This window comes from Pseudomonas sp. BS3782 TE3695 (assembly GCF_050435305.1).
GTDB lineage: Bacteria > Pseudomonadota > Gammaproteobacteria > Pseudomonadales > Pseudomonadaceae > Aquipseudomonas.
Genome location: NZ_JBNDKB010000001.1, coordinates 3,395,390 through 3,510,422 on the forward strand (window position 1 = coordinate 3,395,390; position 115,033 = coordinate 3,510,422).

Annotated in this window: 103 protein-coding genes (2 of these 103 cut by a window edge); 47 read left to right on the top strand and 56 right to left on the bottom strand. The window is 60.0% G+C overall.

Annotation, left to right across the window (positions count from 1 at the left end):
* Positions 1 to 1,676: the 3' portion of an efflux RND transporter permease subunit gene (locus ABH909_RS15480; protein ID WP_429434598.1), read on the top strand. 1,459 nt of this gene lie to the left of the window's left edge; 1,676 of the gene's 3,135 nt are visible here — the last part of the coding sequence; its start codon lies off the left edge, out of view; the stop codon is at positions 1,674 to 1,676.
* Positions 1,677 to 1,728: 52 nt separating this feature from the next.
* On the opposite strand, the gene ABH909_RS15485 is transcribed toward ABH909_RS15480, so the two are convergent.
* The 3 genes from ABH909_RS15485 to ABH909_RS15495 form a co-directional block, all read right to left on the bottom strand.
* Positions 1,729 to 2,427, bottom strand: coding sequence for a dienelactone hydrolase family protein (locus ABH909_RS15485; RefSeq protein WP_429434601.1), 699 nt, complete (start codon positions 2,425 to 2,427; stop codon positions 1,729 to 1,731).
* A gap of 47 nt (positions 2,428 to 2,474) precedes the next feature.
* The gene (locus ABH909_RS15490; protein WP_429434604.1) at positions 2,475 to 2,990 is read right to left on the bottom strand and encodes an HvfX family Cu-binding RiPP maturation protein; all 516 of its coding nucleotides are present in this window, start codon (positions 2,988 to 2,990) and stop codon (positions 2,475 to 2,477) included.
* 213 nt (positions 2,991 to 3,203) lie between these two features.
* Entirely contained in the window at positions 3,204 to 3,833 is a 630-nt protein-coding gene (locus tag ABH909_RS15495) for a ferric reductase-like transmembrane domain-containing protein (protein WP_429434606.1), read from the bottom strand.
* A 231-nt stretch (positions 3,834 to 4,064) separates the two neighbouring features.
* Here ABH909_RS15495 and glsB point away from each other — a divergent pair, with 231 nt between their 5' ends.
* From glsB to ABH909_RS15515, 4 genes are all read left to right on the top strand, one after another.
* Complete coding sequence (gene glsB, locus ABH909_RS15500) at positions 4,065 to 4,973, top strand: glutaminase B (RefSeq protein WP_095635104.1); 909 nt, start codon at positions 4,065 to 4,067, stop codon at positions 4,971 to 4,973.
* Positions 4,974 to 5,047: 74 nt separating this feature from the next.
* Positions 5,048 to 6,172 carry a DUF3616 domain-containing protein gene (locus ABH909_RS15505; RefSeq protein WP_429439931.1) on the top strand — a complete coding sequence of 375 codons (1,125 nt, stop codon included), beginning with the start codon at positions 5,048 to 5,050 and terminating at the stop codon, positions 6,170 to 6,172.
* A 63-nt stretch (positions 6,173 to 6,235) separates the two neighbouring features.
* Complete coding sequence (locus ABH909_RS15510; protein ID WP_429434609.1) at positions 6,236 to 7,738, top strand: aldehyde dehydrogenase family protein; 1,503 nt, start codon at positions 6,236 to 6,238, stop codon at positions 7,736 to 7,738.
* A 259-nt stretch (positions 7,739 to 7,997) separates the two neighbouring features.
* On the top strand, positions 7,998 to 8,339 hold the full coding sequence (locus ABH909_RS15515; protein ID WP_429434612.1) for a BON domain-containing protein: 342 nt from the start codon (positions 7,998 to 8,000) through the stop codon (positions 8,337 to 8,339).
* Between the two features lie 90 nt (positions 8,340 to 8,429).
* Here the strand turns inward: ABH909_RS15515 and ABH909_RS15520 are convergent, their stop codons facing one another.
* The gene (locus ABH909_RS15520; protein ID WP_429434614.1) at positions 8,430 to 9,089 is read right to left on the bottom strand and encodes a carbonic anhydrase; all 660 of its coding nucleotides are present in this window, start codon (positions 9,087 to 9,089) and stop codon (positions 8,430 to 8,432) included.
* Between the two features lie 166 nt (positions 9,090 to 9,255).
* Positions 9,256 to 9,723, bottom strand: a complete 468-nt coding sequence (gene cynS / locus ABH909_RS15525; RefSeq protein WP_429434617.1) for a cyanase — start codon at positions 9,721 to 9,723, stop codon at positions 9,256 to 9,258.
* A gap of 119 nt (positions 9,724 to 9,842) precedes the next feature.
* Here cynS and cynR point away from each other — a divergent pair, with 119 nt between their 5' ends.
* Positions 9,843 to 10,727 (top strand): transcriptional regulator CynR, encoded by an 885-nt coding sequence (cynR, locus tag ABH909_RS15530; RefSeq protein WP_429434619.1) that lies wholly within the window; start codon positions 9,843 to 9,845, stop codon positions 10,725 to 10,727.
* 1 nt (position 10,728) lies between these two features.
* Here the strand turns inward: cynR and ABH909_RS15535 are convergent, their stop codons facing one another.
* The 5 genes from ABH909_RS15535 to ABH909_RS15555 all read right to left on the bottom strand — a co-directional run bounded on the left by ABH909_RS15535 (position 10,729) and on the right by ABH909_RS15555 (position 15,067).
* Positions 10,729 to 11,031 carry a hypothetical protein gene (locus ABH909_RS15535; RefSeq protein WP_429434621.1) on the bottom strand — a complete coding sequence of 101 codons (303 nt, stop codon included), beginning with the start codon at positions 11,029 to 11,031 and terminating at the stop codon, positions 10,729 to 10,731.
* 162 nt (positions 11,032 to 11,193) lie between these two features.
* On the bottom strand, positions 11,194 to 11,523 hold the full coding sequence (locus tag ABH909_RS15540; protein WP_429434624.1) for a hypothetical protein: 330 nt from the start codon (positions 11,521 to 11,523) through the stop codon (positions 11,194 to 11,196).
* A gap of 464 nt (positions 11,524 to 11,987) precedes the next feature.
* Positions 11,988 to 12,521: a GNAT family N-acetyltransferase gene (locus ABH909_RS15545; protein ID WP_429434626.1), complete on the bottom strand. Its 534-nt coding sequence runs from the start codon at positions 12,519 to 12,521 to the stop codon at positions 11,988 to 11,990.
* Between the two features lie 160 nt (positions 12,522 to 12,681).
* Positions 12,682 to 14,622 (bottom strand): DNA topoisomerase III, encoded by a 1,941-nt coding sequence (locus tag ABH909_RS15550; RefSeq protein WP_429434627.1) that lies wholly within the window; start codon positions 14,620 to 14,622, stop codon positions 12,682 to 12,684.
* A 115-nt stretch (positions 14,623 to 14,737) separates the two neighbouring features.
* Positions 14,738 to 15,067 carry a DHCW motif cupin fold protein gene (locus tag ABH909_RS15555; RefSeq protein WP_429434630.1) on the bottom strand — a complete coding sequence of 110 codons (330 nt, stop codon included), beginning with the start codon at positions 15,065 to 15,067 and terminating at the stop codon, positions 14,738 to 14,740.
* Between the two features lie 152 nt (positions 15,068 to 15,219).
* On the opposite strand from ABH909_RS15555, the gene ABH909_RS15560 reads away from it, so the two are divergent.
* Positions 15,220 to 15,582, top strand: coding sequence for a DUF427 domain-containing protein (locus ABH909_RS15560; protein ID WP_429434632.1), 363 nt, complete (start codon positions 15,220 to 15,222; stop codon positions 15,580 to 15,582).
* Between the two features lie 256 nt (positions 15,583 to 15,838).
* Here ABH909_RS15560 and ABH909_RS15565 read toward each other — a convergent pair whose 3' ends face one another.
* The gene (locus ABH909_RS15565; protein WP_429434634.1) at positions 15,839 to 17,461 is read right to left on the bottom strand and encodes an MFS transporter; all 1,623 of its coding nucleotides are present in this window, start codon (positions 17,459 to 17,461) and stop codon (positions 15,839 to 15,841) included.
* A gap of 140 nt (positions 17,462 to 17,601) precedes the next feature.
* Positions 17,602 to 19,263, bottom strand: a complete 1,662-nt coding sequence (locus ABH909_RS15570) for a GMC family oxidoreductase (RefSeq protein WP_429434637.1) — start codon at positions 19,261 to 19,263, stop codon at positions 17,602 to 17,604.
* A gap of 133 nt (positions 19,264 to 19,396) precedes the next feature.
* Here ABH909_RS15570 and ABH909_RS15575 point away from each other — a divergent pair, with 133 nt between their 5' ends.
* The gene (locus ABH909_RS15575; RefSeq protein WP_429434640.1) at positions 19,397 to 20,293 is read left to right on the top strand and encodes a LysR family transcriptional regulator; all 897 of its coding nucleotides are present in this window, start codon (positions 19,397 to 19,399) and stop codon (positions 20,291 to 20,293) included.
* Positions 20,294 to 20,704: 411 nt separating this feature from the next.
* Here the strand turns inward: ABH909_RS15575 and ABH909_RS15580 are convergent, their stop codons facing one another.
* From ABH909_RS15580 to ABH909_RS15590, 3 genes are all read right to left on the bottom strand, one after another.
* Positions 20,705 to 21,802 (bottom strand): DNA alkylation repair protein, encoded by a 1,098-nt coding sequence (locus ABH909_RS15580; protein ID WP_429434643.1) that lies wholly within the window; start codon positions 21,800 to 21,802, stop codon positions 20,705 to 20,707.
* Positions 21,803 to 21,962: 160 nt separating this feature from the next.
* The gene (locus ABH909_RS15585) at positions 21,963 to 23,771 is read right to left on the bottom strand and encodes a monovalent cation:proton antiporter-2 (CPA2) family protein (protein ID WP_429434646.1); all 1,809 of its coding nucleotides are present in this window, start codon (positions 23,769 to 23,771) and stop codon (positions 21,963 to 21,965) included.
* A 120-nt stretch (positions 23,772 to 23,891) separates the two neighbouring features.
* Complete coding sequence (locus ABH909_RS15590) at positions 23,892 to 24,782, bottom strand: LysR family transcriptional regulator (RefSeq protein WP_007895093.1); 891 nt, start codon at positions 24,780 to 24,782, stop codon at positions 23,892 to 23,894.
* A gap of 168 nt (positions 24,783 to 24,950) precedes the next feature.
* Here ABH909_RS15590 and ABH909_RS15595 point away from each other — a divergent pair, with 168 nt between their 5' ends.
* The 4 genes from ABH909_RS15595 to ABH909_RS15610 all read left to right on the top strand — a co-directional run bounded on the left by ABH909_RS15595 (position 24,951) and on the right by ABH909_RS15610 (position 29,271).
* Positions 24,951 to 26,033 carry a 4-oxalomesaconate tautomerase gene (locus tag ABH909_RS15595; RefSeq protein ID WP_429434649.1) on the top strand — a complete coding sequence of 361 codons (1,083 nt, stop codon included), beginning with the start codon at positions 24,951 to 24,953 and terminating at the stop codon, positions 26,031 to 26,033.
* Positions 26,034 to 26,133: 100 nt separating this feature from the next.
* Positions 26,134 to 27,438, top strand: coding sequence for a CitMHS family transporter (locus tag ABH909_RS15600; protein WP_429434652.1), 1,305 nt, complete (start codon positions 26,134 to 26,136; stop codon positions 27,436 to 27,438).
* A gap of 94 nt (positions 27,439 to 27,532) precedes the next feature.
* Positions 27,533 to 28,786 carry an OprD family porin gene (locus ABH909_RS15605; RefSeq protein ID WP_429434655.1) on the top strand — a complete coding sequence of 418 codons (1,254 nt, stop codon included), beginning with the start codon at positions 27,533 to 27,535 and terminating at the stop codon, positions 28,784 to 28,786.
* A gap of 146 nt (positions 28,787 to 28,932) precedes the next feature.
* Positions 28,933 to 29,271 (top strand): FKBP-type peptidyl-prolyl cis-trans isomerase, encoded by a 339-nt coding sequence (locus tag ABH909_RS15610; RefSeq protein ID WP_429434658.1) that lies wholly within the window; start codon positions 28,933 to 28,935, stop codon positions 29,269 to 29,271.
* A gap of 263 nt (positions 29,272 to 29,534) precedes the next feature.
* On the opposite strand, the gene ABH909_RS15615 is transcribed toward ABH909_RS15610, so the two are convergent.
* On the bottom strand, positions 29,535 to 29,870 hold the full coding sequence (locus ABH909_RS15615; protein ID WP_429434660.1) for a hypothetical protein: 336 nt from the start codon (positions 29,868 to 29,870) through the stop codon (positions 29,535 to 29,537).
* Positions 29,871 to 30,221: 351 nt separating this feature from the next.
* Here ABH909_RS15615 and dmeF point away from each other — a divergent pair, with 351 nt between their 5' ends.
* Complete coding sequence (dmeF, locus tag ABH909_RS15620) at positions 30,222 to 31,142, top strand: CDF family Co(II)/Ni(II) efflux transporter DmeF (RefSeq protein ID WP_429434663.1); 921 nt, start codon at positions 30,222 to 30,224, stop codon at positions 31,140 to 31,142.
* Positions 31,143 to 31,150: 8 nt separating this feature from the next.
* Here dmeF and ABH909_RS15625 read toward each other — a convergent pair whose 3' ends face one another.
* Positions 31,151 to 32,257 (bottom strand): cytochrome P450, encoded by a 1,107-nt coding sequence (locus ABH909_RS15625; protein WP_429434666.1) that lies wholly within the window; start codon positions 32,255 to 32,257, stop codon positions 31,151 to 31,153.
* A gap of 80 nt (positions 32,258 to 32,337) precedes the next feature.
* On the opposite strand from ABH909_RS15625, the gene ABH909_RS15630 reads away from it, so the two are divergent.
* Entirely contained in the window at positions 32,338 to 33,102 is a 765-nt protein-coding gene (locus ABH909_RS15630) for an ArsR/SmtB family transcription factor (protein ID WP_429434669.1), read from the top strand.
* Here ABH909_RS15630 and ABH909_RS15635 read toward each other — a convergent pair.
* Entirely contained in the window at positions 33,099 to 33,707 is a 609-nt protein-coding gene (locus ABH909_RS15635; RefSeq protein ID WP_429434672.1) for a LysE family translocator, read from the bottom strand. The two genes, ABH909_RS15630 and ABH909_RS15635, sit on opposite strands and share 4 nt — an antisense overlap.
* Positions 33,708 to 33,811: 104 nt before the next feature.
* On the opposite strand from ABH909_RS15635, the gene ABH909_RS15640 reads away from it, so the two are divergent.
* A complete protein-coding gene (locus tag ABH909_RS15640) occupies positions 33,812 to 34,738 on the top strand; it encodes a LysR substrate-binding domain-containing protein (RefSeq protein ID WP_429434674.1) in 927 nt (308 codons plus the stop codon).
* Here the strand turns inward: ABH909_RS15640 and ABH909_RS15645 are convergent.
* From ABH909_RS15645 to ABH909_RS15670, 6 genes are all read right to left on the bottom strand, one after another.
* Positions 34,728 to 35,069: a hypothetical protein gene (locus ABH909_RS15645; RefSeq protein WP_429434676.1), complete on the bottom strand. Its 342-nt coding sequence runs from the start codon at positions 35,067 to 35,069 to the stop codon at positions 34,728 to 34,730. The two genes, ABH909_RS15640 and ABH909_RS15645, sit on opposite strands and share 11 nt — an antisense overlap.
* Before the next feature lie 130 nt (positions 35,070 to 35,199).
* The gene (locus ABH909_RS15650) at positions 35,200 to 36,219 is read right to left on the bottom strand and encodes a branched-chain amino acid aminotransferase (protein ID WP_427623586.1); all 1,020 of its coding nucleotides are present in this window, start codon (positions 36,217 to 36,219) and stop codon (positions 35,200 to 35,202) included.
* A gap of 288 nt (positions 36,220 to 36,507) precedes the next feature.
* Entirely contained in the window at positions 36,508 to 37,890 is a 1,383-nt protein-coding gene (gene lpdA, locus ABH909_RS15655) for a dihydrolipoyl dehydrogenase (RefSeq protein ID WP_429434679.1), read from the bottom strand.
* A gap of 3 nt (positions 37,891 to 37,893) precedes the next feature.
* Positions 37,894 to 39,162, bottom strand: coding sequence for a dihydrolipoamide acetyltransferase family protein (locus ABH909_RS15660; protein WP_429434680.1), 1,269 nt, complete (start codon positions 39,160 to 39,162; stop codon positions 37,894 to 37,896).
* Entirely contained in the window at positions 39,163 to 40,221 is a 1,059-nt protein-coding gene (locus ABH909_RS15665) for an alpha-ketoacid dehydrogenase subunit beta (protein ID WP_007895121.1), read from the bottom strand.
* 1 nt (position 40,222) lies between these two features.
* Positions 40,223 to 41,458 (bottom strand): 3-methyl-2-oxobutanoate dehydrogenase (2-methylpropanoyl-transferring) subunit alpha, encoded by a 1,236-nt coding sequence (locus ABH909_RS15670; protein ID WP_429434683.1) that lies wholly within the window; start codon positions 41,456 to 41,458, stop codon positions 40,223 to 40,225.
* A 185-nt stretch (positions 41,459 to 41,643) separates the two neighbouring features.
* Between ABH909_RS15670 and bkdR the strand changes: the two genes are divergently transcribed.
* Positions 41,644 to 42,132 (top strand): Bkd operon transcriptional regulator BkdR, encoded by a 489-nt coding sequence (gene bkdR, locus ABH909_RS15675; protein WP_017339472.1) that lies wholly within the window; start codon positions 41,644 to 41,646, stop codon positions 42,130 to 42,132.
* A 593-nt stretch (positions 42,133 to 42,725) separates the two neighbouring features.
* Here the strand turns inward: bkdR and ABH909_RS15680 are convergent.
* Positions 42,726 to 43,589 carry an MBL fold metallo-hydrolase gene (locus ABH909_RS15680; protein ID WP_429434685.1) on the bottom strand — a complete coding sequence of 288 codons (864 nt, stop codon included), beginning with the start codon at positions 43,587 to 43,589 and terminating at the stop codon, positions 42,726 to 42,728.
* 103 nt (positions 43,590 to 43,692) lie between these two features.
* On the opposite strand from ABH909_RS15680, the gene ABH909_RS15685 reads away from it, so the two are divergent.
* The 6 genes from ABH909_RS15685 (at position 43,693) to nahK (ending at position 51,532) form a co-directional block, all read left to right on the top strand.
* Positions 43,693 to 44,028 (top strand): ArsR/SmtB family transcription factor, encoded by a 336-nt coding sequence (locus ABH909_RS15685; RefSeq protein ID WP_026331709.1) that lies wholly within the window; start codon positions 43,693 to 43,695, stop codon positions 44,026 to 44,028.
* A gap of 62 nt (positions 44,029 to 44,090) precedes the next feature.
* A complete protein-coding gene (locus tag ABH909_RS15690) occupies positions 44,091 to 45,335 on the top strand; it encodes an FAD-dependent oxidoreductase (protein ID WP_429434687.1) in 1,245 nt (414 codons plus the stop codon).
* Positions 45,336 to 45,344: 9 nt separating this feature from the next.
* Complete coding sequence (locus ABH909_RS15695; protein ID WP_429434689.1) at positions 45,345 to 46,151, top strand: sulfite exporter TauE/SafE family protein; 807 nt, start codon at positions 45,345 to 45,347, stop codon at positions 46,149 to 46,151.
* A gap of 209 nt (positions 46,152 to 46,360) precedes the next feature.
* Positions 46,361 to 47,545, top strand: a complete 1,185-nt coding sequence (locus tag ABH909_RS15700; RefSeq protein WP_429434691.1) for a porin — start codon at positions 46,361 to 46,363, stop codon at positions 47,543 to 47,545.
* A gap of 257 nt (positions 47,546 to 47,802) precedes the next feature.
* Positions 47,803 to 48,966 (top strand): nitric oxide-sensing protein NosP, encoded by a 1,164-nt coding sequence (gene nosP / locus ABH909_RS15705; protein ID WP_429434693.1) that lies wholly within the window; start codon positions 47,803 to 47,805, stop codon positions 48,964 to 48,966.
* On the top strand, positions 48,935 to 51,532 hold the full coding sequence (gene nahK / locus ABH909_RS15710) for a hybrid sensor histidine kinase/response regulator NahK/ErcS' (RefSeq protein ID WP_429439934.1): 2,598 nt from the start codon (positions 48,935 to 48,937) through the stop codon (positions 51,530 to 51,532). The genes nosP and nahK overlap by 32 nt, the downstream gene beginning before the upstream one ends.
* Before the next feature lie 153 nt (positions 51,533 to 51,685).
* On the opposite strand, the gene ABH909_RS15715 is transcribed toward nahK, so the two are convergent.
* From ABH909_RS15715 to ABH909_RS15740, 6 genes are all read right to left on the bottom strand, one after another.
* A complete protein-coding gene (locus tag ABH909_RS15715; RefSeq protein WP_063343411.1) occupies positions 51,686 to 52,351 on the bottom strand; it encodes a response regulator transcription factor in 666 nt (221 codons plus the stop codon).
* 57 nt (positions 52,352 to 52,408) lie between these two features.
* On the bottom strand, positions 52,409 to 52,966 hold the full coding sequence (locus ABH909_RS15720) for a PQQ-dependent catabolism-associated CXXCW motif protein (RefSeq protein ID WP_429434696.1): 558 nt from the start codon (positions 52,964 to 52,966) through the stop codon (positions 52,409 to 52,411).
* A 258-nt stretch (positions 52,967 to 53,224) separates the two neighbouring features.
* On the bottom strand, positions 53,225 to 54,016 hold the full coding sequence (locus ABH909_RS15725; protein WP_007907045.1) for an ABC transporter permease: 792 nt from the start codon (positions 54,014 to 54,016) through the stop codon (positions 53,225 to 53,227).
* Positions 54,013 to 54,756, bottom strand: coding sequence for an ABC transporter ATP-binding protein (locus ABH909_RS15730; protein ID WP_429434699.1), 744 nt, complete (start codon positions 54,754 to 54,756; stop codon positions 54,013 to 54,015). Before ABH909_RS15730 ends, ABH909_RS15725 begins: the two co-directional genes overlap by 4 nt.
* Entirely contained in the window at positions 54,753 to 55,742 is a 990-nt protein-coding gene (locus ABH909_RS15735) for a YVTN family beta-propeller repeat protein (RefSeq protein ID WP_429434702.1), read from the bottom strand. Before ABH909_RS15735 ends, ABH909_RS15730 begins: the two co-directional genes overlap by 4 nt.
* Before the next feature lie 35 nt (positions 55,743 to 55,777).
* Complete coding sequence (locus ABH909_RS15740) at positions 55,778 to 56,962, bottom strand: ABC transporter substrate-binding protein (RefSeq protein WP_429434704.1); 1,185 nt, start codon at positions 56,960 to 56,962, stop codon at positions 55,778 to 55,780.
* Between the two features lie 159 nt (positions 56,963 to 57,121).
* Here ABH909_RS15740 and ABH909_RS15745 point away from each other — a divergent pair, with 159 nt between their 5' ends.
* The 13 genes from ABH909_RS15745 (at position 57,122) to ABH909_RS15805 (ending at position 70,861) form a co-directional block, all read left to right on the top strand.
* The gene (locus ABH909_RS15745; RefSeq protein WP_007907038.1) at positions 57,122 to 57,250 is read left to right on the top strand and encodes a hypothetical protein; all 129 of its coding nucleotides are present in this window, start codon (positions 57,122 to 57,124) and stop codon (positions 57,248 to 57,250) included.
* A 103-nt stretch (positions 57,251 to 57,353) separates the two neighbouring features.
* Positions 57,354 to 57,815: a cytochrome c-550 PedF gene (pedF, locus tag ABH909_RS15750; RefSeq protein WP_007907036.1), complete on the top strand. Its 462-nt coding sequence runs from the start codon at positions 57,354 to 57,356 to the stop codon at positions 57,813 to 57,815.
* A gap of 3 nt (positions 57,816 to 57,818) precedes the next feature.
* Entirely contained in the window at positions 57,819 to 58,694 is an 876-nt protein-coding gene (locus tag ABH909_RS15755) for a substrate-binding periplasmic protein (RefSeq protein WP_429434707.1), read from the top strand.
* On the top strand, positions 58,694 to 59,455 hold the full coding sequence (locus ABH909_RS15760) for a quinoprotein dehydrogenase-associated SoxYZ-like carrier (protein ID WP_429434708.1): 762 nt from the start codon (positions 58,694 to 58,696) through the stop codon (positions 59,453 to 59,455). Before ABH909_RS15755 ends, ABH909_RS15760 begins: the two co-directional genes overlap by 1 nt.
* Positions 59,456 to 59,470: 15 nt before the next feature.
* Entirely contained in the window at positions 59,471 to 60,406 is a 936-nt protein-coding gene (locus ABH909_RS15765; protein ID WP_429434711.1) for a quinoprotein relay system zinc metallohydrolase 1, read from the top strand.
* A gap of 469 nt (positions 60,407 to 60,875) precedes the next feature.
* Positions 60,876 to 62,651, top strand: a complete 1,776-nt coding sequence (locus ABH909_RS15770; protein WP_038984181.1) for a PQQ-dependent methanol/ethanol family dehydrogenase — start codon at positions 60,876 to 60,878, stop codon at positions 62,649 to 62,651.
* Between the two features lie 301 nt (positions 62,652 to 62,952).
* The gene (exaC, locus tag ABH909_RS15775; RefSeq protein WP_429434713.1) at positions 62,953 to 64,473 is read left to right on the top strand and encodes an acetaldehyde dehydrogenase ExaC; all 1,521 of its coding nucleotides are present in this window, start codon (positions 62,953 to 62,955) and stop codon (positions 64,471 to 64,473) included.
* Positions 64,474 to 64,731: 258 nt separating this feature from the next.
* On the top strand, positions 64,732 to 64,803 hold the full coding sequence (pqqA, locus tag ABH909_RS15780) for a pyrroloquinoline quinone precursor peptide PqqA (protein ID WP_010455123.1): 72 nt from the start codon (positions 64,732 to 64,734) through the stop codon (positions 64,801 to 64,803).
* Between the two features lie 53 nt (positions 64,804 to 64,856).
* Positions 64,857 to 65,771 carry a pyrroloquinoline quinone biosynthesis protein PqqB gene (gene pqqB, locus ABH909_RS15785; protein WP_429434715.1) on the top strand — a complete coding sequence of 305 codons (915 nt, stop codon included), beginning with the start codon at positions 64,857 to 64,859 and terminating at the stop codon, positions 65,769 to 65,771.
* A 141-nt stretch (positions 65,772 to 65,912) separates the two neighbouring features.
* Positions 65,913 to 66,665 (top strand): pyrroloquinoline-quinone synthase PqqC, encoded by a 753-nt coding sequence (gene pqqC / locus ABH909_RS15790; RefSeq protein ID WP_429434718.1) that lies wholly within the window; start codon positions 65,913 to 65,915, stop codon positions 66,663 to 66,665.
* Positions 66,662 to 67,795, top strand: coding sequence for a pyrroloquinoline quinone biosynthesis protein PqqE (pqqE, locus tag ABH909_RS15795; RefSeq protein ID WP_429434721.1), 1,134 nt, complete (start codon positions 66,662 to 66,664; stop codon positions 67,793 to 67,795). The genes pqqC and pqqE overlap by 4 nt, the downstream gene beginning before the upstream one ends.
* A 233-nt stretch (positions 67,796 to 68,028) precedes the next feature.
* Positions 68,029 to 69,192, top strand: coding sequence for an alcohol dehydrogenase-like regulatory protein ErcA (gene ercA, locus ABH909_RS15800; RefSeq protein ID WP_429434723.1), 1,164 nt, complete (start codon positions 68,029 to 68,031; stop codon positions 69,190 to 69,192).
* Positions 69,176 to 70,861, top strand: coding sequence for a PAS domain-containing hybrid sensor histidine kinase/response regulator (locus tag ABH909_RS15805; RefSeq protein ID WP_429434726.1), 1,686 nt, complete (start codon positions 69,176 to 69,178; stop codon positions 70,859 to 70,861). The genes ercA and ABH909_RS15805 overlap by 17 nt, the downstream gene beginning before the upstream one ends.
* Here the strand turns inward: ABH909_RS15805 and ABH909_RS15810 are convergent.
* The 7 genes from ABH909_RS15810 to ABH909_RS15840 all read right to left on the bottom strand — a co-directional run bounded on the left by ABH909_RS15810 (position 70,846) and on the right by ABH909_RS15840 (position 78,166).
* The gene (locus tag ABH909_RS15810; protein ID WP_429434729.1) at positions 70,846 to 71,721 is read right to left on the bottom strand and encodes an aldose 1-epimerase; all 876 of its coding nucleotides are present in this window, start codon (positions 71,719 to 71,721) and stop codon (positions 70,846 to 70,848) included. The genes ABH909_RS15805 and ABH909_RS15810 overlap by 16 nt on opposite strands.
* A gap of 172 nt (positions 71,722 to 71,893) precedes the next feature.
* Positions 71,894 to 73,174: a TRAP transporter large permease gene (locus ABH909_RS15815; protein ID WP_095634807.1), complete on the bottom strand. Its 1,281-nt coding sequence runs from the start codon at positions 73,172 to 73,174 to the stop codon at positions 71,894 to 71,896.
* A complete protein-coding gene (locus ABH909_RS15820; RefSeq protein ID WP_429434733.1) occupies positions 73,175 to 73,702 on the bottom strand; it encodes a TRAP transporter small permease in 528 nt (175 codons plus the stop codon).
* A 76-nt stretch (positions 73,703 to 73,778) separates the two neighbouring features.
* Complete coding sequence (locus ABH909_RS15825; RefSeq protein ID WP_429434736.1) at positions 73,779 to 74,762, bottom strand: TRAP transporter substrate-binding protein; 984 nt, start codon at positions 74,760 to 74,762, stop codon at positions 73,779 to 73,781.
* A 60-nt stretch (positions 74,763 to 74,822) separates the two neighbouring features.
* Positions 74,823 to 75,716, bottom strand: a complete 894-nt coding sequence (locus ABH909_RS15830) for an SMP-30/gluconolactonase/LRE family protein (RefSeq protein WP_429434739.1) — start codon at positions 75,714 to 75,716, stop codon at positions 74,823 to 74,825.
* A 45-nt stretch (positions 75,717 to 75,761) separates the two neighbouring features.
* On the bottom strand, positions 75,762 to 76,574 hold the full coding sequence (locus ABH909_RS15835) for an NAD-dependent epimerase/dehydratase family protein (protein ID WP_429434741.1): 813 nt from the start codon (positions 76,572 to 76,574) through the stop codon (positions 75,762 to 75,764).
* A gap of 296 nt (positions 76,575 to 76,870) precedes the next feature.
* Complete coding sequence (locus tag ABH909_RS15840; RefSeq protein WP_429434743.1) at positions 76,871 to 78,166, bottom strand: OprD family porin; 1,296 nt, start codon at positions 78,164 to 78,166, stop codon at positions 76,871 to 76,873.
* A 236-nt stretch (positions 78,167 to 78,402) separates the two neighbouring features.
* Here ABH909_RS15840 and ABH909_RS15845 point away from each other — a divergent pair, with 236 nt between their 5' ends.
* Positions 78,403 to 79,023 carry a TetR/AcrR family transcriptional regulator gene (locus ABH909_RS15845; protein WP_429434746.1) on the top strand — a complete coding sequence of 207 codons (621 nt, stop codon included), beginning with the start codon at positions 78,403 to 78,405 and terminating at the stop codon, positions 79,021 to 79,023.
* 107 nt (positions 79,024 to 79,130) lie between these two features.
* Here ABH909_RS15845 and preA read toward each other — a convergent pair whose 3' ends face one another.
* The 3 genes from preA to hydA all read right to left on the bottom strand — a co-directional run bounded on the left by preA (position 79,131) and on the right by hydA (position 83,420).
* Complete coding sequence (gene preA, locus ABH909_RS15850) at positions 79,131 to 80,405, bottom strand: NAD-dependent dihydropyrimidine dehydrogenase subunit PreA (protein WP_218396353.1); 1,275 nt, start codon at positions 80,403 to 80,405, stop codon at positions 79,131 to 79,133.
* The gene (locus ABH909_RS15855; protein WP_429439936.1) at positions 80,406 to 81,773 is read right to left on the bottom strand and encodes an NAD(P)-dependent oxidoreductase; all 1,368 of its coding nucleotides are present in this window, start codon (positions 81,771 to 81,773) and stop codon (positions 80,406 to 80,408) included.
* A 207-nt stretch (positions 81,774 to 81,980) separates the two neighbouring features.
* Positions 81,981 to 83,420 (bottom strand): dihydropyrimidinase, encoded by a 1,440-nt coding sequence (gene hydA / locus ABH909_RS15860; protein ID WP_429434749.1) that lies wholly within the window; start codon positions 83,418 to 83,420, stop codon positions 81,981 to 81,983.
* 622 nt (positions 83,421 to 84,042) lie between these two features.
* Between hydA and ABH909_RS15865 the strand changes: the two genes are divergently transcribed.
* Entirely contained in the window at positions 84,043 to 85,527 is a 1,485-nt protein-coding gene (locus tag ABH909_RS15865) for an NCS1 family nucleobase:cation symporter-1 (protein ID WP_218396349.1), read from the top strand.
* A gap of 235 nt (positions 85,528 to 85,762) precedes the next feature.
* Positions 85,763 to 87,046, top strand: a complete 1,284-nt coding sequence (locus tag ABH909_RS15870) for a Zn-dependent hydrolase (protein WP_429434751.1) — start codon at positions 85,763 to 85,765, stop codon at positions 87,044 to 87,046.
* A 222-nt stretch (positions 87,047 to 87,268) separates the two neighbouring features.
* Here ABH909_RS15870 and ABH909_RS15875 read toward each other — a convergent pair whose 3' ends face one another.
* The gene (locus tag ABH909_RS15875) at positions 87,269 to 87,727 is read right to left on the bottom strand and encodes an REP-associated tyrosine transposase (RefSeq protein ID WP_429434753.1); all 459 of its coding nucleotides are present in this window, start codon (positions 87,725 to 87,727) and stop codon (positions 87,269 to 87,271) included.
* A 342-nt stretch (positions 87,728 to 88,069) separates the two neighbouring features.
* On the opposite strand from ABH909_RS15875, the gene ABH909_RS15880 reads away from it, so the two are divergent.
* The 3 genes from ABH909_RS15880 (at position 88,070) to ABH909_RS15890 (ending at position 90,381) form a co-directional block, all read left to right on the top strand.
* The gene (locus tag ABH909_RS15880) at positions 88,070 to 89,566 is read left to right on the top strand and encodes a PAS domain S-box protein (RefSeq protein WP_429434756.1); all 1,497 of its coding nucleotides are present in this window, start codon (positions 88,070 to 88,072) and stop codon (positions 89,564 to 89,566) included.
* Positions 89,567 to 89,759: 193 nt separating this feature from the next.
* A complete protein-coding gene (locus ABH909_RS15885; protein ID WP_429434759.1) occupies positions 89,760 to 90,008 on the top strand; it encodes a DUF1652 domain-containing protein in 249 nt (82 codons plus the stop codon).
* A gap of 151 nt (positions 90,009 to 90,159) precedes the next feature.
* Positions 90,160 to 90,381, top strand: a complete 222-nt coding sequence (locus ABH909_RS15890; protein WP_429434761.1) for a hypothetical protein — start codon at positions 90,160 to 90,162, stop codon at positions 90,379 to 90,381.
* 61 nt (positions 90,382 to 90,442) lie between these two features.
* Here the strand turns inward: ABH909_RS15890 and ABH909_RS15895 are convergent, their stop codons facing one another.
* The 3 genes from ABH909_RS15895 to ABH909_RS15905 all read right to left on the bottom strand — a co-directional run bounded on the left by ABH909_RS15895 (position 90,443) and on the right by ABH909_RS15905 (position 93,723).
* The gene (locus ABH909_RS15895; RefSeq protein WP_429434763.1) at positions 90,443 to 91,558 is read right to left on the bottom strand and encodes a Gfo/Idh/MocA family protein; all 1,116 of its coding nucleotides are present in this window, start codon (positions 91,556 to 91,558) and stop codon (positions 90,443 to 90,445) included.
* Between the two features lie 292 nt (positions 91,559 to 91,850).
* Positions 91,851 to 92,618, bottom strand: coding sequence for an SDR family oxidoreductase (locus ABH909_RS15900; protein WP_305449435.1), 768 nt, complete (start codon positions 92,616 to 92,618; stop codon positions 91,851 to 91,853).
* 37 nt (positions 92,619 to 92,655) lie between these two features.
* Complete coding sequence (locus ABH909_RS15905) at positions 92,656 to 93,723, bottom strand: phosphotransferase family protein (protein ID WP_429434766.1); 1,068 nt, start codon at positions 93,721 to 93,723, stop codon at positions 92,656 to 92,658.
* 187 nt (positions 93,724 to 93,910) lie between these two features.
* Between ABH909_RS15905 and ABH909_RS15910 the strand changes: the two genes are divergently transcribed.
* Positions 93,911 to 94,306 (top strand): DUF4280 domain-containing protein, encoded by a 396-nt coding sequence (locus ABH909_RS15910; protein ID WP_095635005.1) that lies wholly within the window; start codon positions 93,911 to 93,913, stop codon positions 94,304 to 94,306.
* Positions 94,307 to 94,505: 199 nt separating this feature from the next.
* Here the strand turns inward: ABH909_RS15910 and ABH909_RS15915 are convergent, their stop codons facing one another.
* From ABH909_RS15915 to tssB, 11 genes are all read right to left on the bottom strand, one after another.
* Positions 94,506 to 95,048: a toxin-antitoxin system YwqK family antitoxin gene (locus ABH909_RS15915; RefSeq protein WP_429434769.1), complete on the bottom strand. Its 543-nt coding sequence runs from the start codon at positions 95,046 to 95,048 to the stop codon at positions 94,506 to 94,508.
* Between the two features lie 12 nt (positions 95,049 to 95,060).
* Positions 95,061 to 97,070, bottom strand: coding sequence for a type VI secretion system tip protein TssI/VgrG (gene tssI / locus ABH909_RS15920; protein WP_429434772.1), 2,010 nt, complete (start codon positions 97,068 to 97,070; stop codon positions 95,061 to 95,063).
* A gap of 64 nt (positions 97,071 to 97,134) precedes the next feature.
* A complete protein-coding gene (locus ABH909_RS15925) occupies positions 97,135 to 98,343 on the bottom strand; it encodes a hypothetical protein (RefSeq protein ID WP_429434774.1) in 1,209 nt (402 codons plus the stop codon).
* A 60-nt stretch (positions 98,344 to 98,403) separates the two neighbouring features.
* A complete protein-coding gene (locus tag ABH909_RS15930; RefSeq protein ID WP_429434776.1) occupies positions 98,404 to 99,447 on the bottom strand; it encodes a hypothetical protein in 1,044 nt (347 codons plus the stop codon).
* A gap of 45 nt (positions 99,448 to 99,492) precedes the next feature.
* Positions 99,493 to 102,036, bottom strand: coding sequence for a type VI secretion system ATPase TssH (gene tssH / locus ABH909_RS15935; protein WP_429434779.1), 2,544 nt, complete (start codon positions 102,034 to 102,036; stop codon positions 99,493 to 99,495).
* Positions 102,037 to 102,038: 2 nt separating this feature from the next.
* Positions 102,039 to 103,064, bottom strand: coding sequence for a type VI secretion system baseplate subunit TssG (gene tssG, locus ABH909_RS15940; protein ID WP_429434781.1), 1,026 nt, complete (start codon positions 103,062 to 103,064; stop codon positions 102,039 to 102,041).
* A complete protein-coding gene (gene tssF / locus ABH909_RS15945; RefSeq protein ID WP_429434784.1) occupies positions 103,028 to 104,821 on the bottom strand; it encodes a type VI secretion system baseplate subunit TssF in 1,794 nt (597 codons plus the stop codon). The genes tssG and tssF overlap by 37 nt, the downstream gene beginning before the upstream one ends.
* The gene (gene tssE / locus ABH909_RS15950) at positions 104,805 to 105,248 is read right to left on the bottom strand and encodes a type VI secretion system baseplate subunit TssE (protein WP_429434786.1); all 444 of its coding nucleotides are present in this window, start codon (positions 105,246 to 105,248) and stop codon (positions 104,805 to 104,807) included. The genes tssF and tssE overlap by 17 nt, the downstream gene beginning before the upstream one ends.
* A 15-nt stretch (positions 105,249 to 105,263) precedes the next feature.
* Positions 105,264 to 105,761 carry an Hcp family type VI secretion system effector gene (locus ABH909_RS15955; RefSeq protein WP_007906301.1) on the bottom strand — a complete coding sequence of 166 codons (498 nt, stop codon included), beginning with the start codon at positions 105,759 to 105,761 and terminating at the stop codon, positions 105,264 to 105,266.
* Between the two features lie 172 nt (positions 105,762 to 105,933).
* Positions 105,934 to 107,421: a type VI secretion system contractile sheath large subunit gene (tssC, locus tag ABH909_RS15960; protein WP_008067879.1), complete on the bottom strand. Its 1,488-nt coding sequence runs from the start codon at positions 107,419 to 107,421 to the stop codon at positions 105,934 to 105,936.
* A 28-nt stretch (positions 107,422 to 107,449) separates the two neighbouring features.
* Positions 107,450 to 108,010, bottom strand: coding sequence for a type VI secretion system contractile sheath small subunit (gene tssB, locus ABH909_RS15965; protein ID WP_429434790.1), 561 nt, complete (start codon positions 108,008 to 108,010; stop codon positions 107,450 to 107,452).
* A 228-nt stretch (positions 108,011 to 108,238) separates the two neighbouring features.
* Between tssB and ABH909_RS15970 the strand changes: the two genes are divergently transcribed.
* The 5 genes from ABH909_RS15970 to tssA form a co-directional block, all read left to right on the top strand.
* Complete coding sequence (locus tag ABH909_RS15970; protein ID WP_429434792.1) at positions 108,239 to 108,688, top strand: type VI secretion protein; 450 nt, start codon at positions 108,239 to 108,241, stop codon at positions 108,686 to 108,688.
* A gap of 241 nt (positions 108,689 to 108,929) precedes the next feature.
* A complete protein-coding gene (gene tssK / locus ABH909_RS15975; protein WP_429434795.1) occupies positions 108,930 to 110,261 on the top strand; it encodes a type VI secretion system baseplate subunit TssK in 1,332 nt (443 codons plus the stop codon).
* A gap of 18 nt (positions 110,262 to 110,279) precedes the next feature.
* Entirely contained in the window at positions 110,280 to 111,047 is a 768-nt protein-coding gene (locus tag ABH909_RS15980) for a DotU family type IV/VI secretion system protein (protein ID WP_429434798.1), read from the top strand.
* Entirely contained in the window at positions 111,044 to 114,880 is a 3,837-nt protein-coding gene (locus tag ABH909_RS15985) for a type VI secretion system protein (RefSeq protein WP_429434801.1), read from the top strand. The genes ABH909_RS15980 and ABH909_RS15985 overlap by 4 nt, the downstream gene beginning before the upstream one ends.
* A protein-coding gene (gene tssA / locus ABH909_RS15990) for a type VI secretion system protein TssA (protein ID WP_429434803.1) crosses the window boundary here: on the top strand, positions 114,877 to 115,033 show its 5' end (the start). It continues 932 nt past the right edge of the window; the window shows 157 of its 1,089 coding nt (coding positions 1-157); it begins with the start codon at positions 114,877 to 114,879; its stop codon lies beyond the right edge, outside the window. The genes ABH909_RS15985 and tssA overlap by 4 nt, the downstream gene beginning before the upstream one ends.

Here is a 115,033-nt window from a genome sequence, read left to right on the forward strand (position 1 = left end):
CCGCAGCGGCAGGGCTGGCGGTGACGTTGGTGCCGGTATTGATGGGCTACTGGATTCGCGGACGGATCCCTGATGAACAACGTAATCCTTTGAATCGCTGGTTGATCAGGTTCTATCAGCCGGCGCTGGACGCGGTGTTGATGCGACCGAAAATCACCCTCCTGGTGGCGTTGCTGATCTTTCTCAGCGCGTTTTGGCCGATGTCTCGCCTGGGAGGCGAGTTCCTGCCGCCGCTGGATGAAGGTGATTTGCTTTACATGCCCTCGGCGTTGCCGGGATTGTCTGCGCAGAACGCGGCGCGATTACTGCAACAGACGGACCGGTTGATCAAGACCGTGCCAGAAGTCGAACACGTTTTCGGCAAGGCGGGCCGTGCAGAAACCGCCACCGATCCGGCGCCGCTGGAAATGTTTGAAACCACTATCCAGTTCAAGCCACAAGAACAATGGCGTCCAGCAATGACTCAGGAAAAACTGGTGGAAGAACTGGATCGAGTGGTCCGTGTCCCGGGGCTGACCAACATCTGGATTCCACCAATCCGCAACCGTATCGATATGCTCGCCACCGGTATCAAAAGCCCGATCGGGATCAAGGTTTCCGGAAGCAATCTGGAGCAGATCGACATGGCCACGCAGGGGATCGAGCGCGCCGCCAAAGGTGTGCCGGGCGTCAGTTCTGCCCTGGCCGAACGTCTGACTGGCGGCCGTTACATCGATGTGGATATCAACCGCCAGGCTGCCGCTCGTTACGGACTCAATATTGCCGACGTGCAATCAATCGTGGCCGGTGCCATCGGTGGCGACAACATCGGGGAAACCATCGAAGGTCGTGCACGGTTCCCGATCAATCTGCGTTATCCCCGTGAGTGGCGTGATTCCCTGGGAGCCTTGGAGCAATTGCCGATCTACACGCCACTGGGGAGCCAGATCACCCTCGGTACGGTGGCGAACGTCAAGGTGACGGATGGCCCGCCGATGCTCAAAAGCGAGAACGCCCGACCGTCCGGCTGGGTGTATATCGACGTCCGTGGACGGGATATCGCGTCAGTGGTCGCCGACCTGCGCCAGGTCGTCAGTGAGCAAGTCAAATTGCAGCCCGGAATGAGTCTGAGCTATTCCGGGCAGTTCGAATTTCTTGAGCGAGCCAATGCGCGACTCAAGTGGGTCGTGCCAGGCACGTTGCTGATCATCTTTGTGCTGCTTTACCTGACCTTCGCGCGTTTCGACGAAGCCTTGCTGATTATGGCGACGCTGCCTTTCGCCCTTGCAGGGGGGGCGTGGTTTCTCTACTGGCTCGGGTTCAATCTGTCGGTGGCCACGGGGGTCGGCTTCATTGCGCTAGCCGGTGTGTCCGCTGAGTTTGGCGTGATCATGCTGCTCTATCTGAAGAACGCCTGGGCCGAGCGTGAAGACGCGGGTGATCGCACAGAGCTCGGCTTGCTCGCCGCGATTCGTGAAGGGGCGGTGCAGCGCGTCCGACCCAAAGCCATGACCGTGGCGGTGATCATTGCAGGTCTGTTGCCGATCCTGCTGGGGGGCGGCACCGGTAGTGAGGTCATGAGCCGCATCGCCGCGCCAATGGTCGGTGGAATGATCACCGCGCCCCTGCTTTCTCTGTTTGTCATCCCGGCGGCATATCGCTTGATGCGCCGTCGTCAGATGGAAGGCGTGAAATAGCACCCGGTCATCCCGGCGGCACGAATGCGATTCGGCCGCCGGGTTGTCTGGTTCAAAGGTTCTGGCTGAGAAAGAGCAACGTATTGCCATGGGCCTCGACCGCCGCCCGCTGGTTGTAGCTGTCACGGTGTGAGCAATTGAAGCCATGTTCGGCCCCCGGATAAACCTCGATATCGACGTCGTCGTTGAACTCGAAACGCTCGGCGATTTGCTTCACGGCGTCGATGGGAATGTGGCTGTCCTGTTCGCCAAAGTGCATCAGCACCGGCACCTTGATTTCATCGGCTCGATCCAGCTGGTTCTGAATGCCGCCGCCGTAGTAGGCGATCGCCACGTCGACAAAACCGTTGGCCGCGGTGTTGTACGACAGCATGCCGCCGAAACAGAAGCCAATAGACGCGATTCTGCCGTCCAGCCCCGGCTGTGCTTTCAGGGCGTCGATGGCCAGTTTGATGTCGGCTTGCGCTTTTTGGGTATCGGTGGCGTTCATCAGCTCGACGGCGCGTTTCCAGCCGGCTTCGTCGTAGCCCAGTTCGGTCCGGTGGCCGTGGCGCCAGAACAGATCAGGGGCGATGACCAGGTAGCCGTCGGCGGCGTATTGCTCGGCGACCGAGCGGATGTGCTCGTTGACGCCGAAAATTTCCTGAATCAGCACAATCCCCGGACCTTTACGGGTGTGGGGGATCGCCAGGTAAGCGCCGAATGTGCCCTCGGCGCTGGTGATCTCGATCCATTGGGTGGTTACGCTCATGATGGCTCCTTTACATAAGTTGGAGGGGTTATCGAGACGCCGACGGATCAGCGGTGACTGCGCCGCCAGAAGTATCGAGCCAACAGCGCGTCGATGCTGAGCTTTCCGGCCCCCGAGAGCAACAACGGCAGGAGGGCTGCGAGATAGATCAGCGGTAGTTTGAAATTGCCGTGGCCTTTATTGCTGATGGCATAGCCCTGGACAAGTTCACTCAATGTAGACCAATCGGCCGGCCAGTGAACGGCAGCGGTCGCGACGATCGTGACCACGATCAGGATAATCGCCGAGACCCGCGTCCCCAGGCCCGCCAGCAGGGCAAGGGCACAGATCAATTCAGCCCACATCGCCAGTTCCCAATTCAGCGTGGCCGGAACGTGGTTGAAGGGAAACGGGAAGCTGTTCTGGATGTCGGCGAACCAGTTCTGGCCGTTCCATTTTTCCAGGCCTGACTCGAAAAACTCCCAGGCCAGAAATACTCGCAACGTCAGGGGCGCGATCCAGCGGCCGACACGGTCGACGTTCAGGTGCAGGCTTTTGAGGGCTGATGAGAGGGGGGTGTTCATGGACTTGAGCTCCGGGATTTGATCGACAGGTGCATTCATTGTGGGAGCGGACTGTGGCGAGGGGGCTCGCCCCCGTTCGGCTGCGAAGCAGTCGTAAACCCGTGACATGCGGTTTAACTTTGAAATGCCGGGGCCGCTTCGCGACCCAACGGGGGCAAGCCCCCTCGCCACAAAAGCCCGCTCCCACAGGGGAATGTTGGTGTTGATGAGGTTTCATTCGGTCAATAGCGTGTTTCTGGCCGACCGTTTGTACTTCAACGCAATCTTGCCCAGCAGCCGAACGACAATTGCCGAGAACATCAGGCCGAACGGCAATACGTACCAGGCGCTCAGGGGGATGCGTTTGAAGTTGGAATAGGTGAACACCGCCGCAATCACCCACATGCCGCTGACGTGCAGGGCTTTCCAGGCTTTGGGACCGATCAGCCGCGCCGTGGTTTTGAACGAGGTCAGCGCCATCAGCACAATGAACAGATAACCGACCGAGCCCGGGATGTTGCCGACCGTGGTGCGGCCGGGCCAGAACTCGGGGTTCAGTTGGCCGTAGCTGTAGATCAGCAGGGCGTGTATCAGGTGGGAAAACGCAAAGGCCAGGCCGATGAAGCGCCGTTCACGCACCAATGAACGGGTGAAAGGCGAGGGCACCAGCACGGCGAAGGCGGAGGCTGTGAACGCCGCGAGAAACAGCACAAACGAAGTGCGTGCGGTGGCGCGAATGGCGCTGCGAGTGGCCTCCACCAGGTCCGGGTTCAGCAGCAGAATCAGGCCGGTCATCAACAGCACCAGCAAGGACAGCAGGCCAAACAGCGACCAGCCGTGGTAACGGGGAACTTGGGTCATCATGACAACACTCCTGAGCAAAGGGCCGACCTGGGTTTTGCCGGTGGTCAGCGGACAGCAGGAGTTTTTCAACCCGGTGTGTGGGCGGTATGTCCGAAAGGTCGCCCGGTGCAAGTTCATGTATCCCGGGCTGCGACAGATACATTCCCATACAAAACTGTGATTCAGCCCCGGCCAGCGGCGTCTAGCGACAGTGTCCCCGCAATCCCATGGGGCGAGACTTCGGAACCCGGCATGCAAGCGCTGTTGAACGAGATCCTTGACGCAGTCCGACCGTTGATCGGTCAGGGCAAAGTGGCTGACTACATTCCCGCCCTCGGCACCGTGCCGGCGAATCAGTTGGGCATTGCCGTGTATGGCAATGACGGCGAGTTGTTTTGTGCCGGAGACGCCGACACGCCATTCTCGGTACAGAGTATTTCCAAGGTGTTCAGCCTGGTGCAGGCCATCGACCATTCCGGCGAAGCGATTTGGCAGCGCCTGGGCCACGAGCCGTCCGGGCAGCCGTTCAACTCGCTGGTGCAGCTGGAATTCGAGCGCGGGCGTCCGCGCAATCCCTTTATCAACGCCGGTGCGCTGGTGATCTGCGACATCAACCAGTCACGTTTTGCCGCGCCGGCGTTGTCGATGCGCGATTTTGTCCGGCGCTTGTCCGGCAACCCGAATGTCATGGTGGACGGCAAGGTCGCCGAATCGGAATACCAGCACCGCGCGCGCAACGCGGCCATGGCGTATCTGATGCAATCGTTCGGCAATTTTCATAACGACGTCGAAGCCGTGCTGCGCAGCTACTTCAGCCATTGCGCGCTACGCATGAGTTGCGTGGATCTGGCCCGCACGTTCTGCTTTTTGGCCAACGACGGTTTCTGCAAACACAGCGGTGCCCAGATCCTTAGCGCCCGTCAGACCCAGCAAGTCAACTCGATCATGGCCACCAGCGGGCTGTACGACGAAGCCGGCAACTTTGCCTATCGCGTCGGTCTGCCGGGCAAGAGCGGCGTGGGTGGCGGGATTGTCGCGGTGGTGCCGGGGCAATTCACGGTGTGCGTCTGGTCCCCGGAGTTGAACACCGCCGGCAACTCCCTCGCCGGCATGGCCGCGCTGGAGTTGTTGAGCCAGCGGATTGGCTGGTCGGTGTTCTGATGGCCTGTCTTGACTAGCGCCCGATGACCGCTACCGTGAAGCAGGCATTCTTTGACTCAAGGGGCGGTGACTTCATGGTGAATTTCGGTTCCGCGCTTCTAGTCTTCAATGACCCGGACACTCATTTGCGCAAAGGCTTGTCTGCCGTGGTCCAGATAGGCGACACCCTGTGGGTTGCCAATGATGAATCCTTGAGCCTGGAGCGCTTCACCTTGCGTGAGCGCGTCGGTGCGGGTGAGTTTCTGTTTGATCAGCACAAACAATTCCCGTTGGCGTCCCTGTTGACGCTGCCGGTCATCCCGACCATTGGCGAAGAATTCGTCGAGGCAGACCTGGAAGGCATGAGTTACGACCGTGACACGGGGTATCTCTGGATGGTGGGGTCTCACAGCCTGAAACGGAAAAAACCTGATAGCACCAAGTCCCCGAAGAAAAACGCCGAGCGCCTGGCAACGGTCAGCCGCGATGGCAATCGTTTTCTCCTGGCGCGGATTCCGGTGGTCGAAGAAAACGGGACGTTCACGTTGGTGAAGAGCACCGTCAGTGATGATCGAGTCGCCGCTCAATTGTCCGGCGATCAACTGGGTAATGAATTGCTCGACGAACTCAAGGACGACGAGCATGTAGGGGCATTTCTGCACATTCCCGGCAAGGATAACGGGTTCGATACCGAAGGCCTCGAGGTCAATGGCAAGCGGGTTTTTATCGGGTTGCGAGGGCCTGTGCTGCGGGGCTGGACCATTATTCTGGAGATCGAACCCCACGCCCATCCCAAGACCGCCAACACGCTGACGCTGAAAAAGATCGGGCCTGGAAGGCGAAAATATCGAAAGCATTTTCTCCAGTTGGGCGGGCTTGGCGTCAGGGATTTGTGCATCGATGGCGACGACATGCTGATTCTGGCCGGGCCGACGATGAACCTCGACGGGCCTGTCAGCGTATTTCGATGGCTCGACGGTGCCAGAACAACAGAGGAAGGTTTTGTCTTCAGCGAACAATTGACGCCGGTCCTGGAGGTTCCTTACGGGCAAGGAAAGGATAAAGGCCGCGATCATGCCGAAGGAATGACCTTTGTCAGTACCGCCGGCGTAGAAGAGCCCCTGCTGCTGGTGGTCTATGACGCGAACGCCGGATGGCGCAAACAGGGGAGCAATCGCCTGGAGCAAGATGTATTTCGCCTGGCAAAAAAGCCCCGGTGAATGACGCTTGATAGATTTTCCTATACATTTTCTGGCCGCTCTCCTGCATGGTGAAACCGTTTCATGTCTCTTGCGCTCGAACGTCTAGTCGCTGGCACGCCAATCCCTTTTGCCGGTAATCGTGTCACTGTTGTCAGCCCAGAACTGGCGGCGCGCTTTCAGCCCGGCGACCATCTGCTGGTGGAGCAGGTCAGCGGCGAATTGTTGTTGATTCCGGTGGCGGACCAGCAAGCGGCGGCGGTTGCCATCGAGCGCGCCGAAGCGGCATTCGCTGCAATGTCCGGCGTCTCGGATCAAGCCATCAGCGAGTTCTTCGATCATTTTGCTCAACGCCTCGAAAACCCGGAATGCTGGGCCCTGATTGCGGCCGCCAACCTGGCCGACATCGAGCGAGCCAAGGCGCGCGGGCGTTCCACCACGCGGTTGCTCGCCGATGAGCGCATGCGCGGCGATATGATCGCCGGCCTGCGGGCCTGGCGCGATGCCCCGGCCACCCGTGGCAAAGTCGTGAGCTGCGTCGAGCACGACGGCTGGAAAGTCGAGCAAGTGGTCTCGCCGCTGGGCATTGTCGCCTTTGTATTCGAAGGCCGGCCGAATGTCTTTGCCGATGCCGCTGGTGTATTGCGCACGGGCAACACCGCGGTGCTGCGCATTGGTAGCGATGCATTGGGCACTGCCCAGGCCATCGTCACCCACGCATTGAATCCGGCATTGGCGGATGCCGGATTGCCGACCGGTGCAGTTTCGCTGGTGGAAAGCGTCAATCACGCCGCCGGCTGGGCGATGTTCGCCGATCGCCGCCTGTCATTGGCGGTGGCCCGTGGCTCGGGACGGGCAGTCAGCCAGTTGGGCAGCATCGCGCAACAGGCCGGCACCGCCGTCAGCTTGCACGGCACCGGTGGCGCGTGGCTGATCGCCGACCAACACGCCGATGCCCAGCGCTTTGCCGCCGTGGTGCGCAATTCGCTGGACCGCAAAGTCTGCAACACTCTGAACGTTTGCCTGATCCACCGCGACCGCGCCGCTGAGCTGGTGCCGCTGTTTCTCGATGCACTGCAACAGGCCGGCACCGCTCGGGGCCAGGGCTGCAAGTTGCACATCGTCGAGGGGAGCGAGCAGCATTTGCCGATTGATTGGCAAACCGCGAGCGTCGAGGTGTACCGCGCCGACGGTTATCAGACCGAAGCACTGGCCGAACCGCTGCCCGAGGATCAAATGGGTCGCGAGTGGGAGTGGGAAGAAACCCCGGAAGTCAGCTTGAAGATCGTCGACGACCTGGAGCAGGCCATCGCTTTGTTCAACCACTACAGCCCGCAATTCACCGTGTCGTTGATCAGTGAAGATGCCCCGGCGCAGGAGCGTTTCTATAACGCGGTCAACGCGCCTTTTGTTGGCAACGGGATTACCCGCTGGGTTGACGGTCAGTACGCGCTGAACAAGCCGGAACTGGGGCTTTCGAACTGGGAGAGCGGGCGCCTGTTTGCGCGCAGCGCGATTCTTTCGGGCGATGGCGTGTTCACCATTCGAAGCCGCATGACCCAGACGAGTCTGTCGGTCAAACGCTGAGACGGCACTCCAGACCTGCCGCGCAAACCTGTGGGAGCGGGCTTGCTCGCGAAGACGCCGGCACAGTCAACAATGATGTCGCCTGACACACCACTTTCGCGAGCAAGCCCGCTCCCACAGGATATTCGTCGCTCTCATATCTTACCGGCATCAGGGACAGCCCCCTGATCGCAGGCAACGTCACGCACTATACTTAATGTGTGTCCATGTCTGCGGGGGAGCGGACAGCGCATCTGATTACGTCAGAGAGGGTTGCGCCATGAAACTTCATTCCTTTCAACGTTATTCTCATGGTCTGGAAACGATCGTTCACGACGCGTGGATTACCACCCGCGTGAAGTCGGCCCTGGCATTGGCCGACTCAACCCTTGGCCTGCATGTTCATGTCAAAACCCATGCGGGCAGGGTGGCATTGAGCGGCCGTGTCAACACTCATAGGCAGTGTGAGCAGGCTGTTGCTCTGGCCCGGTCGGTTCCTGGTGTCGTCGACATCGATGCCAGCGAATTGCTCACTCACGTGTTCACCCCGGGGCATTCTCCAGAAGCACCGAATGCCGAAGAGACCACTGAGCGTCGGCCACCCTCCTCAGACGACAAATGACCATGCGATCTTGTGAGTGTCATGCCTGAACCGGAGCCAAGGACGGGCGCAGTCAAGTGCCTGCCCATTTTGTAACGTGGCGCCAAGCCTTCAGGCGGCTTCGACCGTTTTGCCATAAACGGCACAGGTGTCCGGATGCTCGGCCAGCGACACGAAGTTGCGACGACTGGCATCCAGCGCATCGACGGTGCCGGTCTCGATGTCATAAACCCAGCCATGCAGATTCAGCAGGCCTTTTCCCTGGGCCAGACGCACGCTCGGGTGAGTCTGGATATTCGCCAGTTGGGCGATGACATTTTCCCGGACCATCGAACTTACCTTGGCTGCGTCGCTGGCGTGAGGGCGGGAGTCATTGATGACCTTGGCCGACTCGGCATGTTGCAACCAGCCGCTGACGGCGGGCAGGTGATCCATGCATTTGCACTGAGCGATGGCGGTCATGGCGCCGCAGTCCGAATGCCCGCAGATCACGATGTCCGTCACGCCCAATACCGCGACCGCATATTCGACCGTGGCCGACACCCCACCGGGATGCGGACTGTAAGAGGGCACGATGTTGCCGGCATTGCGCACCACGAACAGTTCGCCGGGCTCTTGCTGGGTCAGCAGTTCCGGCACCACTCGGCTGTCGGAACAGGTGATGAACAATGTGCCGGGATGCTGGGTGGTGGCCAGGTGTTTGAACAGGTCGGTACGTTGCGGGAAGGCTTCGTTCTGGAACTTCAATAAACCTTCGATGAGCGCTTTCATGGCTGACTTCCTTGCAATGAATGAGAGGGGCTAATGCCTGCATAACCTGTGGGAGCGGGCTTGCTCGCGAAGACGGCGGCACCGTCAACATTGATGTCGCCTGACACACCGCTTTCGCGAGCAAGCCCGCTCCCACAGGTTTTGCGCCTGAATTGGCTGTATCGTCTTAAAACGGACGCAACGGCAGGAACTTGCCGTCCAGGGTAACCACTGCGCGGGAGCCACCTTCCGGGTCTTCAACTTTCTTCATGTCCAGCTTGAAGTTGATCGCGCTGATGATGCCGTCGCCGAATTGCTCGTGAACCAGGGCTTTGAGCGTGGTGCCGTAGATCTGGATCATTTCGTAGAAACGGTAGATGGTCGGGTCGGTCGGGACACCCGAAAGGCTACCGCGCAGCGGAATGATCTGCAGGCGAGCCACGGCATCGGCGTCCAGTTCGAGTTTCTCGCCAATCACCTTGGCGGCAGCTTCGGGCAGCGGATGTTGGCCGAGCAGGGCGGCAGTGACGTAGGCCAGGCCCAGGCCGGTGCCATCGGTCAAATCCTGCCAGGACAAATTCTTGCGGGCCTTGGCATCGAGGATCGAAGTGGTCAGGGTCAGACTCGGGTCTTGGTAAGCATGGGACTGTTGCATGGTGTGACTCCTATCGGTTGTCGCTGGAAAGTGCAGCCATCTTCGGTTGATTGATCCATAGCGTCCAAGACCGATATACAATGCTTCGCATAAGTCCTGTCTATAGATGGTGTGCCCCCATGCTGCTCCGACATTTGCGCTACTTGCTGGCAGTCGCCGACCACGGCGGTTTCACCCGTGCCGCCGAGGCGTTGCATGTCTCCCAACCGACGCTGTCCCAGCAGATCCGGCAACTGGAGGAATCTCTGGGCGTCAGCCTGTTTGACCGCACCTCGCGCACGGTCAAGCCGACCGATGCAGGGCTGGCCTATATCGAAAGTGCCCGTCGGGTACTCGTGGAACTTGAAGCGGGGAAACGCGCACTGCATGACGTGAAGGATTTGTCTCGGGGGTCCTTGCGACTGGCCATGACGCCAACGTTCATGGCGTATCTGGTGGGGCCGTTGGTGCGCGACTACGTGGCGATGTTTGCGAACATCCACCTGCAGATTTTCGAGTTATCGATGGATGACATCGAAGCCGGGTTGCTCGATGACTCGTTGGACATCGCCGTTGCCTTTACCCCGGTGAGGAGCCCCGATATCGAATGCCTGCCAATGTTTGTCGAGACGTTGGGCGTGATGGTCGGACGCAGTCATCCGCTGTACGAGCGCCAGAGCCCGCTGTCGCCAAAGGAAGTGGCGCAACTGGAGTTCGCGTTGCTGACGCCGGACTTCATCACCCGATCTTCCATTGACGGGTATTTTCGGCAACAGAACATTACGCCCAAGGTAGCGATCGAGGTGAACTCGGTGAGTACGCTGTTGGAGGTCATTCGTCACACGCCGATGGCCACCATCCTCCCGGAACCCATCGCCACTGCGGAACGGGCATTGCGCCGGATTGAATTACAGGGCGAAGCACCCCGGCGCGATGCGGCGATGTTGCGCAGAAAGAACAACTATCACAGTGCCGCGTCGGTGGCGTTCGCAAACCTGATGATGGCCGGCAGCGCCAGCGCGTGAATCAATCATCCACCGACTGGCAGATGCCATTGCCACCTTTCTTGCTGGTATAGGTCACGGCAACGGAGTCGTCATCGGCGATGCTGATCGAGATCGTTACGTCCGAGCCCTTTGCCTCGAAAAGATGATCGTTGATCATTTTGGTCTGGGCTTCCTTGCTATTGATGATGACCGGGCCATCCTGGTCGGCGTGGACCATGATGTTCCCGGGGCAGTCCACATCGAAGGCAGGAACGCCGGGAACGCTGTTCGCATGAGCGGCACCCGCCAACGCCAGTAGCATGAATGTGAAGGCTTTTTTCATCGCAGACCTCCAGTGAATAAACCGATGTCCAGCGCTCTGTTAACCATAGCTCTGTTCTTTTGACTCAGTGGTGTCGCAAGTGTCGTAGGCAAATAAAAAAAGGCCCCACTCGATGACACGAGCGGGGCCTTCTTATTGAGGGCGGTCAATCTTCAGGGGGAATCAGTACAACCGATCAATCACCCGAACTTCGTTCTGGTTCTGCATCGATGCCCACGCCTGTTTCAGCGTTTGCAGCACATTACCGATGAAGTCTTTGTCGGCCGCGGCTTTCTTGCCGACATAACCCTGGCCGCGACGGTACATCTTCAGTCGGGCGAGCAGGTTCTGGTTGCTCCGGTCGAACTCTTCTTCGTGGGCATAGGGCGACAGGCAGTCGATATGAACCTGGCCCGATTTGCTGATCCACAGAATATGGCTGTCCTGGCTGTCTTTTTGCGCAGCAAACAAGCGAGCCAGTTCATCGATAGTAGGTTGATTGTTCAGATTCATTGTAAGCCCCTTGACCATTTGGTGATCTTTCAAAGTTGATTCGCTAATACAAGTAGCCCATCGGTTAGTTGATCCCTGGCACCGAAACCAGGACGTCAGCGGTCGGCCGTCAATTTGACGGGGGCCCGCGTCTGCTGCATGTAGTCGTGTTGAATAACTGCTACGCAATAGCGTCACAACGAAGAGAAGCGGCGAAAACCTGGAGGCCACTGCCGACATTTTCAGGGTCGGCCACAAGCTTCATGAGGATTGATCGCCAGCGCTTCTCGTCCTTTGTACTGGACGTTCAGGCCAGGTCAGCTTCTTCAATCTGCCTTGTGGGCAGCGTGTATCCGGGAAAAACAGCTCGGCGGTCAGACGAGCTTGCTCAAACGTGTTGCCTGCACTCCCGATCGGGGAGATGTCTGCATCATGCAAGGGCAAATCGGAGGCGTCAACGGTTTTGTAGTGATTATTTTTGTTCACTACATATTGTCGGACAAAGTGGTTTTGGAATTAGAGAAGCGGTAAAAGGTGCAGGGGTAGCCATCCACTGCCAGTTGATGCACGGTGAATGCTGAGTCCGTGAGATCGGGTATCACGTTGGCCCAGAACAGCCGCGCAGGCTGGTTGGCATCGATGTGGAAAATCTGCCATTGACCGGGGAACCGGTTCAAGAGGGCGGAGACGACAAACTTCGCGACGCCTTGGCCACGAAAGCGTCGGCTGACAAAAAAGTAGCCAATGTTGTGCTCCGCACCGACGATATGGGTTTCGTTATCCACGGTCACGAAACCGGCAAGCTCGCCGTCAACCTTGATCAGAAACGGCCTGGTTGCCGGGTTTCGCCAGTAGTCCTGTCTGGGCTGGATGTTGAAGAAGCCATGCTCACCGAGTTTCAGCGGCAACCATTCGCTGAAGTCATACACGTAGAACTGCATCAGGTTCTCGATGGTTTCCAGTTCGTCGCGCTGAGCGGCGTGCAGTTCTATTGAGGGCTGGCTTCTGACTGTCGTCATGGTTGTACCTTTCAGAAAGCAGGGGCTGATGCGTAGGAGTTGCCGAAGGCTGCGATCTTTTGATCTTGCGCCTGTACCCGATTAAATCAACAAAGCCAAAATCAAAAGATCGCAGCCTTCGGCAGCTCCTACCTGTCCTCTTCACGCCCCGAGCCTTGCGTCAACCCGGTTTTACCGCGCGCTTGGTGCCGGTCGAAGACTTGCGTTTGGCCGGTTTGCGTTTGTTTTTCCACGGTGCGGCGCCACGCCCGGCGGGGCTTGCCGGCCCGCTGATGGTCAGGTTCAGGCCGGCGCAACGGGCCACCTGCTTGCTCATCCACGCCGCCTGTTTGGTGACGAATTCTTCCAGGCTCATTTCACCGCTCTGCACCATGTCCAGGGCCTGCTCCCAAATCGCCGTGGTGCCGGGGTCGGCAATCGCGCGCGGCACGGCATCGATCAGGCTGAACGCTGCCGGTGTCGCGGCCAGGGCCTTGCCGTTCTTGATCAGGTAGCCGCGGTCCAGCAGGCCCTGGATGATCGAGGCGCGTGTGGCTTCGGTGCCGATGCCGGTGGTGTCCTTGAGCTTTTGCTTGAGCAATGGATCTTCCACCAGTTTGGCGACGTTCTTCATCGCCTTGATCAGATCGCCTTCGGTGAACGGTTTGGGCGGCTGGGTCCAGAGGTCCTTGAGCTTTACATCGGCCACCGCGCAGTCACGCCCTTCGGCCAGTGCCGGCAGTGTTTGTGGTACCGGTGCTTCGCGGCCCTTGGCCGGTGCAAGGGCCTCGGGCAAGGCGCGTTTCCAGCCAGGCTCGGCAATCTGCTTGCCCACCGCGCGCAAGGCTTCACCGGCGCAATCGAAGTCGGCCTGGGTCCGGTCGTATTCATGGTTGGGCAGGAACTGCGCCAGGTAGCGCGCACGAATCAGGGTGTACACCGCCCGTTGCTTGCCCACCAGTCGGTCGAGGTTTTTCGCCGCCGCCGTGGGGATGATGCCGTGGTGAGCGCTGACCTTGGCATCGTTCCAGGCCCGTGAGCGGCGCTGGGGTTCCAGATAATCGTGCAAGGCGTTCAGGGCCGGGTCGGCCTGCCTCAGCGCAGCAAGAATACTTGGGGCTTCACTGTGCTGACTCAGCGGCAGGTAGCCGCAGTCGCTGCGCGGGTAGGTAATGACTTTGTGGGTTTCATACAGGGCCTGGGCGACGTCGAGGGTTTCCTGGGCGCCCAGCCCGAGCTTCTTCGAGCAGACTTCCTGCAACGTGCCCAGGTCGAACGGCAAAGGCGCGACTTCACGCATCCGTTCGGTGCGCAGTTTGATCACCCGAGCGCTCGCCGCACCGCTAATGGCCGTAGCCGCTTTCTGAGCCAGCGTTTGATTCAGGCAGCGATCCTGATCATCGCAAGCGTCGGAGGCCGCGCGCCATTGGGCGGTGAACGCGGTGCCGTCGTGCAGCAGTTGCACATCGATCGCCCAATAAGCGACCGGGACGAAATCGGCAATACTGCGATCACGATCCACCACCAGGCGCAAGGTCGGCGTCTGCACCCGACCGACCGGCAACACACCTTGATAGCCGGACTGACGCCCCAGCAGGGTGAACAGCCGACTCATGTTCATCCCGATCAACCAGTCGGCCCGGGAGCGCCCCAATGCCGAATGATAAAGGCTGAACGTCTCGGCCCCTGGCTTGAGCGCCGCCAGCGCCTTGCGGATCGATGCATCGTCCAGCGCCGACAGCCACAATCGCCGAATCGGCCCGCGATAACGGCAATGCTCCACCAGCTCCCGGGCGATCATCTCGCCCTCACGGTCGGCGTCGGTGGCAATCACCAGTTCATTGGCCTCGCCGAGCAAGCGTTTGACCGCCTTGTACTGGCTGGCCGTGCGCGGTTTGACGGTCATCTTCCATTTTTCAGGAATGATCGGCAGATCCGCCAGCACCCAACGCTTGTAACGCGCGTCATAGGCATCCGGCGGTGCGGTTTCCAGCAGATGGCCTATGCACCAGGTCACCGTGACACCCGTTCCCAGCCAGCAGCCGTCGCCCCGGCGCTTGGCGCCGAGTACGGCCGCGATGTCTTTGGCCTGGGAAGGTTTTTCACAGAGGTACAGCTGCATAACCACCATCATCGATCAGTATTCGAGAGGTGCACAGAATGGCGGCTGATGAGCGATGGAGCAATCTTTATCTGTATGGATGTACAGCCTGAGCTGTTGCGGTTGATGACAACGGTCAGTCCACCACAAACAACCTGGCGCCCATGGCGGTGGATGAACGATGCGCTTCGGCATTGTCCGCCACTTGATAGCTCATGCCCGGCGTGAGAACGAAGACTCGACCGTCCTCCAGTTCGGTGTGCAGTTCTCCCTCCAGACAAAACAGCACATGCCCCTTTGAGCACCAGTGATCGGCCAGATACCCCGGTGTGTATTCGACGATACGCGCGCGAATCGCGCCGAACTGCCGGGTGCGCCACAGGGCGCTGCCAGTCTCGCCTGGGTGTTCGGTGGGTTCGATTTGCGACCAGTCGGTGATGCCGAAGGGGATATTGGCAATGTCCATGCTGCTCTCCAGGTGTGGGGCATGCTGTTTTGGGGGGCTTCACTGTAGCCCAAGCAAGCTCCGTTCGGCTGTGAAGCAGTCGCGATACCGAAACATGAGGTATACCTGTCGGAACGCGGATACAGCGCAGCAGCGACAGAGGATCCTACTCCATGAAAGCCCCCGGACCCGGTAATCCCATCGCCATCAGCCCTCAGCCCGGCTGCGTGGTGGTGAAGTTCCATGGCATTCAAGTGGCGTCATCCACTCGGGCGCTGGTCATGCATGAGGCCAATTATCCTCCGGTGTACTACATCCCACGGGAGGACATCGCCGAACAATATTTCGCCCGCACCGACCACACCAGCTATTGCCCGTACAAGGGCGATGCCAGCTATTTCAGCCTGCAAATCCCCGGGCATGAAGCGGCCAATGCGGTATGGAGTTATGAGCATCCGAAGGTGTCAGTCGCGCAGATTGGCGGGTATGTGGCGTTTTATCCCGAAGAAGTGACGTTCGAGGTGCTTGATACCTGAGGTGCGGAAAGCATTTGTGGTGAGGGGGCTTGCCCTGATGTCAGCCAGTTAACAGAGATTCAGAGTCTCGCGAACCATTGTGGCGAGGGAGCTTGCTCCCGCTGGGGCGCGTAGCGGCCCCGAAACCTGTCAACGCGCAGAAATTCAGATAGAGCATGGTGTCCGTCTTGCGGCTGCTTCGCAGCCGAGCGGGAGCAAGCTCCCTCGCCACAGGAAGCCCGCTCTTACAGGAAACCTCCGCTAAAGGTTCGTGCCGTCAGTTTTTGTCCAGATCCACATCCTTCGTCTCACGCAAACACATCATCCCCACCACCAGGCTCACCCCGGTAATCACCACCGGGTACCACAGCCCGTAGAAAATATCCCCGGTGTACACCACCAAGGCAAACGACACCGTCGGCAGGAAACCACCAAACCAGCCGTTGCCGATGTGGTAGGGCAGGGACATGGAGGTGTAGCGGATGCGGGTCGGGAACAGTTCAACCATCAGCGCCGCCAGCGGGCCGTAGCACATGGCGGAGATGATGATCAGCGCGACGATCAGCGCCACGATCATGAGTTTGTTGATCTGTTGGGTGTCCGCTTGTGACGGATACCCGGCCAGGGTTACGGCGCCGCGCAAGGCCGCTTCGTCGTAGCCATCGATGGTCACCTCGCCGATGCTGACCTGCACGGCGCTGCCGGTCGGGGCCGCTTCGCTGTTGTAGGGCAGGCCTTGTTTGACCAGGAAGGTTTTGACCTTGTCGCACGGGCTATCAAATTTAGCCTTGCCCACCGGGTCGAACTGGAAGGTGCAGGTGGCCGGGTCAGCCAGCACGGTGATCGGTGCCTGGCGGCTGGCCAGGTCAATGGCCGGGTTGGCGTAGTGGGCCAGGGTCTTGAAGATCGGGAAGTACAGCGCGGTGGCCAGCAGCAGGCCGATCATCAGCACCGGTTTGCGCCCGACCTTGTCCGACAGCCAGCCGAAAAAGATGAAGAACGGTGCGCCGATGATCACGCTGACGATCAGCAAACTGTTGGCCAGCGCCGGGTCCATTTTCAGGAACTGGGTGAGGAAGAACAGCACGTAGAACTGCGCCGCGTAGAAGGTCACCGCTTGCCCGGCGTTGATGCTGAACAGCGCAATCAACACCACTTTGAGGTTGTCCCATTTGCCGAAGGAATCGCGCAGCGGCGACTTGCAGAGCTTGCCTTCTTCTTTCATTTTCACGAACGCAGGCGACTCATGCAGGCTCAGGCGAATCCAGGTCGAGATGCCCAGCAGCACGATCGAAAACAGAAACGGAATGCGCCAGCCCCATACTTCGAACTGGTCACCGGTGAAGTAGCGGCAGCCCAGCACTACCAGCAGCGACAGCAGCAAGCCGAGGGTGGCGGTGGATTGAATCCAGCTGGTGTGGAAACCACGTTTGCCCATCGGTGCGTGTTCGGCGACGTAAGTGGCAGCGCCGCCGTACTCTCCGCCTAGTGCCAGACCCTGAAGCATGCGCAGCACCACGAGGATGATCGGCGCGGCAATGCCGATGCTCGCGTAAGTCGGCAGCAAGCCGACGCAGAACGTCGCCACCCCCATGAGGACGATGGTTGCCAGGAACGTGTATTTACGCCCGATCATGTCCCCCAAACGTCCGAACACCAGCGCACCGAACGGCCGCACGATGAAGCCGGCGGCGAAGGCCATCAGCGCGAAGATGAACGCCGTGGTGTCGTTGACCCCGGCGAAGAACTGCTTGCTGATGACCGCCGCGAGGGCGCCGTAGAGGAAAAAGTCGTACCACTCGAACACCGTCCCCAAGGACGAAGCGAAGATGACTTTCTGGGTTTCCTGACTGGTGCCGGCGCTGTGCACGGCTTCCAGGGGCTGAACATGTTCTGACATATCGGTATCCCTCACAGTGATTGTTTTTGTTGTTCCACTGGTGTTGCGTAGTCCTTGCAGAGGTATTTCAACGTCCTTAAATCCAGTGCGATCCCCTGTGGGAGCGGGCTTGCTCGCGAAAGCGGTGGGTCAGTCGACCTCTATGTTGAATGTAATGCCGCCTTCGCGAGCAAGCCCGCTCCCACAGTGGGCGTGTTGGCGGTAGTTTCGAGGATCAGTTGCGCGGCTTTCTCGGCGATCATCAGTGTCGGCGAGCAGGTATTGCCCGAGGTGATGCGCGGCATGATCGAGGCGTCGGCGATGCGCAGGCCGGGGATGCCGTGGACGCGCAGCTCGGCGTCGACCACCGCGTGCGCATCGTTGCCCATCCGGCAGGTGCCTACCGGGTGGAAAATCGTCGTGCCGATCCGGGCGGCGGCTTCGTGCAATTGTTCTTCGCTCTGCAAGCTGTCGCCGGGCAGGTACTCGACCGGTTTGAACGCTTGCAAGGCGGGCGCGCAGACGATACGGCGGGTCAGGCGGATGGCATCGGCTGCCACTCGCAAGTCTTCGGGATGGCTCAGGTAGTTGGGCTGAATCAGCGGCGCTTCCCGCGGGTCGGCGGAGCGAATGTCGATTCGGCCACGGCTTTGCGGGCGTAGATCGCAGACCGATGCAGTGAACGCGGGGAAGGCGTGCAGCGGCTCGCCGAAACGCTCCAGCGACAACGGTTGCACGTGGTATTCGAGGTTCGCCGAGATCTGCTCCGGTCCCGAACGGGCGAAAGCGCCGAGTTGGCTTGGGGCCATGGACAGCGGGCCGCTGCGGTCATACAGGTAACGCAGGCCCATGCCCATCTTGCCCCACAGCGTGCCGGCGATCTGGTTCAGGGTGCGGGCGTTTTCCAGTTTGTAGATCAGCCGCAGTTGCAGGTGATCCTGCAGGTTGCCGCCTACGCCGGGCAGTTCATGGACAACGCCGATGCCCAGTTTTTGCAACAGCGGGCGAGGGCCGATACCGGAGCGCTGAAGGATGCCCGGTGAACCAACGGAGCCTGCACACAACACGATTTCCTTACGCGCCTTGAAGGTTTTGGCCTGGCCTTGCCAACGTGCGCTGACCGCCGAGACACGGCCGTTTTCCAGTAGCACGCGGTCTACTTCGACGTCGGTCAGCACCGTCAGATTGGAACGCTGGCGGATTGGTTTGAGAAATGCCTTGGCCGCGTTCCAGCGGATCCCGGCTTTCTGATTGACCTGGAAATAGCCGCAACCTTCGTTGTCGCCCTGATTGAAGTCATCGATGCTGGCGATGCCGCTTTGCTCGGCCGCTGTGCGGAAGGCATCGAGGATCGGCCACGACAGACGCTGGCGCTCGACTCGCCATTGCCCGGCCGCGCCGTGAAATTCCGAGTCGCCGGCAAAATGGTTTTCGCTTTGCTTGAACAGTGGCAGCACGTCTTGCCAGCCCCAGCCAGCATTACCCTCGGCCGCCCAGCCGTCGTAATCGCCAGCCTGGCCGCGCATGTAGATCATGCCGTTGATTGAGGAACAGCCACCGAGCACCTTGCCGCGTGGGTAGCTCAGGGCGCGACCCTGCAGGCCCGATTGCGCTTCGGTCTTGAAGCACCAGTCGGTGCGCGGGTTGCCGATGCAGAACAGGTAACCGACGGGAATGTGAATCCACGGGTAGTTGTCGCGGCCGCCGGCTTCGAGCAGCAACACGCGATGCTGCGGGTTGGCCGACAGTCGATTGGCTAGCAAACAACCGGCCGGCCCGGCGCCGACCACGATGTAGTCGTATTCATCAAGGGAAGTCTGCATCCCTGACCTCGTGTTGTTGTTCTTGTTGTCGGTCATCCTAGTTGTTAGCTTTCGTTAAAAGAATGTTAGTTTTTGCGCAGCTGCTGTGCGTTTTTAAACAGCGTCGTTAACGGCCTAACGTCAAGGATGGTTCATGTTCGACTGGAATGACCTGCGGTTTTTTCTCGAATTGCAGCGCAGCGGCCGCTTGCTGACCGCCGCGCGCCGTTTGAACACCACTCACGCCACCGTGGCCCGGCACATCGAAGCCATCGAAAAAAGCCTCGGCACCGCGCTGTTCGTCCAGCATGCCCAAGGCTACGAACTGACCCCGGCCGGCGAAGCTCTACTCAAACACGCCGAGGCCATGGAAAACGTCGCGCTGCTGGCTCAGGAAGAAATCACCCAGTCATCCGCGCCGCTGGGCAAGATCCGCGTCGGCGTGACGGAAGGGCTGGGCATCATGTTCCTCGCCAGCCGCATGAACGGGTTGTTCGAACGCTATCCAGGACTGGAAGTGGAACTGGTGGCGGTGCCGCGCTTCGTCAGCATCCTCAACCGTGAAGCCGAGATCAGCATCCACCTGGAACGCCCGGCCGCCGACATGCTGGTCACCCGCAAACTCACCGATTACCGACTGGCCCTCTATGCCAGCCAGGCCTATCTGGACCGTTCGCCACCACTGCGCAGCCGCGAAGACCTCGGCCGTCACGCCTGGATCGGCTATGTCGACGACTTGCTGTTCAGCCAGGAACTGATGTTCCTCAACAGCTTCTGCCGCAACCCTCAGGTGGTCTTTCACAGCACCAGCGTCATCGCCCAGCAACAAGCCGCGCGCTCGGGCCTGGGGATCGCCGTGCTGCCGTGCTACATGGCCAGCGCCGATCCCCAACTGGTGCCGTTGTTGCCGGATGAAAGCATCCAGCGCAGTTACTGGATCAGTACGCGGCGCGAGCTGCACAAGTCCGTGAGGTTACGGGTGTTGTGGGATTATGTGGTGGAGTTGTGTGAGCGCGAGCGGGATCTGCTGCAAGGCTCCATTCCTTTGTAGGAGCGAGCGGTGCGGCGATCCTACGGGGTAATGCTGTTCATTTAGGCACGCTCTTGGATCGTGCGTCCCTTTGTGGCGAGCGAGCTTGCTCGCGCTGGGCTGCGTAGCGGCCCCAAAATCTGACAATCATCGCCAATTTTTGTGAGTGCTACGCACTCAAGCGGGAGCAAGCTCCCTCGCCACAGGTTTTTCTGATTCAAGACTTTCTTAAGTGAACAGCATTACGCTCCTACGGGGGAAACCGGGTGCTGGATCACATTAATACGCCTTAGAAGTGTGAGCGCCATTCCCTTGTAGGAGCTGCCGAAGGCTGCGATCTTTTGATCTTGATTTTCAGCGATCCCGAAACCGACAAAAGATCGCAGGCTTCGCCAGCTCCTACAGGGACCGTATTGCGAAGGCTGTTGTGCTTCAGGCGAGGATTTCGAACGCCGTGCTGGCCAGCCGTTCGCCGTTGACCAGAATGTGCACGGCATGCAGGCCAAGGTAATGCTTTCGGGTGGTGAGTTCTTTGATGTGCTGGCTGCGTGCGATGGATTCGGTAGCCTTGCCGGGCAACGTCATCGCCTTGAGCTTGAACACCTTCGCTGACGTGCTGCCGTTGGCTTTGACGTAATCAATCGCATAGTCGATCACCAGTCGCTGACTGTCCGGGGCCGTGGACTTCGCTTTGAAGGACAGGGTGATTTTCTCCCCGAGCTGAATCACCGCCGGTTCCACCTTCACGTCAATGATTTCAACCTCGGGCTTACCGCTCGCACCAATGATTGCCAGCGCCCGCTGGTTGCCCTGTTTGATCAGGCTGCGCAGGGCGTGTCTGGCGATCCACGCCGTGTGCTTGTTGTCCAGTGACCAACCCTCGATCAGCGCCAGCACCCACTCGGGATGATCCTTGGTGATGTCGTTGAGGTGGTTGGCCACGGATTTGCGCACGTATAGGCTTTCGTCGGCCTTGAGGTTATCGAGGATTGCAGCTGCCAGTGTCGGATCGGCCTGGATCTGTTCCAGGCGGAACGACCATGGGAGGCGCGGTCGGCTGCCTTCGCTGGCCAGGCGTCGGACGTGTTCATTCTGATCCAGTGACCAGTCGTGCATCAGTTTGAGTGAGCGTTCGAAATCGCTGCGCAGGAAGTGCCGGATCGCGAATTCCGATGAGCCGAAGGCGGTGAAATATTTGAGCGCGTCCATCGACAGATCAAACGCGTGAGCGCCATAGGTCGCCACATAGTGCGGCAAAAACATACTGACGAAGGCGCTGTTGAGGCGGGGGGCGAGGGCGCGCAGGATGTCCAGGGATTCTTCATAACCCAGCGGCAATACCGCGTGCAGGCAATCGCTGACGCGGGCCATGCGTTGCATGACTGACAACTCCACCAAGCCGGTCTTGGCCAGCTTCAGGAAGGCCTTGGCATCGAAGCCGGGATAGACCGCCGTCATTTCGGTGGCGATATGCGCGAGGCGTTCGGCGTTGAAGATTTCCTTCAGGGCGGGGGAGGTTTGGTCAGCCATAGTGGATTCCTTGGTCGTTGTTATTTATCCAAATACACCGCGTCATCGTTCTTCGCGAGCAAGCCCGCTCCCACAGTGGGCTTGGGTGGATCACAAATTGTGAATCCACCCCGGAACCTGTGGGAGCGGGCTTGCCCGCGAAGAGGCCCTCACAATCACCTCAAACCTTACCCGCTTCCTCCTCCAGCTGATCCGACTCAAACAGTTTTGCCAGTTCCGCCCGCGCTTCCTGCGCCGTTTGCATCACCTTGGCCGCATCGTCATACACCGCGTGCTGGGCTTCCAGCACCTGTTCATCGTGATTGGTAAAACGCTTGATCCGCGCATCCGCCTGGGCCTGTGTCAGCCCCAACCCGACCAGAGTCCGACGGGTCATTTCCAGGCTGGAATAATAGGTTTCTCGCACCGCCTGAGCCCCGACATCCACCAACCGATGCACGTGCTGACGGTTACGCGCCCGGGCGATGATTTTGATGTGCGGATAGAGCTTGTGCACCACCTCGGCTGTCTTGATGTTGGTCTCCGGATCATCGGTGGCGATCACGAAAAACTCCGCTTGCTCGACCTTGGCCGCGCTGAGGATTTCCGGGCGCATCGGGTCGCCGTAGAACACCGGCACGCCGCCGAAGCTGCGGGACAGTTCGATGGTTTCCACCGACGTGTCGAGGGCGACGAACTTGATGTTTTGCGCCCGCAGAATCCGCGCCACGATCTGCCCCATACGGCCCATACCGGCGATCACTACGCGGGGTGTATCGGTGTCGATTTCGCGGAACTTCTGCGGCACCTCCACGGGTTGAACCTTGGGGCTGACCAGTCGGGCGCACAACAGCAACAACAGCGGCGTCACGGCCATGGACAAGGTAATCGTCAGCACCAGCAAGTCATACAGGCGCGGCTCGAACAACCCCTGGTCACGACCGATCTTGAACACCACAAATGCGAACTCACCACCGGCCGCCAGCACGATGCCGAGGCGAATCGCACTGACCTTGCTCAAACCTCCAGCCAGTCGACCGACAACGAACAGCAGCGGCAACTTGATGGCGATCAGCAACAGGGTCAGACCCAGCACCACGACCGGCGCGCTCAGCAGCAAACTCAAATTGGCGCCCATGCCAACGCTGATGAAAAACAACCCCAGCAGCAGGCCTTTGAACGGTTCGATCTGCGCTTCCAGCTCGTGGCGGTATTCGGAATCCGCCAGCAGCAAACCGGCGAGGAATGCGCCGAGGGCCATGGACACGCCGACCAGGTCCATCAGCCACGCCGTACCAATCACCACCAGCAACGCGGTGGCGGTGGACACCTCCGGCAGACCGGTTTTGGCCACCACGCGAAACACCGGGCGCAGCAAGTACCGTCCGCCAATCACCACTACCGCGATACTGCCCAGCACCCGCAAGCCATGGTTCAAATCTTCGGCGGCGCTGGTGGTGTGATCGCCGCCTGCCAGCAGCGGCACCATCGCGATCAGCGGGATCGCGGCGATGTCCTGGAACAGCAAAATCGCGAACGCCAACCGCCCATGGGGGCTGGTCAGTTCCTTGCGCTCGGCCAGGCTTTGCAAACCAAATGCAGTGGACGACAACGCCAGGCCCAGGCCCAACACGATCGCGCTATTCAGCGATTGGCCGAACACAAACAACGCTAGCACACCAATCACCGAACCGGTCAGCAACACCTGCGCCAGGCCCACGCCGAACACCGATTTGCGCATCACCCACAAGCGTCGCGGTGACAGCTCAAGACCGATGATGAACAACAGCAACACCACCCCGAGTTCGGAAATGTGGCTGACGCTTTGCGGGTTACCGATCAAGCCCAGCACCGACGGCCCGATGATCACTCCGGCGAACAGATAGCCCAGCACCGCTCCCAATTGCAGGCGCTTGGCCAAGGGGACGGTAAGTACCGCCGCGAATAAAAAGACGACAGCGGCTTGCAACAGGTTGCCTTCGTGGGGCATGGCGAAACTCCTGGGTGGGGGCAGGCGAGAGCGGCGTTCGCCTGATTTTCAGCGGGGGCGTCAGGATAAAGGCTGGCGTCCATTCAGTCAGCAACGAGGTTGTTGATCGAACGCCACGGCTCAGTGGGGCCATTGTTCGAGCAGAATCGAAACGAACTTCTCCGCCGCCGGCGATAACGATGCGCCCCGACGGTACACCAGGCCGAGTGTCCGGTTCACGACAGGGTCAGTCAGCGGGATGCTCACCAGTGTCGGGTGATCCGCCGCCGGCATCGCGAGACTCGGCATGGCGGAAACCCCAAGCCCGGCTTCGACCATGCCCAGCGAGGTGGACAAATGCTGCACTTCATAAAACCACTGCGGACGCCAGCTCAGGCCCGACAGGGCGTGGTCCAGCAACATGCGGTTGCCGCTCAGGCGCCCGACGCCGATCAACCGGTAATCGCTCAGTTCTGACCAGGTCACGGATGTCCGCTGGGCCAACTCATGGTCACGACGACAGGCCAGGACGAAGGGTTCGTTGACCAGTGAAACGAATTCGATGTCGGGGTGCTGGCCGCTCATCATGTTGATGCCGAAGTCGGCTTCCCCCCGCAACACTGCTTCGAGCCCTTCATTGGCACTGAGGTCGAGCAAACGGATGCGGATTTTCGGGTAGCGCTCGTTGTAAAGACGAATCACCGACGGCAGGAAATAAAACGCAGCGGTTGGAATGCAGGCCAGGGTCACCTGGCCGATTTGCCGTTCGGCCAGCTCACGGATGTTCAGGATCGAATCGTCGAAGTCATCCAGTAATCGACGAGCCTTGGGCAGGAAGTCGCGGCCGACGCTGGTCAGGCTGACCTTGCGCGTGGTGCGATCGAGCAGCGTAGTCCCTAAACCCTCCTCAAGTTTTTTTATCCGTCGACTCAAGGCGGGTTGCGACAGATGCAGTGCATCAGCAGCTTCATGAAAACTCCCCAATTCGGCGATTTTCACGAAAGATCGAATGTCCTGGAGCTCATATTCCATGTTTTATCTCGTCGGGAAAGGGCGTTGAACTGCGGTCTGAACGTTAAAACTTTCTTTTGTGAAACGCAATAATTGCTCCGATCTTTGCATTGGAAACACAATTACTTCCCTGTCACTCTTGTTTGCAAGACATCAATTACCCCGATTGATTAACAAGAGTTAGTGGCCATGCAACGAATTCCTTGTGTGCTGATGCGCGGTGGTACCTCAAAAGGACCGGTATTTCTCGCCTGGGATCTGCCGGTTTCGATTGAAGAACGCGATGAACTGTTGCTCGCTGTGATGGGCTCCGGTCACGAACTGGAGATCGACGGCATCGGCGGCGGCAGCCCGCAGACCAGCAAGGTCGCCATCGTCAGCCCGTCGTTGCATCCCGACGCCGATGTTGATTACCTGTTCGTCCAGGTCATGGTGTCTCAGCGTCGGGTGGATACCGCCCCGAACTGCGGCAACATGCTCTGTGCGGTCGGACCGTTTGCCATCGAGCAGGGCCTGGTCAAGGCGGTCGGTGAGTTGACCCGCGTGCGGATTCGCAATCTCAACACAGGCACCTTCATCACCGCTGATGTGCAGACACCAAACGGCCAAGTCAGCTATGAAGGCGATACCGCCATCGATGGTGTGCCTGGCAGCGCGGCACCGGTTCAACTGACATTCCTTGACGCAGCGGGCAGCAAAACCGGCAAGCTGTTTCCAACTGGCAGCACCCAGGACTGCTTCGATGACATTCCGGTGACCTGCATCGACATGGCCATGCCAATGCTGATCATCGAGGCGCGTCACCTGGGCAAACGCGGCGATGAATCTCCGGCCGAGCTGGACGCCGACAAAGACTTTATGCGCCGTCTCGAAACCCTGCGGTTGCGGGCCGGCGTGGCCATGGGCCTGGGCGACGTCAGCGACAAGGTCATCCCCAAGCCTGTGCTGGTTGCGCCGGCCAAGACCGGTGGCACGTTGCAGGTTCGCTACTTCATGCCGCATAACTGCCACCGTGCGCTGGCCATCACCGGTTCCATCGGTCTGGCCACGGCATGCGTCAGCGAAGGCAGTGTGGTTGCGCAGATGCTCGGTAATACCGGTGGGACGCGTCTGCAACAGGTGCGGATCGAGCACCCGAGCGGCGGCATCGATGTCGTGTTGTCCTACACCGGTAAAAACGGTGACACAATCCGCGCCTCTGTTGTTCGTACCGCGCGAAGACTGTTTTCCGGCTTTGTGTATGCCCCGGTTTCCCAACGGCTAGCCGGGTAGTTTTCTCGCGCCAGGCGTCGCCGATCGCGTCGCCTGGGGGCTCAGAGTCGTTCGCCTGCGCGTCGACCACACAATCCAATAACAACAAGAGAGTTGCCTTATGCTTGCCTTACTCGGCTTGGCCATGGTGGTTGTGTTCACCGTTCTGATCATGACCAAACGTCTGTCACCGATCGTTGCGTTGACCGTTGTTCCGATCGTCTTTGCGGTTATCGGCGGTTTTGGCGGGACTACCGGCAAAATGATGCTTGATGGCCTGAAAATGGTCGCACCGTCGGCGGCGCTGCTGCTGTTCGCGATTCTGTTTTTCGGTTTGATGATCGACTCGGGACTGTTCGATCCGCTGATCCGCAAAATTCTCAAACGGGTCAACGGTGATCCGATGAAAATCGCGGTCGGCACGGCGCTGCTGTCGCTGACTGTCGCCCTGGACGGTGACGGCACGACCACTTACATGATCACCTGCGCGGCGATGCTGCCTTTGTACAAGCGCATCGGCATGAACCCGATGATTCTGGCGACCATCGCCATGCTGTCACTGAGCATCATGAGCGGCATGACCCCTTGGGGCGGCCCGGCGACCCGGGCGATTGCCGCGTTGGGGCTGGATGCCGGGGCGTACTTCATTCCGTTGTTGCCGACCATGGTCGGTGGCGCCGCGTGGGTGGTGTTCACCGCGTTCCTGCTGGGCCGCACCGAGCGTAAACGCATCGGCAATACCCAGCTGCAGAGCGGTGGCGATGATTGCTACATCAAAGCGATTCTTGAGGATACGCCGCACAAACGCCCGAAACTTGCCTATGTCAACCTGTTGCTGGTGACTGCTGTGATGGTCGCGCTGGTGATGGGGATCATGCATTCCGCGATCCTGTTTCTGATCGGTTTCATGCTGGCGCTGATGATCAACTACCCGCAGCTGGACATTCAGAAGGAGCGCATTCTCGCCCACTCCGGCAACGCCATGACCGTGGTGCTGCTGGTATTCGCGGCTGGTATTTTCGCCGGGATTTTCTCCGGTACCAAAATGGTCGACGCCCTGGCGCAAACCCTGGTGGACTGGATTCCACCGTCCTGGGGGCACCTGTTTCCGCTGGTGGTGGCGATCACCAGCATGCCGTTGACATTCGTGCTGTCCAACGATGCTTATTACTTCGGTGTGGTGCCGATCCTCGCCAACGCGGCGGCGGCCTATGGGATCGATCCGGTGGAAATCGCCCGGGCGTCGATTCTTGGCCAACCGGTGCACCTGATGAGCCCGCTGGTGGCCTCGACCCTGTTGTTGGTGGGGATGGTCGATCGCGATATCGGCGACTTCCAGCGCGCCACCGTCAAATGGGCGGTGCTCACCTCCCTGGTGGTCACCGCGCTGGCTCTGCTGACCGGTGCCTTGACGCTGTTCTCCTGATTCACCCCTGACTCGCCGCTGATAGAACTCCACGCTCCCGATGACGGACGCGCGGCCACGTGCATCCTCAAAACAATAATATGAGTAGTTCGACATGATCCATTTTCTGACTCGCGGGGCGCTTCTTCCTCTTCTGGGCGTGTTGCCAGTGGCCACCGCCGGTGCGAGTGATTTCATCGACGACAGCAAATTGAAGCTGCAACTGCGCAACGTTTATTTCAACGAAAACTTTCGCGATGAGCATGGCTTGAGTGCGCGTTCGGCCAGAACCGCCAAAAGTGAGCGCACCGAGTGGGCCCAGGGTTTCCTGCTGGATTTCCAGTCGGGTTTCACCCCCGGCACTATCGGTTTCGGGGTTGACGCATTGGGCCTGCTGGGGGTCAAACTTGATTCCGGGCGTGGCCGCAGTGGCACCGGTCTGTTGCCGGTACACGATGACGGTCGCGCCGCCGATGAGTTTGCCAGCGCCGGGGCTGCGGCCAAGGTCAAACTGGCCAAGACCACCCTCAAGTACGGCACCCTGCTGCCCAAAACGCCGGTACTGATTTATAACGATGCGCGCTTGCTGCCGCAGACTTATGAGGGAGGGCAAGTCATCAGCACCGACATCGAAAACCTGACCCTGACTGGCGGCCATCTGGACCGATTCAAGCTGCGCGATTCCACCGACAGCGTGTCGATTGTTCCTGACGGATACTCAGGCGACAAAGGTGGCGATTTCACCTACGCCGGCGGTGATTACAAACTCGGCAAGAACACCCGTCTGAGTTACTTCTATGGTGAACTGGAAAATTTCTATCGCCAGAACTTTGCCGGCATCCAGCACGATCTGCCATTGGGCCCCGGGGTGTTGACCGGCGACCTGCGTTATTTCAGCAGCAATGACGCGGGCCGTGCCTACGCCTCGAAAATCGATAACGACATGCTTAGCGGTCAGCTGTCCTACGCGGTGGCGGGGCACACCTTTGGTGGCGGTTATCAACAACTCAGCGGTGACGCCGGGCTGCCATACATCAGCGGTGCGACGGTGTACTCATTCAGCAACGTCGGCATCGGCAAGTTCATCGAAGAGGACGAGAAGACCTGGATGCTCAGTTACGGTTACGACTTTGCACCGATGGGCGTGCCCGGGCTGACGTTCATGACCCGTTATCTCAAAGGCAACGACGGCAAGTCCGACACCAATATCAAAGAGTCCGAGCGCGACACGGAACTGGCCTATGTTGTCCAGAGCGGCACGTTCAAGGGTGTTGGCGTGAAGCTGCGCAACTATGTCTACCGTTCGGACTTCGCGCGTGGACGTGACAGCAATCGGATCTACTTCACCTACGACATTGCTCTCTGGTAGGAAGCCTGCGTCAGACCCGGCTCACCGTCTGCTCGCTCAACCGATACTGCCCGATGCAGTGCGAAACGGTTGCCAATAGTCCGCATTTCTGGGAAAACGGCGCCCATGAAGCCTGTTCTAGGCAAGCGCACACTAGAGTGAATGTAATGAATGATGAACTGCAGATAATCGATCTTGAAGTGGGCGATGGCAAAGTCGCCGTCAAAGGCGCGCTGATCACTACCCAATATCGTGGCTGGCTGGAAAACGGCACTGAATTCGATTCTTCCTACAGCCGGGGTAAACCTTTTCAGTGCGTGATTGGTACCGGGCGGGTAATCAAGGGCTGGGACCAGGGAATCATGGGCATGCAGGTCGGCGGCAAACGCAAGCTGCTGGTGCCGGCGCATCTGGCTTATGGCGAGCGGACGATGGGCGCGATTACACCGAACTCGAACCTGATTTTCGAGATTGAATTGCTGGAAGTGCTGACGCGGGATGATTGATAACCGTGTGAGTTGAAACTAGAAACCCGCCATCTCCGTGAGGAGATGGCGGGTTTTTTGCTATCTGTGGCGAGGGAGCTTGCTCCCGCTGGGTTGCGCAGCGACCCCAAAACCTGTGCATGCGGTGTATCAGGTAAATCTCCGCTCGCCAGTTTTGCGGCTGCTGCGCACCCGAGCGGGAGCAAGCTCCCTCGCCACAAGTGCGCACTAGTCTTATCCAGCGCCCCGGCTTCACGGCCAGTGTTACTTTGCTAAACGGCAAGTCAGGTGAATACCTCAATATCATCAAGGGTGTCCGCCACAGTCCCTTCCAGTGAGGGGAATTTTTCCTTCACCTTTTCAAGGGCCGGGAGTACAGCACCCAAATCCAGATCACCCTGTCTGCGGGCTATGTGACCGAGCGCGGTAATGGCAGCGGCTGCAACCGATTCGGACTCACTCTCGAGGTACTTCAGGCAGGTGTTCTGAGCCCAGGTCTTGTCTTGCTCATTCAGGCCGATAGAAATCAATGCGGCGACAACGTTGGTTTCTACGTTGCTAGCTAGAAGCGTTGTCGCTTCCTCGTGGCTCATTGTTGGATCTTGGTAGAGAAGGCTCATTTTTTTGCTCCCTGAATGTTGCCTTTGTGATCGGTTTCCTGCCTTGAACCATCGAGAATATTTGCTACCCCAAAAGATCGCAGCCTGCGGCAGCTCCTACGGATTTGTGTACGGCTTCGATTCCACGGGTGTACCCGGTCGGCGTAGGAGCTGCCGAAGGCTGCGATCTTTTGATCTTTGGGTGGCAGTTGGATCAGCACCTTAAGCCCTGACGCAAAGCGATGTCACCTGTTGCGGTAGCCGGAGTTTGCGTTGTTTGTCAGACTGCTATCGCGAGCAGGCTCGCTCTCACACGGATTTGTCGATCACGAATGCTGTGTACGGGAAGACTTCGAAATGGAGGCCACCGCCATGACCCTGAAACCTCAGGCTTCGCACTTTACCCACGACCACCTGTTTCTAGGGGCCGCCCACGATGAAAACGCCCGCCGCACATTGTGGGTGGTGGCGCTGACATTCGTGATGATGATTGGCGAAATTGCCGCCGGTTACATCACCGGTTCCATGGCACTGCTGGCGGACGGTTTTCATATGGCGACCCACGCCGGGGCCTTGGGCATTGCCGCGGTGGCTTACGGTTTTGCCAGGCGGCATGCCAACAATTCGCGCTTCAGCTTCGGTACCGGCAAGGTCGGGGACTTGGCAGGATTCACTTCAGCCATAGTGCTGGGTCTGGTAGCGCTCGGCATCGCTGGCGAATCCATCGTGCGACTGTTTCAACCGACCACGGTGGCTTTCACCGAAGCGACGGTGATTGCAGTGGTGGGGCTGGCAGTGAACATCGTCAGTGCGTTTCTGCTATCGGGCAATCATGAACATCACGACCATGATCACAATCATGCCCACGCTCACCATCACGACAACAACCTGCGTTCGGCGTATCGACATGTACTGGCCGATGCGTTGACCTCGGTGCTGGCCATCGTGGCTTTGTTGGCCGGGCGCTACCTGGGCTGGGTCTGGCTCGATCCGGTAATGGGCATCGTCGGTGCCATCGTGATCGCGAGATGGGCTTATGGCTTGATGCGTGACAGCGCCGCCGTGTTACTCGACACCACCGATGAGCACGTCGCCGCCGAAATTCGGGTGCTGCTCGAGTCGACGGGCGATGTTCGCATCAGTGACCTTCACGTCTGGCAAGTCGGCCCTCAGGCGCGGGCCGCGATTGTCAGCGTCGTGGCCGTGGCAGGTGTCAATGCCGATGCCATTCGCGAACGTCTGGCGCCGGTTCATGAGTTGTCTCACCTGACGGTCGAGCATCGCCACGCTTGAAGTGTCTTTCAGGCAAAAAGCGGAATGCGCCCATTAAGGGAAGGACGGTAGTGCCAGATCAACCGGTCCAAAGCAGGTTGCATCGCCAGGATCTCAGCCAGCGTCGCACGGGAAATGCTTAAGGCCAACACCTGCCCCGGACATTGATGACGCCCCGCGCCGAACGTGAAGCTGCGACGGTTCGGGCGGTCGAGCAAAAAACAATCGGGATCGTCATTAAGCTGCGAATCACGATTGGCCGAGGCCAGCAGCACCAGGATAACGTCGCCGGTGTTCAGGCTCACACCGTCGATTTCACACGGTGCGGCGACGAAGCGACGGGTGTTTTGCACTGACGGGTCGAAGCGCTGGACTTCAGCGATAAGGTCGTCAACTTGAGCCGAATCCAACTGTGGGTTTCGAATCAATGCCAATAGCGCATTGCCGATCAGCCCGGCAGTCGCTTCATAGGTCTGGGAGCACAATCCGATCAGGTTGGCGATCAAGGTTTCAACATCGGTCGATGTCGCCGCGAAACGCTGCCGGATACCGGCGAGCAGGGGGCTTCGATTGTTCGAGTCGTCCAGAAGCTCAATGAAATAACCCTTCAGCTGTTCCGCCGCGACATGGGCGGTGTCCAGTTGTGCCTGATCGCTGAGGGGCGACAGGCAGGCGACGAAGTCTGCGGTCAGCTCGCTAATGGCCCGGCCCTGAGCCGGAGAAAACCCCAGCAACGCCGCCACTACGCAGACCGGCCCGCGAAACATCGCCGCGTACAATCCGTCGGCGCCTGGTGGGATAAACCGAGCACCGACCAATGCATTGACCTCGTTCACATCAATCAGCGCCAGCCCCGGCTCAATCGCCGCCCTCGGGCAACGCTGCCGCTCGCCTTCATTCATCCGCATCAACTGACCGAACACCTTGCCGGCCATGCCTTGAGCAATCGCCTTGGGCACCGGCTCGTGGGTTGGCCGCACATGACAGTGCGGGTGCGCCAGCACGGCGGCAACGGCTCGGGCACTGCTTGCCACCCACAGTTTCAGTCCCTGATGAAAAACCAGCCCACCCTCGGCGCGCAGTTGCGCGTAGTAAGGGTAGGGATCGGCGTGAGTCGCAGCGATGATCGGGTCCATGGGCGCAGCCTTATTGGTGGTTGAAAAGTGTTGCTACTATCTCCAGTCCAAAAGGACCTTGATTCGTCCGGGAGCGAAATATGAACGCGGAACAACACGACATCGGCGTCTCTCAAGTGGCTGCCGCCATTGCGGAACCTGCCCGAACGAAAATCCTCTGTTCGCTGATGGACGGCCACGCCCGCACCAGCACCGAGCTGGCGGCGGTTGCCGAAGTCAGCGCCTCCACCGCTAGCGCGCACTTGGCAAAACTCAAGGAGTTGGCGCTGGTACGTTTGCACGTTCAAGGCCGTCACCGTTATTACAGCCTCGCGGACAAGCGCGTGGCCCAGGCGCTGGAAGCGCTGATGGTGATCGGCCAGAACGCCGCGCCGACGTTCAACCCGCGCACCCCCGATCGCCTGCAATTCGCCCGCACCTGCTATGACCACATGGCCGGCACGCTGGCGGTATTGCTGCATGACCGGATGATCGAAGCGGGGTGGTTGCTGGAAACCGATGAGCAGGTTTATCGACTGAGCGACAGCGGTGAGGCGTTGTTCAAAGGATTGTGCATCGATGTCAAAGACCTCGGTGCCTTGCGCCGTCGCTTCGCCTGCCCGTGCCTGGACTGGAGCATGCGTCGGCCGCACCTGGGCGGTGCCTTGGGCGCGGCATTCCTGCAAACGGCGATCAAGCGCAAATGGGTGACGCAGGACCTGGACAGTCGGGCGCTGGCGTTGACGGCGCTGGGGCGTAAGGAACTCAGTAGCCGTTTCGCCATGGAACTGCCGGTTCAAGCCGCGACAGCACAACCTGCATTCACCGAGACCCGACGCCGCGCGATCGCCAACCCCGCGGCTTAACGACTCGATGACGCCATGAGCACGCCAAAGCCGGCGAAGGTCACGCCCGAGACTTTCGCCGCCAGCCAGGAACCCTTCGGGCTCGACAACCAGCCTTTGGCGGCATTGGCGAGCAAGGCATAGCTGCCATGCACCAGAATCACCAGTACACCGTAAGAAGCGACCAGTTTGAGGAACTGGGTGTAGAAGTGCGCTGAGGTGTCGATGAATTGCGGGAACACCGCCAGAAAGAAAAACACCGCCTTGGGGTTCAACAGCTGCATCGAAGCCGCTTCAAGGAAGCGATAGCCAGGGCTTGAGGGGCGCGTTTCAAGCAGCGTACTGAAACGATCCGAGCGCCAGCTTTTGTAGCCCAGGTACAACAAATAGGCGGCCCCTGCATATTTCAGCGCGGCAAAGGCGTTCGCGGAGGTGCTGAGTATCAGCCCGACACTGGTGGCGCTGATGGCGGCGACGACAAACGCCCCCGACGCGATCCCCAGAATGCCTGGCACGGCCCCGGTCCAACCGTGTCGCACCGCGTTCGACAGGGTCAGGACCACGCCTGGCCCCGGGCTCAAAATGGTCAGGGTGGCGAAAAGTACAAAGAGTCCATAGCTGTTCATGTCTTGCTCCGTCGGTGGCGCTGGCTGCGTATTGGCAGATTGGCGTGACGAAACGAGCATGACAAACGCTTTAATTACAGCGCATAGATGACTAAATTAGACCCATGAAAAATCAACTACCGCCGCTTAATGCTGTTCGCGCCTTCGCCGTTGCTGCTCGTCATCAGAGTTTCAGGCTGGCGGCCGAAGAGCTGCATGTCAGCCACAGTGCCGTCAGTCGGCACATCAAGTTGCTTGAGGACTATTTGGGCGTGCTGCTGTTCGAGCGGCGCATTCGTCAATCGGTGCTGACGCCGGCCGGCCAGCGCTTTTATGAACAGGTCAGCGCCGGGCTGTCGCAGATCGCCAATGCTGCCACTGCGCTCAAGCAACATGCCGCGCTGCCTACCGTGAAGATTAATGTCCGTCCGTCCTTTGCCGTGCTTTGGCTGACGCCCAGGCTGGCGGACTTCATTGCGCAGCACCCGGACATCAAGCCGCAGGTGATCACTCAAACCCAGGCACCCGATCAGGCACGCGACGGGTTCGATGTCGTCATTCGCCGGGGTCGTGACGATTGGGCACCAGCGATTGAGGCGCGACCGCTCTTCGAAGACGAACTGTTACTGGTCGCGGCGCCCTCGCTGATCGAGCGCCTGCCACTTGAAGACCTCTCTTCGCTGAGCCGGCACACGTTACTGACCGCCAAGGCGCGTCGCGAAGACTGGCACCATTGGGCGATGCACTTTGGTCAAAGTCTGTCAGCCACTCAGGTCACCCGGCAGTTCGATCACATGCACCTGGTGCTTCAGGCCGCCGGGGAGGGGCAGGGCATTGCCTTGTGCCCGACCTCTTTGCTGGGCTCCCATCTTTTGAGCGGACAGTTGATCTGCCCATTGCCCAAGTTGCGCGTGCCGTTGCCGCGCTATTACTACGGTGTTGCGCCAGACGTGACGGCGCAGACCCGGGTGTTTGTAGAGTGGTTGTTTGCCCGGATTGCTCAGGATGAGCTGCGTTGGCAAACACCTCGTGTGGTGATTGCTACGCCCTGAAGTCCCAGACTATTTCCACCACTCGCACTGCCAGGATCATGTAAACCAGAAACAGAATGATCTGGAACGCCGTGTGATACGGCAACCGGGACAGCCGACGCAGGCCGTCGCTGATATTGAGCAGCATCAGCACCGCTGACAGCAGGATCAACCCCCAACCGGCGAGGTTTGAGGTGAGAACCCCCATGAACAAGTACTGATCGCTGTGCAACGCGTTGGTACCCGCCGCGAACAGCAAGGCGCACACCAGCAGGTTCTTGATGTTGTCGAATACTTGCGCGGTGAAGTCGGTGTCCAGCAAGGCCAGATACTTTCGCCAGAGTTTTCCCATGGTTTTAATGACACCCGTTGATCACTGTTGGACGTGGCAAGTGTACTGACCTTTTCCACGATTCGCGGACGAAAAAAAGCCCGGCCTTCAATGTGATGGCCGGGCTTTTATGTTCAAGCGGACAGTCGCGTCAAACTTTGACGATCCAGCCTGCTGGCGCTTCGACGTCGCCGGTCTGTACTCCGGTCAGCTCTTTGTAGAGCTTCTGGGTGATCGGGCCGACTTCGGTCTCGCTGTGGAACACGTGCAGTTTGTCGTTGTAGCTGATGCCACCGATTGGCGTGATCACCGCGGCAGTACCGCAGGCACCGGCTTCCTTGAAGTCGGACAGCTTGTCGATGAACACGTCACCTTCGACCACTTCCAGGCCCAGACGGGTTTTGGCCAGCTCGATCAACGACAGACGAGTGATGCCCGGCAACACCGAAGGGGAATTCGGGGTGACGAATTTGTTGTCGTGGGTGATCCCGAAGAAGTTGGCCGAGCCGACTTCTTCGATTTTGGTGTGGGTCAGCGGATCCAGATAGATGCAGTCGGCGAAGTGCGCCTTCTTGGCTTGGGAGCCCGGCATCAGGCTGGCGGCGTAGTTGCCACCGACCTTGGCTGCGCCGGTGCCTTGTGGGGCGGCGCGGTCGTAGCTGGAGATCAGGAAGTTGTGCGGGGTCAAACCGCCCTTGAAGTAGGCGCCGACCGGGATGCAGAAGATCGAGAAGATGAACTCGGGCGCGGTGCGCACACCGATGTTGTCACCCACGCCGATCACGAACGGGCGCAGGTACAGCGCGCCGCCGGTGCCATAAGGCGGGATGAAACGCTCGTTGGCGCGTACCACTTCCTTGCACGCTTCGACGAACTGCTCGGTGGACACCTGCGGCATCAGCAGGCGTGCGCAGCTGCGTTGCATGCGTGCGGCATTCTGGTCCGGGCGGAACAGGTTGATCGAACCGTCCTTGCAGCGGTAGGCCTTCAGGCCTTCGAAGCACTGCTGGCCATAGTGAAGGGCAGTCGAGCCTTCGCTGATGTGCAGCACGTTGTCAGAGGTTAAGGTGCCTTTGTCCCACTCGCCATTACGCCAGTGCGACAGATAGCGCTTGTCTGTCTTGATGTAGTCAAAACCCAGCTTGTCCCAATTGATGCTTTCGTTACCCATGACACCCTCTATCACTTAACAACCGCCGAAACGGTTCAAGGCTTCTGACATTTTTCTGGATGGGGACAACAATACTTCATTCCGGGGCTATTTCGCAGCCCGGACTATCGGCTCGCTCATTAAATTTGCCGCCGATTACTTATCGTTCGAAATCCTGTGGCGAGGGAGCTTGCTCCCGCTCGGCTGCGAAGCAGTCGTAAATCCAGACAACACGGTGTGTCTGGAAGTTAGCAGAGGGCCGCTTCGCAGCCCAGCGGGAGCAAGCTCCCTCGCCACAGTTGACCGCGTTTACAGATGCAGCGCGTGGCCAAGGGCACGCAACGCCGCTTCCTGCACCGCCTCACCCAGCGTCGGATGCGCGTGGATGGTGCCGGCGATGTCTTCCAGTCGAGCGCCCATTTCCAGGCTCTGGCCAAACGCCGTCGACAACTCCGACACGCCCACACCCACCGCCTGCCAACCAACAATCACATGGTTGTCCCGCCGCGCCACGACCCGCACGAAGCCGCTTTTCGATTCCAGCGTCATCGCCCGGCCATTGGCGGCGAACGGGAAACTCGACACGATGCAGTCCAGCCCCGCAGCCTTGACCTCATCCGGGGTCTTGCCGACCACCACCAGTTCCGGGTCGGTGAAGCACACGGCAGCGATGGCGGTCGGATTGAATTCGCGGTGTTTGCCGCTGATCAGCTCGGCAACCATTTCACCCTGAGCCATGGCCCGGTGCGCGAGCATCGGTTCGCCGCTCAAGTCGCCGATGGCGTAGACGTTGCGCATGCTGGTCTGGCAGCGGTTGTCGATCTTGATCGCCGAACCGTTCATGTCCAGGTTCAAGGCTTCGAGGTTCCAGCCTTGAGTGTTGGGTTTGCGACCGACGGCTACCAGTACCTGATCGGTTTTCAGGTTCAAGGTGTCGCCATTCGGGTCAACAACTTGCAGTGTATTGCTAACAGAATCAAAGCCTTCAACGCTGTGCTTCAAGTAAAGCTTCACACCGAGTTGCTTGAGCGCTTCGTGTACCGGATGGGTCAGTTCGGCGTCGTAGGCCGGCAAGATGCGATCCTGCGCTTCGACCACGCTGACCTCGGCACCGAGCTTGCGATAGGCAATCCCCAGTTCCAGACCGATGTAACCGCCGCCGACCACAACCAAGTGTTTCGGCACGGACGTCGGTGCGAGGGCTTCGGTAGAAGAGATGATCGGCCCGCCAATCGGCAGCATCGGCAGGTTCACGCTTTTCGAACCGGTGGCCAGCACCAGGTGCTCGCACTGAATGCGCGTGTCGCCGACTTCGATGGTTTTGCCGTCAATCACTTTGGCCCAACCTTGAATGACCTGGACCTTGTGCTTCTTTAATAGCGCCGAAACGCCGGTGGTCAGGCGATCAACGATGCCGTCCTTCCACTCGACGCTCTTGCCGATGTCCAGGGTCGGCGCCGACACGCTGATGCCCAGCGCCGAGTGTTGGCTGTGATGTTGCGTCTGGTGAAACTGTTCGGCGACGTGAATCAACGCCTTCGACGGAATGCAGCCGATGTTCAGGCAGGTGCCGCCCAACGATTCGCCTTCCACCAGAATGGTCGAAATGCCCAGTTGACCGGCACGGATCGCCGTCACATAACCGCCAGGGCCGCCGCCGATGATTAGCAGCGTGGTGTTCAAAATCTGCATCTCTTACTCCACAAACAAGGTGGCGGGTTGTTCGAGCAAACCACGGATGGCCTGGATGAATTGCGCCGCGTCCATGCCATCGACCACGCGGTGATCGAAGGAGCTGGAGAGGTTCATCATCTTGCGAATCACGATCTGGCCTTTGACGACCATCGGCCGTTCGACGATTTTGTTGACGCCGACGATCGCCACTTCCGGCAGGTTCAACACCGGCGTGCTGACGATGCCGCCCAAGGCGCCGAGACTGGTCAGGGTGATGGTCGAACCGGACAACTCATCGCGACTGGCCTTGCCAGTGCGCGCGGCGGTGGCCAGACGGGAGATTTCCGCAGCGCTGTCCCACAGGCTGCGGGTTTCGGCATGACGCACCACCGGCACCATCAAACCGATGTCGGCTTGGGTGGCGACGCCCACATGCACCGCGCCGAGGCGGGTGATGAACTGGGCTTCGTCGTCGTAACGGGCGTTGATCTGCGGGAAGTCGCGCAGAGCCACGACCAGCGCGCGGACCAGGAACGGCAGCAGCGTCAGCTTGCCGCGAGTGGCACCGTGTTTTTCGTTCAGGTGTGCGCGCAGTTCTTCCACGGCGGTGACGTCGATTTCTTCGACATAACTGAAATGGGCGGCACGCTGAGTGGCGTCTTGCATGCGCTGGGCGATCTTGCGGCGCATGCCGATCACCGGGATTTGCTCTTCGTCGTTGCGCTGGGCGTAAGCGGCAGTGGCGGTCGATGCATTTGACTGACCCTGAGCCAGCCAGGCTTCGAGGTCTTCGTGCAGAATCCGACCGGCAGGGCCGCTGCCACGCACCAGACGCAATTGAATGCCGAGGTCCAGCGCATGTTTGCGCACGGCCGGGGAGGCCAGCGGGCGCTCATCGGCCTCGCGCGCAACCATAGGGCCTTGGCACGCGGCGGCCGGGCGAGGCGCTGCAATCGGTTTGTTTTCAACAACGGCTTCAACTTTTGGCGCTGCAGCGGGTGCTTCTTTAACCGCTACTGGCTGAGCCGACTCTTTAACGTTGCCCGCGCCTTCGACTTCGATGCTGATCAGAATGCTGCCCACCGCCATGACTTCGCCAGGCTGGCCGCCCAGTGCAATCACCTTGCCATGCACCGGGGACGGGATGTCGACCATCGCCTTGTCGGTCATGACATCGGCCAGCACCTGATCTTCGACGACCATGTCGCCGACCTTGACGTGCCACTGAGACAGTTCAACTTCTGCAATGCCTTCGCCAATGTCCGGCATTTTAATAACGTGCGTGCCCATTCAGACCTCCATAACCCGATGCAAAGCCGCGCCCACTCGGGACGGGCCAGGGAAATACGCCCACTCTTGCGCGTGCGGGTAGGGAGTGTCCCAACCGGTGACGCGTTCGATCGGCGCTTCCAGGTAGTGGAAGCAATGCTCTTGCACCAAGGCGACCAGTTCAGCGCCGAAGCCGCAAGTACGGGTCGCTTCGTGAACGATCACGCAACGGCCGGTTTTTTTCACCGACTTGACGATGGTGTCCAGGTCCAGCGGCCACAGGCTGCGCAGGTCGATGACCTCGGCGTCGATACCGGTTTCTTCAGCCGCCACTTGCGATACATAAACAGTGGTGCCGTAGGTCAGGATGGTCACGTCCTTGCCCGGACGGGCAATGGCAGCGACGTCCAGCGGCACGGTGTAGTAACCGTCCGGCACTTGTGCGGCGGGGTGTTTCGACCACGGGGTTACCGGACGGTCGTGGTGGCCGTCGAACGGGCCGTTGTACAGGCGTTTTGGCTCGAGGAAGATCACCGGGTCATCGTTTTCGATGGAGGCGATCAGCAGGCCTTTGGCGTCGTAAGGATTGGACGGCATGACGGTACGCAAACCACAGACCTGGGTGAACATCGCCTCGATGCTCTGGCTGTGGGTCTGGCCGCCGTAGATGCCGCCGCCGCAGGGCATGCGCAGGGTCATCGGCGCAGTGAATTCGCCAGCCGAGCGATAACGCAGGCGGGCGGCTTCGGAAATGATCTGGTCCGACGCCGGGTAAACATAATCGGCGAACTGGATCTCGGCCACCGGCCGTAAACCGTAAGCGCCCATGCCCACAGCGACGCCGACGATGCCGCTTTCGGAGATCGGCGCATCGAACACCCGGGAGGTGCCGTACTTGTTCTGCAGCCCTTCGGTGCAACGGAACACGCCGCCGAAATAACCGACGTCCTGGCCGAACACCACGACGTTATCGTCACGCTCAAGCATCACATCCATGGCCGAGCGCAGGGCCTGGATCATGGTCATGGTGGTCGTGGTCATGGCGGTTTCCAACTCGATTTTGTTGTTGTGATCGTTCATGTCAGATCCCCAACTCTTGACGCTGGCGCTTCAAGTGCTCCGGCATCTCTTTGTAGACGTCTTCGAACATGGTCGCGGCGCTTGGAATCTGGCCGCCGGCGAGGGTGCCGTACTGCTCGGCTTCTTTCTGCGCGGCGATCACTTCGGCTTCCAGTTCGGCGCTGACCGCGACGTGTTCCTCTTCAGACCACTGACCGATTTTGATCAGGTGCTGCTTGAGGCGCGCAATCGGATCGCCCAACGGGAAGTGGCTCCAGTCGTCGGCAGGACGGTATTTGGACGGATCATCGGACGTCGAGTGCGGGCCGGCGCGGTAGGTGACCCATTCGATCATGGTCGGGCCGAGGTTGCGGCGGGCGCGTTCGGCGGCCCAGGAAGAGGCGGCGTACACCGCGACAAAATCGTTGCCATCGACCCGCAGGGAGGCGATGCCGCAACCGACGCCGCGTCCGGCGAAAGTAGTGGCTTCACCACCGGCAATCGCCTGGAATGTCGAGATCGCCCACTGGTTGTTGACCACGTTGAGGATCACCGGCGCACGGTAGACGTGGGCGAAGGTGAGGGCGGTGTGGAAGTCCGATTCAGCGGTAGCGCCGTCGCCGATCCAGGCCGAGGCGATTTTGGTGTCGCCCTTGATCGCCGAGGCCATGCCCCAGCCCACGCCCTGGACGAATTGAGTGGCGAGGTTGCCGGAGATGGTGAAGAAACCGGCGTCTTTGACCGAGTACATGATCGGCAACTGACGGCCCTTGAGCGGGTCGCGCTCGTTGGACAGCAGTTGGCAGATCAGGTCCACCAGCGGCACGTCGCGGGCCATCAGGATGCTTTGTTGACGGTAGGTGGGGAAGCACATGTCGTCGATGTTCAAGGCCAGGGCCTGGGCGCTGCCGATGGCTTCTTCGCCAAGGCTTTGCATGTAGAACGACATTTTTTTCTGACGCTGGGCGACCACCATGCGGTTGTCGAAAATCCGCGTCTTGAGCATGGCGCGCATGCCTTTACGCAGGATCTCGACGGGCACGCCTTCAGCCCATGGGCCGAGGGCATTGCCCTGATCGTCGAGCACGCGAATCAGGCCTTTGGCCAAGTCAGCCGTGTCGGCCGGTTCTACGTCGATTGGGGGTTTGCGCACCAAGCCTGCGTCAGTCAGATGCAGGTAGGAGAAGTCGGTTTTGCAGCCGGGGCGGCCCGAAGGTTCGGGAACGTGCAGGCGCAGCGGTTCGTACGCTTGGTTCATGGCTTCTACGCTCGATCTTGTGAATTTCTTGTAGTGAGCTGGCAGTCATTCTTCGGTAAAAGAATTCTTGTCCTACAACAATCATAGGCCGGGCCAAGAAGAATATTTCTCTCTGTTTCGTTGCGCTTGAGATCATTTGAGGATAAAAATTCTTCATAAACATAAAAAACAGGTGGTTTTGTCTCATGCGCAAACTGGACCGTACCGACATCGGCATTCTCAACAGCCTTCAGGAGAACGCGCGCATCACCAACGCCGACCTTGCGCGCTCGGTGAACCTGTCGCCGACACCGTGCTTCAATCGGGTCAAGGCGATGGAAGAATTAGGGCTGATTCGTGAGCAAGTGACCCTGCTGGATGCCGACCTGCTGGGGCTGCATGTGAATGTGTTCATTCACGTCAGTCTGGAGAAACAGGTGGAGGAGGCGTTGCAGCATTTCGAAGAGGCGATTTCGGATCGCCCGGAAGTGATGGAGTGCTATTTGATGGCCGGCGACCCGGATTACCTGATCCGCGTACTGGTGCCGACCATTCAGTCGCTGGAACGCTTCATGATGGATTTTTTGACCAAGGTGCCGGGGGTGGCGAACATCCGTTCGAGCTTTGCGCTCAAGCAGGTGCGGTATAAAACGGCGCTGCCGTTGCCGGCGAATGGGTTAACGTTGGCCAACTGAAGATCAAAAGATCGCAGGCTTCGCCAGCTCCTACATTGACCGTATGCACCGTGATCTTGCGGATGCATCACTACAAGACGGCGCTGCCGTTGCCGGCGAATGGGTTAACGTTGGCCAACTGAAGATCAAAAGATCGCAGGCTTCGCCAGCTCCTACATTGACCGTATGCACCATGATCTTGCGGATGCATCACTAAACGGCGCTGCCGTTGCCGGCCAAAGGGTTGACGTTGGCCAACTGAAGATCAAAAGATCGCAGGCTTCGCCAGCTCCTACATTGACCGTATGCACCGTGATCTTGCGGATGCATCACTAAACGGCGCTGCCGTTACCGGCCAAAGGGTTGACGTTGGCCAACTGAAGATCAAAAGATCGCAGGCTTCGCCAGCTCCTACATTGACCGTATGCACCGTGATCTTGCGGATGCATCACTAGACGGCGCTGCCGTTGCCGGCCAAAGGGTTGACGTTGGCCAATTGAAGATCAAAAGATCGCAGGCTTCGCCAGCTCCTACATTGACCGTATGCACCGTGATCTTGCGGATGCATCCGGCCCCGTAGGAGCTGCCGAAGGCTGCGATCTTTTGATCTTGATTTATAGCTTGTTAATCGGGATCTTCAGGTAAGTCACGCCATTGTTTTCCGCCGGTGGCAAATTCCCCGCCCGCACATTCACCTGAATCGCCGGCAACAACAGCGTCGGCATGCCCAGCCCGGCATCGCGCCGGGTGCGCATGGCGACGAAGGTGGCCTCATCAATGCCGTCATGAATATGGATGTTACTTTTGCGCTGCTCGCCAACCGTGCTCTGGCATTGCGGGGCGCGGCCCGGGGGCGGGTAATCGTGGCAGACGTAGAGGCGAACGCTGGCGGGGAAGGCCAGCAGTTTCTGGATCGAGGCAAACATCTGGTTGGCGTTGCCGCCCGGAAAGTCGCAGCGCGCGGTGCCGACGTCCGGCATGAACAATGTATCGCCCACCAGAATCGCATCGCCATCGATCAGATAGGCCATGTCCGCCGGGGTATGCCCGGGCACATGCAGGGCCGTGGCCTTGAGATTGCCGATCCGGAATGACTCGCCCGGCGCGAACAGGTGATCGAACTGTGAACCATCGACCCTGAATTCCGGTTCAAGGTTGAATAGCGTCTTGAACACGTCCTGAACCTTGCTGATCGACTCACCGATCGCAATCTTGCCGCCCAATTCCCGACGCAGATACGGCGCGGCGGACAGGTGATCGGCATGGGCGTGGGTTTCCAGCAGCCATTGCACCTGTAACTGATGGTCGCGCACGAAGGCGATGATTTTGTCGGCCTGGACGGTCGCGGTGCGGCCGGCGGCGGGGTCGTAATCCAGCACCGGGTCGACAATCGCGCAGTGCCCGCCATCGTGTTCGTAGATCACGTAGCTGTAGGTCGATGAGGCGGGGTCGAGGAAGGCTTCAATCAACGCAAACATGGCAGGAACCTGTGGAAAGGGACGGGAGGGCAATAACCGGTTGCAACACTTTATGTTTAAACATAATGTCCGCAGCTTAAGTGACGTCGAAGGCATCCTGCAAATGCAATCCAGTCTGACCGAATGTGAAGTCGCCCAGCTCCGGGCCTCGGCCTCCAAGGCTTGCGCGCTGCTCAAGGCTTTGGCCAATGAGGACCGCTTGCTGATTCTCTGCCAATTGACCCAGGGCGAGCGCAACGTCGGCGAACTGGAAAAAATGACCGGCGTGCGCCAGCCCACCCTGTCCCAACAGCTGGGCATCCTGCGCGACGAGGGATTGGTCGCCACCCGTCGTGAAGGCAAGTACATATTCTATGGTTTAGCCAGTCACGAAGTGATTCAGGTGATGAAGACGCTGTCCGGCCTTTATTGCGGGGCGGTGCTGAAAAGCTGGGGCTGAGCCTGATAGCCGTAATGCGGGACTGCACCCGGCGCCATGCGTGCAATAACAAGGAATGAATGATGAACGATCAACACTGGGGCCCATCCATCAGTGCCGACATCGTGGTAATAGGCGGCGGGACTGCCGGCATTGGCCTGGTTGCCAGCCTGCTGAAACGCGATCCAGGCTTGAACATCACCGTCATCGAACCCGACAGGCAGCATTACTACCAACCGGCGTGGACGCTGGTGGGCGGCGGTGCTTACTCGGTGAAAAACACCGTGCGCCCGATGTCCTCGGTGATGCCGCGTCAGGCCACCTGGTTGCAGGCGTGCGTGACTGATATCGCCCCCGACAGCAAACAACTGACCCTCGACGATGGCCGCACCGTCAGTTACCAGAATCTCGTGGTCTGCCCCGGTCTGCGCCTGGCCTGGGAAAAAATCGAAGGCTTGCAGGACACCCTCGGCCAGAACGGCGTGACCTCCAATTACAGCTATCGGCACGCGGCCTACACCTGGGAACTGGTTCGGGGATTGCGCGGCGGCAAAGCGATCTTCACTCAGCCAGCGGTGCCGATAAAATGTGCCGGTGCACCGCAGAAAGCCTTGTACTTGTCCTGCGATCACTGGCGTAAAACTGGCGTTCTGAACAAATTCGACGTCGAGTTCAATCTGGCTGGCGCTGCGTTGTTCGGCGTGGCGACATTCGTGCCGCCACTCATGAAGTACATCGAAAAGTACAACGCCCGGCTGGCTTTCAATTCCAATCTGGTCAAGGTTGACGGGCCATCGAAAACCGCGTGGTTCGAGGTCAAGGACGCTGCAGGTGTCGTCACCGTAGAAGAAAAAACCTTCGACCTGCTGCACGTCGTGCCGCCTCAGGTCTCGCCGGATTTCATCCGCCAAAGCCCGTTGGCCGACGCCGCTGGCTGGTGCGAAGTGAACCCGCACAGCCTGCAACATGTGCGCTATCCGGATGTCTTCGCGCTGGGCGATGTCTGTTCCACCAGCAACGCTAAAACTGCCGCCGCCGCGCGCAAGCAGATCGTGGTGGTGGCGCAAAACCTGCTGGCCCTGCGCAAGCAACAGCCGTTGCCACTCAAGTACGACGGCTACGGCTCCTGCCCGCTGACGGTGGAGAAGGGCAAGGTGATTCTCGCCGAGTTCGGTTACGCCGGTAAATTGCTGCCGACCTTTCCCCTCGACCCGACCGTGCCGCGTCGTTCAGCCTGGTTTCTCAAGGCGACCCTGCTGCCGTGGTTCTACTGGAATGGCCTGCTCAAGGGCCGTGAATGGCTGACCCGTCTGTCCAAGGTTGACTGAGAGAACCCTATGTTGCTGGCCAGTTTTTTCGGCGTTGTCATGGGCCTGGTGCTGGGTTTGACCGGGGCCGGTGGCGGTATTCTTGCGGTGCCGGCCTTGGTGCTGGGGTTGGGCTTGACCATGACCCAAGCGGCGCCCGTCGCCTTGTTCGCGGTGGGCAGTGCGGCGGCGATCGGTGCGATCGACGGTTTGCGCCATGGCCTGGTGCGCTATCGTGCCGCGTTGCTGATTGCACTGCTGGGCGCGGTGTTTTCGCCGGTGGGCATCTACTTCGCCCACCAGTTGCCGGAAAAGATCCTGATGGTTCTGTTCAGCCTGCTGATGGTCATGGTGGCCTGGCGGATGCTGCGCCGGGAAAAGCCCGACGACGGCCCGAGCGACCATGGCCACGCCAATTGGGGCCAGAAGAACTGCATGCTCGATCAGCAGACCGGGCGTTTTTCCTGGACCGCCAAATGCACCGCGACCCTGGCCGCACTCGGCGCGGTGACGGGCGTTGTCTCCGGGCTGCTCGGGGTCGGTGGCGGCTTTTTGATTGTGCCGGCGTTCAAGCAACTGACCGATGTGCAGATGCGCGGCATCGTCGCCACGTCGTTGATGGTGATCAGCCTGATCTCGGTAATCGGCGTGATCGGTGCGTTTCATGCCGGGGTGCGGCTCGATGGTTTGGGCGGGTCGTTCATTGTCGCCAGCATCCTCGGGATGATCCTCGGTCGAAAACTCTGCGCGCGGGTGCCGGCCCGAGGGTTGCAGATCGGCTTCGCCAGCGTCTGCGTAGTAATCGCCGTTTACATGCTGTTTAGAGCGCTCGCCTAGCCGGCACCGGTTCCTGTGGACGCCAGTCGGGTCCACAGGCGTACACCCTAAGTTCCGGGCCTGCCCGGCGGGCGGTCTTACACCGAACTTGCCGCGCACCACTCGCCAATCCAAAGCAGCTGACAACCGCCCCCAAGGCAGCGTATGACGCCGCCGGTCCACTTTCGATAATCGCCTCCGACATCAAGTCCCCCGTTGCGGAGCGCGTCATGCACAACAATAAGAACTTCAAGCATCGTTTCTTGCCGGCCTTCATCGCCAGCCTGTCCTCCCTTGGCCTGAGCTCAATGGCCGAGGCCGAGATCATGCTGTACGACAAGGACCAGACCACGTTCTCCACGGATGGCTACATCAATGCCTTCTACGTGAACAGCGATGTGGACCGGGCCGGCGAGCAGTACGATCGGCGCCAGGCGCGGGTGAAGATGGGATTTCTGCCCAACTACCTGGGCTTCAACATGGGCAAGCAGGTCGATGATCTTAAACTCGGCGCCCGCGCCTCGTTCTGGGTGACCATCAACGACAGCGAAACCAACGGCACCGACACCGCCATCGACGTGCGTCAGTTCTACGGCACGGTGGCCAACCCAGAATGGGGCGAGGTGCTGGTCGGCAAGGACTTCGGTCTGTTTGCCCGCTCCAACATCCTGCTCGACGAATTGCTTGCCGGCTATGGCCAGGTCAGCGATACCTTGGGCCTGGTGGACGGCGGCGGGGTGTCGTTCGGCAACATCGGCAGCGGTTATCCGTACCCGTTTCCGACGTCGCAGATCACCTATCGTACCCCGGTGATGGACGGCTTGCGGGTGGCGGTCGGGATCATGGACCCGGTCGATACCAACGACAGCAGCGCGACGGGCAAGGCCTATCAGGAGAACCCGCGCACCGAGAGCGAGATCACCTATCAGTTCGACCTTGGTGGGGCAAAGATTTACAGCTGGCTCAACGGCAGCTACCAGACTTCGGACAACACCGATTCCAGCGTCGAGTCCGTCACCTCCAAAGGCGTCGGCTACGGCGTGCAGGCGAAGATGGGCGGGCTGTCGTTGACCGGCTCCGGCTTCCAGGCCAAGGGCATCAACCCGTTCTTCACCAACAACGCCGGCGAACCGACCCTGCGCAATGTCGACAGCGACGGTTACCTGTTGCAGGGCTCCTACAAACTGGGCAAGAACCGCCTGGCCCTGTCTTACGGCAAGACCGAGGACGACGGCAACGGCGTGGTCGGCAGCGGCGCCGATTACGAGACCCGTGGCATTGCGCTGTTCCATGATGTCAACGACAACCTGAAGCTGGTGGCCGAGTACAACCAGTTCGAAATCAATGGCCACGACACCACCGCCCAGAATGAAGACACCGATACATTTGCGGTGGGGGCGGTGTTGACCTGGTAACCCCGTAATCGGCACAACGCAGATCCAATGTGGGAGCGGGCTTGCTCGCGAAAGCGCAGTGTCAGGCAACATCATTGTTGACTGGAAGGCCGCTTTCGCGAGCAAGCCCGCTCCCACAAGGGATTTGTGGTGTTCTGTAGATATTGTCGTCCTCTCATCCCATCGAACCCCCCACCCACTACCCAAGTAGCATTCGTCCCCGCCCGCAGGCTTCGTACACTCGTGCCTCATACAGGCGCACCGGCGAGGGGCGAGCAATGGAGCAGGTTCAGAACGACGGAGTGGTCAGCGCCATGTCCCAGGCCACCGATGCCCAGCAAGCGGCGCAGGATCTGGCGCGACAACTCTTGCATCCGCATTTGGGCTTCGTGCTGTTCTTCTGCTCCGCCGAGTACGACTTGCAGGCGCTGGGGCATGCATTGCAACAGAGCTTCGGCGGCATTCGCCTGGTGGGTTGCACCAGCGCCGGGGAAATCACCCCCCAAGGTTATGGCCGCAGTTGTGTGACGGCGGTGGGCTTCGATCATCGGCATTTTTCCATCTCCACCGAACTGATCGACGAGATGGAGCATTTCAGCCTGATCGATGCCCAGCAAATGGTCGAACGATTGGTCAGTGGCTGTCGCAGCAACACCTTGGCGCCGATCAAGGGCAACAGCTTTGCCCTGACCCTGCTCGATGGCCTGTCCAGTCGTGAAGAAATGGTTCTCGCCGCCCTGAGTGCGGCGTTGGGCGACATTCCGCATTTCGGCGGATCGGCCGGCGACGACAACTACCTGACCCACACCCACGTGTATTTCGGCGGCGAGTTTCACAGCGGCGCGGCGGTGGTGGTGTTGGTCAATACCTGGCTGGACTTCGAAGTCTTCACCACCCACCACATCCTGCCCAGGGCCGAGAAACTGGTGGTCACCGCTGCTGACAGCGCCTCGCGCCGGGTGTTCGAACTCAACGCTGAACCCGCCGCCGAGGAATACGCCCGGCACATTGGCGTAGCCGTGGCCGACCTCGATTATCGGATCTTTGCCGCGCATCCGTTGGCGGTGCGAATCAACGATCAGTATTACGTGCGGGCGATCCAGCAGGTTCATCCGGACCTGAGCCTGAGTTTCTATTGTGCGGTGGAAAACGGCATCGTCCTCACCGTCATGACCCCCGGCCCCATGCTGCCGAATCTGCAAAACCTGTTCGACGGTTTGCAGGAGCGTCTCGGGGACCTGTTGCTTACCATCGGCTGCGACTGTTTTCTCAGGCGTCTGGAACTGGAAGACGGCGGCAATCTCGAGCAGATCGGCACATTTCTGCGGGACCAGCGGGTGATGGGTTTCAACACCTACGGAGAACAGTTCAATGGCATGCACATCAACCAGACCTTCACCGGGGTTGCCATTGCCCGAGGCCGCACCCCTGGACAGCGCTGACCTTCAGGCGCAAATCGCCAGCCTGCGCCGCGAAAACCACAAATTGCAGCGTATCAACGGCGCGCTGATCGAACGCATCGAATCCGGCATCACTCGGGGCAACGACCCGTACGCGGCGTTCCAGCACTCGGTGGTGCTGGCCGAGCAGGTGCGTGAGCGCACCGACGCCCTGAACCAGGCCATGGCGGAACTCAAGGCGGGCAATCATTTGCTCAGCGAAGCGCGGCTGCGGGCCGAAACGGCCCATCAACACTTGATCGACGCCATCGAAAGCATTTCCGACGCCTTTGTGCTGTTCGATGCCAAGCAGCGGATCGTGCTGTTCAACAGCCGCTTCAAGGCGTTCTGGGGCAACAGTCGGGTACGGATCAACGCCGGCATGCGCCTGCGCGAGGTCAAACGGCTAATGACCGCGACTGGACTGTTCAGCGAAGAACCCCGCGGGCATGCCGACGAAAATCTGCTGTATCGCCTGCACAACGGGCGCTGGCTGCAAGTCAGCGAACGGCCGACTCAGGAAGGCGGGCGGGTGATTCTGTTCACTGACATTACCGACGTCAAACTCAGCGAAACCCTGCGCCGTGAACAGGCCGTGGCGCAGAAGTCACACTTGTTGCAACGGGCGGTCGACAACCTGTCCCAAGGCGTGGCGATGGTCAACGCCGAGGGCATTCTGGAACTGTGGAACCGGCGCTTCCTGGAGCTCAGTGGCCTGGCCCCGGTGGCGGCCCATCGACCGTTCGCCGAAGTGATTGCCGACAGCGAATTGAACCTGCTGACCCCGGCCAGTCGCGATCAGAACGGGCGGCACATGCAGGAATGCGAGCAGCGCCTCTACGATGGCCGGGTGCTGGAAATCCGCACCCATCCGTTGCCCACCGGCGGTTTCGTCAACACCTTCACCGACATCACCGAACGCTACCAGCACGCCGAAGCGCTCAGCGAAAGCGAGCGCTGGATTCGTCTGATCACCGACCATGTGCCGGCGCTGATCGCCTACCTGAATGCCGATCTGGTCTATGAATTCACTAACAAGGTCTATGAAGAATGGTACTGCTGGCCCCGAGGCGTGATGCTCGGGCAGAGCCTGCGCGAAGTCCACAGCGAGCAGCACTATCAGCGCCTGGAAGCCTACGTAGCCCGGGCCTTGGCCGGCGAGAGCGTGACGTTCGAGTTTGCCGAAACCAACATCAACAATCAGGAGCGCTACATGCTGCGCTCCTACGTGCCCAATCGCCTGACTACCGGGGAAGTGGTGGGGATTTTCGTGTTGATCCGCGACATCACCGAGCGCCGCCGCACCGCCGAGGCGTTGCATCAGGCCTATCAGAACCTTGAACTGCGGGTGCGCGAACGCACCACCGAACTGACGACTCTCAATGACCAATTGCTGCGCGAAATCGACGAACGCCGCCGGGTGGAATCGCGCTTGCGCGAGGCCAAGCTCGAGGCCGAGCAGGCCAACCTGTCGAAGACCAAGTTTCTCGCAGCGGTCAGCCACGATCTGCTGCAACCGCTGAATGCTGCGCGGCTGTTTACCAGCGCTTTGCTCGAACGCCGGGAGCCGGTGGCCAACGAAACGCTGGTGCGCAACGTCAGCAATTCCCTGGAGGACGTGGAAAACCTGCTGGGTACGCTGGTGGACATTTCCAAACTCGATGCCGGGGTGATCAAGGCCGACATTGCGCCATTCGCCCTCAGCGAATTGCTGGAAAACCTCGCTGCCGAATACACCCAAGTGGCCCGCAGTGAAGGGCTCGAGCTGCATTTCATCCCGTGTTCGGCGCTGGTGCGCAGTGACATTCAGTTGCTCGCGCGGATCCTGCGTAATCTGCTGAGTAATGCCATTCGCTACACCTACAGCGGGCGTGTGGTGCTCGGTTGCCGACGTCATCATCAGCGGCTGACCATTGAAGTCTGGGACAGCGGCATGGGCATTGCTGAAAACCGTCTGGAGGAGATTTTTCAGGAGTTCAAACGCGGTGATGTGCAGCGCCCGGATCAGGATCGCGGTTTGGGGCTGGGCCTGGCGATCGTGGAGAAAATCGCGCGCATTCTCGGCCATCGAATTCATGTGCGTTCGTGGCCGGGCAAGGGCTCGATGTTTTCCGTCGAAGTGCCGTTGAGTGCCACGGCGCCCAAGGCGTTGCCGAACCTGCTGATGAGCGAACCGATGCTCGAGCGCCTGCGCGGTGCGCGGGTGTGGGTGCTGGACAATGACGCGGCGATTTGCGCGGGGATGCGCACCTTGCTCGAAGGTTGGGGCTGCCGGGTGATCACGGCGCTGTCGGAGGAGGACCTGGCGCGGCAAGTGGATAATTACCACGACGAAGCCGACCTGCTGATCGCCGACTATCACCTGGATGACGAGAAGAATGGTGTCGACGCCGTGGCCCGCATCAACGCCCGTCGCGCTTCAGCGATCCCGGCAATGATGATTACCGCCAACTACAGCAACGAACTCAAACAGCAGATCCGCGAACTGGGCCACACCCTGATGCACAAACCGGTGCGGCCGATGAAGCTCAAGACGGCGATGAGTCATTTGCTGGGCCCATCCAGATAACACCGTACCTGTGGCGAGGGAGCTTGCTCCCGCTGGGGCGCGAAGCGGCCCCCAACAAACTCTCAAATACACCGAGTCGCCTGGATTTACGACTGCTTCGCAGCCGAGCGGGAGCAAGCTCCCTCGCCACAGGTCAGCTTTCAGACCGGGCAGTTACCGCCGCAAATACGACCCGAAATCAATATCCCCGGCACTCAAAATCGCCTGCACCCGATTGTGCACATTGAGTTTGCGCAATATCGCCGAGACGTGGGCCTTGACCGTGGTTTCGGCGATTTCCAGGGTGTAGGCGATCTGCTTGTTCGATTCGCCCTTGGTCATGCGCTCAAGCACCAGCAGCTGCTTGCGGGTCAGCGCCTGGAGCAATTCGGGCGGGAAGCTCGGGGTGTCATTCATCCGGCGATGGGTGCTGCTTTTTTGCGTGCGGATGATGTCTGGCGGCAGGTACACATTGCCATTGAGAATCTGCTGGATGGCGTCGGTCATCTGCACCCGTGGCGACGACTTGGTAATGAAGCCCACCGCGCCATAAGTGATGGCTTGCAGCACGATTTGCTTGTCCTGCTCGGCGGAAACGATCACCACCGGAATGGTCGGCGCCTCGTTGCGCAGGTTGATCAGGCCATTGAGGCCGTGCATGCCGGGCATGTTCAGGTCGAGCAGGATCAGGTCCAGGTCATCGTGTTCCTGGGTCAGGGCCAGGGCGCTGTCGAGGTCGGCGGTTTCCATGACCTCGCTGCCGGGGAAACCGTCGCTGATGACGTTATGAATGGCTTCGCGAAACAGCGGGTGATCGTCGGCAATCAGAATTTTGTACATGGCCTTTCACCTCATTATTTTTGATCCGGGTGTGGCTACAACACGCAAGCGCTCACGTCAGGGAAAGGGCTCGGGCTTTGCCTGCGTCATGGGCAGATTCGCCGCTTGCCAGGCATCCAGTCCGTCGCGGTACCAATACAGTGTTTTATAGCCTATGGACGCGGCGCGTTTTACCGCGTTCCAGCTCAACCAGCAATCGGAGCGGCAGTAAAAGACCAACGGTCGCGTGGGGTCGCCTGCCGTCAATTGCTGCAGGTGCCGCGCGAAATAGTCCTGCCACGGGGGCGTCAGGTCACCGTCACCGGTATTGGCCAGCCAATGGCTGCCGGGCAGGTTTTCATGGGGCTCGTCGTCGATGAAACGGCCTTGCAGCCATTGCCGGCGGTAGACATCGATCAGCAACGGAGGGGGCGTCTGCTTAAGCAGGTTTTGCAGGGCCGGCGTGTCGATGATACTTGCGCCCTGGAGTTGGGTTGGGGTCGGGCTGCGGTACAGACCGATGCGATAACCGTCGGCAGAAAACAGCGCTGTTTCAGCCTGCGCGACGCCCAGCAACAGGCTCAGCGACAGCGCGGCGAGAGAAGGGCACAGCAGAACACGTCGTGCACGGGGCATGGGGTTCAGTCCTTATAGTTATGAACCCATTACATGCCAGTAGCGGTGCGTTGTGAATGCGACGATAGACAGGAAAACCAGTACTAAAGTAGTAATTTGTCTGGTTTTATGGGACCCGCGTCGTACACCAATGCTGTGTTCAATGAAGATCCCTGTGGGAGCGGGCTTGCTCGCGAAAGCGGTGTATCAGTCAACAGAGATGTTGAATGTACTGGCCTTTTCGCGAGCAAGCCCGCTCCCACAGGGGGAATTGTGTTGTCAGTTGGTTTTGCGCAGGGCCGCATGCTGGGGGTTGAAGGTGAGTACTGCCAGCAAAGCGAACACCAGCGTCAGCCCCACACACACCGCCAGCGCCAACGGATTGAAACGTTCATACAGCGCAAACCGCACCAGTTCCACCGCATGAGTAAAGGGGTTCAAGGCGCACAGCCAATACAGCCACTCGCTGGACTCGCGCATTTTCCATAGCGGATACAGCGCCGACGACAGGAAAAACAGCGGGAAGATCACGAAATTCATCACCCCGGCAAAGTTCTCCAATTGGCGGATGGCGTTGGACAGCAACAGGCCCAGCGCGCTGAGCATCAACGCCACCAGCAGCAACGCCGGTAGTGCCAGCAACAAACCCATGGCCGGCGGTTGCACGCCGTACAGCCAGGCAATCGCCAGAAAGGCATACACCTGCAACAGCGAAATCAGCGACGTCGCCAGTAATTTGCTGCACAGCAGGAAGGTCCGGGGCAGGGGGCTGGTCAGCAAGACGCGCATGCTGCCCATCTCCCGGTCGTAGACCATCGACAGCGAACCTTGCATGCCGTTGAACAACAGGATCATGCAGGCCAGGCCCGGGATGATGTAAACCTCATAGGGGATGTAGGTGTCGTAGGGCTCGATGATGGCGATGCCGAGCGCCGCGCGAAAACCGGCGGCGAACACCAGCAGCCACAGCAACGGCCGCACCAAAGCGCTGAGAAACCGCGTGCGCTGCAACACAAAACGCAGCCATTCACGCAGCACGATGCCGCTGAAACATTGCCAATAAGCGTTCATCTGACGGCTGCTCCTGAAGGGGCCGGGGTGGTCAGGCGAGTGAAGGCCGAACCGAGGTCGCCGCCATGTTCCAGGCTCAGGGCATCGGCCTGTCCGCTGGCCACCAACCGCCCTTGGTGCAGGATCAGCAAGTCGTCGTTGGGCTGCACTTCATCCAGCAAATGGGTGGTCCAGAGCACGCTGAGGGTGTGCTCGCGGCACAGGCTGCGGATGTGTTGGTTGAGCGCCAGGCGACTGGCCGGATCGAGGCCGACGCTGGCCTCGTCGAGCAGCAACAGGCTTGGCTCATGCAGCAACGCACGGGCGATTTCCACCCGCCGACGATGGCCGCCATTGAGGTTACGCACCCGTTCGCCACGGCGCTCGGTCAAGCCCTGGCGCGCCAGCTCGGCGTCGACTCGCAGGTTGGTCTGGCGCCGGGACAGGCCATGCAGCGCGGCGTGATAACGCAGGTTTTGCTCAACACTGAGGTCCAGATCCAAAGTGCTTTGCTGAAACACCACACCCAATTGCTTGAGCGCCGGGCGTGCGGCATTGCGCAACGAACAGCCGCCGACCCGAATATCACCGCGCTGAACATCATAAAGGCGAGTGAGCAGGGCGATCAGGGTCGATTTGCCCGCGCCGTTCGGTCCAAGCAGCGCGGCAAAACGCCCCGCTGCCAGATTGAAACTCACCTGACGCAAGGCCTCGCGGGCGCCATAAGCGAAACTCAGGTCGCTGACTTCAAGGGCGTTCATGGCGTCACCACCACGCCCCACGGATAGCGCCCGACCTTCACCGATTTAGTGACCTTGAGGCTGTCGACATCGATCACCGACACGTCGCCACTGACGCCATTGGTGGCCAGCAATTGCCGTTGATCCGGGGTGAACGACATCTGCCAGACCCGTCGGCCCACCAACAGGTAATCAACAATTTCGAAGGTCTTGGCATCGATCACCGCCACATGATTGGCCGGGCCGAGGGCGACGAAACCGTACTTGCCGTCGGCGCTGAGTTTGATCCCCACCGGTTGGACTTTGTCCGGGTGCACGCCTTTGATCTGGAAGGTCAGGGTCTTGAGGACCTTGCGGCTGGCGACGTCGAGAATCGTCACGGTGCCGCCTATTTCCGCCGAGGCCCACAGCTGCGAGCCATCGGGATTGAACTCGACGAAACGCGGCCGCTGATCGACCAGGGTATTGTCGGCGAGGGTCTGAGTGCTGGTGTCGATCCAGTGCAGCATGTTGGTGGTTTCGCTGGTATTCACCGCCCACTTGCCGTCGGGGCTGACGGCCATGCCTTCAGGCTCGACGCCGACGCTGATCTGCCCCAGCACCTTGGAGGTTTCGGTGTCGATCACCGTCACCAGTGCATCGTCCTCGTTGGAGACGTACAGCCAGCGATTATTAGGGTGCAGGGCGAATTGCTCGGGGTCTTTGCCCGAGGGCAGTTCCTTTATGATCTTGCGCGTGGCGATGTCCATCACCTGGACCCGGTCCGAATCGCTGGCGCAGATGTACAGCAACTTGTTGTCGTGGGACAGCAACAGGCCGCGCGGGCGCTGGCCGACGGGCAAGGTGTCGGTGACTTGCAGGGTTTGCATATCTATCAGGCTCAGGCTGTTGTCCTTTTCGTTGGAGACCCAGGCGGTACTGGCAGCGACATGCCCGGCGGCGAGCAGCAGGGCGCAGGAAAGTAGGGGCCAGGAAAGCAGGACACAGGAAAGCAGGGTGCGGCGCATGGCAGATTCCTTATTGTTGTTGTCGAAAAAAAGGATCAGAGAAAGCGGCAGCGGACCTCGGCTTTGTCGTAACCCAGGCTGTCCATTTCGTTGACGGGGTGCAGGAAACCGTCTTGCGGCGAGGTGCTGACCAGCGCCCTGGGTTGCACGATGGGGATCGGCTGGCGCAACTGACCGTTCCACGGCCGATAACTGAGCTTGCGACCCTTGAAACCGTCCAGCGGTAATTGATCGCTGACTTCAAGCGTACGAATCGCCATGGCATCGGTCTGACGCAGTTTGCCCACCGCACTGGCGATGCTGCGTACGGCCATCCAGGCGGCGAAATCCCGGTCATTCATCCAGCGCCCGGCCAGGGCTTCGAAGCGTTTTTGCAACTGCGCGGCACCGAAGGTTTCTACGGTCTTGTGCCAGCCCACCGGGGTCAGGCCCTGGGTGCCGGCGACCGGCCGTGGGTACCAGGTCTGGTAGGGCACGTACTCGCCAAAGTCGCCGCGTTCGTCAGCCACCAGCACCACGTCGTACTCGGCGGTCTGGGTGAACAGCGGCATGTCGGCCTGGGCGCTGCGGCGCTGATCGTTATCGAAACTCCAGGCTTTCTCCGCCACCAGTTGCAGGCCGAAGCGTTTGGCCGCCCGGCGCAGGGCGGCGGCATAGGCTTGATCGTCCGCGGTCGGGCCGACGATCAGTAACGCCCGCTGCCATTTGCGCAGCACCAGAAATTGCGCCAGCGCATCGGCCAGCATCGCGCGGCTTGGCAGGCTGTGCAGCACGTTCGGCAAGCAATCGGTGCTGCGCAGGCTGTCATCCGGGCTGCCGGCATTGAACAGCAGGCTGTCGGGTAGCACGGCGCTGAGCTGGCGCAGTGTTTCCACCGGTGCATTCACCACAAACAGGCGCAGGCCTTGTTCATGTTGGGCTTTGGCCGCTTCGATCAGCGCATCCGGATGGTCGACGCTGGCGCTGACCAGGCTGTAGCTGTGATTGAGAAAGCGCCCGGTACTGTTGCTGTCGGCGATTGCCAGTTCGGCACCGCGCAGGCCGGCATCGGTCGGTTCGGGGATGACGTTCGACAGCAACGGGCCGGGATCGGGGCGATAACCCAGGTAGCCGATCTGCACTTGCAGCGGTGCATCCGCCGCCTGAACCTGGGTCGCCACCCCGGCGGCGCAGGCAATCGCCAACAGGTAGATCAAGGCATAAGGGGCGAGCTGGCGCATAAAGGCACTCCATCACAGGTAACGTCAGCATAGGAACCCTGGACGGGCGGGGAAATATGCAGAAAGTACCGATGGGCCAGTACCAAGGTAGTAACTCACCCCGGGCGGCGCGGTTTTAGCATGGCCTACAACGGCCATCACTCAAGGGGGAGATTGACCATGCGAATTCTCAAGGCACTGCTCCTGCCGTTTTTGCTGATCCTGACCCTGATCGGCGTCGACAAGCTGCACGGTGCCCGCCCCGTATTGGTTGGGCCTGCGCCACAAGCCCTACTACCAAGGGAGTAGGCCGCGGCCACCAAAGCAGCATGGGGTTGGCGCAAAGCCGTTCCTAAGATGGGTGCCATAGCCTCTTCAAAGAGGTTTTGCGTGCAATCTTGAGGGCAGAACAATGACAACAAAACGCAACGCCTTGCTCGTTGCCGGACTGCTGGCCGGTTTCATCAACGCAGGCGCCGTCTGGGCCCACGGCAACGTGGTACCCCAAGCCATCGAAACCCAGGGATTGACCCCGATCAAGGATGCCGGTGTGCAAGTCGATGCCGATGGTTGGGCGGCGGCGAACCCTTATCGCTCCTCCCCGGAGCGCGAAAAAGCCGTGCAAATCGGCTCTTCGGCCTACAACCAGAACTGCGCGGCCTGCCATGGCCTGGAAGCCAAGTCCGGCGGCATCGCCCCGGACTTGCGCATGCTCGACGCCGACGAGGCCGGTGATGAATGGTTCGTCGAACGCGTGCGCCATGGCGCCGTGCGTGACGGCCGGGTGTACATGCCGAAGATGGCTGATTACCTGAGTCAGGAAGCCTTGTGGGCGGTACGCACCTACCTGGACAGCGTGCGCGTCGAGGAGTGACCCATGCGTTTGCTCGCGGTGTTGATCAGTGCTGTGTGGCTGTGTTGCCAGGCAGCACAGGCGCAGGTCCGTACCTATGACGAAATGATCGCCGCCGCCGAGCTGAAAGTCGCGGTGTACAAGGACTTCGCGCCCTATAGCTTTGAGAGCGAGGGCGAGGCTCGCGGGGTCGATGTCGAACTCGCCCAGGCCCTGGCCAAGGCCATGGGGGTACGTCTGAAGCTGATCTGGGCACCCGCCGGGGAAAAGCTCGATGACGACCTGCGCGATTACATCTGGCGGGCCAGTCAGTTGCACAATCAGCAACTGGCCGACCTGATGATGCGCGTGCCCTACGATCGCGATTACGCACAGAAACGCAATGAACTGGGTGAGCTGGAAAACGGCCATGTGGTGATGTTCGGGCCGTACCAGACCGAACAATGGCAAGTGGCCTATGACCGCCGTCGACTGGACTCAGTGGCCAGCGTCGCGGTGTTCCAGCAACACCCGATCGGCGTCGAAGTCGACAGCGTGCCGTCGTTTTACCTGACCTCGGTATTCAACGGCATGCTCGCCGCCAAGACCCATCATTACCCAGGCGTGCCCCAGGCGTTTGCCGCGATGAAGGCCGGTGAAGTCGACGCGGTCATGGCCATGCGCGGCGAGATCGACTGGCAAGTCCATCAGGCCGCCGACCCGCAAGTGGCGCTGGCGCAAAACGCCTACCCGAACATGGGCAAACAGCTGTGGGAGATCGGCATGGCGGTGCATGAAAGCAATCGGCAACTGGCCTACGCCGTGGAAGAGGTGCTGGAAGTATTGATTCGCGAGGGCGCGGTGAAAGCCATTTATGCCCGTTACGGCCTGCGGTATGACGTGCCTGAGATGTATCAATAGTGAACTGGCGAGCGAGTTGCCTGTTGGCCTGCTGGTTACCCTTGGCCGCGAACGCGGTTGACGTCGAGCCGGGTAAAGACCCGGTGCCGTCGGTGATGTGGGGGTTCTATCACAAGCAGATGCTCGGCGATGCACCGTTCGTGTTCGATGAGCGGGTCAAGTTGCTCGCGCCGCCATTTGCCGAAGACGCCCGGCAAGTGCCACTGGAAATCGACGCTCGGGCGTTCAAGGGTGAAGTGGTGCGAATCCTCGCCTGGGCCGAACTCAATCCGCTGCCGAAGATCGTCGACTTCGAACCCTTGGCCGATGTGCTGCCGTGGCTGTCGATCCGCATTCGCGTTGAACAGGCAACGCCGTTGCGTGCGGCGGTACTGACCCGCGATGGGCTGTGGCATGTCGGCTCGACCCTGATCGATGCGGCAGGCGGCGGTTGCACGGCGCCAAGCGTGGTGCGCACGCAACCGGGTTGGGAGGAACGCATCGGCGAAGTGCTGGGTGGCCGTTATCCCCGTGGTGAATTCAGTCGCGTGCGTTTGCAGGTGGCGCATCCGATGGACAACGGCATGGTCAGCGGCATTCCGGAATTTTTCATCAATCAGGCCGAGCTGCGCGATCAAAACGATCAATTGCTGGCGCGTCTGGAGTTGTTTCCGGCGGTCAGCGAAAACCCTAATCTGGCCTTTGATATCGAAGGAGCAGGGCAGACGCGGCTGGTGCTGCGCGACAACAGCGGCAATCAATTCGATGCGGCCATTCCCTGACCCAAGGAGCGTGTGATGCGCTGGATGCTGCTGTTATTCATCTGTCTGAGCCTGCCGGCCCTGGCCGATCCCGATTACGCACTCAAGCCCCGGCAGATCGCCGAAAACACCTGGCTGCTGGAAGGCAGCACCGACAACTTCGCCAAGAGCAACGGCGGCAACATCGTCAACACCGCGTTCATCGTCACCGAACAGGGCGTGGTGGTCATCGACACCGGACCGTCGAAACGCTATGGCGAGGCCCTGCGCAAAGCGATTGCGGCGACCACCGATAAACCGGTGATTCAGGTGCTGCTGACCCATCACCATCCTGATCATGTGTTGGGCAATCAGGCTTTCACCGGCGTGCCAATTGGCGCCTTGACCGGTACCACCGAACTGTTGCGACAGCAGGGTGATGCCATGGCCGAGAACATGTATCGGCTGGTGGGTGACTGGATGCGCGGCACCGAAGTGGTGTTGCCGACGCAGGTGCTGACGCCTGGCGTGCACAGTTTTGGGAACCACGATCTGCGCCTACTGAGTCTGGGTGGGCACACCGGCGCGGATCTGGCTATTCTCGACCAGAAAACCGGCGTGTTGTTTGCCGGGGATCTGGTGTTTTATCAACGCGCCCTGACCACGCCCAACAGCCCGGGGCTGTCGGTGTGGCTGGCGGACATCGCGACCCTGCAGGGCTTGCCGTGGGCGCTGATTGTCCCTGGCCACGGGCCGGTGGCCACGGATACAAAACCGTTCGAGCAGATGCGCGATTACCTCACCTGGCTGGACCAGCTGATGCGTGACGGAGCGGCCAATGGCAGCGACATGGCCGAGATGATCCGCAGCCCCATCCCCGAGCGTTTCGCCGGGATCAGCCTGAGTCGTTATGAGCTTATTCGTAGCGTCAGCCATTTGTACCCACGTTACGAACGGGGGCAGATGAGGCGGGTGGATTCCGGCCAGCACTGATGTTGCCTGATACACCGCCTTCGCGAGCAAGCCCGCTCCCACATTTGAGCGGTGTGAACGCAGATGTTGTGTACACCGAAGATCCACTGTGGGAGCGGGCTTGCTCGCGAAGAGGCCTTCACATTCAGTATTGATGTTGCCTGATACACCGCCTTCGCGGGCAAGCCCGCTCCCACATTTGAGCGGTGTGAACGCAGATGTTGTGTACACCGAAGATCCCCTGTGGGAGCGGGCTTGCTCGCGAAGAGGCATTCACATTCAATATTGATGTTGCCTGATACACCGCCTTCGCGAGCAAGCCCGCTCCCACAGGGACCGATGTCGATCACAAAATCCGCGACCGACCCGGTACTAAGGAACTAGCAATCTCCGCACTGCGGGCAATTGTTGCAAGGGCGGCGGCGTCCAAGAATCTGCACCAGACCGGGAAAATTTCCCGGGTATAACAAAAACCGCAGAGGCAGCCGTCATGACCCAACCCGCACGTCGCCAACCCTTCGTTTTGAGCATGTTGCTCAGTGCCATGCTGTTGTCTGGCCAGGCCTTGGCCGCAGTCTCCGATCAAGACATCCTCCAGGACCCGAAGAACCCGGAGCAGGTCGTCACCAACGGCCTGGGCGTCCAGGGTCAGCGCTACAGCCCGCTGGACACCCTCAATGTCGACAACGTGAAGGACCTGCGACCGGTCTGGGCCTTTTCGTTCGGCGGAGAAAAACAACGCGGTCAGCAAGCGCAGCCGATGATCAAGGACGGCGTGATGTACATGACCGGCTCCTACTCGCGGGTGTTCGCGGTGGATGCGCGCACCGGCCGCAAGCTCTGGCAATACGACGCGCGCCTGCCCGATGACATCCGTCCGTGCTGCGACGTGATCAACCGTGGCGTTGCGCTGTATGGCGATCTGGTGATTTTCGGCACCCTCGACGCCAAGCTCGTGGCCCTGAACAAAGACACCGGAAAAGTCGTCTGGAGCAAGAAAGTCGCCGACCACAAGGAAGGCTATTCCATCAGCGCCGCGCCATTGGTCATCAACGGCAAATTGATCACCGGTGTGGCCGGTGGCGAGTTCGGGGTAGTGGGCAAGATCGAAGCCTACGACCCGAAAAACGGCAGCCTGCTGTGGAGCCGGCCGACCGTCGAAGGTCACATGGGTTATGTCTACAAGGACGGCAAGGCGGTAGAAAACGGCATCTCCGGCGGCGAAGCCGGCAAGACCTGGCCGGGCGATCTGTGGAAAACCGGCGGCGCGGCCCCTTGGCTGGGCGGCTACTACGACCCGGAAACCAACCTGCTGCTGTTCGGCACCGGCAACCCGGCACCGTGGAACTCGCACCTGCGTCCTGGCGACAACCTCTACTCGTCGTCGCGCCTGGCGCTGAACCCGGACGATGGCACGATCAAATGGCACTTCCAGAGCACGCCACACGACGGCTGGGATTATGACGGCGTGAACGAACTGGTGTCGTTCAACTACAACGAAGGCGGCAAGGAAATCAAAGCCGCGGCCACGGCGGACCGTAACGGTTTCTTCTACGTGCTCGATCGCACCAACGGCAAATTCATCCGCGGCTTCCCGTTCGTGGACAAGATCACCTGGGCCAGCGGCTTGGATAAAAACGGTCGGCCGATCTACAACGACGCCAGCCGTCCGGGTGCGCCGGGCTCCGAGGCCAAGGGCAGTTCGGTATTCGTCGCACCCGCGTTCCTGGGGGCGAAAAACTGGATGCCGATGGCCTACAACCGCGACACCGGCCTGTTCTATGTGCCGTCCAACGAATGGGGCATGGACATCTGGAACGAAGGCATCGCCTACAAGAAAGGCGCGGCGTTCCTCGGTGCCGGTTTCACCATCAAACCGCTGAATGAAGACTACATCGGCGTGCTGCGCGCCATCGACCCGAAAACCGGCAAGGAAGTCTGGCGCCACAAGAACTTCGCGCCGCTGTGGGGCGGGGTGCTGACCACCAAGGGCAATCTGGTGTTCACCGGTACGCCGGAAGGTTTCCTGCAGGCATTCAATGCCAAGACTGGCGAGAAGGTCTGGGAATTCCAGACCGGTTCCGGCGTGCTCGGCTCGCCCATCACCTGGGAAATGGACGGCGAGCAATACGTCTCCGTGCTCTCCGGTTGGGGCGGTGCGGTACCGCTGTGGGGTGGCGAAGTGGCCAAGCGCGTCAAAGATTTCAACCAGGGCGGCATGCTCTGGACGTTCAAGCTGCCCAAGGATCTGGTAGCCAAGCACTAACCCTGGCGACCACAACTTTGTGGTGATGAATTACCTGTGGCGAGGGAGCTTGCTCCCGCTGGGCTGCGAAGCAGCCCCCAACGTTCTCGGCCGCAACCGAGTCGTTTGGATTTACGACTGCTTCGCAGCCGAGCGGGAGCAAGCTCCCTCGCCACAAAAGCCTGCTGACACAGCGGCGCCTTCTACTACCAAATAACGAGAATCCCCCTGCCAACGGCGCATTCGTCTGGCAGCCGGGGCTCTCTACTATCGGTTCATCGCCTGTTGGCCTGACAGGCATCGACCCAGACAGAGGCCCACCATGATCTACGCACAACCCGGAACACCCGGCGCCGTCGTTACCTTCAAACCGCGCTACGGCAATTTCATCGGCGGCGAATTCGTTGCTCCAATCAACGGCGAGTACTTCACCAACACCTCACCGGTCACTGGTGAAGTGATTGCCGAGTTCCCGCGCTCCAGCGCCGCCGACATTGAAAAAGCCCTCGACGCCGCCCATGCCGCCGCTGATGCCTGGGGCAAAACCTCGGCGCAGGATCGCTCGCTGGTGCTGCTGAAAATCGCCGACCGCATCGAGCAGAACCTGGAAATCCTCGCCGTCACCGAAACCTGGGACAATGGCAAGGCCGTGCGTGAAACCCTCAACGCCGACGTACCTTTGGCCGCCGACCACTTCCGTTACTTCGCCGGTTGCATCCGCGCTCAGGAAGGCGGTGCCGCCGAGATCAACGAACTGACCACCGCCTATCATTTCCACGAACCGCTGGGCGTGGTCGGGCAGATCATCCCGTGGAACTTCCCGCTGCTGATGGCCGCCTGGAAACTCGCCCCGGCCCTGGCGGCCGGCAACTGCATCGTGCTCAAACCCGCCGAACAAACGCCGCTGTCGATCATGGTGTTCGCCGAGCTGATCGCCGATTTGCTGCCGGCCGGCGTACTGAACATCGTCCAGGGCTTCGGTCGCGAAGCCGGTGAGGCGCTGGCCACCAGCAAGCGCATCGCCAAGATCGCCTTCACCGGTTCCACCCCGATCGGCGCGCACATCATGCATTGCGCTGCCGAGAACATCATTCCGAGCACCGTTGAACTGGGCGGCAAGTCGCCGAACATTTTCTTCGAAGACATCATGAACGCCGAGCCGCAGTTCATCGAGAAAGCCGCCGAAGGCCTGGTGCTGGCGTTCTTCAACCAGGGCGAAGTCTGCACCTGTCCGTCCCGGGCGCTGGTGCAGGAATCGATCTACGAGCCGTTCATGGCCGAGGTGATGAAGAAGATCGTCAAGATCAAGCGCGGCAACCCGCTGGACACCGAAACCATGGTCGGCGCCCAGGCGTCCGAGCAGCAATACGACAAGATCCTCTCGTACCTGAAGATCGCTCAGGAGGAGGGCGCCGAGCTGCTTACCGGCGGCGCGGCCGAGCGTCTTGAAGGCGATTTGTCGAGCGGCTATTACATCCAGCCGACCCTGCTCAAAGGCCACAACAAAATGCGCGTGTTCCAGGAAGAAATCTTCGGCCCGGTGGTGGGTATCACCACCTTCAAGGACGAAGCCGAAGCCCTGGCGATTGCCAACGACAGTGAGTTCGGCCTCGGTGCCGGCCTGTGGACCCGCGACATCAACCGCGCCTACCGCATGGGCCGGGCGATCAAGGCCGGGCGCGTCTGGACCAACTGCTACCATCTGTACCCGGCCCACGCCGCGTTCGGTGGCTACAAGAAGTCCGGTGTCGGCCGTGAGAACCACAAGATGATGCTCGACCATTACCAGCAGACCAAAAACCTGCTGGTGAGCTACGACATCAATCCGTTGGGGTTCTTCTGATCTAGCAAGCACCACACAACCCCCTGTGGGAGCGGGCTTGCTCGCGAAGACGGTAGACCAGTCAGCATCTCTGTTGAATGTGAAACCGCTTTCGCGAGCAAGCCCGCTCCCACATTGGTTTTGTGTGTACTAAAAAACCCCGCAACACCCCCTACCAATGCACGCCGCCACCTCGTTCGAAAGTAGCATTCGGGTGCCTGGCGCCCCGTGCATTAATGGTCTTACCGGAATTGACCGGCACAAGAAGAGGATTGACCCATGTGGAATAAACCCGCGTTTACCGATCTGCGCATTGGCTTCGAAGTGACGATGTATTTCGCCAACCGTTGATTGATCGCCCGGTCAGCCGTCGCGTTGGCCGGGCCTGCCTTCTGGAGGCATCCATGCACATCCGCGTTCTCGGTTCCGCCGCTGGCGGCGGTTTTCCGCAATGGAACTGCAACTGCCGTCAATGTGCGGCAATGCGCAACGGCAACCTGCGCGCGCAACGCCGCACGCAGTCCTCCATTGCCCTGAGCGACGATGGTATGGAGTGGGTGCTCTGCAATGCTTCACCGGACATTCGCGCGCAACTCGAGAGCTTCCCGGCGATGCAACCGGCCCGACGCTTGCGTGACACGGCGATTGCCGGTGTCGTCCTGCTGGACAGTCAGATCGACCATTGCACCGGGCTATTGAGCCTGCGCGAAGGCTGCCCGCATGCGGTCTGGTGCACCGAGCGGGTTCACGAAGACCTGAGCAGCGGCTTTCCCTTGTTCACCATGCTCAAACACTGGAACGGTGGCTTGCAGTGGCAACCCATCGGACTGGGTCGCGAGCCGTTCAGCATCGCGGCCTGCCCACACCTGCAATTTCGCGCGATTGCGTTGGTCAGCAACGCGCCGCCGTACTCGCCCAATCGCGGCAATCCGCAGCCGGGCGACACCATTGGCCTGTTCATCGAAGACCTGCGTAATGGTGCATCGGTTTTCTACGCGCCGGGGCTGGGGCAAATCGACGCCGAAGTATTGAGCTGGATGCAACGCGCCGACTGCCTGCTGCTGGACGGCACGCTGTGGCGCGACGATGAAATGCGCGTGTGCGAAGTCGGCCAGAGCCTGGGCAGCGAAATGGGCCACCTGCCACAAAGCGGCCCCGGCGGTATGCTCGACGTGCTGGAGGGCTTCAATCGCCAGCGCAAAGTGCTGATCCACATTAACAACACCAACCCGATCCTCGATGAAGACTCGGCCGAGCGCGCCTTGCTGGAGCGGCGCGGGATTGAAGTGGCCTATGACGGCATGAGTATTGAGCTGTAGCGGATGGCCCTTTCGCGAGCAAGCCCGCTCCCACATTGGATTGTTGGTGTACACAAAATCTATGTTCACACCGATCAACTGTGGGAGCGGGCTTGCTCGCGAAGAGGCCAGACCAGACACCGCGAAATCCGGAGAACCACAATGACCGACATCCCCATGACCCCCGCCGAATTCGAAGCAGCCCTGCGCGCCAAAGGCGCCTATTACCACATCCACCACCCATTCCACCAAGCCATGTACGCCGGGCGCGCCACCCGCGAGCAGATTCAGGGCTGGGTCGCCAATCGCTTCTATTACCAGGTGAATATCCCGCTCAAGGATGCCGCCATCCTCGCCAATTGCCCGGACCGCGACGTGCGCCGGGAATGGCTGCAACGGATTCTCGACCACGACGGCGTCCCCGGCAGTGAAGGCGGCATCGAAGCATGGTTACGATTGGGCGAAGCCGTGGGGCTGAGTCGCGAACAAATCCTCTCGCAAGAACTAGTGCTGCCTGGCGTGCGTTTCGCCGTGGACGCCTACGTCAATTTCGCCCGTCGCGCGTGCTGGCAAGAAGCGGCCAGCAGCTCGCTGACCGAACTGTTCGCACCACAGATTCATCAGTCCCGACTCGACGCCTGGCCCACCCATTACCCATGGATCGACCCGGCCGGTTACGACTATTTCCGTACACGTCTGAGCCAGGCCCGGCGCGATGTCGAGCATGGTTTGCGCATCACCCTGGCGCATTACGTCACGGTCGAAGGCCAGCAACGCATGCTGGAGATTCTGCAGTTCAAGCTCGATGTGCTGTGGAGCATGCTCGACGCGATGAGCATGGCCTACGAGCTTGATCGCCCGCCGTATCACACCGTCACCACGGAGCGGGTCTGGCACCGGGGGATCATCTTGTGAGCCAGATCGAACAGCAACCCGGCCCACCACTGTGGTTGCTGGCGGAGCTGACCTATCGCTGCCCGCTGCAATGCCCGTATTGCTCCAACCCGCTGGATTTCGCCCAGCAGGGCGAGGAGTTGAGCACAGACGAGTGGATTCGGGTGTTCCGTGAGGCGCGAGAGATGGGCGCTGCGCAACTGGGGTTTTCCGGCGGCGAGCCGTTGGTGCGCCAGGACCTCGCCGAGTTGATCAAGGCCGCGCGGGACATGGGTTACTACACCAACCTGATCACCTCGGGTATCGGTCTGACCGAACAGAAGGTCCGCGACTTCAAGGTTGCCGGGCTGGACCACATCCAGATCAGCTTTCAGGCCGCAGACGAACAGGTGAACAATCTGCTCGCCGGCTCGCGCAAGGCCTTCGCCCAGAAACTGGCCATGGCCCGGGCGGTGAAAGCCCAGGGCTACCCGATGGTGCTGAACTTCGTCACCCATCGGCACAACATCGACCAGATCGCGCAGATCATCGACCTCTGCCTGGAGCTGGAGGCGGATTTCGTCGAATTGGCGACGTGCCAGTTCTACGGTTGGGCCGAACTCAACCGCGTCGGCCTGTTGCCGACCCGCGAACAGTTGCAGCGCGCCGAGCGCATTACTAACGAATACCGCCAGCGGCTTGAGGCCGAGGGCCACCCGTGCAAGCTGATTTTCGTCACCCCGGATTACTACGAAGAACGCCCCAAGACCTGCATGAACGGCTGGGCCAACCTGTTTCTCGACATCACCCCGGACGGCACGGCGTTACCTTGTCATAGCGCCCGCCAGTTGCCGGTGCAGTTTCCCAACGTGCGTGAGCACAGCATCGCGCACATCTGGAACGACTCCTTCGGTTTCAACCGTTTTCGCGGCGATGACTGGATGAAAGAGCCGTGCCGTTCCTGCGATGAAAAGCACAAGGACCTCGGCGGCTGCCGCTGCCAGGCGTTCATGCTCACCAGTGATGCGAGTAACGCCGACCCAGTGTGCAGCAAGTCGCCGCACCACGACGTTATTCTCAAGGCCCGGGACGAAGCCGACGCGCCGGGGCTGGGCATAGAACACCTGACCTTGCGCAATGAAAAGGCTTCGCGGCTGATTTATCGCGGATGAATTGCAAACGCAAATCCCTGTGGGAGCGGGCTTGCTCGCGAAAGCGGCATTACATTCAACACATCTATTGACTGACACACCGCTTTCGCGAGCAAGCCCGCTCCCACAGTTGATCTCCAGTGGATACAAATCTGAGTACACCCCAGCTCGCTATCCATTGGTCTGATTGCATTCGCAGCCGGATGCGTTAGTGTGGTCTTTACCTTTCAAAACAATAAAAAACAGGCTTTCCAATGAGCCAGAATCTCAGCCAGCTGCGTAAATTCGTTTCGCCAGAAATCATCTTTGGTGCCGGTTGTCGGCACAACGTCGGTAACTACGCCAAGACCTTTGGCGCCCGCAAAGTGCTGGTGGTCAGCGACCCCGGTGTGATTGCCGCCGGTTGGGTCGCCGATGTCGAGGCCAGCCTGCAAGCCCTGGGCATTGATTTCTTTTTGTATAGCGACGTTTCGCCCAACCCACGGATCGAAGAAGTCATGCTCGGTGCCGAGCTGTACCGGGAGAATCACTGCGATGTGATCGTGGCGATCGGCGGCGGCAGCCCGATGGATTGCGGCAAGGGCATCGGCATTGTCGTCGCCCACGGACGCAACATCCTCGAATTCGAGGGCGTGGACATGTTGCGCATGCCCAGCCCGCCGCTGATCCTGATCCCGACCACCGCCGGCACGTCGGCCGATGTGTCGCAGTTCGTGATCATCTCCAATCAGCAAGAACGCATGAAGTTCTCCATCGTCAGCAAGGCTGCGGTGCCGGACGTGTCGCTGATCGACCCGGAAACCACCCTGAGCATGGACCCGTTCCTGTCGGCCTGTACCGGCATCGACGCGTTGGTCCATGCCATCGAAGCCTTTGTCTCCACCGGTCACGGGCCGCTCACTGACCCTCATGCGCTGGAGGCGATGCGGCTGATCAACGGCAATCTGGTGCAAATGATCGCCACCCCCGGCGACATCGCCCTGCGCGAGAAAATCATGCTCGGCAGCATGCAGGCCGGGCTGGCGTTCTCCAACGCGATTCTTGGCGCGGTGCACGCCATGTCCCACAGCCTCGGCGGCTTCCTCGATCTGCCCCATGGCCTGTGCAATGCGGTGCTGGTGGAACACGTGGTGGCGTTCAACTACAGCTCGGCGCCGGAGCGCTTCAAGGTGATCGCCGAGACCTTCGGTATTGATTGCCGCGGCCTCAATCACCGGCAGATTTGCGGGCGGCTGGTCGACCACCTGATCGCCCTCAAACACGCCATCGGCTTCCACGAAACCCTCGGCCTGCACGGGGTGAGTACCGCGGATATCCCGTTCCTGTCGCAACACGCCATGCACGACCCGTGCATCCTGACCAACCCGCGCGAATCCAGTCAGCGCGATGTCGAGGTCGTCTATGGCGAAGCCCTCTGACGAGCAACAACGGGCGCTGACCGGATTACTCGGGTTAGGCAACCATTCGGCGCGCAAGAGTCATTACCCGGAACTGGCTGCGCGCCTGGATGAACTGGAAACCGAACGCAACCGCTACAAATGGCTGTTCGAAAACGCGGTCCACGGAATCTTCCAGGCCAGCCTGCTGGAAGGCATGCGCGCGGCCAACCCGGCGCTGGCGCGGATGCTCGGCTATCAAAACCCGCAGGAGGTGCTGTTTACCCTGACAGACCTGGCGGGCACGCTGTTTGTTGGCGGGACGCAAGAGCTGGAACGCATCGGCGAAATCCTCCAGCGCGAGCGCAGCCTGCTGGGCTATGAAACTCAGCTGCGGCGCAAGGACGGCAGCGTCCTCGACGTGTTGATGAACCTGCTGCTCAAACCGGATCAGGAAGGTTTGGTGGAGGGCTTTGTCGCCGACATCACCGAACGAAAACTGGCTCAGCAGCGCCTGCAACAACTCAATGACGAACTGGAGCAACGGGTCACCGCGCGTACCAACGAGTTGCTGGACGCCGCCGAAGCCTTGCGCGATGCCCGGGATGCCGCCGAGGCCGCCAATCGCAGCAAGGACAAATACCTCGCCGCCGCCAGTCACGACTTGCTGCAACCGCTCAACGCCGCGCGTTTACTGATCTCGACCTTGCGCGAACGCAAACTGCCCGACGTCGAACAGGTGCTGGTGGAGCGCACGCATCAGGCGTTGGAAGGCGCGGAAGATTTGCTCACCGATCTGCTGGATATTTCCCGGCTCGATCAGGCCGCGGTGAAACCGGACATTGCCCTGTACCGCCTCGACGAATTGTTCGCGCCACTGGTCTCGGAGTTTCAGTCGGTGGCCGCGGCCGCCGGATTGAACCTGCGGGTACACATGGGCGATTACGCCATTCATACCGACTTGCGCCTGATGACGCGGATTTTGCGCAACTTCCTCAGCAATGCCTGCCGCTACACCAACGAGGGCTGCATTCTGCTGGGGGCAAGACGCCGGGGCGATGCGTTGCGTATCGAAGTCTGGGACACCGGGCGCGGAATCCCTGCGGATCGTCTTGATTCGATCTTCCTCGAGTTCAACCAACTGGATGTCGGGCGCGCCGCCGATCGCAAGGGGGTGGGCCTGGGACTGGCGATTGTCGAGCGCATCGCCAAGATCCTCGACTACAGGATCAAGGTGCATTCGCGGCCGGGGCGCGGTTCGATGTTCAGCATCGAAGTGCCGATTTCCCATGAGATTCCACTGCCAATCAGTCAGGCCGCGCCGCAACCAAGTACCGGTAACCCGTTGCCGGGCCGGCGGCTGTTGGTGCTGGATAACGAAGTCAGCATTCTTGAAAGCATGAGCGCGCTGCTCGGCCAGTGGGGCTGCGAGGTGGTCATCGCCACCGACGAGGCCACCGCGCTGGTGGCCTTGCAGGGACAGGCGCCGGAATTGATTCTGGCGGACTATCACCTGGATCACGGCGTGGTGGGCTGTGAAGTGGTTCGGCATTTGCGCGAGCATTTCAGCCTGGCGATTCCAGCGGTGATCATCACCGCAGACCGCACCGACCAGTGTCGGCGCTCATTGCAGCGCCTCGGAGCACCTTTGCTGAACAAACCGGTGAAACCCGGCAAGTTGCGCGCGGTGCTGACTCAGCTGTTGGCGTAGCGGTAGCGCAGGCTGAAACCGAGTTCGGCAGATTGGCCTTGCTTCAGCAAACGCAACCCTGGCCGCCCCGGCAAGTGATGGGCATTGACCGGATGGCTCACCGGTTCGATACAGAAAAATTCCAGGCCCACGGGGCAGTAGAGCAGGTAGTAGGCGCTGCCGGTGGCTTGGCATTCCAGTTCATAACCTAAGTCGGGTTGCTGGATCAGGCAGTGGCCGTCCCATTCGCAAAAGCCGTTGTCCACCAGCGTTTCGGGTAATGCCCGGGGCTGGCTGAAGTCCCATTCCTCAGGAATCGAACGGAGTTGTGTCGGCAGTTTTGCGTCGTCGCACAACCAGACCTGTCGCGCCTGTGTCTGCAACCGAGTGCCAGCAGTGCGCGGGAAATAAGGGTGTAAACCGAGCCCATGCCAAGCGGCGTGTTCAGCCAGATGGGTGACCTGCAAATCGATGCTCAGCTTGCCCTCAGTCAGATGGAAACGTTGCCTTGCGCGATAAGCGAAGGGTGCGGTGCTGTCGAGTTGCAGGACGATTTCATCGCGGGTGTGCGAGACGATCCGCCACGGCTGTTGCCAGGCACTGCCATGGATCGGCAGCGGATCGGTGAGGCTATTGGGCGTCAGCGCGAGCCAGCCATCCGGGCAGTCGAAACCGCCTTCGGCGATGCGGTTCGACCACGGCGCCAAGGGAAAACAGGCGAGTTTGCCGGGCAGGCCAGTGTTCAAGGCGTGCTGGTCACTGTGGCGCAACAGCGGTTGGCCGGTGCTGCGTACCGTCCAGTTGACGATGCTCGCCCCGAGTTCGGGGGCGAGGGTGAGGCGGGTGAGTTCGTCTTCGAGTTCGAGGAGTGTGGGTGTCATGTCGATCTTCACTGGCTGCATGAGGTTTTTTGTGGCGAGGGAGCTTGCTCCCGTTCGGCTGCGAAGCAGTCGTAAATCCAGATAACTCGGTCCCTCTGGAAGATTGCTGGGGCCCGCTGCGCGAGCCAACGGGAGCAAGCTCCCTCGCCACAGGGAGATTTGCCAGCCGTTGTCACAACACCAAATGCGGCAACCACAGCGAAATGGCGGGAATGTAGGTCACGGCCATCAGCACCAGGAACAGCACGCCATAGAACGGCAGCAGCGCTTTCACGGTGCTTTCGATGCTGACCTTGCCCACCGCCGAGCCGACAAACAGCACCGCGCCCACCGGTGGCGTGATCAAACCGATCCCCAGGTTCACCAGCATGATCATGCCGAACTGCACCGGGTCCACGCCAATGCCCAGAATCACCGGCATCAGAATCGGCGTGAGGATCAGGATCAGCGGCGCCATGTCCATCACCGTGCCGAGCAACAGCAACATCACGTTGATGCACATCAGGATCACGTAACGGTTGTCCGACAGGGTCAGGAACATCGTGGTGATCTTCGCCGGGATCTGCATCAGCGTCATGATGTAGCCGAAGCTGGCGGCGAAGCCGATCAGGATCATCACGATCGAGATGGTGCGCACCGTGCGGTGCATCAATTTGGGCAGCTCACTCCACTTGTAGTCGCGGTAGATGAACATGGTGACGAAGAATGACCACAGCACCGCGATCGCCGCCGATTCGGTGGCGGTGAAGATGCCCGAGAGAATCCCGCCGAGAATGATGACCATCGCCATCATGCCCCACATCGCTTCACCGCAGATTTTCAGCGCCTGCTTGAGGGGAATGACTTCGCCCTTGGGATAATTGCGCTTTCTGGCGAAGATCAGGCACAGCACCATCAGGCACGCGCTCATCATCAGCCCCGGCACCACGCCGGCCATGAACAGCGAAGCGATCGAAACGGTCCCGCCAGCGGCCAGCGAGTACAGCACTGAGTTATGGCTGGGTGGCGTCAGCAGGGCTTGCACTGAACCGCTGACCGTCACTGCGGTGGAGAAATCACGCGGATAGCCGCGACGCTCCATCTCTGGAATCAGCACTGAACCGACCGACGCCGTGTCTGCCACTGAAGACCCGGAAATCGCGCCAAAGAAGGTCGAGGCCATGATGTTCACCAGCGACAAGCCGCCGCGCACGAACCCCACCAGCACCCCGGCAAAAGCCACCAGCCTGCGGGACATGCCGCCCTCGGCCATGATCGCGCCGGCAAGCACGAAGAACGGAATCGCCAGCAACGAGAATTTGTTCACACCGCCCGCGACCTGAATCATCAGCGCCTGGAACGGAATGTCGATCCACCACGCACCGATCAGGGCAGAAAGCCCCAAGGCGTAGGCGACCGGCATGCCGATCAGGATCAAAGCGATAAAACTGCCGAGCAGAATCAGAGCGTCCATTTAGGCGGCACCTTCGCTTTCTTCAACCAGGTCGAAACGCACGACCCGACGGTTGCTCTGGTCACCGAGCAAGAGTTTTTCCAGCACAAAAATCAGCGTCAGCACACCGCCAACGGGGATTGGCATGTAGGTGATGCCCACACGCAGGGTAGGCAAGGCGCTCATGAACTGGTTCCAGGTGGACATACAGAGCTTGGTGCCCCAGATGGCCATGAACAGGCAAATGGTCGCCATCAGCAGTTGCGAAACGAGGCTCATGGTCTTGCGCAATTCAGGGGCCATACGGTCGGTGAGCATGGCCACGGCCATGTGCGCACCGGCGCGATAACTGGCGGCAGCGCCGATGAAGGTGAAGACCATCATCAGCAAGATCGCCGTGGGCTCCGGCCAGCTGGAACCGGTGCCGAGGATGTAACGGGCGAAGACGCCCCAGGGAATGATCAGGGAAATAGCCAGGACCGACAGACCGGCGACCCAGATGCAGGTCATGTAAATCCTGTCGTTGATGCGCAGCAGCAAATTCTTCATCGGGTTTCACCGTAACCGGGCGCCGCTGACGATTCACTCGTCAACGGTGCCGGGCCTTTCATGAATGCAGGGAGGGTTACTGAACGGCTTCGATGCGCTTGATCAGGTCGGCGTAAGGCGCGCCGTATTTTTCCCGGACCGACGCGGTGGCTTCATAGAAAGGTTTTTTGTCGACGGTGATGAACTCGACGCCGGCGGCCTTGAGTTTTTCTTCGCTGCTGGCCGACTTCGCATCCCACAGTGTGCGTTCCTGGGCCTGTGCGGCTTTGGCGGCTTTCTTCACCAGCACTTGCTGGTCGGGGCTGAGTTTTTCCCAGGTGATTTTCGACATCACGATTGGCTCGGGCAGGATCAGGTGCCCGGTCAGGCTGTAGAACTTGGCGTTCTGGTAGTGGTTGTGTTCGAGCAGGGTCGGCGGGTTGTTTTCCGCGCCGTCGATCACCCCGGTTTGCAAGGCACTGAAGATCTCGCCGGTGTCCATCGCGATGCCATTGCCGCCCATGGCATTGATGGTGTCGATGAACATCGGGTTGCCCTGCACGCGGATCTTCATGCCTTTGAGGTCGGCGAGGCTGCGAACCGGTTTCTTGGTGTAGATATTGCGGGTGCCGCCATCCATCCAGGCCAGGGCGACCAGGTTGAATTCGGAGTGGGTGATCTTGTCGAGGATTTCGTCACCGACTTCACCGTCGATGACTTTGCGCATGTGCGCCTGGTCGCGGAACACGAACGGCATGTTGAACACGTTCACGTCCGGCACCACCGGCCCGACGATGCCGAGGCTGACCCGGGCCATTTGAATGGCGCCGACCTGGGCCTGTTCGATGACTTCTTTTTCCGAACCAAGCACACCGCCGGCGAACATCTTGAACGTCAGTTTGCCGTTGCTGTCGGCCACCAGGGTTTTACCCAGTTGTTCTTCGGCGATTACCGTCGGGTAACCGGCGGGGTGAATGTCGGCGAATTTGATTTCCAGCGCCTGGGCGGCGCTGCTGAGGGTGAAGGTGAGTGCTGCAGTGATGGGAAGTGCAGCGGCGAGCAAGGTGCGTTTGAAAGCCATGGGTTGCGTCTCCAGTCTTGTTGTTTTTTTTATTCAAGGCACAGCGATGCAGCAGAGGGGTTACAGCAATTCGTTGAACACCGGCTCGGGCAAGCCTTTGACGCCGGAGTTGAGGGCAAACACGCCGCCGGCCAGCGACTGTTCGTCATGGTCGTCGGCGGGGCGGATCGAGGTCACAAACAGCATGTCGAGCTGACTGCCACCGAAGGCGCACATGGTCGGTTTCTTCACCGGCACGGGAAGCGAACGATCCAGTCGGCCATCGGGAGTGAAACGGTGAATCAGCCCGGCGTCATTGGCGCAGATCCAATAGCAACCGTCGGCATCCACTGCCGCCCCATCGGGGCGGCCAAGGAAGTGATGCATGTCGACGAACAGCCGACGGTTAGACGGCGTGCCGCTGTCGATGTCGTAATCGAAGGCCCAGATCTGCTGCACATTGGGGTGCGAATCCGAGAGGTACATGGTCTTGCCGTCCGGGCTGAAACCCAGGCCATTGGGCACGATGAAACCGCTGAGCCGGGCGTCGAGCGGCCCGCGTTGCCTGGCGCTGTAGCGATAGAGCGTGCCGTCGGAAGCGTTGGCGCTCATGTCCAGCACCATGCTGGCGGCCCAGAAACGGCCCTGACGATCGCAGCGGCCATCGTTCAGGCGCATGTCGGGGCGGGCGTGATCGACGTGGGCCAACAGTTCGCTGTCGAGGCTGCCATCGTTGTGCGGGTGCAGGTGAAAGAATCCGCTTTCCATGCCGGCGACCCAGCCACCCGCGCTGTGCCGAGCGATGCAGGCGAGCATTTGCGGGGCTTTCCAGGCGTGAACGTGCCCGCTGTCGGCGCTCCAGCGCTGTAGCCCGCCAGCTGGAATATCGACCCAGTACAGGGCGTTTTCCTCAGGGACCCACACCGGGCTTTCACCGACCGCATTGCGGGCATCGACAATCAATTCGGCTTGCATGGCAACGCATTCCCTTGGCTTTGTTATGTGGGGATTGGCGAGGGCTCAGTCGCCGAACGGCCCGGCCGCGACAAAGGCACCGCCCTGATAAACCCGGGCCGGATCATCCTCGGCAGGCATGGGTTGGGTTTCGACTTTTTCGCGGAACACTTCGGAGGTGTCCTGTGGCGCAAAACCCAGGTGTGCGGCGAAACGGTTGTCCCACCACACGCTCTGGTTGTCGGACATGCCGTACACCACGGTGTGGCCGATATTGGGGGTGTACAACGCGCGTTCGAGCAGTCGGGTCATGTCGTCGAAGCTCAGCCAGGTGCTCATCATTCGACGGTTCTGTGGTTCCGGAAACGAGGAGCCGATGCGGATGCTGACGGTTTCGATGCCATAGCGATCGAAGTAGAAACTGGCCATGTCTTCGCCGTAGGACTTGGACAAACCGTAATAGCCATCCGGGCGGCGAGGGGAGTGGGCGTCGAGGGTTTCGTCCTGCTTGTAAAAGCCGATGACATGGTTGGAACTGGCGAAAATCACCCGTTTCACACCGTGGCGACGAGCCGCTTCGTAGATATGGAACACGCCGCAGATGTTGGCGCCGAGAATCTCTTCGAACGGACGTTCTACCGACACGCCGCCGAAGTGCAGGATCGCGTCCACGCCTTCGACCAGTTGATGCACCGCTTGCTTGTCGGCGAGGTCGCACGGCATGACTTCTTCGCGATCATCCATGGCTGGCGCCATGTCGGCGATGTCCGACAGACGGAGGACGTTGGCGTAAGGTCGCAGGCGTTCGCGCAGGACTTTACCGAGGCCACCGGCGGCACCGGTCAGGAGCAGGCGATTGAAGGGGGATGTGGTCGTCATGTAAATACCTGAACAGAAAATTTATAGTTATTGGTTGTTGTAGGTTGTCGTATGACTTGGTGGAATATTGTTGGGCTTTCTGGTGCTTGTCAACGCGACTTTGGTTGAAATTGACGGAGGGTCATGTTCATCCAGTGAGTGCACTGAACCTGTGGCGAGGGAGCTTGCTCCCGCTGGACTGCGAAGCAGCCCCCAAACCAGAAGTTCAGGAACATTCAGAGATCCGGGAGCGCTTCGCACTCCAGCGGGAGCAAGCTCCCTCGCCACAGGGTTCTATGCAGCTAGCAATGTCCGCCTTACAACAACGAAATCGGGTAACTGATAAAGATCCTGTTCTCATCGAATTCATTGGTGCTGAAATCGCGGCGGATGGTCGCGTTGCGCCATTTGACGTTGAGGCTCTTCAGCGCGCCGCTTTGCACGGTGTAGGCCAGTTCCGATTCGCGGCCCCATTCCTTGCCATCGGTGATCGCCCCGGTGTGCACGTTATCGCCGCTGATGTAGCGATTCATCAGCGTCAGGCCGGGAATGCCGAGGGCGACGAAGTTGTAGTCGTGGCGCACCTGCCAGGAGCGTTCCTTGGCGTTGTCATAGCTGGCGTTGTAGCTGTCATTGGCCAACGTGCCGCCGCTGGTGCCATTGACGCGCATCCAGGCGCTGTCGCCGCTGAGTTTTTGCAGGCCGACATAAAAGGTGTTGCCACCGTATTTGGCCGAGAGCAGGGCGAACGCGGTTTTGTTGTCGAGGTCGCCGGCCAGCGCGCTGCCGTCTTCTTTGCCAATGAAGTAACCGAGGTTGGCACCCAGGGTCCAGTCACCCATGGGCTGGCTATGGCTCAGGTTGAAATACTGCTGCTGATAAATATCGCTGAGTTCCGCGTACCAGACGCCGACCTGAGTACGTTTTTCATTGAACGCATACTCGCCGCCGCCAAAGTTGAAGCGGTCGGAGGTGAACGCGCCTCTGCCGTTCATCGACATGTCTTCCATGCTCGCGTCGTTGCGCGGGCTGTTGCCGCGGAACTGACCGCCGTAGAGCGTCAGGCCGCTGAGTTCGGTGGAGGTGACCTGACCGCCGCGAAAGGTTTGCGGCAGCGAGCGACCATCATCGGAGCGCAGGATCGGCAGCACCGGCATCCATTCCCCGACCTTCAATTCGGTTTTCGACACCTTGGCTTTCAGCGCCACACCCAGACGGCCGAAATTGTCGGCGGGGCGGCCGTCATCATGGATCGGCAGCAACTGCGTACCGCCCGTGCCCTTACCGCCGTCGAGTTTCTGCGAGTACATGCCGAGCACATCCACGCCGAAACCGACGGGGCCCTGGGTGAACCCGGATTTGGCGTCGAGGATGAAGTTTTGCGTCCACTCTTCAGCCTTGCCCTGGGCATTGTTCGGGTTGGTGAAGTTGCGATTGATGTAGGCGTTGCGCAGGTTCAGCGTGGCCTTGGCGTCATCGACGAAACCTTCGGCCTGGCTGGTCATGGGCAGGGCGAGGGCCAGGCTGCTGCAACCGATCAGACTGAGAGTATGGCGACGGACGAAGGTAGGGCGAAGGGTGCTGGCGAAGGAATTGCGGGCGAATCTGCTCACGATAACGCTCCCTTGTTTTTTGTTGTTTTTATTCTTGTTATACGTCGTCGTACAACATTGGCGGCGATTATTTGCGAGGCTTTGAGGGAATGTCAATCACAAGTTATACGATGACTTGTCCATCAGCATTGACTGTCACCAAGCCGCAAGACCGCTGTATGAAGTTTCGTTTTCCCCTGTCGCCCCGATCCAGAGCGGGTGCTAGTCTTGACCAACGCTGTTGTCAGGGAGCCCTCATGGGCAATCACAAGATCGAGATTCGTCGCAGTAACGTCGAAAAAATTCTGCTGGGGGCCGAAAAAGTCTTTGCCGAAAAAGGTTTCGGCAGCACTGCCATGGCCGACATCGCTGCCGAAGTGCAATTGCCGCGTTCCAACCTGCACTACTACTTCAGCACCAAGAGCGAGCTGTACAGCGCGGTCTTGCTGGGTTTGCTGGAGGTCTGGAAGCAGGACGCCTCGTGCTTCGAGATGTTCGACGACCCGCGAGTGGTGCTCAGCAGCTACATCCGCGCCAAGATGAACCATTCCCGCAGCCGACCGTACGGTTCGAAAGTCTGGGCCAACGAAATCATCCACGGTGCGCCGACGCTGGGTGAGAAACTGGACGCCAGCCTGTACGACTGGGCCAAGATGAAAGAAGCGAAAATTCGCCAGTGGGTGGAGGACAAACGCATCCTGCCGGTGGAGCCTTCCAGCCTGCTGTACATGATCTGGGCTTCAACCCAGCACTACGCCGACTTCGATCACCAGGTGAATATTCTTAATGACCACCAGCCGCTGTCGGACATGCAGTTCGAGCGGGCGGTGCAGACGGTGACCAGTGTGATCTTGCGGGGGATCGGGTTGGAGCCATAAATCAAGGGATCGCAGCCTCGTTTCACTCGACAGCTCCTACAGGGTTACGCATTTCTCTGTAGGAGCTGTCGAGTGAAACGAGGCTGCGATCTTTTGAATTTCAACGATCAAACAGCAACGTGGTACGGATTCCTCGGATCATGGTTCCAGTCCAGGAACGGCTTGCCCGTATCCATCGGCACCATCTCGATGCAATCCTGCACCGGGCACGTGATCTGACACAGATTGCACCCCACACACTCATCATCGATCACTTCATATTTATGCGTCCCGTCCGCCTGCTTAAGGCTGGCAATCGCCTGGTGCGAGGTGTCTTCGCAAGCGATGTGGCAGCGACCGCAACCGATGCACGCCTGCTGATCAATCTTCGCAATCACCTGATAGTTGATGTCCAGGTACTTCCAGTCCGTGGTATTGCCCACCGCTCGCCCGGAAAACTCCGACACGCTGGCGTAGCCCTGACTGTCCATCCAGCGTGACAAGCCGTCCTTCATCTCCTCGACAATCCGGAAACCATGCAGCATGGCCGCCGTGCACACCTGCACCGAACCGCTGCCCAGCGCAATGAATTCCGCCGCATCGCGCCAGCTGCCGATGCCGCCGATACCTGAGATCGGCAGGCCTTGGGTCTGTGGATCGCGGGCGATTTCGGCGACCATGTTCAAGGCAATCGGCTTCACCGCCGAGCCGCAATAACCACCGTGGGTGCTTTGGCTGCCCACGGCTGGGTTGGCGACCATGCGTTCCAGATTGACGCTGGTGATTGAGTTGATGGTGTTGATCAGCGATACCGCATCGGCCCCACCCCGGTAAGCGGCACGGGCGGCGACACGGATGTCGGTGATGTTCGGCGTGAGCTTGACGATCACCGGCAGCGAGCAATACGTCTTGCACCAGCGGGTGACCTGCTCGACGTATTCCGGCACTTGGCCGACCGCCGCGCCCATACCCCGTTCCGGCATGCCGTGGGGGCAGCCGAAATTCAGTTCAATGCCATCGGCTCCGGTGGCTTCCACCAGCGGCAGGATGTTTTTCCATGACTCTTCGACGCAGGGCACCATCAGCGACACGATCAGCGCGCGATCCGGCCAGTCCTTTTTGACCTGGGTGATTTCCCGCAGGTTGATCTCCAGCGAACGGTCGGTGATCAGTTCGATGTTGTTAAAACCAAGCACCTCCCGATTAGCCCCGAAGTGTGCCGAGTAACGCGACGATACGTTGACCGCCGCCGGGTCCTCACCCAGGGTTTTCCAGACCACGCCGCCCCAGCCAGCCTCGAACGCGCGAACCACGTTGTAGGCTTTATCGGTCGGTGGCGCAGAGGCCAGCCAAAACGGATTGGGGGCTTTGATGCCGGCGAAGACAATCGAGAGATCGGCCATTTACGCAGCCTCCACGTTGAGCATGAGTTGAGCGTTGATGGCCTCGGCGGCCAGCTTGCCGTGCTGCACGGCCTGCACGGTGAGGTCCTGATCGAGGCTGGTGCAATCGCCGCCGGCATACACGCCGGGAATGCTGGTGCGCAGCTGTTCGTCGACGAGGATGCGGTCGCCCTGACGCTTGAGTTCACGGGCCAGCGGATCGGCGAGGGCGCTGTTGTCGAAGGTTTGGCCGATGGCTTTGAAGATCGCGTCGGCGGCCAGTTCGAAGGTTTCGCCGGTGGTTTGCAGTCGACCTTCCACCAACCGGGTGCGGGCAAAGCGCATGCCGCGCACCTGGCCATTCTCATCGAGCAGGACTTCGTCGGGTTGTGCCCACGTCAGCAGCCGCACCTGATTGGCCTTGGCGATGTCCTGTTCGTGACCGGTGGCGCCCATGTCCTCGACGCCGCGGCGGTACACCAGATTCACATCGCGTGCGCCGAGGCGAGCCATTTGCACGGCCATGTCGATGGCGGTGTTGCCGGCACCGAGCACAATGCAGTGCTCGGCCAGTGGCAGTTGCGTCAGGTCATCGGCCTGGCGCAATTCGCGGATGTACTCGATGGCGGCGAGCAGGCCGGGCGCATCCTCGTGAACCAGACCCAACTGTTTGCTGGCGGCCAGACCAAGGCCGAGGAACACCGCGTCGAATTGCTGATGCAGTTCGCTGAGGGTCAGGTTGTCGCCGAGTTTCTGGCCGTGGCGGATTTCGATCCCGCCGATCCCCATCAGGAATTCAAGTTCCTTCTGCGCGTAATCGTCCACCAGTTTGTACTTGGCGATCCCGTATTCGTTGAGGCCGCCAGCCTTTTCCCGCGCCTCGAAAATCACCACGTCATGGCCATGCATGGCGCTGCGGTGCGCGCAGGACAAACCGGCTGGCCCGGCACCGACCACAGCAATGCGCTTGCCGGTTGCCGCGGCGCGCTGAAACGGGTGTTCGCTGAAATGGGCGTTGTCCACGGCATAGCGTTGCAACAGGCCGATCAGCACCGGCGCGCATTCCTGGGCGTTATTGCGTACGCAGGCCTGCTGGCAAAGAATCTCCGTCGGGCAGACCCGGGCGCAACTGCCGCCGAGGATGTTCGCCGAGAGGATTTTTTGCGCCGCACCCTGAACGTTCTCCTGATGGATATTGCGGATGAACGATGGAATGTCGATGTCGCTTGGGCAGGCATTCACGCAGGGCGCGTCGTAGCAATACAGACAGCGCGAGGCTTCCAGATGGGCCTGACGGTCGTTGAGCGGTGGCGCCAGATCGGTGAAATGGCCGGCGAGGGCGGCCGCGTCCTCATGGGGATGCGGGAGGTGGTTCAAGGTCTTGATCACGGTGGTGGCCTCACGGTTATTTGAGGTGCTGCCTCTGGTGGGCATTGGTTTTTACGCATCATCCTGTGGCGAGGGAGCTTGCTCCCGCTGGGTGGCGAAGCCGCCCCGATTCCTGACAATTCGGTAGTCCTGACACTCCGAGTCGACTGGTTTTGGGCCTGCTGCGCAGTCCAGCGGGAGCAAGCTCCCTCGCCACAGGTGGTCAGGTCAGCGTTTCACTGCCGTCGGCTTGTTCATCTCAGCCCGCTTGCTCAGCAAATCAAACACCGCCGGATACGCCGGCCGTTCGACATACCGACCGGCACCACGCTCGGCCCGCAAATCACCATCGGCCCACACCACGCGGCCCTGGCTGACGGTGTGGCTCGGCACGCCGCGCACGGTCTTGCCTTCAAAAATATTGAAATCGACTTGCTGGTGATGGGTCTTGGCAGAAATCGTCCGCGTACCTTGCGGATCCCACAGCACCAGATCGGCATCGGCGCCCACGCGGATTGCCCCTTTGCGCGGATAGAGGTTGAAGATCTTCGCGGTGTTGGTGGAGGTGAGGGCAACGAAGTGCTGCATCGACAAACGCCCGGTGTTGACCCCTTCATCCCAGAGCACCGCCATGCGGTCTTCGATACCCGCGGTGCCATTGGGGATCTTGCTGAAGTCGTCACGGCCGGCGGCCTTCTGCTCGGCGCAGAAGCAGCAATGGTCGGTGGCGGTGGTATGCAGGTTGCCCGCTTGCAGGCCATGCCAGAGCGCCTCTTGATGGCCGCGAGGACGGAAGGGCGGGCTCATCACGTAACCGGCGGCGGTCTGCCAGTCCGGGTGTTGATAAACGCTGTCGTCCAGCAGCAGATGCCCGGCCAGGACTTCGCCGTAGACCGGTTGGCCTTTGGCGCGGGCGTAGGTGATTTCGTCGAGGGCTTCCTTGGTCGAGACGTGCACCAGATACAACGGCGTGCCAAGGGTTTCGGCGATGCGGATCGCCCGGCTCGCGGCTTCACCTTCCACCTGCGAAGGCCGCGACAGCGGATGCGCTTCCGGCCCGGTCATGCCCTGGGCCATCAACTTGCGTTGCAGGTGATAGACCAGCTCGCCGTTTTCCGCGTGCACGGTCGGTACCGCGCCCAATTCCAGACACCGCTCGAAACTCGCCACCAGCGTATCGTCGGCGGCCATGATCGCGTTCTTGTAGGCCATGAAGTGCTTGAAGCTGTTGACCCCGTGATGGCTGACCAGCTCGGCCATTTCTTCGCGGACCTGCTCGCTCCACCAGGTGATGGCGACGTGGAAACCGTAGTCCGACGCCGACTTCTCCGCCCAGCCGCGCCATTGATGAAACGCCTCCATCAACGATTGCTGCGGGTTGGGAATCACGAAGTCGATGATCGAGGTGGTACCGCCGGCAAGCCCCGCCGCGGTGCCGCTGAAGAAGTCCTCGCTGGCCACCGTGCCCATGAAGGGCAGCTGCATATGAGTGTGCGGGTCGATGCCGCCGGGCATCAGGTATTGGCCGCTGCCGTCGAGCACTTCCGCATCGGCGGGAACATCGAGGTTTTCACCGATGGCTTTGATCACGCCGTCGGCGCAATAGACGTCGGCGCGATAACTTTCATCATGGGTAATAACGGTGGCGCCACGGATCAACAGAGACATTCCGAGTTCCTCGCAGGCATTGACCGACTGATGCCGGTTCTAAATGTTTTATATGAAGCAGACGCCAATCGGTGTATTCCTGTCAGCGCTGTCAAGAATAAACGCTAGCTGCAGTTTGTCGATTGAGCAAGAATATTTTTTATAAGCTTATGACTGATTTAACTTGTTGAAAAATAACGATTTAAACTGGAAATCACCAAAATGGTGAGGCCTCTCACCATTTTGACGCACTTGACAGGTTCGAAATATGGTCAAGATTTTCTATGTGAAATCAGCTGCTTGAGGATGGTCTATGGTTGATGCGCAATCTTTCAAAAAAGATCGACGCACCAGATTGAGTCCTGACTGTTCGGACAACTTGCCTGACATTCGGCCTGAGTGGCATGGCAACTCACCGCGGATTCAATAGCTGGCTAAATAAAGCTGATTAATATCAGTTGGTTAGCGAAATTTTATGGCACTGCCCGATGCGCTAGCGGGGCACCCGGCACGTTTATTGATGCCGCCGCTGACACCTTGGCCGGTCCATGAAAGTTGTCAGTTTCTCCGGCCATCGTCGGGCCTGCGCACTTTGCGCCAGCCCCTGATGAGCAAAAATAATCAAAAGAACAGTGGAGCGGCCATGCAACAGATCAGATCGCAAGTGACCGAGCGCGACGGCTTGTTTGAGCTCGAAGCCGGCAGCGACGTGCTTGACAGTCCCCGTTACAACCACGACATGGCACCGACCAAGGTGCGCGAACGAACCTGGAACAAATGGCACATCACTGCGCTGTGGGTCGGCATGGCGATCTGCGTGCCGACCTACACCCTCGGCGGCGTGCTCACCGCTTATTTCGGCCTGAGCGTCGGTGAAGCGCTGCTGGCGATTCTGTTTGCCAACATCATCGTGCTGATCCCCCTGACCCTGAATGCCTTCCCTGGCACCAAGTACGGCATTCCGTTTCCGGTGTTGCTGCGCTCGTCCTTCGGCATCCTCGGCTCCAACATTCCGTGCCTGATTCGTGCCCTGGTGGCGTGCGGCTGGTTCGGCATTCAGACGATGTTCGGCGGGCTGGCGATTCACCTGTTTCTCGGCTCGGTGTTCGATGGCTGGAAAGCCCTCGGCGGCACCGGTGAAGTGATCGGCTTCATGCTGTTCTGGGCCTTGAACCTGTGGGTGGTGATTCGCGGCGCGGACTCGATCAAATGGCTGGAAACCCTTTCGGCGCCGTTGTTGGTGCTGGTGGGTGTGGGGCTGCTGGTGTGGGCGATGCCGAACGTATCGATGACTGAATTGATGGCGATCCCGGCCAAGCGTCCGGAAGGGGCCAGCGTGGTCAGTTACTTTGCCGCCGGGCTGACCGCCATGGTCGGGTTCTGGGCGACTTTGTCGCTGAACATTCCGGACTTCAGCCGCTACGCGAAAAGCCAGAAGGATCAGATCGTCGGGCAGATCATCGGCTTGCCCTTGACCATGTTCCTGTTCGCCTCCCTTGGTGTGGTGATGACGGCTGCCTCGGTAAAACTGGTCGGCGTTACTGTCTCCGATCCGGTCACGCTGATCGGCCATATCCAGAGCCCGGTCTGGGTCGCCCTGGCCATGGCGCTGATCATCATCGCCACGTTGTCGACCAACACTGCAGCCAACATTGTTTCGCCGACCAACGATTTTCAGAACGTTGCGCCCAAGGTCATCAACCGCACCAAAGCGGTGATGCTCACGGGTTTGGTCGGGTTGGCGCTGATGGCTCATGAATTGTTGAAAAAACTCGGGCTGATCGTCTCGGATTTGAGCCTGGAGACGGTGTATTCCAACTGGTTGCTGGGCTATTCGAGCCTGCTGGGCCCGATCGCCGGGATCATGGTGGTGGACTATTTCCTGATCAAGAAACAGCAACTGGATTTGGCCGGTCTCTACCGTGATGACGTTTACCCGGCGTGGAACTGGTTCGGTTTTATCGCGTTCGGCGTGCCGGTAGCGTTGACTCTGCTGTCGCTGGGCAGCGATGCGTTCAGCTGGTTCTACAGCTACGGCTGGTTCACCGGCTCGGCCCTTGGTGGGCTGATTTATTACGGGTTGAGTGTGATGCGGCCGAGTCCTACGGCCGTGAAATCGGCGGTGTGAGGGGTGACCCTTTCGCGAGCAAGCCCACATTTGGAATGCATTCCCCCCGTAGGAGCTGCCGAAGGCTGCGATCTTTTGATCTAGCTTTCCGGCGGCCCCAAAAAGATCGCAGGCTTCGCCAGCTCCTACATTTGGAATGCATTCCCCTGTGGGAGCGGGCTTGCTCGCGAAGGTGGCCTCAAACACACCAAAAATTCGCCTGAAGAACCTATAACAACTGCCTGAGGAGATCACCATGAACGCTGCCATAGACGTTCTGCAATCCACCCATCAGCACATCAACAGCGACCGTCTGTGGCAGTCGCTCATGGACTTGGCCAAACTCGGTGCCACGGTCAAGGGCGGTGTCTGCCGGCTGGCCCTGACCGACCTCGACCGCCAGGCTCGGGACATCTTCGTGAACTGGTGCGAGGAGGCCGGTTGCACCATCAGCATCGACGCGGTCGGCAACATCTTCGCCCGCCGTCCGGGGCGCAATCCGAACCTGCCACCGGTAATGACCGGCAGCCACATCGACACCCAACCCACGGGCGGCAAGTTCGACGGCTGCTTCGGCGTGCTGGCCGGGGTCGAAGTCTTGCGCACCCTCAATGACCTGGGCGTGGAAACCGAAGCGCCGCTGGAAGTGGTGGTCTGGACCAACGAAGAAGGCTCGCGCTTCGCCCCCTGCATGATGGGCTCCGGCGTGTTCGCGGAAAAATTCACCCTCGAAGAAACCCTGGCCAAGGTCGACGCCCAGGGCGTGACCGTCGGTGAAGCCTTGAACGCCATCGGCTATGCCGGGCCGCGCAAGGTCAGCGGCCATGCCGTCGGCGCGTATTTCGAAGCTCACATCGAGCAAGGCCCGATTCTTGAGGATGAGCGCAAAACCATCGGTGTCGTGATGGGCGCCCTCGGGCAGAAATGGTTCGACCTGAAACTGCGCGGCGTCGAAGCCCATGCCGGTCCGACGCCGATGCACCTGCGCAAGGACGCTCTGGTTGGCGCTTCGGTAATCGTCGGCGCGGTCAATCGCGCCGCCCTCGGCCACCAACCCCACGCCTGCGGCACCGTCGGCTGCCTGCAAGCCTACCCCGGGTCACGCAATGTGATTCCCGGTGAAGTGCGCATGACCCTGGATTTCCGTCATCTGGAGCCCGCGCAACTCGACTCAATGATCGCCGAAGTTCGCGAAGTCATCGAAACCACCTGCGAGGAACACGGCCTGACCTTCGAACTGACCCCCACCGCCGACTTCCCGCCGCTGTACTTCGACAAGGGCTGCGTCGAAGCGGTACGCGGCGCCGCTCAAGGTCTCGGTCTGTCGCACATGGACATCGTCAGCGGAGCAGGGCATGACGCGATCTTCCTCGCCGAACTCGGCCCGGCCGGGATGATCTTCGTGCCTTGCGAGGGCGGCATCAGCCACAACGAAATCGAAAACGCCGCGCCCGATGATTTGGCCGCCGGATGTGCGGTGTTGTTGCGGGCGATGCTGGCGGCTTCGGATGCGATTGCCAGCGGCGAACTTGCGGCTTGAAGATCAAAAGATCGCAGCCTGCGGCAGCTCCTACATTGATCGGGTACACCCGTGATCATGCGGATACATCCTGCCTGCGATCTTTTGATCTTCCGCCGTGGCCGCCGAAAAGATCGCAGCCTGCGGCAGCTCCTGCATTGATCGGGTACACCCGTGATCATGCGGATGTACCCAATTCCTGTAGGAGCTGGCGAAGCCTGCGATCTTTTGATCTTGACCCTCTCAAATCCAAATGGCATCCCACAACGGATAATCACCCACCCGTTTCACCAATCCCGCGCGCAACGGATTCATGATGATGTAACGCGCTGCATCCTTGATGTCTTCATCGCGACGCAAAGCCCGATCGTAATATCCTCGTTGCCATAATCGGCCTTGGCTGCGACGCACAAGGTTGATCGATCGGCTGCTTCTGGATTTGATGCGGCACATCAGTTCGGCCAAGGTCCCGTGCTGGAGCTCCAATAACCAATGCAGATGATCCGGCATCACTACCCATGCCATCGAGTTGACCATCGGGGCTTGATCGGCACAGCGCAGTTGGTCGACCAGAAGCCGTCCCATCCGCCAATCTGCGAATACCGGCTCTCGTTGATGAACGACGACGGTCAATAGATAAATACGACCAGATTCGGAAAATCGAGCCTTGCGCAGGCGACATCCTTTTGCAGCGATAGCCATTCCTTGGCCTCCATGAGGTGTGTTGTCAGATAAACGTTAGTCGTTAGCTTGAGTGGCGTGGATGAAAGCGTTTTCGGAATATTTCGAAGCCGTCGAAAAGATCGCAGCCTTCGGCAGCTCCTACATTGACCGAGCACGCATGTCATCACGCGGGTGTACGCAACCGTGACTGGGTACACCCGTGATCACGCGGATGTACGCCCTCCCGTAGGAGCTGGCGAAGCCTGCGATCTTTTGATCTTCTGGTCCCGGCACCCGCTTCATTCGCACTATCAGAGCCCCCAGCGGTCGTAATCTTCACAGGGCCGCGCGTACCGGCGCCGCCGCAACCGTGGAGTTCCAATGAGCCAGGACGTCCTGACCACCGAAACCAATCGCCGCCAGTTGCAGCAGATCATCGCCGGTCTGTCCGACGGGGTGATTTTGCTGGAACTCGACCAGACGATCCTGTGGGCCAACGACGCCGCGCTGACCATGCACGGGGTCAGTCGGATCGGTGAGCTGGGCGCCAATGCCAAGGAATACGCGAAGCGGTTTGCCTTGCGCTATCGCAACAATCACCCGGTTGCGACGCAGAATTATCCGATCAGCCGCGTTGCCCGCGGCGAGATGTTCAGCGATGTGCTGGTCGAATTGACGCCAGTCGAAAACGACGAACGCACCTGGGTTCACAGTGTGCGCAGCATGGTGCTGGCCGACCACACCGGCGAGCCGGAGTCGTTGGTGCTGATCATGAACGATGTCACCGAGTGGGCCAGCGCCGAGCAGCGTTTCGAAAAGACCTTCAATGCCAACCCGGCCCCGGCGGTGATCTGTCGCCTCAGCGATTTGCGCTATATCAAAGTCAACCAGGGCTTCCTGGAGATGACCGGCTATACCCGTGATCAGGTGATCGGTGCTTCGACCTATGAACTGGATGTGCTGGAGCGCGCTGAAAACAAGGACCTGGCCAAGCAGCGTTTGCGTGACGGGGCAACCATTCCGCAGATGCAGGCCGAACTGCAATTGCCCGACGGTGGCAGCAAACAGGTGATCGTTGCCGGGCAACCGCTGGAGCTCAACGACGAAGCTTGCATGCTGTTTTCCTTCGTCGACATGGAGCTGCGGCACAAGGCCGAAACTGCCCTGCGCCTGAGTGAGGAACGGTTTGCCAAAGCCTTTCGCCTCACCCCGGTGCCGATCCTGGTATGCAGCGCCGACGATCAAGTGGTGATGGATGTCAACGAAGCGTTTCTCGATACCCTCGCGTGGCCGAGTGAAGAGGTGCTCGGCAAGACCGTGGCGCAACTCGGTTTCATCGATGACGCAGGCGCTCGCACGCGATTGTTTGCGGCCCTGGAAAAAAACGGCAGGGTGGATCGCGTCGATCTCCGAGTGCGCAGGAAAGATGTGGGGCTGATCGATTGTGCAATTTCGGCAGACACCGTGAACATTCAGGACAGTCTTTGCTACTTGCTGGTGTTGATGGACATTACGGAGCGCAAACGCACCGAGCTGGAACTGGTGTCGGCCATTGAAGAGGTGATGAAAGACGCCTCCTGGTTCAGCCGCACGCTGATCGAAAAACTCGCCAACGTGAAGAACGTCAGTTCACCGCAGTTGCCCGCTGTGTCGTTCACCGAACTGACCGCGCGAGAGCGCGATGTGCTCGGTTTGATCTGTGAAGGCCTGGCCGACAAGGAAATCGCCGCACGCCTGAAACTGGCGCCTAATACGGTGCGCAATCATGTTTCGACGGTGTATTCAAAACTCGACGTGCACAGCCGCAGTGAGGCGATTGTATGGGCTCGCGAACGGGGTCTGTTCTCCAGCGAGAGGCGGCCCAAGGGGCAACGTTAAGATGCAAATGCACTAGTCGGCATGGTGCATTTTGATGTTCTGCTCAGAGGCTGGTTTTTCTAGGCTGTGAGGGTGCGATACGTGGCTTCGGGTCGGTATCGCGTCCTATTCGATGCAGCTAAAGGAACAGCCACATGGGTGCGAACAATTCAAGCGTGGAGTCGATTTCAGGTGGTCGCCAAGGTGAATCGGGATGAATCATCTGGCGCAATTGCGTATGCAACTGGAGCGCAGTTTTTCGCCGTTGGCCTGTGAGTGCGCGCTCACCGGGGATAATTCGTTGACGGTGAAGCTTTATCATCCGGCGACGGGGCAGGTGGATCTGGTGGTCAGCGGCTTGAACATGTCGACTCTCAGGACGCCGGAGGCGTTGACGGCGTTGATTGAAGAGTTGCAGTACGAGCTTGAGAGCATTGGTCTGCATCGGTCCAGTGCTTCGTAGGCGCTGGTTTGTTTCCCGCTGCTTTTTCTGGCATTGGCGGGTGGCTGGGCTATAAGGAATGCGAGGTATTTCTTTTCTGTGACGGGGCCGCAGGTAGGCGGTGTGGTTTTTGTGTCGCGGAAAATGTCGATTACTCACCGCGGGTCAGCCTATGAACAGTCTTGGGATACGTATTTTTTCGCCACTGTCGCTCGTACTCTGCACGGCGATTCTGGGTGGTTGCGCCAGTCCGCCACCACCGCCACCCGCTGCGCCACCACCGCCACCGGTTCGTACCTGTCAGACCTCCGAAAACACCGATGTACAGGGTGACATGAGGGCTGAAGGGCAGGTGACGCGGACCACCACCCTGACCCGTTGCGTCACTCAGTAAGCAATGGCGTGCACCGCCAGTTGCCCACTGCGCGACTGGCGGGCGTGGCCCGAGCGGTGATTCAGACGTCCTCGATCCTGACCCACCGCGACTCGCGTGCCGCCAGACGAATCGCTGTCGCCAGGCGTTCGACTTCCCATGCTTGCTCGAAATCCGTCCCGTCCTGACCGAGGCCTGCCAGTGCCATCACCAACTCATGCACTTCCAGAGTCTTGAGTTCGTTGTAACCCAACTGATGCCCCGGTGCCGGGCTGAAGGCGGCATAACCCGGTAAATCCGGCCCTGCCAATAGCCGTTGAAAACCGCCTTGCCCTGCGCGATACATCCGCAGTTCGTTCAAGCGTTCCTGATCGAACGCCAGGGTGCCCCGGGTGCCGCTGATTTCAAAACTCAGGTGATTCTTGTAACCGTGTTTGAGCCAACTGCTGCTGAACGTGCCTCGCGCGCCGTTGGCGAACCGCAGCAACGCGTGGACCTGATCGTCGACCGCGACCTCGCGTCGTTCCTGGCCACCTAACGTAACGGGGCGTTGCGCATGCACGGTCTGGGTGTCCGCGCATACTGCCTCGATTTCGCCCAGCAGATGACGGGCCATGGCCAGCAAGTGACTGCCCAGGTCCGCCAAGGCACCGCCGGCGTAATCGGCGTCACAGCGCCAGGACCAGGGTGAAACGGGATCGGCCATGAAATCTTCGCTGAATTCGCCCTGGAAACTGATGATCTGTCCCAACGCTCCGCTTTGAATCAAATCCCGAGCGAGGCCGATGATCGGGTTGTGCTGGTAGTTGTAGCCGACCCGCGTCACCACGCCCGCAGCTTTGGCGGCCAGGCGCATGGCGCTGGCCTGTTCGAGGTTCACCGCCAGCGGTTTTTCGCAGTACACCGGCTTGCCGGCGGCGAGGGCGGCCATGGCCATGGGGTAGTGCAGATGATTGGGAGTGGTGATGGCGATCAGATTGACCTTGGGGTCATCAATCAGCCGTTGCCAGTCGTTGTGAGCGGCATCGAAGCCCCACGCGTCGGCGCAGTGCCGGGCGCGCTGCGGATCGGCGTCGGCGAGGGCGGCGAGATTGAGCTTCAGCGGCAGTTCAAAAACGGCGCTGACATTGCGAAAGGCCAAGGCGTGGGCGCGGCCCATGAAACCTGTGCCGATAAGTCCGATACCGAGTTCGCGCATAGCCGGGGTCCTTTGGATTTTTATTTTCAGGAGGGCTATTTATGGAATAAATATTCCCAATATGCAAATGGTGGAATAAATATTCTTATATTGGATCCGATACTGCCTGTGTAAAACCAATCCTCATGTAGGAGCTGCCGAAGGCTGCGATCTTTTGATCTTTAACGATTCAACTGACGCCATAGATCAAAAGATCGCAGTCTTCGGCAGCTCCTACACGGGGTTGGTGTGCTCGCGTGAGAAGCAAAAAAGGCAGCCATTTGGCTGCCTTCGGTTTATTCGCAGAACCCAATCAGGACAAAAACCCACCATCCACATTCAACGAAACCCCAGTCGTGTAGCTCGACGCATCACTGGCCAGGTATAAAACCGCGCCGGCCATTTCACTTGGGTCCGCTACACGCTTGAGCGGAATCTGCTGCAGCGCCGTTTGCAGTATGGCGTCGTTTTTCACCAGCGCCGAAGCGAACTTGGTGTCTGTCAGACCCGGCAGCAAGGCGTTGCAACGGATGCCGAATTGCGCGCATTCCTTGGCGAAGACTTTAGTCATATTGATCACTGCTGCCTTGGTCACTGAGTAGATGCCCTGGAAGATCCCCGGCGAAATACCATTGATCGAGGCGACGTTGATGATGCTGCCGCCGCCGTGCTCGCGCATCAGCTTGCCGGCTTCCACCGACATGAAGAAGTAGCCGCGAATGTTCACGTCGACGGTTTTCTGGAAGGCGCTCAGGTCGGTGTCCAGTACGTTGCAGAACTGCGGGTTGGTCGCCGCGTTGTTGACCAGAATGTCCAGGCGCCCGAACTGTTCGCGAATACCGGCGAAGACCTGGGTGATCTGTTCCATTTCACCGATGTGGCAGGCGATGGCGGTCGCTTTACCGCCGGCGGCAATGATCGCATCGGCGACGTGCTGGCAACCGTCGAGTTTGCGGCTCGAAACGATGACGTGGGCGCCTTGTTGCGCCAGCAGTTTGGCGATGGCTTCACCAATGCCGCGGCTGGCGCCGGAGACGAAAGCGATCTTGCCGTCGAGGTCGAACAACTGAGTCTTGGACATGATTTTTCCTTGTTATGGGCCCGATCAGCGGCCGTGATCAGAGACTGGATTTATCAATGACTTGCAGGCTCATCTGCTCCAGCAGTTTGTTCATGTGAATGAACTGCGCGAAGCGTTTGTCCTGGGTCTGACCATGGAAGAACCGGTAGTAGATCTGCTGCACGATGCCGGCCAGGCGGAACAGGCCGTAGGTGTAGTAGAAGTCGAAATTGTCGATCTGGATGCCCGCGCGTTCGGCGTAGTAATCGACGAATTCACGGCGAGTCAGCATGCCGGGAGCGTGGCTCGGCTGACGGCGCATCAATTGCACCGGCGCTGGGTCGTCGGCTTCGATCCAGTAGGCGAGGGTGTTGCCCAGGTCCATTAGGGGATCGCCGAGGGTGGTCAATTCCCAATCCAGCACGCCGATGATCTGCATCGGATTCTCGGGGTCGAGGATCACGTTGTCGAAGCGGTAATCGTTGTGGACGATGCTCGATGTCGGGTGGTCGGCCGGCATCTTGTCATTGAGCCAAGCCTTCACCGCTTCCCACTTCGGTGCATCCGGGGTCAGGGCTTTTTCGTAACGCTCGCTCCAGCCTTTGATTTGCCGCGCGACGTAACCTTCGGGCTTGCCGAGGTCGCCCAGGCCACAGGCCTTGTAATCGACCCGGTGCAGTTCCACGAATTTGTCGATAAAGCTTTTGCACAGGGCTTCGGTCTTCGCAGAGTCAAGGCCCAGTTCCGGCGGCAGTTCGGAGCGCAGGATGATCCCCTTGACCCGTTCCATCACATAAAACTCGGCGCCGATCACTGACTCGTCAGTGCAGTGCACATAGGTTTTGGGGCAATAGGGAAAGCCGTCCCGCAGCTGATTGAGAATGCGAAATTCGCGGCCCATGTCGTGGGCGGACTTGGCCTTGTGGCCGAACGGAGGCCGACGCAGGACGAACTCCTGTTCGGGGTATTCCAGCAGGTAAGTCAGGTTCGACGCACCGCCCGGAAACTGGCTGATTTTCGGTAAGCCGCTCAGGCCCGGAATGTGCGCCTTGAGGTATGGATCGATCAGGCTGGCATCGAGTTCTTCGCCGGAGCGGATACGGGTGGACTGGTCAGTAAGCGCCATGCTTATCCCTTCTGCTTATTTTGGAGGCCAGACATCATTGGCTAATCTAATGGTGCGCCGGGGTAGCCACAAGCGCGGCACGGTCTTATAGGTTAGCGTGTTGCCGGACAATCAGCGTTCCTGATGTGCGCGAACCGGCTCGGCGGACTATGGTTCAGGGAAGTCGCTTCCAGGAAGGAGATTCGACATGGGCTGTCCGCAAGTTTGCGCCACCGCGACCCTGCAATGCAGTTTCGGCGCGGCACCGGCGGTACTCAACGTGCTGCCGGTGAATCGCACGCTGACCGGGGGCATGCCGGCGGCGAACATCATGGATCACATCCCGTTGGTAAACATCATGCCGTTCGGTACATGCATGAGCATGGCCAACCCGATGGTCGCGGCCGCCACCGCCGCGGCGCTTGGCGTATTGACGCCGATGCCCTGCATCCCGGCCACCGCCACCCCGTGGATCCCCGGCGGCGCGCCGACCCTGCTGCTGGGCGGCATGCCGGCTATCGATGCCAACAGCACCCTGATGTGCAACTGGGCGGGGGTGATAAAAATCGTGATGCCGGGACAGATGCAGATGCTGATTCCCTGACCGCCAACGATCAAACTGTGGGAGCGGGCTTGCTCGCGAAGGCGGCGTGTCAGGCGACATCGATGTTGAATGTGCCGGCCTCTTCGCGAGCAAGCCCGCTCCCACAGGGGATCTTCTGTGAATGCAGTATTTGTGAACAACAGTGATCACTGTGGGAGCGGGCTTGCCCACGATAGGGCGTCCCAGCCAATGTAGAGCTTCAGGCTTGCGTAGGATCACTCCACCGCCTGAACCACCAGCGCACCCTCGAAATCGGCTTGCCCTCGGCATCCAGCGGTCGCCCATCGCTGGCAAAACCCTGTTCCGGTTCGAGCAACTGACCATTGAGATATCGAGCCTCGACGGCAGTTTTGCCGTTGGGATGAAAGCGCTGATAGCGCCCCTCGCGCACACCATCGCGGTAAAACTCCGCCTCGGCCAGTTGCCCGTCGGGAAAGTAATTGAACGCCTCGCCATGCAGCAGCCCTCGGCGGTAAGTCGCCTTGCGCTGCAGCCAGCCTTGCGGCGCATAGAAACTCGCGACCCCCTGCAGCTTGTCACGAACAAACGGCAGCTGCGCCGAGATCTTGCCATTGGGGTGGTAAAGCAGGGTAGTGCCTTGCAGCTCGCCCTGGCTGTAGTGCAAATCGGCCTGCGCGCGCCCGTCATCCTTGATGTGCAACGCACCGTCGAGCTGGCCATCGAGCAAACGGCCTTTGAGTTGTTTATCGTTCTGCTGCAAATCCAGCGGCGTGATGGCCATGGGTTCTCCTTGTCAGTTGACCTGCACCAGACCACCCTTGATCGTCAGCATGCCGCCACCGTCCACGGTTTGCGAAGCGGCGCCTTTGTTGGTCAGACTGATCCCGGCATCGTTGGTCATGGTCGTGCCGGCCTTGTTCTCCAACGAAGTGCCGGCCTGATTGCTGAGGGACGTACCGGCCTTTTGGCTGATCGAAGTGCTGGCCTCCGCCGCCAGGTCTGCACCGCTCTTGATCGCAAAACTGCCGCCGCTTTGCAGGGTCAGGGTACCAGTCACCTTGATGGTCAAATTGCCGTCCACCGTCAGGCTGTAATCGCCAGTGACCTTGTGCGTGTAGTTGCCACCGGTGCTGTGAGTCTGGTCCGCGCCCACGGTCACCGTGCGACTGTCCTTCACATCCAGAGTGTCGCTGCCCGTCTGGATGGTCACGCTGCGTTTGCCTTTCTCCAGGGTCACGGTCTCGTCGCCTTCCTTCACCGTACGCGTGCGGGCATTCTGTACGGTCAGGGTTTCGTCATGGCCGACCGTGGCGGTGGTGTCGTTGAGCACGTTGATCTTCAGATCTTTCTGCGCCTGGAGAAACACCTCCTCGGCGTCCTTCTTGTCCTCGAAGCGCAACTCATTGAAACCGCCGCCGCCCTTGGACGATTGGGTCTTGATCCCGGACTGGGTCTGATTCGCTGGCAGCGCATAGGGCAGGGCGTTGTCACCGTTGTAGACGCAACCGGTCACCAGCGGCCGATCCGGATCGCCGTCGATAAAGGTCACGATCACTTCCTGGCCGATCCGTGGCACGAACTGCATGCCGAAACCCTTGCCACTCCAGGGCAGTACCACCCGCACCCAGCAGGAACTGGCTTCGTCGTTCTTGCCGTCGCGATCCCACGGGAACTGCAACTTGATCCGGCCGTATTCGTCAGTCCAGATTTCCTCGCCGGACTTGCCGACGACGATGGCGGTTTGGGTGTGCATTCGCGGCTTCGGTGTGGTTCTCACCGGGCGAAAAGGTGTGGCTTTGGGGATGGCTTCGAAGCGATTGCGATAACTGTCATGGCTGGCTTCGTGAGTTACCGCCGTTACCACCCAATCGATATTCAGGCTCGCGTCATCATGACCGGCGAGGGTGAACCAGTGTCCCGGCACCAGCCAGCGGCAGTCGCTTTCACCCACGAAGCGCTTCTCCTGACTGCGCAATCCATCGACCCGCTGCTTGGTCAGCGCATCGCCGCGCGCTTTGGTGTTGTAGCTACCGGGGTGCTCGTACATCGACCGTGGCCCGGCGACTGCTTCGGCCTGGCTGTAAAGCGAGGTGGTCGGGGTGGTGAACTCGTAATCCGTCGCCTGATACACCCCGGCCACCGCTTGTACGCAGACCTGGCCGGAGCGAATGCCGTGCAGTTCTCGCTCACCCAACTGCTGGCCGAGATAGTTCACCTTGGGTCCATTGGGGATTGGCACAAACGCATCGTTGCTGTCACCCAGCACCAGCGTGTGTTTGCCGTCCTCGTGGGTGAAAAACCAGAAAATCCCTTCCTCTTCCAGCAACCGTGAAACGAAGGCGAAATCGGTTTCGCCGTACTGCACGCAGTATTCGCGTGGGGTGTAGCTACCGCTCAACGACAGCTTGAAATCGGTGAAACCGTGGGCCTTGAAAATTGTGGTGACGATGTCTGAGGTGCTGAGGTTCTGGAACACCCGGTTGTTGCTGGCCAGGGTCAGCCACCACAGCCATGGCCGTAGTACAAGCTGATAGCGCTCTGCGGTGGCGTCGGCGGGGAGTTGGCGGATTTCTGCGACCAACGCATCCATCGGGCGGGTGAGGGCGTCGTTGTGCAGGGTGGTGGTGACGTGGGTGGCGACGGCGGTGTTCAGGGTGAGGGAAGTGCCGTCGTTGAGGCCGTTGAGGGTTTGCGAACTCAGTGCATTGAGCGATTCTTCACCGGAGAGCGACTCAGGATAAAGCGCCGACAGCGAGGGGGCGGTGAGGGAGAGGGTGGTGTTGCTGTCAGTGGCGCGGGGCATCTGGAACGCCTCGGAAAAGAAAAAGTCGATAGTGGAGATGAAAATTTACTACCGCTAAATATTCTTAATAGTTACTCATGTTGCCGTACCCGAAAGAGGTAGTCGCATTTGAAAATAGGCTCTGGCTGTTCGCTGCGGCTTGATAAATCCCAGGGCAGTTGTAGTCTCTCAATACCGTCATGCGAATGATTTTGGTAAAACCCTGTGATCCGTAAAGCGAATTAAAGATTACGCCCTTGACAGGTGGCGAACTATTAATCATCGCTTTGAGAATTTTCTTCGGCATCTCCTGGCTGGTTTGTCCGTCGATGTGGGTTTTTTTTCCAGCCGCCATTTTTAGTAAACAGTTGAACAACCATTGAGATGACATCTGCTCTCCCGTTTTCGTGAGGCCTAAATGCGCACCGGAACTGCCCTTGGATTCGACGATGTAATAGGCGGCTACGTCTCCGGTTTTCACGTCACGGCGTACCCATATCTGATCAATGCCATGTGGGCGGGTGTTTCCACTGGATTTTCCCATTTTCATCTGAAAGTCAGGTCCCATCACCGTGAGAAACAGTTTGGTTGCTGCATAATCACCTCTTGCTTCTGTTCTTTTCTCTTTTTTTGATAGATCACTGCCCAGGCTTTGATAATGTTTAATTATCCTGCTGGCAGATTTTGTTCCATTTGAAACAGTCCGGTCATGTACGAAACTCGGGACGCTTTCGTCATACCAGACTGCTGTTTGTAATTTTAAATAATGCGCTTGGTTGTAGTTTCTCAATTGCATGAGGTGGGAACTGACGGTTGAGCACAGATTTTCTCTGTTAAGGAGTCCTTTGATATGGGCTTTGGTTGTTTCCCAGTTTTGAATAAGCCATTCAGCATTAGGCTGGTATTCACCCAAGAGTATTTCAGACGCTCTTTTTTCTTTGGCTATTGTGAATTTTGCATCCCTTTCGAGGGCAGTGGCGATTTGTATTTGCGTGTCGTTATCAAGAAGTATTAGTTGGCCCGCGTTGTCTGGGCTGGAAGTGTCGGCGTAACGATTGAGGTAGGGCGTGATTATTTGATTTTCTCTCGAAGGGTTGACCATACCCAGGGTGCCGAGTGGTGTGTAAGGGTAGCGCTGGGAGGATAGGCACAGTGGTCGAGGGTCAAGCTCCGAAAATTGACTGTCAAAATGCAACTCCTGCTCCATAAGAATGGATCTGGTCTTCGGGAGTAGAGCGAACAATCGCTGGTTAAAATTATCCTTTATATTGGTATAGCTATTCAAAGTATTCATGGTCGCCTCCCTGTGGGAACGTTAAGGAATGACGTGCTGGTCATCGTCTAACTGGATGGGTCAACTGCCGAACCAAAGCTTTCCAGGCTTGCCGTGGAAAAAACTGTTGATGGGTTGTGGTTTGCCATCTCTTATCTTGTCTATTTCCGAGATAGGATTACGCACCAAGCGGGCAGGATTGGTTGGCACCGTACCCCAGCGATGATCTGCAGCGGTATCTTTGGCATGAGTCTGTATCGAACCCGTGTACCAATCTGTAATGACTGTATCTTTTACTCCGCTTGCGATATTGAATTCTTCCTTGGTTTGCAGCCAACCGCGATTTTTATAGCGGTGAAAAAGGTAGTTAGAGACGAAGTGTTCGGGCAGAGGCTGATCAGTCTTGGGTTTTTTTCCAAATAGGTAATCGCTGATCACCTGAGGGGATCGATAGCTTTGCGACTCGAGTGTTTCATCGTTAGTGAATTTTTCTGTGGCATATCCGTTTAAGTCTGTCGGAAAACAATCAGCCAGCCACTGCCAGAGTAACAACGAAGCCTTGCCGGGCTTATCGTTTTGTGAGGGCGCGCGATAATCTGAGGTATAACTATAAAGCCGGGGGATTTCCGCGACCGTGCCGAGTAAACCATTGGCAATGGTCAGCCATTGCAAACTGTGTGTGTGCTCGCCGTGGCGGGCATCCATACTGTCTTTCCAGAACAGGCTACTGCGTAGAAGTTGACCGAGGAAACCATCACCACCAATAAGACGGACGGCAATGGGTAGCCCTCGCTCCGACGTATCATTGCGCACGTTGTCGTGGTATCGAAATCCGTATTGGGAGGCGACCAGCCCCATCGCTCGAGTGAACTTGTTCGGGGTCATGGGAGTAAGCCTTCGATAATGCTCCCAAATTTTTGCTGATACGGCGGTCAGGTTGTTTTGAAAAAGCAAATCGTTGCAAAGAAAGGCCGCGATTTGCGAATAGGCGGAGTAAAAAAGCTCTTCGTCTAGTGGCGCGTCAGCGGTTTTTCGCACGCCACCTTCAGATTTGGTGAAGCGAAATCCATTGGCTCTTAAACTAGCCTCGGCCTCTACGGCGTTGGCGTATTTTGTGTTGGCCATAATGTTTTCCTTCTAGTTTCCACTTCGTAAAAGTTGTCGCTGTTTTTACTCCAATACCCACTCCGCCAACTTCCCCGTCACCTGCGTCATCAACACATTTTCAACATCCCTTGCCCCGGCAGCACTGCACTTGGCCAACACCGCCTGCACAATCCCGGCATCAAATTCAAACTGTTTCCCGGTCGCAGCCTTGTAGCGCCCACGCAATTTCTCCAGTTTCGCCAGCACAATCCCTTCCAGCGTCGCTTCATTCAGCGGCCGATACGCCACCACCGTCATCCGCGCCAGAAACGCTGGCCGAAACGCTTTCAGCAACACTTTATGCAGCGCTTCATTGAACGCATCAGTGCCGAGTTGCGCGACCGGTGTATCGAGCAGCAATTCGGCCCCGACATTGCTGGTGGCCAACATCACAGTGTTTTTGAAATCCACCACCAATCCGGTGCCGTCTTCCATCACGCCTTTGTCGAAGACGTTGTAGAAGGCTTCGAGCACATCCGGATGGGCTTTTTCGATTTCATCCAGCAGCACCACGGAATAAGGTTTTCGCCGCACCGCTTCGGTGAGTACGCCACCGCTGCCGTAGCCGACGTAACCCGGCGGGGCGCCTTTGAGTTGGCTGACGGTGTGGGCTTCCTGGTATTCCGAGAGGTTGATGCTGATCAGGTTGCGTTCGCCGCCGTAGAGCGCGTCGGCCAACGCATAAGCGGTTTCGGTTTTGCCCACGCCCGTGGGGCCGACCAGCAGGAATACCCCGACCGGTTTTTGCGGGTCGGTGAGGCCGGCGCGGTAGGCTTGCAGGCGTTGGGCGATGGTGTTCAGCGCGGTGCTTTGGCCCATGACCCGCTGGCCCATGCGCTGGCCGAGGGTGCGTACGGCGTGGGCTTCGTCGGCGAGCATTTTGCCCACTGGAATGCCGGTCCAGCCGGCAATCACGGCGGCGACGGTTTTGGCGTCGACCTGTTCCGGCACCAGCGGATCGTCCTGGCGAATGGCGTCCAGACCGGCCTCGAGTCGTACCAGTTCAGCGGCCAGATGATCGATGCGGCTGTCGGTGGCTTCGTCCGGTTTTTCATTGTCGGCGCGCTCGCTCAAGGTGAGTAACTCGCGGCGGGTTTCCAGCAGTTCGCGCACGGCAATCCGTTCTTCGTTCCAACGGATTTCCAAGTCGCGTATAGCTTGCACGTTACCGATGGATTCGGTTTCCAGCAGGGTGATGCGTTCGCGGTGATCGAGCCCGGTGGCTTGTTCGCGACGCAGGCGTTCGACTTCATCCTTGAGGCTGTTCTGGCGATGGCGCAGGCTTTCCAGCGGTGGCGGCACGTCGTGCTGGCCGAGGGCGACCCGGGCACAAGCGGTGTCGAGCACACTGATGGCCTTGTCCGGTAACTGGCGCCCGGAGATGTAGCGGTGGGACAGTTTCACTGCTTCGTGGATCGCCGCGTCCAGCACCTGCACGCCGTGGTGCTGTTCCAGTTTCGCGGCCACCCCACGGAGCATTTCCACGGCGGTGGTTTCGTCCGGTTCCTCGACTTGCACCAACTGAAAACGGCGGGCGAGGGCCGGGTCTTTCTCGAAGTATTTTTTGTACTCAAGCCAGGTCGTGGCGGCGAGGGTGCGCAACTCGCCACGGGCGAGAGCGGGTTTGAGCAGGTTGGCCGCGTCGCTGCCACCTTCCGCGCCGCCCGCGCCAATCAGAGTATGGGCTTCGTCGATAAACAGAATGATCGGTTTGTCGGCGCTGCGCACCGCATCAATCACACCTTTGAGCCGCTGTTCAAACTCGCCTTTGACCCCGGCGCCGGCCTGCAACAAACCGAGGTCGAGCACCCGCAGACTGACTTCCTGTAGCGACGGCGGTACATCGCCAGCGGCAATGCGCAGGGCCAGGCCTTCGACCACGGCCGTCTTGCCCACCCCCGGCGCGCCGACCAGGATCGGGTTGTTCTGCCGACGCCTGAGCAGGATGTCGATGCACTGGCGAATCTCGCCGTCGCGCCCGACGATGGGGTCGATGCGCCCGGCGTGGGCGTCGGCGGTCAGGTCCTGGGTGAACTGATCGAGCACCGAATCCTGTTTCGGCTGCGGCTTGCCGGCATTGACAGGCCGCGTGCCGCCGACGTGTTCGCGAGAGTTTTCGGTCCACTCCAGCAGGTTGTTGCGCAAGGCTTCCCGCGGAATTTTCAACAGCGACGAGGCGCTATTGAGCAGCAGGCTGCGGCGTTCATCGCGGTCGAGCAAGGCCAGCAGCAGCAAGCCGGAACGGATGCTGTCGAGACCGAGCACGCTGGCCTGAACCACCGCGTCTTCGAGCAGGCCGATGGTTTGCGCCGAGAGCGCCGGGGTGCGGGTGCTGCCGGATTTGAACAGTTCCAGGGCCTTGTTGATTTCCGCCGTCAGGGCATCGCGTTCCAGGCCAAAGCGCGGCAGCAAGTAAGCGAAGTCACCGCCCTCGATGTCCAGCAACTCCAGCAACAAGTGTTCGATTTCGACGTAATGATGACCTCGTTGCAGGCAGCGTTGCGCGGCGCGTTCGAGGGCGCGGCGGTTGTCCGGGTTGAGGCGTCCGATCAGGCTGGCCAGTTCCATGTTCAGGTGATCTCCAGCTGACGAAGGCGGGTTTCGATCTGCTGCACGGCAAGGCTGGTCTGGCGTTGCAGGCCACCGTTCCAGCTGAGCAAGGGCGGGGCCTGGCGACCGAGTTTTATCGGGCCGGCACCGCGTACCAACAGCACCAGCGTGCAATCCAGATCGGGGCCGAAATACAACGCGCTGAGGCTGGCCAGTGCCGGATGGGATTCGCCTTCCGGAAGAAATCGCGCCGCCTGCGCCGAGGTCAGCGGGCCAAGGGTCAGGCGGATGCCGGCGTGTTCATCCCAGACCCGGGTGCCGGCCACGGCGCTGCGGCCCAGTTGCAGATTGCGCCCACCCGGTTGCAGGCGGCTGCGGCTGGCGGGTGGGATTTCTCGCCAGGCACCTTCATAGGCGCTGAGTGCGACCGGCAGTTCGAAGTGCTCGCGCACGATTGCGGCGAAGCCGGCGAGGGAGCGACGACCGTCGGCAAACAGCGCGCTGCACGCCAGTACGGCGGAATCGGGAACGGCCTGACGTTCCTGCAAGGCTTTGGGCAACAACCCGGTCAGTGCCCGCAGTTGCGCCTGCACCGGGGACGCGCCGGGGGCCGTGAAGCCGACGGCAATCCGGTGTTTGCGCATCACTTTGTACAGCAAGCTGAGCAAGCGATGCTGGAACAGGTCGAGGAATTCTGCTGGCGCATAGTCCTTGGCGCGGGCCCGTTGCTGCAGCCATTCCTGATAGGCGTAGGGCAGCGGGCCGTCGGGCCCGCCGAGGCCAAACACCGGCGTGCTGAGCGTCGGTTGCTGGCCCGCTTCCTGGGTCAGGCTTTCGATTTCGCTGGCGGAAAAAAGCGCCGTCAACGGCCCGCGCAGGCGCAGGGCTTCCGCTTGAGGCGCGGTGCCGCTGCCCAGGGATTCGGCTTGCGGGTGTTCGCGTTCCAGCAGCAGCAATGCCTGCAACAACTCGAACGCCTGTGGATCGCGCCGCAGCTTCTGGCTCAGGCTCAGAGGGAGAGTGGCATGCCGGCTTGGGGTTGCCATGTCTTGACCTCCTTGTCTGACTGGACCAGGACCGTGCGCACAAAGCGATTGGCCGTGGCATAGAGTGAAAAGAACTGCGCCAGCACCGCCGAAAACAACACGGCGCTGCTGCCAACGAAATGCTGCGGATCGAGTTGCAGCTGAACTTCCAGCCCATTGCGCCAGCCGCGCCAGGCATCTTCGCCAACATGGGCGATCACCCGTTCGCAGCCAAGGCCGAGCAAACCTTCGATCTGCCGCAGGGCGCTGGTCTCGTCACGCAGGTTGTGCAACTGGAGGATTTCCTTGAGGGCATCCAGCGCCTGCGGCCCTTCGACCAGCGACAAATGATTGAGGGTCAGTTGCGACACCAGCCGCCAACGGGATTCGCCATCCAGGCGCGGCAAACTCTGTGGGCTGGGCGGATTACGCAGGCGAGCCCAGGCCACCGGCCCCGGTCGTTCGAAACCCAGCGGCGTACCGGCCGGCAGGCTCTGGGCCAAGTGTCGGTTGGTGCACAGCAGTTCGGCGGTGAGGCTGTATTCGGTGGTTTCGGACAGTGGATCGAGCCGGGTGTCCACCAGGCTCACCATCAAGTCGGTGCCCAGGCGATTCGGGGTCATACCGCTGACCCGTCGCGAATGCCAGTAGCATTGCTTTTCACCGCCGATATGTTGGCTGCCGTAATAAGCGGGAACGCGCAGCACCCCCTGACTGGAACTGGCGCGCATCGCCCGGATGCTGTGGATCTCGACACTGTTTTCACGGTGGTTGTCGGCGACCAGGCGGTACTCGCTGCGGGTGCCGTCCGGGCGCAGAGGCTCCGAGGTTCGCGGAAACAGGTTGATCACCGGCGCACAACCCAAGGCGAAGTCGCTGGCCTGCAGGTGCAGACGGTTGGCCGGGGCGCGGTCGAAGACGATGTACAGGTACAGCGTCTGGCTGTCACTGGCGGCACCGGCCAACGGGATATCGAAGAAGTTGAATTTGTCCGGGAAGGCAAAGTATTCGGCGAGCAGACGCATGCCCGGATGCACGCCGTCCTCGTCCGGCAACAGCACTTCGTCGCTGGCAAAACCGACGATGTCTGGCAGACCCGCCAGCACTTTCGGCACGCTGCCGATGGGGCCGGCCAGCACCTTCACAGCGTGGGCGCCGAGCAGGTCATACAGGCAGGCGTTGATCACCGGGGAGGCGGCAAGATGCACGCGCAGCTGTTGGATCGCCAACGTTGACCATTGGCTTTCACCCAGGCAACGCAGGCTCAGGCGCAGGGCCGAGCGCGCTTGCGCCACACCGGTCAGGGCCTGGGCTTCATCGCTGCCCAGCAACAGCGCTTCATTGATTTCCAGCGGCCACAAGCGAACCGCGGCGCTGGTGCGAAAATGGATGCTTTCACCTTTGCTGGTGGTGACGAACAGTGGCGTGTCCCTTGGCAACGGGTAACCGTCGGCGAGGTTGCCTTTGCTCGGGTCCGGCTCGAACTGCACGATCGCGCAGGACGGTAGCGGGCGCATGGCCAACGGGTAAAGCTGCTCGAGCAAGGCGTCGCTGAATTCGGTGTAGTCGTCATCGAGCCGCCGTTGCAAGCGCGCCGCGAGCAAGGCGAAACCTTCGAGCAGGCGTTCGACATGCGGGTCGGGGCATTCACCGGGGGACAGCTCCAGGCGTCTGGCGACCTTGGGATAACGCTCGGCGAAAATGCTCCCGGCGTGCCGCAGCCAGGTCAGTTCGCGCTGGTAGTAATCGAGCAGTTGCGGGTCAATCGAGTCGCTCATGACGCACCTCAAGGCCATCGCCGGCCTTCTCGATGACAAATGCCACGGGCCAGTGTTGCTGGCCGCTGCGCAACTCGCCCAGTAGCCGAATGCTCAGTTGCTGCGGATGGCCTGGGACCGGATTGACCTGAACCTCGCCCAGTTGCAGGCGCGGTTCGAAGTGGGTGATGGCCTCGCGCACTTCCCGCGCCAACTGACGACGGTCATCGCTGCGCTGCTGTTGCAAGGCGGTCCAGTCAGCGATGCCGTAGTCGAGAATGCTCGGCGGGAAGGTCAGTGGACGTTGGCCGCGTCGGGTATTGAACAGGCGCAGCAACTCCGTATGCACCGAGTCGAGCAACCCCTGGCGATCGAACCCCTGCACAGCGTCGACCTCGCTTGCGGCGAGGCGCTCGAACAGCGGTGGGAGGATGCCGGTGCCTGCCATGGCCGACGCGTCCGCTTACTTGACGAGCTTGTTGGCGGCCATGTCCCAAGTCGAGGCGGCCGTGCCTTCCTTGGTACCGTCGTCTTTCTGGGCGGTGAGTTCCCATTTGATCTTGGTGAAGTTCAGTGACAGGGTTTCCACCGGTTTGCCCCCGGTACCGCCACTGACGCTGACGTTGGACAGCACCACGTTGGTCAGGGTGTAGATGATGAAGGGCATCAACTGACCGCTGCCTTCGGCGGCGTTGCGGCCGATGGTGATTTTGGCTTCCGGGATGGGTTTGCCGGCGCAGCAATACTCGTTGAGGGAGGGGGTCGAGCTGTCGACGAATTTGGTCAGTGTGAACTCGCCGATGTGCGGTTTGCCGGAGGTCCGCTCCGAGTTGCTGACGTCGTTGGTCACCTGCATCGCCACGTTGTGGCTGTAGGACATGACTTCGATCTTGTCCTTGTAACCCTCGAGCAGGCTATCGCCTTTGATGTCGCCGCCGAGGTCGAGAATGATTGCATCCATCGCATGAGACTCCTGAAAGTTAATAGTAGGGCAATGCCCTGTAGGAGCTGCCGCAGGCTGCGATCTTTTGATCTTGATCTTTCGCTCACGACTCAATTGTCCGGGGAAAGATCGCAGCCTCGTTGCACTCGGCAGCTCCTACATGGTGTTCGGCATTACATGGGGCTAGTGGTCAGGCGGCTACCGGTGGCGGCAGGGTCGCGACCAGGCGGATCGACGCGGTCAGCTCTTCGAGCTGGAAGTGCGGCCGCAGGAACACCGTGGCCTTGTAGGCACCCGGTTTGCCGGCAACCTCCGTCACATCCACCCGGGCTTCACGCAACGGGTACTGCGCCTTGATCTCTTGCGGCGCGTTGTCGTTGATCAGCACGTAGTCGGCGATCCAGTTGTTGAGGTAGGTCTGCACGTTGTCGCGGGTCATGAAGCTGCCGACCTTGTCGCGCATGATCACCTTCAGGTAATGGGCGAAACGCGAGGCCGCGAGCACATACGGCAACATCGCCGAAATCCGCGCGTTGGCGTTCGCCTCATTGGTGTTGTAGAGCTTGGATTTGTTGGTGGTCTGGCCGCCGAAGAACACCGCCACATCACTGTTTTTCTTGTGGCACAAAGCGATGAAACCGAGGTCGTTGAGTTCTTTTTCGCGACGGTCGGTGATCGCCACTTCGGTCGGGCATTTGAGCGACAGATCGCCAGAGGTGGTGCGGAAGGTATGAGCCGGCAAGCCTTCCACCGCACCACCGCCTTCGGCACCGCGAATCGCCGCGCACCAGCCGTACTTGGCGAAGGCTTCGGTGATTCGTTGCGACAAGGCCCACGCAGCATTGCCCCACAGGTATTTGCCGTGGTCGCTGCCGTTGACGTCTTCGACGTAGTTGATGCCTTCCACCGGCGACGTGTCAGGGCCGTAGGGCAGCCGCAACAGGAAGTGCGGCAGCACCAGCGACACATAACGCGAGTCTTCGCTTTCGCGGAACGAGCGCCACTTGATCAGCTCCTGGCTTTCGAAGACTTTCGACAGGTCACGGGGCACGGCCAGTTCGGTGAAGCTGTTCATGTCGAACAGCCGAGGGCTGGCGGCAGCAATGAACGGTGCGTGAGCGGCCGCGGCGACGTTCGAGAGTTTCTCCAGCAGGCCGATGTCTTGCGGGTGCCGGCCGAAGGTGTAGTCCCCCACCAGCAGGCTGAACGGGTGGCCGCCGAAGGTGCCGTATTCTTCTTCGTAGATCTTCTTGAACAGCGCGCTCTGGTCGAACTCGACGGCTTTTTCCAGATCGTTCTGCAGCTCTTTCTGGGTCACGTTGAGCAACCGCAGTTTCAGCCGGGAACTGGTCTCGGTGTTTTTCACCAGCAGGTGCAGGCCGCGCCAGGAGGCTTCGAGTTTTTGCAGGTCCGGGTGGTGCAACACTTCGTTGAGTTGAGCGCTGATCAGTTCGTCGATCTGGCTGATGCGGTCGTTGATCATCGCCACGGTGTCCTTGTCGATGGCCATGCCTTCGTCGAGTACCTGGGTGGCGAATTCCGCGAGCATGTCGCGGGCGTAATCCTGCTGGCTGTCGTCATGGGCCATGCGGCCTTTGGCGATGATTTCATCGAGCAGGGACAAGGTCTGGGCGGTACTGTCGCTGGCTTGGCTCTGGGCGGCGGATGAGGCGGGCATGGCAAATTCTCCCTAAGTGGATGAACGATCAGGCTTGCGGTTCGGCCGGTACTTCTGCATCGCCTGCGGGGGCGGGGGCGGGGGCGGGGGCGGTGGTTTCCGGGCGGGCAGACTTGATCTCTTGCAGTCCCTCGGTGTTGGCGATGACGTCGCGCAGCAGCTTGTCCAGATCATCGTTGCCGTCGAGCTTGGTCAGCAGATCGCGCAGACGCTGACGGGCTTCGAACAGACGCCGCAGCGGCGTGACCTGCTCAACCACCTTCACCGGATCGAAGTCATCGATGTGTTTGAAGTTGAGCTCGATGTTGAGTTTGCTGTCGTCGCCGCTGAGGGTGTTGGTGACCTGCAAGGTGGCGCGCGGGCCGATCGAGGCGAGCACTTCGTTGAAGTTGTCGCGGTCGATTTCGGTGAAGCGCCGTTCATTCAATTTCGGGAGTGGCTCCAGAGGCTTGCCGGAGAGGTCGGCGAGAATGCCGACCACCAAGGGCAATTCTTTCTTCTCGATGGCGTTGCCGATTTCGACGTCGTAGGTGATTTGCACCCGGGGCGGGCGGACCCTGTCGAGCTTGTGCTGAGTACTTTCTGCCATGGTGGCTGACTCCGATGCATGAGGCGGGTGCAATGCATCGGGAGGCCCGTTTCATCGCATTCCCTTACTGGACCGTAGGTTAGAAAGGGAGGGCAGAGGACCTGTCATTCCTTTGACGAACCTTCCACATTCGTCGTGCTGACCGAACTACCCAAGACGCTAGAACAGGTCTATAAAAAAGCAAACAAAAAGCATTTTTGGACTGTATCCAGAAAAGGAAAATTCATTTTGTACGCACATTTTTTTTCTGTGGTTCTGCTCCTGTCACTCGCCGGGTGTTCGTTGTTCGGGCCTCGTGTCGACCTCGATAACCTGACGCTGGACGTCGCACCCCGCGCCAACGATGACACGCCGATTGCGGTGGATTTCATTGCGGTAAACGACCCGGACCTGCTCAAGCAGTTGTCGGGCATCACCGCCCGCCAGTGGTTCGCCGAACGCGAGCAGTTCCAGCGTGACTATCGACAGTTGATGACGGTCTGGGGACTGGAGCTGGTGCCCGGTCAATTCATCGACAAACAACCCTTCCCGCTGGAGGGCAAGCGGGCGGCTGGACTTTTAGTCTTCGCCAGCTATAACACTCCCGGAGCACACCGGTTACGGCTGGACGATCAGAGCAACGCCTGGCTCAAGTTCGACAGTCGCGAGATGACGCTGGTCAGCGATCACCCGAACTGAACACAGGGATTAGGATGCGCGAACAGACATGTAGGAGCCCGGCCGTAATACCGGTCAGTTAAACGCGATCCATGTGGGAGCGGGCTTGCTCGCGAAGACGGCGGCACAGTCAACATTGAAGTCGCCTGACACTTTGCTTTCGCGAGCAAGCCCGCTCCCACAGGTTCCGCGTCTTAACCGACAGACATTGGGCCAGGCCGCCCATTTTTGCGCGGCGCCACGAGAGGTCGAAAGGAGTCGTATGAGTCTGCTACCTGACGCGGTTTGCTGGCATGAGGGCATGCAGTTATTGCCCCAGCATTTTCAGTTGCAAGGGCTGCGGGCCGAGGCGCTGGTGGCGCATTTTGCCCAGGCCTGTAATCCGTGGTTCTGGGGTGTGACTCGCGTCGAGTTCGATCCCTCGGCACTGAGCGCCGGGCTGGTACGACTGATCAATTTACAGGCGACCTTGCCGGACGGTTTGCCGGTCAATCTGCAGGCCGGTGTCGGGCCGATGCTGGAACTCGACGTCAGCGAGGCGATCGACGCTACCGACAACGCCACCGTCACCGTGTACCTGGCGATCAGTCCGCTGTGGCGCGCCGGGCAGTTGCTGCCGCTCAAGGGCCGATTGCAATCGGTGGTCGGCGATGCGTTGCCGGACCTCACGAGCGGCGAGTACCCCGAATCGATCACGGTCTGGCGTCCGAACCCACGCTTGTGCACACAACTGAACAAGGCGGATTCCGTCTGCCTGCCATTGCTGAGAATTCGCAAGGAGGGCGGCGGCTTTCTGCAATTGCCGTACACCCCGCCGACGCCGTGCCTGTTGCCCGAGTCGGTAGTGGGTCGGCGCGTGGTAGCGCTGTGTGCCCGCGCGCGGGAGAAATGCATGTTCCTCGCCGGTCGTTTGCGCCAGGCGCAGCAGGCCGGCAATCAGGACGACGCGCTGGAAATTCGCCGCCAGTTGACGGCGCTCTGGGCGCGGCTGCCGGAGGTCGAAGGCCTGCTGAACAGTCGAGTGGCGACGCCTCAGGCGCTGTATGGCTTGCTGCTCGGGTTGGCCGGCGCCTGGTCGTCGCTTGATCCATTGGCCGGTGTTCCGGCGTTCGCTCCACCGGATTTTCTGGAGTTGCAGCGCGGCTATGAAGCGGTGCTCGACTGGCTTGAAAAGACCCTCGAACTGATCCGCGCCGGATATCGCAGCCTGGCGTTCGAACGCAATGAACAGACCTTCTCGATTCAACTGCCCGACGATCAGCCGAGCCAACGGCTGGTCATCGGTTTGCGCATGCCCAACGGTGCCAGCGAGCAGGCCGCGAGCGAATGGCTGCGCGGGGCGATCATTGCGTCGCAGCCGCACATCGCGCTGCTCAGTCGCCAGCGTATGAGCGGTTTGTCCCATCAGGCCATGGGTCGCAATGAACAAGTGGCCTACAGCGTCGGCGACGATACGCGGTTGTTTGTGGTGACGGCCGAAGGCCCATGGTTCGACGGGCAGTTGCCGTTGCTGATTGCCGCACCGGCTTCCAGGCTGGCCAGCAGTCCATGGCAAGTGGTGTTGTTTGTGGCCCAGGCGAGTGAAAGTTCTTGATCAAGGAAGGAACGTCCTATGTCTGAGGGCAATGTCGGGTCGGGTGCACGAGGCCTCCACGAAGCGCCGCTGAGCAGTGCTTTTCGCCAGGCCTGGCAGCAATGGTCCCAGGACTGGAACCAGTTGCCCAAGGACAGCGAGGACCAAGCGCTGGTGGAGGCAGTGGTCGAACTCTCCACGCAAATCTCTCAACGACTGTGGCGAACCGCATTCGCCAAAGTCGGTGACGCCGCCACCGAGCACGTCAAGGCGCTGGTCTATGCCTTTGTCGCGCTGGTCGATGAAACCTTGCTGTTTACGCCGTGGCCGGGCCAGTCGGCCTGGCAGGAAAAACCCTTGGAGTCGAGGCTGTACGCCAGCCGTCAGGCCGGTGAGCGGATACCGCTGGCGATCAAGGAATTGCTGGACGAGCAGATCCCCACCACTCGCGATCTGGCCAACGTCTATTTGCAGTGTCTGGTGCTGGGATTTCAGGGGCGTCTGCGCGGCGAACCGAATCAGACTCAACATGAAAAATGGCGCCTGGCGTTGTTCACCTTTGCCTGGCAGCACGAGGCGGATTATGCCGCCGTCAGTGCCCGGCTCGAACAGCCTTCGGCCGTGCCGCCGCTGCAATTGCCCGTGCGTCTTTCGTTGCCCGACGGTTTTCGTCTGGGCCTGGGGATTCTCGCCATGGTGCTGCTGCTGACCGGGTTGGGGCAGTTGTTTTGGCGTGACATTCGTCTGGAGCTCGAACCGGTGTTGCAGATGACCGATGCCGTGTCCGCCTCGGAGCAAGACTCATGAGCACGCTGGGGATTATCGGCCTCGTCATTGCCGTGCTGTTGGTGCTGGCGATTGTCGGAGTGGCGGTCTGGTGGTGGCGTACGCAAAGCGGTGCGGCGATTCGCAGTTTTTACCTGGCGGTGCGGCACATGGAACAAGAGCAGGGCGCCCAGGACCGCTACCAGATTCCATGGCTGCTGATGCTCGGCAACGAAACCCAGGGTACGCAGTTGTGTAGCCAGTGGCGTTTGCAGCCGACGGACAAACCGGCTTGGTTCGGCCGCTGGTGGTCGGACCCTGAAGGAGCGGTATTGGTGGTGCCACAGGCGCTGTTTTTGCCGGACGAAGGCATGCACCTGCAACGGGGCGGCTGGTGGCGTCTGCTGGGATTGATCCTGCGCTTGCGCAGCCAACGTCCGCTGGACGGGGTGATCTGGACGGTGCCGGTCAGTCGGCTGGGCAACGTCGAGCAAGCCGCGACCCTCGGGTTGGCGGCGCGTCGACGCTTCATCGATCTGTTGCAACGGTTCGGGCTGAGCCTGCCGGTGTACGTGGTGATTACCGGCATGGAAGAGTTGCCGGGGTTTCAGGAATTGATCACCGCGCTGCCGGTCGAGGCTAGTGAACGCACGCTGGGCTGGTCGTCGCCCCACGGGACCGATGCGGTCTGGCAAGCGCAATGGAGCGATCAGGCACTGGATCAGGTGACTCGGGCCCTGGCGGAATCGATCATCGAAATCGGCGCCTTGTCCGGACAACTGAGCGCTGAACTGTATGGCTTGCCGGAACGCTTCGAAGCCTTGCGGCGCCATCTGCAATCTTTGCTGGAACCGGTTTTCCAGGGTAATGCGCAAGGTGAGGCGCCGCGTTTTCGCGGTGTCTATTTCACTGCCAATCAGCCCTCGGAAGACAGCGTCGACGGCTTTTCGGCCTACGACACCGGGTTGCAGCAGAGTGCCTTCGCCCGGCAATTGTGGCAGCGGCGGGTGGTCGCCGAGCGCGGTCTGGCCCAGGTGGTGCCGCGTCTGTTGCGCCTGCGTCAACGCTGGCAGCGCGTGACCGGCGGGGTGGCGCTGGTGGTCGCGGTGGTGTGGGGCGCGGGCATGCTGTGGGTCTGGCAGGATTCGGTCAAGGAGGCCCATGAACTGTCGCGCCTGCTGCAAGGAGCGCAGAAAAACTACGCGGCGGTCACCGATGAATCCCATCGGCTGGAGTCGACCCGGCGCAACGTCCAGGGTTTCTGGCGAGTGCTGGAAAAGGCGCCGGGCTGGAGCTTCACCTCCGTGGTATTTCCAACCTCCTGGTTCTCTTCGCTGGATGCCCAGGTGGCGAGCGAGTTGCGCCTGACCGCCCAGAGCCATTGGTTGCTGCCGTTGCACGACCTGTTGAACGCGGAACTGGTGCAACTCAAGACCATCCGCAACACCGAACGACGGGGCAACGTCGAAAGCGAAGATCCGGCCCAATGGCAAAATTACGTCAAGGCCAAGGATCTGGTGGAGCGCGCGGTGAATCTGGAGCAGCAGAACCAGTGGTTCAGTCAGGCGCTCAACAGCCCCAAGGCCTCCCTTGAAGACCTGGTGTTGTTGAGCAATAACGCATTGTCGCTGAACCTCAACGTCGGCACATTGCGCCGCGCCGATTTTTACAACCGGGCGTTGTTCGATGCTGATGGCAGCGACTTGCGACCGCTGGATCTGACCGTCGAGCGCCCGCTGATCGAGGACAATTTCCTCGGGCTGATGGAGCGCTGGCTGGATCAGTATTTCCTGGCCGACAATTTCGTGCGCCAGGCCGGTTATCTCAAGCTGCATCTGGAACGGCTGGAAGCCGGCAGTGGCAACTCCCTCACCGAGCTCGAGGATTTGCGAGCACTGGTCGATGACCTGCAAACCGTGATCGGCTTGACCAATTCGGCGTGGGGCCGCGGCAAGGGGCAGGACCTGGTGCCTGGCTACCGCGAGTTGCTGGACAACGTGCGCAAAAGCGCCTTGCTCGGACCGCAAGTGGAACAACAGTTGGAAATGCAGGCGGCCAAGCTGCAACAGAGCTTTCGTGATCAATGGATCGTCCAGGCCGGGTCCCGGGACAATCTATTGATCCAGCAAGGCAGCGGGCAACTGGTCTTGCAGGAACACGTGGTGCAGCTCAACAACGCGGTGCAGGCGCTGTTCAAGCGCGACTTCGTGGCCATCGCCTTACAGGCGGATCGCTCCGAAGCCCCGAATGGGCAAGGGCAGGGCGTTGATGGCGACGACCTCGACAGTGCGCTGAACTATTTCGCCAGCTACAAGAGTTACGCCGCCGAAGAGTTGCCGCGCATTCCCCCGGCGTATCGCGGCGCCTTGTTGCAAGCGGCCGAAGGCGCAGTGGTCAAGGCCATGTTGTCGAGCCTGCGCGAGCACAATGCCCGGGGCCATGGCGGCGTTTTCAATGTGCAGGCCTCCCAGGCAATTGCTTTGCAAAAAGCTTTTATCGAGGTGCGTCGCAGTGATCTGGCCACGCGTTTTCAATTTGCCTTGAACCGCCGCGCCCTGGCCGAAATCGTCAGCGGCTTCGACGAAGTCTTCGCCCAGCCGCTGTTCAGCGGGCGCACCGAAATCAGCCAGTGGGACGGCTCGAAAAACCTCGGCCTGCAACTGTATGGCGCCAACGACGTGCAGGATTTGAAACTGAGCCTCAAGCAGCAATTCAACACCATGCTCGGCATCACCGAACGCCGCACCTCGGCGCTGGAGTGGCTGAAAGTCCAGCAACAGAACCTCTCGGCGCTGGATTATGAACGCGTCACGCAGTTCAATGCGCTCAACGACGAACTGCTCAAGTACAAGGAGCAGAACCCCGCCAGTTCGCCGGCGCAGATCGAGCAATTGGTCAGTCGCGACTTCATCGAAATGGACGCCACGTCCTGCGGCCAGATCCTGCAAACCGCCAACCTGTCCGGCGGGCGCGGAACACTGGCGTTGCGGGCGGTGGATCTGCAACAAACCGCGATGCAACGCTGCCAGTTCCTGCAACAGCAACAGGCAGCGGCGGCGTGGAACGACCTGGCCAACTATTTCAATCAGTACCTGGCGGAGCGCTTTCCGTTTGCCAATGGCCTTCAAGCCGCCGATGCCGATCCGGCCAGGGTTCAGCATTTGCTGGAACTGATCGACAAGCGTTTGCCGGTGGCGCAGGCCGGATTGCTGCTGAGCCAGACCCCGGAACGCCTGGCCGCCGAGGACTTTCTCAATCGTCTGAAGCAAGCCAGCACCTGGCTCGGCCCGATGTTTGTGCGCGACAAGAGCGGTATGTTGGGGCTGGAGATGGACGTGCGCTGGCGCACCGATCGAGAGGAAGAGCGCGGTGCCGATCAGGTGATTGCCTGGGGCTTGAATGCCGGCAATCAACAACTCAGCTATCCCGGCGAGCCGCAGCCGAATCTGCGCTGGATGGTTGGCCAACCGATCCGGCTGACCTTGCGTTGGGCCCGAAATGGCTACCAGCGCCCGGCCAACGATCCGTTGCAGCCGAGCCTGGTGGTGCGGGATCTGGAAGCGGGCTGGGAGTACAGCGGTCCGTGGTCGCTATTGCGCTTGATGCGCTCGCACGTGTCGGTGCAACGCCAGCCGAACATGGACTACACGGACTTCCCGTTGACCTTGCGCCTGCCCGTGACGACGCAGGCCAGCACCACCACCGCCGAGCAAACCCTGATGTTTGTGCGCCTGTCGTTGATGACCCAGGGCTCGAAATTGCCGCTGTCCATTCAGCCCTTGCCAACCCGGGCCCCACGCTCTCCGTTCATGGTGACGCGATCGACCGCAGGCATTGCAGCCCATGACATCGAATCCCAAAAGGAGGGCCTGTGAATCAACCTTCAACGCCGTTGCCGGAATTGATCAGCCAATTGCTCGAACCGATCAGCGAGCAGGCTCCCTGTGGTCAGGATCTGCGTTATGAGCCCGAGTTCGACCGGTTGCGCGAACTGCGCCGCGAGGACGACACCAGTTTGCCCACGGGAG

Coding starts and splice junctions, on each gene's coding strand:
- ABH909_RS15720 (WP_429434696.1), bottom strand. CDS start 52,966: ATGCCCCGTGCACGACGTGTTCTGCTGTGCCCTTCTCTCGCCGCGCTG.
- ABH909_RS15650 (WP_427623586.1), bottom strand. CDS start 36,219: ATGGGTAACGAAAGCATCAATTGGGACAAGCTGGGTTTTGACTACATC.
- ABH909_RS15605 (WP_429434655.1), top strand. CDS start 27,533: ATGATCCATTTTCTGACTCGCGGGGCGCTTCTTCCTCTTCTGGGCGTG.
- ABH909_RS15645 (WP_429434676.1), bottom strand. CDS start 35,069: ATGGGAAAACTCTGGCGAAAGTATCTGGCCTTGCTGGACACCGACTTC.
- ABH909_RS15695 (WP_429434689.1), top strand. CDS start 45,345: ATGTTGCTGGCCAGTTTTTTCGGCGTTGTCATGGGCCTGGTGCTGGGT.
- lpdA (WP_429434679.1), bottom strand. CDS start 37,890: ATGCAGATTTTGAACACCACGCTGCTAATCATCGGCGGCGGCCCTGGC.
- ABH909_RS15740 (WP_429434704.1), bottom strand. CDS start 56,962: ATGCGCCAGCTCGCCCCTTATGCCTTGATCTACCTGTTGGCGATTGCC.
- ABH909_RS15565 (WP_429434634.1), bottom strand. CDS start 17,461: ATGTCAGAACATGTTCAGCCCCTGGAAGCCGTGCACAGCGCCGGCACC.
- ABH909_RS15895 (WP_429434763.1), bottom strand. CDS start 91,558: ATGCGCGAACTCGGTATCGGACTTATCGGCACAGGTTTCATGGGCCGC.
- ABH909_RS15730 (WP_429434699.1), bottom strand. CDS start 54,756: ATGAACGCCCTTGAAGTCAGCGACCTGAGTTTCGCTTATGGCGCCCGC.
- ABH909_RS15805 (WP_429434726.1), top strand. CDS start 69,176: ATGGCGAAGCCCTCTGACGAGCAACAACGGGCGCTGACCGGATTACTC.
- ABH909_RS15985 (WP_429434801.1), top strand. CDS start 111,044: ATGAGCACGCTGGGGATTATCGGCCTCGTCATTGCCGTGCTGTTGGTG.
- exaC (WP_429434713.1), top strand. CDS start 62,953: ATGATCTACGCACAACCCGGAACACCCGGCGCCGTCGTTACCTTCAAA.
- ABH909_RS15570 (WP_429434637.1), bottom strand. CDS start 19,263: ATGCAGACTTCCCTTGATGAATACGACTACATCGTGGTCGGCGCCGGG.
- ABH909_RS15660 (WP_429434680.1), bottom strand. CDS start 39,162: ATGGGCACGCACGTTATTAAAATGCCGGACATTGGCGAAGGCATTGCA.
- ABH909_RS15980 (WP_429434798.1), top strand. CDS start 110,280: ATGTCTGAGGGCAATGTCGGGTCGGGTGCACGAGGCCTCCACGAAGCG.
- ABH909_RS15640 (WP_429434674.1), top strand. CDS start 33,812: ATGAAAAATCAACTACCGCCGCTTAATGCTGTTCGCGCCTTCGCCGTT.
- tssC (WP_008067879.1), bottom strand. CDS start 107,421: ATGCCCGCCTCATCCGCCGCCCAGAGCCAAGCCAGCGACAGTACCGCC.
- ABH909_RS15625 (WP_429434666.1), bottom strand. CDS start 32,257: ATGGACCCGATCATCGCTGCGACTCACGCCGATCCCTACCCTTACTAC.
- ABH909_RS15715 (WP_063343411.1), bottom strand. CDS start 52,351: ATGTACAAAATTCTGATTGCCGACGATCACCCGCTGTTTCGCGAAGCC.
- ABH909_RS15515 (WP_429434612.1), top strand. CDS start 7,998: ATGAAACTTCATTCCTTTCAACGTTATTCTCATGGTCTGGAAACGATC.
- tssG (WP_429434781.1), bottom strand. CDS start 103,064: ATGGCAACCCCAAGCCGGCATGCCACTCTCCCTCTGAGCCTGAGCCAG.
- ABH909_RS15745 (WP_007907038.1), top strand. CDS start 57,122: ATGCGAATTCTCAAGGCACTGCTCCTGCCGTTTTTGCTGATCCTGACC.
- ABH909_RS15490 (WP_429434604.1), bottom strand. CDS start 2,990: ATGAACACCCCCCTCTCATCAGCCCTCAAAAGCCTGCACCTGAACGTC.
- ABH909_RS15930 (WP_429434776.1), bottom strand. CDS start 99,447: ATGGCCAACACAAAATACGCCAACGCCGTAGAGGCCGAGGCTAGTTTA.
- ABH909_RS15665 (WP_007895121.1), bottom strand. CDS start 40,221: ATGAACGATCACAACAACAAAATCGAGTTGGAAACCGCCATGACCACG.
- ABH909_RS15485 (WP_429434601.1), bottom strand. CDS start 2,427: ATGAGCGTAACCACCCAATGGATCGAGATCACCAGCGCCGAGGGCACA.
- ABH909_RS15580 (WP_429434643.1), bottom strand. CDS start 21,802: ATGGCTGACCAAACCTCCCCCGCCCTGAAGGAAATCTTCAACGCCGAA.
- ABH909_RS15495 (WP_429434606.1), bottom strand. CDS start 3,833: ATGATGACCCAAGTTCCCCGTTACCACGGCTGGTCGCTGTTTGGCCTG.
- ABH909_RS15615 (WP_429434660.1), bottom strand. CDS start 29,870: ATGAGCCTTCTCTACCAAGATCCAACAATGAGCCACGAGGAAGCGACA.
- ABH909_RS15505 (WP_429439931.1), top strand. CDS start 5,048: ATGGTGAATTTCGGTTCCGCGCTTCTAGTCTTCAATGACCCGGACACT.
- ABH909_RS15550 (WP_429434627.1), bottom strand. CDS start 14,622: ATGCAGCTGTACCTCTGTGAAAAACCTTCCCAGGCCAAAGACATCGCG.
- ABH909_RS15585 (WP_429434646.1), bottom strand. CDS start 23,771: ATGCCCCACGAAGGCAACCTGTTGCAAGCCGCTGTCGTCTTTTTATTC.
- ABH909_RS15955 (WP_007906301.1), bottom strand. CDS start 105,761: ATGGATGCAATCATTCTCGACCTCGGCGGCGACATCAAAGGCGATAGC.
- cynR (WP_429434619.1), top strand. CDS start 9,843: ATGCTGCTCCGACATTTGCGCTACTTGCTGGCAGTCGCCGACCACGGC.
- ABH909_RS15610 (WP_429434658.1), top strand. CDS start 28,933: ATGAATGATGAACTGCAGATAATCGATCTTGAAGTGGGCGATGGCAAA.
- ABH909_RS15635 (WP_429434672.1), bottom strand. CDS start 33,707: ATGAACAGCTATGGACTCTTTGTACTTTTCGCCACCCTGACCATTTTG.
- ABH909_RS15865 (WP_218396349.1), top strand. CDS start 84,043: ATGCAACAGATCAGATCGCAAGTGACCGAGCGCGACGGCTTGTTTGAG.
- ABH909_RS15680 (WP_429434685.1), bottom strand. CDS start 43,589: ATGTTTGCGTTGATTGAAGCCTTCCTCGACCCCGCCTCATCGACCTAC.
- ABH909_RS15690 (WP_429434687.1), top strand. CDS start 44,091: ATGAACGATCAACACTGGGGCCCATCCATCAGTGCCGACATCGTGGTA.
- pedF (WP_007907036.1), top strand. CDS start 57,354: ATGACAACAAAACGCAACGCCTTGCTCGTTGCCGGACTGCTGGCCGGT.
- hydA (WP_429434749.1), bottom strand. CDS start 83,420: ATGTCTCTGTTGATCCGTGGCGCCACCGTTATTACCCATGATGAAAGT.
- pqqC (WP_429434718.1), top strand. CDS start 65,913: ATGACCGACATCCCCATGACCCCCGCCGAATTCGAAGCAGCCCTGCGC.
- ABH909_RS15765 (WP_429434711.1), top strand. CDS start 59,471: ATGCGCTGGATGCTGCTGTTATTCATCTGTCTGAGCCTGCCGGCCCTG.
- ABH909_RS15670 (WP_429434683.1), bottom strand. CDS start 41,458: ATGAACCAAGCGTACGAACCGCTGCGCCTGCACGTTCCCGAACCTTCG.
- ABH909_RS15825 (WP_429434736.1), bottom strand. CDS start 74,762: ATGGCTTTCAAACGCACCTTGCTCGCCGCTGCACTTCCCATCACTGCA.
- ABH909_RS15600 (WP_429434652.1), top strand. CDS start 26,134: ATGCTTGCCTTACTCGGCTTGGCCATGGTGGTTGTGTTCACCGTTCTG.
- ABH909_RS15835 (WP_429434741.1), bottom strand. CDS start 76,574: ATGACGACCACATCCCCCTTCAATCGCCTGCTCCTGACCGGTGCCGCC.
- dmeF (WP_429434663.1), top strand. CDS start 30,222: ATGACCCTGAAACCTCAGGCTTCGCACTTTACCCACGACCACCTGTTT.
- ABH909_RS15595 (WP_429434649.1), top strand. CDS start 24,951: ATGCAACGAATTCCTTGTGTGCTGATGCGCGGTGGTACCTCAAAAGGA.
- ABH909_RS15770 (WP_038984181.1), top strand. CDS start 60,876: ATGACCCAACCCGCACGTCGCCAACCCTTCGTTTTGAGCATGTTGCTC.
- ABH909_RS15755 (WP_429434707.1), top strand. CDS start 57,819: ATGCGTTTGCTCGCGGTGTTGATCAGTGCTGTGTGGCTGTGTTGCCAG.
- ABH909_RS15820 (WP_429434733.1), bottom strand. CDS start 73,702: ATGAAGAATTTGCTGCTGCGCATCAACGACAGGATTTACATGACCTGC.
- tssB (WP_429434790.1), bottom strand. CDS start 108,010: ATGGCAGAAAGTACTCAGCACAAGCTCGACAGGGTCCGCCCGCCCCGG.
- cynS (WP_429434617.1), bottom strand. CDS start 9,723: ATGCAACAGTCCCATGCTTACCAAGACCCGAGTCTGACCCTGACCACT.
- ABH909_RS15735 (WP_429434702.1), bottom strand. CDS start 55,742: ATGCGCCGCACCCTGCTTTCCTGTGTCCTGCTTTCCTGGCCCCTACTT.
- ABH909_RS15510 (WP_429434609.1), top strand. CDS start 6,236: ATGTCTCTTGCGCTCGAACGTCTAGTCGCTGGCACGCCAATCCCTTTT.
- ABH909_RS15575 (WP_429434640.1), top strand. CDS start 19,397: ATGTTCGACTGGAATGACCTGCGGTTTTTTCTCGAATTGCAGCGCAGC.
- ABH909_RS15875 (WP_429434753.1), bottom strand. CDS start 87,727: ATGGCTATCGCTGCAAAAGGATGTCGCCTGCGCAAGGCTCGATTTTCC.
- glsB (WP_095635104.1), top strand. CDS start 4,065: ATGCAAGCGCTGTTGAACGAGATCCTTGACGCAGTCCGACCGTTGATC.
- ercA (WP_429434723.1), top strand. CDS start 68,029: ATGAGCCAGAATCTCAGCCAGCTGCGTAAATTCGTTTCGCCAGAAATC.
- ABH909_RS15880 (WP_429434756.1), top strand. CDS start 88,070: ATGAGCCAGGACGTCCTGACCACCGAAACCAATCGCCGCCAGTTGCAG.
- ABH909_RS15560 (WP_429434632.1), top strand. CDS start 15,220: ATGAAAGCCCCCGGACCCGGTAATCCCATCGCCATCAGCCCTCAGCCC.
- ABH909_RS15830 (WP_429434739.1), bottom strand. CDS start 75,716: ATGCAAGCCGAATTGATTGTCGATGCCCGCAATGCGGTCGGTGAAAGC.
- ABH909_RS15555 (WP_429434630.1), bottom strand. CDS start 15,067: ATGGACATTGCCAATATCCCCTTCGGCATCACCGACTGGTCGCAAATC.
- ABH909_RS15900 (WP_305449435.1), bottom strand. CDS start 92,618: ATGTCCAAGACTCAGTTGTTCGACCTCGACGGCAAGATCGCTTTCGTC.
- ABH909_RS15545 (WP_429434626.1), bottom strand. CDS start 12,521: ATGACGACAGTCAGAAGCCAGCCCTCAATAGAACTGCACGCCGCTCAG.
- ABH909_RS15685 (WP_026331709.1), top strand. CDS start 43,693: ATGCAATCCAGTCTGACCGAATGTGAAGTCGCCCAGCTCCGGGCCTCG.
- ABH909_RS15845 (WP_429434746.1), top strand. CDS start 78,403: ATGGGCAATCACAAGATCGAGATTCGTCGCAGTAACGTCGAAAAAATT.
- ABH909_RS15630 (WP_429434669.1), top strand. CDS start 32,338: ATGAACGCGGAACAACACGACATCGGCGTCTCTCAAGTGGCTGCCGCC.
- preA (WP_218396353.1), bottom strand. CDS start 80,405: ATGGCCGATCTCTCGATTGTCTTCGCCGGCATCAAAGCCCCCAATCCG.
- ABH909_RS15885 (WP_429434759.1), top strand. CDS start 89,760: ATGAATCATCTGGCGCAATTGCGTATGCAACTGGAGCGCAGTTTTTCG.
- ABH909_RS15535 (WP_429434621.1), bottom strand. CDS start 11,031: ATGAAAAAAGCCTTCACATTCATGCTACTGGCGTTGGCGGGTGCCGCT.
- ABH909_RS15905 (WP_429434766.1), bottom strand. CDS start 93,723: ATGGCGCTTACTGACCAGTCCACCCGTATCCGCTCCGGCGAAGAACTC.
- ABH909_RS15870 (WP_429434751.1), top strand. CDS start 85,763: ATGAACGCTGCCATAGACGTTCTGCAATCCACCCATCAGCACATCAAC.
- ABH909_RS15725 (WP_007907045.1), bottom strand. CDS start 54,016: ATGAACGCTTATTGGCAATGTTTCAGCGGCATCGTGCTGCGTGAATGG.
- tssE (WP_429434786.1), bottom strand. CDS start 105,248: ATGGCAGGCACCGGCATCCTCCCACCGCTGTTCGAGCGCCTCGCCGCA.
- ABH909_RS15590 (WP_007895093.1), bottom strand. CDS start 24,782: ATGGAATATGAGCTCCAGGACATTCGATCTTTCGTGAAAATCGCCGAA.
- tssF (WP_429434784.1), bottom strand. CDS start 104,821: ATGAGCGACTCGATTGACCCGCAACTGCTCGATTACTACCAGCGCGAA.
- tssH (WP_429434779.1), bottom strand. CDS start 102,036: ATGGAACTGGCCAGCCTGATCGGACGCCTCAACCCGGACAACCGCCGC.
- nosP (WP_429434693.1), top strand. CDS start 47,803: ATGGAGCAGGTTCAGAACGACGGAGTGGTCAGCGCCATGTCCCAGGCC.
- ABH909_RS15700 (WP_429434691.1), top strand. CDS start 46,361: ATGCACAACAATAAGAACTTCAAGCATCGTTTCTTGCCGGCCTTCATC.
- tssI (WP_429434772.1), bottom strand. CDS start 97,070: ATGCCCCGCGCCACTGACAGCAACACCACCCTCTCCCTCACCGCCCCC.
- ABH909_RS15925 (WP_429434774.1), bottom strand. CDS start 98,343: ATGAATACTTTGAATAGCTATACCAATATAAAGGATAATTTTAACCAG.
- ABH909_RS15540 (WP_429434624.1), bottom strand. CDS start 11,523: ATGAATCTGAACAATCAACCTACTATCGATGAACTGGCTCGCTTGTTT.
- ABH909_RS15890 (WP_429434761.1), top strand. CDS start 90,160: ATGAACAGTCTTGGGATACGTATTTTTTCGCCACTGTCGCTCGTACTC.
- ABH909_RS15915 (WP_429434769.1), bottom strand. CDS start 95,048: ATGGCCATCACGCCGCTGGATTTGCAGCAGAACGATAAACAACTCAAA.
- ABH909_RS15520 (WP_429434614.1), bottom strand. CDS start 9,089: ATGAAAGCGCTCATCGAAGGTTTATTGAAGTTCCAGAACGAAGCCTTC.
- pqqB (WP_429434715.1), top strand. CDS start 64,857: ATGCACATCCGCGTTCTCGGTTCCGCCGCTGGCGGCGGTTTTCCGCAA.
- bkdR (WP_017339472.1), top strand. CDS start 41,644: ATGCGCAAACTGGACCGTACCGACATCGGCATTCTCAACAGCCTTCAG.
- ABH909_RS15810 (WP_429434729.1), bottom strand. CDS start 71,721: ATGACACCCACACTCCTCGAACTCGAAGACGAACTCACCCGCCTCACC.
- tssK (WP_429434795.1), top strand. CDS start 108,930: ATGAGTCTGCTACCTGACGCGGTTTGCTGGCATGAGGGCATGCAGTTA.
- ABH909_RS15910 (WP_095635005.1), top strand. CDS start 93,911: ATGGGCTGTCCGCAAGTTTGCGCCACCGCGACCCTGCAATGCAGTTTC.
- ABH909_RS15815 (WP_095634807.1), bottom strand. CDS start 73,174: ATGGACGCTCTGATTCTGCTCGGCAGTTTTATCGCTTTGATCCTGATC.